The 109,336-nt window shown below is 64.9% G+C and carries 88 protein-coding genes and 1 pseudogene (1 of these 89 cut by a window edge); 36 read left to right on the top strand and 53 right to left on the bottom strand.

From position 1 onward, the window contains the following. The 5 genes from QX135_RS25370 to QX135_RS25390 all read left to right on the top strand — a co-directional run. Positions 1-474, top strand: the 3' portion of a protein-coding gene (locus QX135_RS25370) for a branched-chain amino acid ABC transporter permease (RefSeq protein ID WP_315738988.1). 396 nt of this gene lie to the left of the window's left edge; only the last 474 of its 870 coding nucleotides appear in the window; the start codon falls outside the window, past its left edge; the stop codon is at positions 472-474. A gap of 7 nt (positions 475-481) precedes the next feature. Then, complete coding sequence (locus QX135_RS25375; protein WP_315738987.1) at positions 482-1,519, top strand: branched-chain amino acid ABC transporter permease; 1,038 nt, start codon at positions 482-484, stop codon at positions 1,517-1,519. Further along, positions 1,516-2,262, top strand: coding sequence for an ABC transporter ATP-binding protein (locus tag QX135_RS25380; protein WP_315738986.1), 747 nt, complete (start codon positions 1,516-1,518; stop codon positions 2,260-2,262). The genes QX135_RS25375 and QX135_RS25380 overlap by 4 nt, the downstream gene beginning before the upstream one ends. After that, the gene (locus tag QX135_RS25385; RefSeq protein WP_315738984.1) at positions 2,262-2,978 is read left to right on the top strand and encodes an ABC transporter ATP-binding protein; all 717 of its coding nucleotides are present in this window, start codon (positions 2,262-2,264) and stop codon (positions 2,976-2,978) included. The genes QX135_RS25380 and QX135_RS25385 overlap by 1 nt, the downstream gene beginning before the upstream one ends. Positions 2,979-3,402: 424 nt before the next feature. Beyond that, positions 3,403-4,521 carry a cobalamin-independent methionine synthase II family protein gene (locus QX135_RS25390; RefSeq protein WP_316180292.1) on the top strand — a complete coding sequence of 373 codons (1,119 nt, stop codon included), beginning with the start codon at positions 3,403-3,405 and terminating at the stop codon, positions 4,519-4,521. Between the two features lie 300 nt (positions 4,522-4,821). Here the strand turns inward: QX135_RS25390 and QX135_RS25395 are convergent, their stop codons facing one another. The 5 genes and pseudogenes from QX135_RS25395 to QX135_RS25415 form a co-directional block, all read right to left on the bottom strand. Beyond that, positions 4,822-5,151 carry an addiction module antidote protein gene (locus tag QX135_RS25395; protein ID WP_315777077.1) on the bottom strand — a complete coding sequence of 110 codons (330 nt, stop codon included), beginning with the start codon at positions 5,149-5,151 and terminating at the stop codon, positions 4,822-4,824. Positions 5,152-5,154: 3 nt separating this feature from the next. Further along, positions 5,155-5,444, bottom strand: a pseudogene (locus tag QX135_RS25400) (type II toxin-antitoxin system RelE/ParE family toxin). A 100-nt stretch (positions 5,445-5,544) separates the two neighbouring features. Then, a complete protein-coding gene (locus tag QX135_RS25405; protein ID WP_316180294.1) occupies positions 5,545-6,669 on the bottom strand; it encodes an acyltransferase in 1,125 nt (374 codons plus the stop codon). A gap of 86 nt (positions 6,670-6,755) precedes the next feature. Beyond that, positions 6,756-7,448: an SGNH/GDSL hydrolase family protein gene (locus QX135_RS25410; RefSeq protein WP_316180296.1), complete on the bottom strand. Its 693-nt coding sequence runs from the start codon at positions 7,446-7,448 to the stop codon at positions 6,756-6,758. A 57-nt stretch (positions 7,449-7,505) separates the two neighbouring features. Beyond that, positions 7,506-7,883: a DUF2147 domain-containing protein gene (locus QX135_RS25415; RefSeq protein WP_315738976.1), complete on the bottom strand. Its 378-nt coding sequence runs from the start codon at positions 7,881-7,883 to the stop codon at positions 7,506-7,508. Between the two features lie 288 nt (positions 7,884-8,171). Here QX135_RS25415 and QX135_RS25420 point away from each other — a divergent pair, with 288 nt between their 5' ends. From QX135_RS25420 to ahcY, 3 genes are all read left to right on the top strand, one after another. Further along, a complete protein-coding gene (locus QX135_RS25420) occupies positions 8,172-9,521 on the top strand; it encodes a hypothetical protein (RefSeq protein WP_315796586.1) in 1,350 nt (449 codons plus the stop codon). 57 nt (positions 9,522-9,578) lie between these two features. Beyond that, entirely contained in the window at positions 9,579-10,775 is a 1,197-nt protein-coding gene (metK, locus tag QX135_RS25425; RefSeq protein ID WP_315738974.1) for a methionine adenosyltransferase, read from the top strand. Positions 10,776-10,896: 121 nt separating this feature from the next. Then, on the top strand, positions 10,897-12,318 hold the full coding sequence (ahcY, locus tag QX135_RS25430) for an adenosylhomocysteinase (protein WP_316234351.1): 1,422 nt from the start codon (positions 10,897-10,899) through the stop codon (positions 12,316-12,318). A 234-nt stretch (positions 12,319-12,552) separates the two neighbouring features. On the opposite strand, the gene QX135_RS25435 is transcribed toward ahcY, so the two are convergent. The 5 genes from QX135_RS25435 to QX135_RS25455 all read right to left on the bottom strand — a co-directional run bounded on the left by QX135_RS25435 (position 12,553) and on the right by QX135_RS25455 (position 18,070). Further along, positions 12,553-13,575 (bottom strand): hypothetical protein, encoded by a 1,023-nt coding sequence (locus QX135_RS25435; protein WP_316234352.1) that lies wholly within the window; start codon positions 13,573-13,575, stop codon positions 12,553-12,555. Positions 13,576-13,837: 262 nt separating this feature from the next. Then, complete coding sequence (locus QX135_RS25440; protein ID WP_316234353.1) at positions 13,838-14,419, bottom strand: cytochrome b/b6 domain-containing protein; 582 nt, start codon at positions 14,417-14,419, stop codon at positions 13,838-13,840. A gap of 47 nt (positions 14,420-14,466) precedes the next feature. Further along, on the bottom strand, positions 14,467-14,739 hold the full coding sequence (locus QX135_RS25445) for a PepSY domain-containing protein (RefSeq protein WP_315759145.1): 273 nt from the start codon (positions 14,737-14,739) through the stop codon (positions 14,467-14,469). Positions 14,740-15,010: 271 nt separating this feature from the next. Beyond that, positions 15,011-17,365 carry a TonB-dependent receptor gene (locus QX135_RS25450; protein ID WP_315812986.1) on the bottom strand — a complete coding sequence of 785 codons (2,355 nt, stop codon included), beginning with the start codon at positions 17,363-17,365 and terminating at the stop codon, positions 15,011-15,013. 327 nt (positions 17,366-17,692) lie between these two features. After that, positions 17,693-18,070 carry a hypothetical protein gene (locus tag QX135_RS25455; protein ID WP_315812987.1) on the bottom strand — a complete coding sequence of 126 codons (378 nt, stop codon included), beginning with the start codon at positions 18,068-18,070 and terminating at the stop codon, positions 17,693-17,695. A 466-nt stretch (positions 18,071-18,536) separates the two neighbouring features. On the opposite strand from QX135_RS25455, the gene QX135_RS25460 reads away from it, so the two are divergent. Beyond that, positions 18,537-19,043, top strand: coding sequence for an ATP-binding protein (locus tag QX135_RS25460; protein ID WP_315812988.1), 507 nt, complete (start codon positions 18,537-18,539; stop codon positions 19,041-19,043). A 132-nt stretch (positions 19,044-19,175) separates the two neighbouring features. Here QX135_RS25460 and QX135_RS25465 read toward each other — a convergent pair whose 3' ends face one another. Both QX135_RS25465 and QX135_RS25470 read right to left on the bottom strand, forming a co-directional pair. After that, positions 19,176-19,907: an alanyl-tRNA editing protein gene (locus tag QX135_RS25465; RefSeq protein ID WP_315812989.1), complete on the bottom strand. Its 732-nt coding sequence runs from the start codon at positions 19,905-19,907 to the stop codon at positions 19,176-19,178. Positions 19,908-20,082: 175 nt separating this feature from the next. Further along, complete coding sequence (locus QX135_RS25470; RefSeq protein WP_315812990.1) at positions 20,083-20,808, bottom strand: hypothetical protein; 726 nt, start codon at positions 20,806-20,808, stop codon at positions 20,083-20,085. A gap of 60 nt (positions 20,809-20,868) precedes the next feature. On the opposite strand from QX135_RS25470, the gene QX135_RS25475 reads away from it, so the two are divergent. Further along, a complete protein-coding gene (locus QX135_RS25475; RefSeq protein ID WP_409999359.1) occupies positions 20,869-22,419 on the top strand; it encodes a flavin-containing monooxygenase in 1,551 nt (516 codons plus the stop codon). Positions 22,420-22,591: 172 nt separating this feature from the next. Here the strand turns inward: QX135_RS25475 and QX135_RS25480 are convergent, their stop codons facing one another. Next, a complete protein-coding gene (locus QX135_RS25480) occupies positions 22,592-23,044 on the bottom strand; it encodes a MarR family winged helix-turn-helix transcriptional regulator (RefSeq protein ID WP_315813014.1) in 453 nt (150 codons plus the stop codon). 101 nt (positions 23,045-23,145) lie between these two features. On the opposite strand from QX135_RS25480, the gene QX135_RS25485 reads away from it, so the two are divergent. From QX135_RS25485 to QX135_RS25495, 3 genes are all read left to right on the top strand, one after another. Beyond that, on the top strand, positions 23,146-25,068 hold the full coding sequence (locus QX135_RS25485) for an FAD-binding monooxygenase (RefSeq protein ID WP_316180308.1): 1,923 nt from the start codon (positions 23,146-23,148) through the stop codon (positions 25,066-25,068). 136 nt (positions 25,069-25,204) lie between these two features. After that, positions 25,205-25,450, top strand: coding sequence for a PilZ domain-containing protein (locus QX135_RS25490; protein ID WP_315712872.1), 246 nt, complete (start codon positions 25,205-25,207; stop codon positions 25,448-25,450). Between the two features lie 85 nt (positions 25,451-25,535). Further along, a complete protein-coding gene (locus tag QX135_RS25495; protein WP_316180310.1) occupies positions 25,536-26,405 on the top strand; it encodes a tetratricopeptide repeat protein in 870 nt (289 codons plus the stop codon). Between the two features lie 82 nt (positions 26,406-26,487). On the opposite strand, the gene QX135_RS25500 is transcribed toward QX135_RS25495, so the two are convergent. Genes QX135_RS25500 through cpaB form a run of 4 tightly spaced genes read right to left on the bottom strand, consistent with a single transcriptional unit; the run spans position 26,488 to position 30,823 of the window. After that, positions 26,488-27,756, bottom strand: coding sequence for a CpaE family protein (locus QX135_RS25500; protein ID WP_315771455.1), 1,269 nt, complete (start codon positions 27,754-27,756; stop codon positions 26,488-26,490). Then, complete coding sequence (locus QX135_RS25505; RefSeq protein ID WP_315771453.1) at positions 27,753-28,490, bottom strand: CpaD family pilus assembly protein; 738 nt, start codon at positions 28,488-28,490, stop codon at positions 27,753-27,755. The genes QX135_RS25500 and QX135_RS25505 overlap by 4 nt, the downstream gene beginning before the upstream one ends. Positions 28,491-28,523: 33 nt before the next feature. Beyond that, positions 28,524-29,993: a type II and III secretion system protein family protein gene (locus tag QX135_RS25510; RefSeq protein ID WP_315738957.1), complete on the bottom strand. Its 1,470-nt coding sequence runs from the start codon at positions 29,991-29,993 to the stop codon at positions 28,524-28,526. 17 nt (positions 29,994-30,010) lie between these two features. After that, complete coding sequence (gene cpaB / locus QX135_RS25515) at positions 30,011-30,823, bottom strand: Flp pilus assembly protein CpaB (protein ID WP_315738955.1); 813 nt, start codon at positions 30,821-30,823, stop codon at positions 30,011-30,013. Between the two features lie 671 nt (positions 30,824-31,494). On the opposite strand from cpaB, the gene QX135_RS25520 reads away from it, so the two are divergent. From QX135_RS25520 to QX135_RS25535, 4 genes are all read left to right on the top strand, one after another. Then, positions 31,495-32,187 carry a PilZ domain-containing protein gene (locus QX135_RS25520; protein WP_315782766.1) on the top strand — a complete coding sequence of 231 codons (693 nt, stop codon included), beginning with the start codon at positions 31,495-31,497 and terminating at the stop codon, positions 32,185-32,187. Between the two features lie 175 nt (positions 32,188-32,362). After that, positions 32,363-32,518, top strand: coding sequence for a hypothetical protein (locus tag QX135_RS25525; RefSeq protein WP_315738952.1), 156 nt, complete (start codon positions 32,363-32,365; stop codon positions 32,516-32,518). A 222-nt stretch (positions 32,519-32,740) separates the two neighbouring features. Then, positions 32,741-33,670 carry an aspartyl/asparaginyl beta-hydroxylase domain-containing protein gene (locus tag QX135_RS25530; RefSeq protein WP_316234354.1) on the top strand — a complete coding sequence of 310 codons (930 nt, stop codon included), beginning with the start codon at positions 32,741-32,743 and terminating at the stop codon, positions 33,668-33,670. A 181-nt stretch (positions 33,671-33,851) separates the two neighbouring features. Then, positions 33,852-34,454 (top strand): hypothetical protein, encoded by a 603-nt coding sequence (locus QX135_RS25535; RefSeq protein ID WP_316234355.1) that lies wholly within the window; start codon positions 33,852-33,854, stop codon positions 34,452-34,454. A gap of 897 nt (positions 34,455-35,351) precedes the next feature. On the opposite strand, the gene QX135_RS25540 is transcribed toward QX135_RS25535, so the two are convergent. From QX135_RS25540 to galE, 3 genes are all read right to left on the bottom strand, one after another. Further along, positions 35,352-36,053: a fumarylacetoacetate hydrolase family protein gene (locus QX135_RS25540; protein ID WP_316234356.1), complete on the bottom strand. Its 702-nt coding sequence runs from the start codon at positions 36,051-36,053 to the stop codon at positions 35,352-35,354. A gap of 32 nt (positions 36,054-36,085) precedes the next feature. Then, entirely contained in the window at positions 36,086-37,891 is a 1,806-nt protein-coding gene (locus QX135_RS25545) for an ABC transporter ATP-binding protein (protein ID WP_315773388.1), read from the bottom strand. 102 nt (positions 37,892-37,993) lie between these two features. Then, positions 37,994-39,007 (bottom strand): UDP-glucose 4-epimerase GalE, encoded by a 1,014-nt coding sequence (gene galE / locus QX135_RS25550; protein ID WP_315773386.1) that lies wholly within the window; start codon positions 39,005-39,007, stop codon positions 37,994-37,996. A 129-nt stretch (positions 39,008-39,136) separates the two neighbouring features. Here galE and QX135_RS25555 point away from each other — a divergent pair, with 129 nt between their 5' ends. Further along, positions 39,137-40,183, top strand: a complete 1,047-nt coding sequence (locus QX135_RS25555; protein ID WP_316234357.1) for a glycosyltransferase family 4 protein — start codon at positions 39,137-39,139, stop codon at positions 40,181-40,183. Here the strand turns inward: QX135_RS25555 and QX135_RS25560 are convergent. The 3 genes from QX135_RS25560 to waaF form a co-directional block, all read right to left on the bottom strand. Beyond that, positions 40,165-40,692 (bottom strand): HAD family hydrolase, encoded by a 528-nt coding sequence (locus QX135_RS25560; RefSeq protein ID WP_315759124.1) that lies wholly within the window; start codon positions 40,690-40,692, stop codon positions 40,165-40,167. The genes QX135_RS25555 and QX135_RS25560 overlap by 19 nt on opposite strands. After that, entirely contained in the window at positions 40,693-41,232 is a 540-nt protein-coding gene (locus QX135_RS25565; protein ID WP_409998114.1) for a D-sedoheptulose 7-phosphate isomerase, read from the bottom strand. A 110-nt stretch (positions 41,233-41,342) separates the two neighbouring features. Further along, complete coding sequence (waaF, locus tag QX135_RS25570) at positions 41,343-42,407, bottom strand: lipopolysaccharide heptosyltransferase II (RefSeq protein WP_316180331.1); 1,065 nt, start codon at positions 42,405-42,407, stop codon at positions 41,343-41,345. 147 nt (positions 42,408-42,554) lie between these two features. On the opposite strand from waaF, the gene rfaD reads away from it, so the two are divergent. The 4 genes from rfaD to QX135_RS25590 are packed head-to-tail and all read left to right on the top strand — an operon-like array spanning position 42,555 to position 48,229. After that, a complete protein-coding gene (rfaD, locus tag QX135_RS25575) occupies positions 42,555-43,535 on the top strand; it encodes an ADP-glyceromanno-heptose 6-epimerase (RefSeq protein ID WP_315798960.1) in 981 nt (326 codons plus the stop codon). A 37-nt stretch (positions 43,536-43,572) separates the two neighbouring features. Then, positions 43,573-45,045, top strand: coding sequence for a D-glycero-beta-D-manno-heptose-7-phosphate kinase (rfaE1, locus tag QX135_RS25580; RefSeq protein WP_316180335.1), 1,473 nt, complete (start codon positions 43,573-43,575; stop codon positions 45,043-45,045). Next, positions 45,042-46,319, top strand: coding sequence for an O-antigen ligase family protein (locus tag QX135_RS25585; RefSeq protein WP_315777102.1), 1,278 nt, complete (start codon positions 45,042-45,044; stop codon positions 46,317-46,319). Before rfaE1 ends, QX135_RS25585 begins: the two co-directional genes overlap by 4 nt. Continuing rightward, a complete protein-coding gene (locus tag QX135_RS25590) occupies positions 46,316-48,229 on the top strand; it encodes a nucleoside-diphosphate sugar epimerase/dehydratase (protein WP_315738933.1) in 1,914 nt (637 codons plus the stop codon). The genes QX135_RS25585 and QX135_RS25590 overlap by 4 nt, the downstream gene beginning before the upstream one ends. Before the next feature lie 4 nt (positions 48,230-48,233). On the opposite strand, the gene QX135_RS25595 is transcribed toward QX135_RS25590, so the two are convergent. The 11 genes from QX135_RS25595 to QX135_RS25645 all read right to left on the bottom strand — a co-directional run bounded on the left by QX135_RS25595 (position 48,234) and on the right by QX135_RS25645 (position 62,425). Further along, positions 48,234-49,235 (bottom strand): glycosyl transferase, encoded by a 1,002-nt coding sequence (locus QX135_RS25595; RefSeq protein WP_316180338.1) that lies wholly within the window; start codon positions 49,233-49,235, stop codon positions 48,234-48,236. Then, a complete protein-coding gene (locus QX135_RS25600; protein ID WP_316180340.1) occupies positions 49,232-50,389 on the bottom strand; it encodes a glycosyltransferase family 4 protein in 1,158 nt (385 codons plus the stop codon). The genes QX135_RS25595 and QX135_RS25600 overlap by 4 nt, the downstream gene beginning before the upstream one ends. Before the next feature lie 151 nt (positions 50,390-50,540). Further along, complete coding sequence (locus QX135_RS25605; RefSeq protein WP_316234358.1) at positions 50,541-53,432, bottom strand: NF038122 family metalloprotease; 2,892 nt, start codon at positions 53,430-53,432, stop codon at positions 50,541-50,543. 197 nt (positions 53,433-53,629) lie between these two features. Continuing rightward, positions 53,630-55,738: a TIGR04372 family glycosyltransferase gene (locus QX135_RS25610; RefSeq protein WP_316161988.1), complete on the bottom strand. Its 2,109-nt coding sequence runs from the start codon at positions 55,736-55,738 to the stop codon at positions 53,630-53,632. Next, positions 55,735-56,802, bottom strand: a complete 1,068-nt coding sequence (locus QX135_RS25615; RefSeq protein ID WP_316161986.1) for a glycosyltransferase family A protein — start codon at positions 56,800-56,802, stop codon at positions 55,735-55,737. The genes QX135_RS25610 and QX135_RS25615 overlap by 4 nt, the downstream gene beginning before the upstream one ends. 42 nt (positions 56,803-56,844) lie before the next feature. Then, entirely contained in the window at positions 56,845-57,594 is a 750-nt protein-coding gene (locus tag QX135_RS25620) for an ABC transporter ATP-binding protein (RefSeq protein ID WP_315738923.1), read from the bottom strand. Positions 57,595-57,626: 32 nt separating this feature from the next. Next, on the bottom strand, positions 57,627-58,469 hold the full coding sequence (locus QX135_RS25625) for an ABC transporter permease (RefSeq protein ID WP_315738922.1): 843 nt from the start codon (positions 58,467-58,469) through the stop codon (positions 57,627-57,629). A gap of 145 nt (positions 58,470-58,614) precedes the next feature. Then, positions 58,615-59,880, bottom strand: coding sequence for a class I SAM-dependent methyltransferase (locus QX135_RS25630; protein ID WP_315813008.1), 1,266 nt, complete (start codon positions 59,878-59,880; stop codon positions 58,615-58,617). A gap of 69 nt (positions 59,881-59,949) precedes the next feature. Then, positions 59,950-60,690, bottom strand: a complete 741-nt coding sequence (locus QX135_RS25635) for an SDR family oxidoreductase (RefSeq protein WP_315782733.1) — start codon at positions 60,688-60,690, stop codon at positions 59,950-59,952. After that, positions 60,687-61,223, bottom strand: a complete 537-nt coding sequence (locus QX135_RS25640) for a WbuC family cupin fold metalloprotein (protein ID WP_315738919.1) — start codon at positions 61,221-61,223, stop codon at positions 60,687-60,689. The genes QX135_RS25635 and QX135_RS25640 overlap by 4 nt, the downstream gene beginning before the upstream one ends. Next, the gene (locus QX135_RS25645; RefSeq protein WP_316234359.1) at positions 61,220-62,425 is read right to left on the bottom strand and encodes a class I SAM-dependent methyltransferase; all 1,206 of its coding nucleotides are present in this window, start codon (positions 62,423-62,425) and stop codon (positions 61,220-61,222) included. Before QX135_RS25645 ends, QX135_RS25640 begins: the two co-directional genes overlap by 4 nt. Before the next feature lie 400 nt (positions 62,426-62,825). On the opposite strand from QX135_RS25645, the gene QX135_RS25650 reads away from it, so the two are divergent. Continuing rightward, positions 62,826-63,095, top strand: coding sequence for a hypothetical protein (locus tag QX135_RS25650; RefSeq protein ID WP_316180402.1), 270 nt, complete (start codon positions 62,826-62,828; stop codon positions 63,093-63,095). Between the two features lie 149 nt (positions 63,096-63,244). After that, positions 63,245-65,329, top strand: a complete 2,085-nt coding sequence (locus tag QX135_RS25655; RefSeq protein ID WP_316180352.1) for a TIGR04372 family glycosyltransferase — start codon at positions 63,245-63,247, stop codon at positions 65,327-65,329. Between the two features lie 28 nt (positions 65,330-65,357). Here the strand turns inward: QX135_RS25655 and QX135_RS25660 are convergent, their stop codons facing one another. The 3 genes from QX135_RS25660 to QX135_RS25670 form a co-directional block, all read right to left on the bottom strand. Then, the gene (locus QX135_RS25660; RefSeq protein WP_316180354.1) at positions 65,358-67,337 is read right to left on the bottom strand and encodes an acyltransferase family protein; all 1,980 of its coding nucleotides are present in this window, start codon (positions 67,335-67,337) and stop codon (positions 65,358-65,360) included. A 16-nt stretch (positions 67,338-67,353) separates the two neighbouring features. Beyond that, positions 67,354-69,486, bottom strand: a complete 2,133-nt coding sequence (locus tag QX135_RS25665; RefSeq protein WP_316180356.1) for a TIGR04372 family glycosyltransferase — start codon at positions 69,484-69,486, stop codon at positions 67,354-67,356. A gap of 96 nt (positions 69,487-69,582) precedes the next feature. After that, positions 69,583-71,583, bottom strand: a complete 2,001-nt coding sequence (locus tag QX135_RS25670) for an acyltransferase family protein (RefSeq protein WP_316180358.1) — start codon at positions 71,581-71,583, stop codon at positions 69,583-69,585. 247 nt (positions 71,584-71,830) lie between these two features. Here QX135_RS25670 and QX135_RS25675 point away from each other — a divergent pair, with 247 nt between their 5' ends. Then, the gene (locus QX135_RS25675) at positions 71,831-72,910 is read left to right on the top strand and encodes a hypothetical protein (protein WP_316180359.1); all 1,080 of its coding nucleotides are present in this window, start codon (positions 71,831-71,833) and stop codon (positions 72,908-72,910) included. 198 nt (positions 72,911-73,108) lie between these two features. On the opposite strand, the gene QX135_RS25680 is transcribed toward QX135_RS25675, so the two are convergent. From QX135_RS25680 to QX135_RS25745, 14 genes are all read right to left on the bottom strand, one after another. Beyond that, positions 73,109-73,771, bottom strand: coding sequence for a class I SAM-dependent methyltransferase (locus QX135_RS25680; protein ID WP_315738905.1), 663 nt, complete (start codon positions 73,769-73,771; stop codon positions 73,109-73,111). Positions 73,772-73,798: 27 nt separating this feature from the next. Next, positions 73,799-74,842: an aminoglycoside phosphotransferase family protein gene (locus QX135_RS25685; protein ID WP_316180361.1), complete on the bottom strand. Its 1,044-nt coding sequence runs from the start codon at positions 74,840-74,842 to the stop codon at positions 73,799-73,801. Further along, positions 74,829-75,446, bottom strand: coding sequence for a hypothetical protein (locus tag QX135_RS25690; protein WP_316180362.1), 618 nt, complete (start codon positions 75,444-75,446; stop codon positions 74,829-74,831). The genes QX135_RS25685 and QX135_RS25690 overlap by 14 nt, the downstream gene beginning before the upstream one ends. A gap of 9 nt (positions 75,447-75,455) precedes the next feature. Beyond that, on the bottom strand, positions 75,456-76,493 hold the full coding sequence (locus QX135_RS25695; protein ID WP_316180364.1) for a zinc-binding dehydrogenase: 1,038 nt from the start codon (positions 76,491-76,493) through the stop codon (positions 75,456-75,458). An 8-nt stretch (positions 76,494-76,501) separates the two neighbouring features. Further along, the gene (locus tag QX135_RS25700; RefSeq protein WP_316180366.1) at positions 76,502-77,425 is read right to left on the bottom strand and encodes a transketolase family protein; all 924 of its coding nucleotides are present in this window, start codon (positions 77,423-77,425) and stop codon (positions 76,502-76,504) included. Continuing rightward, the gene (locus QX135_RS25705) at positions 77,422-78,270 is read right to left on the bottom strand and encodes a transketolase (protein WP_316180368.1); all 849 of its coding nucleotides are present in this window, start codon (positions 78,268-78,270) and stop codon (positions 77,422-77,424) included. The genes QX135_RS25700 and QX135_RS25705 overlap by 4 nt, the downstream gene beginning before the upstream one ends. 42 nt (positions 78,271-78,312) lie before the next feature. Then, the gene (locus tag QX135_RS25710; RefSeq protein WP_315777123.1) at positions 78,313-79,311 is read right to left on the bottom strand and encodes an NAD-dependent epimerase/dehydratase family protein; all 999 of its coding nucleotides are present in this window, start codon (positions 79,309-79,311) and stop codon (positions 78,313-78,315) included. A 12-nt stretch (positions 79,312-79,323) separates the two neighbouring features. After that, the gene (locus QX135_RS25715; protein WP_315712798.1) at positions 79,324-79,932 is read right to left on the bottom strand and encodes an SIS domain-containing protein; all 609 of its coding nucleotides are present in this window, start codon (positions 79,930-79,932) and stop codon (positions 79,324-79,326) included. Beyond that, a complete protein-coding gene (locus QX135_RS25720; RefSeq protein WP_315738896.1) occupies positions 79,929-80,867 on the bottom strand; it encodes an SDR family oxidoreductase in 939 nt (312 codons plus the stop codon). The genes QX135_RS25715 and QX135_RS25720 overlap by 4 nt, the downstream gene beginning before the upstream one ends. Before the next feature lie 108 nt (positions 80,868-80,975). Then, positions 80,976-81,698, bottom strand: coding sequence for a nucleotidyltransferase family protein (locus QX135_RS25725; protein WP_315777124.1), 723 nt, complete (start codon positions 81,696-81,698; stop codon positions 80,976-80,978). A gap of 9 nt (positions 81,699-81,707) precedes the next feature. After that, entirely contained in the window at positions 81,708-83,195 is a 1,488-nt protein-coding gene (locus QX135_RS25730) for a PfkB family carbohydrate kinase (RefSeq protein ID WP_409998910.1), read from the bottom strand. A gap of 482 nt (positions 83,196-83,677) precedes the next feature. Continuing rightward, positions 83,678-84,787 carry a hypothetical protein gene (locus tag QX135_RS25735; RefSeq protein WP_315782710.1) on the bottom strand — a complete coding sequence of 370 codons (1,110 nt, stop codon included), beginning with the start codon at positions 84,785-84,787 and terminating at the stop codon, positions 83,678-83,680. A 148-nt stretch (positions 84,788-84,935) separates the two neighbouring features. Then, positions 84,936-86,075 (bottom strand): hydrolase, encoded by a 1,140-nt coding sequence (locus QX135_RS25740; RefSeq protein WP_316180372.1) that lies wholly within the window; start codon positions 86,073-86,075, stop codon positions 84,936-84,938. A 45-nt stretch (positions 86,076-86,120) separates the two neighbouring features. Further along, positions 86,121-87,623: an MBOAT family protein gene (locus QX135_RS25745; protein WP_315738893.1), complete on the bottom strand. Its 1,503-nt coding sequence runs from the start codon at positions 87,621-87,623 to the stop codon at positions 86,121-86,123. Positions 87,624-88,077: 454 nt separating this feature from the next. Between QX135_RS25745 and QX135_RS25750 the strand changes: the two genes are divergently transcribed. The 3 genes from QX135_RS25750 (at position 88,078) to asnB (ending at position 93,498) form a co-directional block, all read left to right on the top strand. Beyond that, on the top strand, positions 88,078-89,127 hold the full coding sequence (locus tag QX135_RS25750) for a hypothetical protein (protein ID WP_315777126.1): 1,050 nt from the start codon (positions 88,078-88,080) through the stop codon (positions 89,125-89,127). Positions 89,128-89,533: 406 nt separating this feature from the next. After that, positions 89,534-91,489, top strand: coding sequence for a TIGR04372 family glycosyltransferase (locus QX135_RS25755; RefSeq protein ID WP_316234360.1), 1,956 nt, complete (start codon positions 89,534-89,536; stop codon positions 91,487-91,489). Between the two features lie 38 nt (positions 91,490-91,527). Next, positions 91,528-93,498, top strand: a complete 1,971-nt coding sequence (asnB, locus tag QX135_RS25760) for an asparagine synthase (glutamine-hydrolyzing) (RefSeq protein WP_316234361.1) — start codon at positions 91,528-91,530, stop codon at positions 93,496-93,498. A 102-nt stretch (positions 93,499-93,600) separates the two neighbouring features. Here the strand turns inward: asnB and QX135_RS25765 are convergent, their stop codons facing one another. Then, entirely contained in the window at positions 93,601-94,563 is a 963-nt protein-coding gene (locus tag QX135_RS25765; RefSeq protein ID WP_316234362.1) for a lysylphosphatidylglycerol synthase transmembrane domain-containing protein, read from the bottom strand. A gap of 187 nt (positions 94,564-94,750) precedes the next feature. Here QX135_RS25765 and QX135_RS25770 point away from each other — a divergent pair, with 187 nt between their 5' ends. The 6 genes from QX135_RS25770 to QX135_RS25795 all read left to right on the top strand — a co-directional run bounded on the left by QX135_RS25770 (position 94,751) and on the right by QX135_RS25795 (position 105,382). Further along, positions 94,751-96,034: a nucleotide sugar dehydrogenase gene (locus tag QX135_RS25770; RefSeq protein WP_316234363.1), complete on the top strand. Its 1,284-nt coding sequence runs from the start codon at positions 94,751-94,753 to the stop codon at positions 96,032-96,034. A gap of 10 nt (positions 96,035-96,044) precedes the next feature. After that, positions 96,045-97,061, top strand: a complete 1,017-nt coding sequence (locus QX135_RS25775; protein WP_316234364.1) for an NAD-dependent epimerase — start codon at positions 96,045-96,047, stop codon at positions 97,059-97,061. 11 nt (positions 97,062-97,072) lie between these two features. Next, a complete protein-coding gene (locus tag QX135_RS25780; RefSeq protein WP_315758396.1) occupies positions 97,073-98,485 on the top strand; it encodes a mannose-1-phosphate guanylyltransferase/mannose-6-phosphate isomerase in 1,413 nt (470 codons plus the stop codon). 69 nt (positions 98,486-98,554) lie between these two features. After that, positions 98,555-100,777, top strand: coding sequence for a tetratricopeptide repeat protein (locus QX135_RS25785; protein WP_316234365.1), 2,223 nt, complete (start codon positions 98,555-98,557; stop codon positions 100,775-100,777). 81 nt (positions 100,778-100,858) lie between these two features. Further along, positions 100,859-103,078, top strand: coding sequence for a tetratricopeptide repeat protein (locus QX135_RS25790; protein WP_316234366.1), 2,220 nt, complete (start codon positions 100,859-100,861; stop codon positions 103,076-103,078). Positions 103,079-103,162: 84 nt separating this feature from the next. Further along, positions 103,163-105,382 carry a tetratricopeptide repeat protein gene (locus QX135_RS25795; protein WP_316234367.1) on the top strand — a complete coding sequence of 740 codons (2,220 nt, stop codon included), beginning with the start codon at positions 103,163-103,165 and terminating at the stop codon, positions 105,380-105,382. Between the two features lie 13 nt (positions 105,383-105,395). On the opposite strand, the gene QX135_RS25800 is transcribed toward QX135_RS25795, so the two are convergent. Continuing rightward, entirely contained in the window at positions 105,396-106,106 is a 711-nt protein-coding gene (locus tag QX135_RS25800) for a DUF1223 domain-containing protein (protein WP_316180389.1), read from the bottom strand. Positions 106,107-106,466: 360 nt separating this feature from the next. Between QX135_RS25800 and QX135_RS25805 the strand changes: the two genes are divergently transcribed. After that, entirely contained in the window at positions 106,467-107,477 is a 1,011-nt protein-coding gene (locus QX135_RS25805) for a Gfo/Idh/MocA family oxidoreductase (RefSeq protein WP_316161945.1), read from the top strand. A 55-nt stretch (positions 107,478-107,532) separates the two neighbouring features. Next, a complete protein-coding gene (locus QX135_RS25810) occupies positions 107,533-108,684 on the top strand; it encodes a DegT/DnrJ/EryC1/StrS family aminotransferase (RefSeq protein ID WP_316180391.1) in 1,152 nt (383 codons plus the stop codon). Positions 108,685-109,336 lie beyond the last annotated feature (652 nt).

Below are 109,336 nucleotides of genomic sequence, written 5' to 3' on the forward strand. Positions count from 1 at the left end.
GTCTTCGGCGTCGGCATCGGCCGCTACCGGCTGATGATCATCGTGATCTGCGGCCTGCTCACAGTGGGGCTGCAGCTGGTGCTCTCCAAGACGCGGTTCGGCAGCCGGCTGCGCGCCGCGGTCGATGATCCGCGCGCGGCGAGCGGCCTCGGCATCAACGTGCCGCAGGTGTTCGCCTTCACCTTCGCGTTCGGCTGCGGACTGGCCGGCCTCGGCGGCGCGCTCAGCGCCGAGATCCTCGGCCTCGATCCGTATTTCCCGCTCAAGTTCATGATCTACTTCCTGATTGTGGTCACCGTGGGCGGCTCGTCCTCGATCACCGGGCCGTTCCTGGCCTCGCTGCTGCTCGGCATCGGCGACGTTGCCGGCAAATATTACGTGCCGAAGCTTGGCCCTTTCGTCATCTACACCATCATGATCGTGATCCTGATCTGGCGCCCGAACGGCCTGTTCGGTCGCACGGCGACGCGGTGAGGATCGCATGACGACGAATGCACAAACCGAGGTCGGATTTCACGCCAGGCAGCACGGCCGCTGGCACTGGAGCGAGTTCGCCTTCTGGATCGTCGTGCTGGCGGTTGGCCTCGCGTTTCCATCGCGCTACCTGATCATGACCGAGATCCTGCGGCTGGCGCTGTTCGCTCTGTCGCTCGACCTGATCCTCGGTTACGCCGGCATCGTCTCGCTCGGGCACGCGGCCTTCTTCGGCGTCGGGGCCTATTGCGCGGGCCTGCTCTCGGTGCACGGCATCATCAATGAGCCGGTGCTGGCGCTGATCGTGGCGGGACTTGCCGCCACTGTGCTTGGCTTCGCCACCAGCTTCCTGGTCATCCGCGGTGTCGACCTGACGCGACTGATGGTGACGCTCGGCATCGCGCTCTTGATGGAGGCGCTGGCGGAGCGCTTTTCCAACATCACCGGCGGCACCGACGGTCTCCAGGGCATCGACATCCAGCCGATCTTCGGCGTGTTCGCCTTCGACATGTTCGGCAAGACGGGGTTCTTCTATGCGCTTGCGGTGCTGTTCGTGCTGTTTCTGCTGGCGCGGACGATCGTGCACTCGCCGTTCGGCCTGTCGCTGCGCGCGATCAAGAACAATCCGCTGCGGGCCGCCGCCGTCGGCATTCCCGTCAACAAGCGCCTGATCGCGATCTACACGGTCGCGGCGTTCTATGCTGGCATTGCCGGGGCGCTGTTCACCCAGACCACGGCACTGGCCTCGCTCGACGTGTTCTCGTTCGAGCGCTCCGCAGACCTGGTGCTGATGCTGGTCATCGGCGGCTCCGGCTATCTCTATGGCGGGCTGATCGGCGCCGCCGTGTTCCGGATGCTGCAGGAGCTGTTCCAGTGGATCACGCCGCAATACTGGATGTTCTGGATCGGCCTCGTGCTCGTCGTCATCGTGCTGGTGGGCCGCCACCGCATCCACGCCTATGCGCTGTGGTTGCCCAACCTCATCCTGCGCCAGATCGCCGGCCGCAAGGCCGCGGTGGCCCTCACCGATAACGAGGCGCCATGACCTACGCATTGGAAACCCGCGGCCTCGACAAGCATTTCGGCGGCCTTCACGTCACCCGCGACCTGTCGCTGCAGATCGTGCCGGGCGCGCGCCACGCGCTGATCGGCCCGAACGGCGCCGGCAAGACCACGGTCATCAATCAGCTCACCGGCGTGCTGGAGCCGAGTGCGGGGCGCATCCTGCTCGAAGGCCAGGACATCACCGACCTGCCGGTGCACAAGCGCGTGCTGCGCGGCCTGTCGCGCACCTTCCAGATCAATCAGCTCTATCCGGACCTGACGCCGCTGGAGACCATCGGGCTTGCCGTGTCCGAGCGCCTCGGCGGCGGCGGCAATTGGTGGCGGCGCATGGGCACGCGCGACGACATCAATGCCGAGATCGCCGAGACGCTGGAGAGCTTCCGCCTGCTCGACGTGATGAATGATCGTACCTCGACCTTACCCTATGGCAAGCAGCGCCTGCTCGAGATCGCCGTCGCGATCGCCGCCAAGCCCCGCGTGCTGCTGCTCGACGAGCCCGCCGCCGGCGTGCCCGAGGGCGAGCGCAAGGACATTCTCGCCGCCGTCGCCGCGCTGCCGCGCGACGTGACGGTGCTGCTGATCGAGCACGACATGGATCTCGTCTTCTCCTTCGCCGACCGCATCTCGGTCCTGGTCTCCGGCGCTCTGCTGGTCGAAGGCACGCCGGACGAGGTCGCGCGCGATCCGCAGGTCAAGGCGGTCTATCTCGGCGAGGCTGCGTGATGACCGATCTGCTGACCATCGAGAACCTGCGCGCCGGCTACGGTCAGGCGGTCGTGCTGCCGAACATGTCGCTCAAGCTGCCCGAGGGACAGGTGCTGGCGCTGCTCGGCCGCAACGGCACCGGCAAGACGACGCTGATCAATTCCATCGTCGGCGTCACCCGCCGCTTCTCCGGCAAGCTGGCCTTGGCGGGCACCGACATCACGAGCCTGCGCGCCGATCAGCGCGCCCGTGCCGGCATCGGTTGGGTGCCGCAGGAGCGCAACATCTTCCGCTCGCTCACGGTGGAGGAAAACATGACCGCGGTGGCGCAGCCCGGCCCCTGGACGGTCGAGCGCGTCTACCAGATGTTTCCGCGGCTGAAGGAGCGCCGCAACAATTTCGGCAACCAGCTGTCGGGCGGCGAGCAGCAGATGCTGGCGATCGGCCGCGCGCTGACCCTGAACCCGAAGGTGCTGCTGCTGGACGAGCCGACCGAGGGCCTGGCGCCGATCATCGTCGAGGAGCTGCTGGCCGCGATCGGCACCATCAGCCGGGCCGGCGGGCTGTGCTCCATCATTGTCGAGCAGCACGCGCAGAAGCTGCTCGCGCTGGCCGACCGCGTCGTCATCCTGGAGCGCGGCACTATCGTGCATGATGCCCCGTCGAGCGCGCTGAAGGCCGATCCGGCGCCGCTTGAGCGGCATCTGGGGGTTGCGAGCGCGGCGGCGCATTGACCCGATCAACCGGCTCGACGACAGCCGGGCAGCGTCATCTTCAGTTGCAGTTGTGATATGGTTCACGCACGCGGTGCGGGAGTCGATTGCGGTGTGTCGCGCCGCCTTTGCCACATTGGTATGCAGGATTCGTCATCGCAGGGAACGATCGTGAAGCGCCGACAAAGGGCAACCCGGCCCTTCCGCCTCGCCCCACCCGGAGACGGTCGCAAAATCACCCCTGGATGATTTCTGGCAGCCCAGGCGAGTGGTGTGGCGGGGGGACCGGGCCAAGCTCCCCGTTCCAACGGAATTGTATACCGATCGGATACGGGGTAGGGGATGGACCCGTCCATGACGCTTTGCCCGGATCGCACGCCAAGGCAGATCGCAACCGGCCCAACAAGTCTATCCAACGAATCGACGCCTTCCAAGGAGTGAGCACATGCAACGCACCAAGCCCCCATTCCGCGCCGACGAAGTCGGCAGCCTCTTGCGGCCCCAGAAGATCAAGGAAGCCCGCGCCAAACTCGAGAAGGGCGAGATCTCGGCCGACGATCTCCGAAAGATCGAGGACATGGAGATCGAGAAGGTCGTGCACCGCCAGGCCTCGACCGGCCTGAAGCTTGCGACCGATGGCGAGTTCCGCCGCTCCTGGTGGCATTTCGACTTCCTCGCCAAGCTGACTGGCTGCGAGCTGTTCCATCCCGACACCGGCATCCAGTTCACGGGCGTGCAGACCCGTCATGACGCGGTGCGCGTGATCAGCAAGCTCGACTTCCCGACCGATCATCCGATGCTCGACCATTTCCGCTTCCTGAAGAAGCACGCCGACACTGCGCATGTGACGGCGAAGATGACGATCCCGTCACCGGCCGTGCTGCACTTCCGTGGCGGCCGCAAGTCGATCTCCAAGGACGTCTATCCCGATCTCGACGCCTTCTACGAGGATCTCGGCAAGACCTATCGCAAGGCCGTGAAGGCCTTCTACGACGCCGGCTGCCGCTATCTGCAGTTCGACGACACCGTGTGGGCCTATCTGTGCTCGCAGGACGAATTGCAGAAGGCCAGGGAGCGTGGCGACAATCCCGATGGCCTGCAGCAGATCTATTCGCGCATCATCAACTACGCGATCGCCGAGCGGCCCGCCGACATGATGATCACGACCCACGTCTGCCGTGGCAATTTCCGCTCGACCTGGATCTCCTCGGGCGGCTACGAGCCGGTGGCCGAGACCATGCTCGCCAACACCAACTACGACGGCTACTTCCTGGAGTATGACAGCGAGCGCGCCGGCGGCTTCGAGCCGCTGCGCTTCCTGCCCAAGGGCAACAAGGTCGTCGTGGTCGGTCTCGTCACCTCGAAGGTCGGCGAACTCGAGAAGAAGGACGACATCAAGCGCCGCCTGGAGGAGGCCTCGAAGTTCGCCCCGCTCGACCAGCTCGCGCTGTCCCCGCAATGCGGCTTCGCCTCGACCGAGGAAGGCAACATCCTGAGCGAAGAGGAGCAGTGGGCCAAGCTGCGCCTCTGCGTCGAGCTTGCCGAGGAGATCTGGGGGAAGTAAGCCTGCAGACAGGAGCCCATTGAAGTCAGACCCGTACCTTACCCGGGCGGCTGACTAAGACGGTCGCTTCGGAACAGGATCGCCGCGGCAAATGCGCGGCGATCCTTCACGGCGATGGATGCAAGAGCCGCCATGTCCGTGACCTGATTTTGACGATTGCGATTTCAATAGGTCTGGCCGAGGTGGACTCATCAAGCCGCCCAAGCAATCCCGTCGGGTCTTGGCTCTGTTGCAAGAGGCCGATGATCTGCTGAATGGCTGGTAACGACCAGCACATTCAATGCCATCTCGAAGATCTCACTACGCGGCCCGGCGGCCCGCCTTCTTGGTGGTCTTCCGCTTCGGAGCCGTCTTAGGCGGAGCCGAGGTGAGCTTCACGCCGAGAGCGCGGAGCACTTTCAGGATGGTGGCGAACTCCGGGTTCCCGTCTTCACCAAGCGCCCGATAGAGCTGTTCGCGACGGATGCCGGTTGCCTTTGCGACTTCCGACATGCCGCGCGCCCGGGCAATTGTGTTGATCGCGGCGCGGATTTCATCAGCGGTGCCGTCCTCAAGCGCCGCGGCCAGAAACTCGGCTTGGGCCTCCGGCTCTGCAAGATATTCCGCGGCATCGAAGCGCGTTGTTGCCATTCGCTACCCCTCTCTCTCGGCCAGTTCTTGAGCGCGCCGGATATCGGAACGCTGGGTGCTCTTGTCACCACCGCAAAGCAGGATCACCAAGACGTTGCCTTTCTGGCGAAAATAGACCCGATAGCCGGGGCCGTAATCCGCATTTCGGAGACGCCCCCACCAACGGGCTTGCTGTCCCCGAGGTTGCCACCTTCAGCACGGGCAATGCGGGCAGCAATACGTGCCTTTGCTCTCGCATCTCGCAGACCAAGAAGCCATTCCTTGAATTCGCTGGTCTGCCGGATTTCGAGCATGAAAGAGTGTATCTTAAAAGGTACAGAGGCGCAAGGGTGCGAGAGCGAGGCGCGCCGGCAATGCCCTCCTGCCCGAGCGCTGGGCTCGGCGGTCTTGCGATCAAGGTTGGGCGGCCGGAGCAATCCGCCCCGTTTCGTTTTTGCGTAGCAGTGCGCGACGAATCAGCCGCTGCGCTGGCGCCTCGAACCCGCGATAGGTGACGTACGCCGCCGACAGGGTCAGCGCCATGAAGCCAATCCAGAACGACCGGCTGCCGTATGGAATAGCTCGTCCTAGAAAGCCAAAAACCAGTGCGATCGCAAGCTGGATCGGGAAGTGCAGCAAATAGCAGGAATAGGTCATGTTGCCGGCGGCCTGCAGCAGGTTCTCGATGCGCCGCGGCAGGGCGATCGGCCTCGCGCAGACGAACAACAGGATCGGCGTGGTGACCAGCAGCAGAGCTGCGGCCCGCTCGGCCAGCTCAATGCCGGAGATCCAGAGAGCGATCGGAATTCCGACAGCCGCGCTCAAAGCGAGGGCCTTGAGCTTCGGCCGATACCAGGCATCGGCGACGCTCTGCCGCGCCATGGCGGCCAGTCCGCCGGCATAGAAGAACACGAAACACTTGCCGACCAGTGTCCCGCTCGCGATGCCGGCCAGGATCATCGCCAGGTTCAACAGCGGTGATGTGGTGACGAAACGCAGCGCCAGGAAGAACACCGCATAGACAAGGACCTCGATCGAGACCGACCAGATCGGGCCGTTGAAGCTGACCCCGGTCGGCGGCAGCCAGTCGCTCGCCATGAAAAGCTGGGCGACGAAATGAGCGAGATCGTTGCTCTGGTAGACGAAGAAGAAGCCGTGCTGCGCGACATAGAGGGCCTGCAACCCCGCGACCAGCAGCAGCGTTGCGAGATGCAGCGGATAGAGCCGCGACAGCCGGTTGACGAAGAAGGTCCAGCCATCGACCGTGCCGTCGGGGGTGATCGCGCTGTACTTCCAGAAGAAGATGAAGCCAGAGATGCACCAGAAGATCACGACGCCGTATTCGCCGAGCTCATAGAACGGAAACAGGACATTGTAGAACGGCAGCTCGCTGCGGACGAGATCGACAGGGGCATCGGCGATGTAGGCGAAGTGCGGGTAGTGCCACAGCAGCACCGAGATCGTGGCGAGGAAACGCAGCAGCTCGAGCCCGAGCAGCTTGTGAGTCCCAGGCGATGTCGATGTGTAGGGCAGGGCCATGCGGTGATCGTTAACCGTCTCGACGGGATGTGCGGCCCAATCCTAGCCGGCGCGAAGTGAAGGATTGTTTTCGCTGCCTGCGGGGATCAGCGGCAGGCGAGCTCGGTTCCCTGCAGGATCGCCTGGTCCCAGGATCGATAGCCTGTGGCATTCAGATGGATGCCTTCGAGCGTGAACGGCGACTCCATCGGCGGCAGGGGCAGGAAGGTCGCGCCGGTGCGCCTCGCGAGGTCCGGCAGCATGGCGCGATAGCCGGTGATGCTCGCCATGGCGGCCTTCTCCATGGCCGGCGTGAATGGCCCGCGCGCCTCGACGAGGGGAAACTCAGCGATGAAGATGCGCGTGGTGAGCTTTGACAGCTCGCGCAGCAGGGCCTCGTAGCGTCCAGCGAAGACCTCGCTGGAGTCGGGCTTGGCGGTCAGTGCATCGTTCACGCCGAGGGAGACGATGACCGCGAACGGCCGTTTCGGCCCGAGTGCGGGCTTGAGCCAGCCGGCGAGGTCGCTCCGCGTCCCGGCGCCGGCGAGACCGGCGTTGACGACCGGATGCCCGCAGGCGCTGGCCGGCAGCGTCGCCGCCTCGACGATGCTGTCGCCAAGCACGATGATCGGATCATCGGGGCGCGCCAGCAGGTTGTAGTGGACGATGAGCTGGCGAACCGTCCGGTGGTCGCTGCCGGACGGCGCCGCAGAGCGGCGCACCAGCACGAACGTCGCGGCTGCCGCGGCAATCACCGCAAACAGCACAAAACCCAGTCGCGCCTGTGCCTTCGCTGCCATGTGGACGATTGGTGCCCTCGATCGGTGAGACCGTAGTGCAAATTCGCAAACGGAGCTCTAATTCGCCCGCGTCCAGGTCGAGGACCGGCAGACGATGCCGCCGAGTGCGCAGCCCGCGGTCGTCAAGGTGCCGCCCGACAGCGTCATCTTGGCATCGTAGGTCTTGCCGTCGTCGGGATTGCTGTAGCTGCCGGCCCAGGCATTGGGTCCGGTCGGCTTCATGCCGGAGAACAGCCGCTGGCCGACCTTGGCCGGGGTGTCGGTGCCCTCCTTGATCCAGACCAGTGTGCCGCAGATGGCGCCGCCGCAGGGGGTGAACTTGACCTTGGAGGCGCCGCTCTCGCGCAGCCAGACGCCGGTGACGTCGTCGGCGAGCGCCGGGCCTGCGGCCAGCGCGAGCGAGAACCCAAGTCCAAGGACAAAACGACCGATCATGCGTGCCTCCCTAATCCTTCGAGACGAGCTTGTTGCTGGCGGATCGTGTCGGCGATGCGGCGGGCCGACGGCGATACGCTTCGTCTCCATTGTTCAACAAGGATAGCAGGATTCGGACATGCTGCACCTCGCGACCGGGCGTGCCGATGTGGCGCGACAGCGGCGTATCCGGTGTTTCTGCGTCCGGAAGGTTCCGGGTTCGGGCTCTTTCCAATGGTGGGCAGATGGTGCTAGGAGGTTGGGCCATGGGCGCGCTGCCCACTCATGTTTCCCACCCCGCCGGGCCGAATGAAGAACGACCAGCTGCTCGCCCAGATCACGGAGTTCTGCCGCCAGTCCGACATGGCGGAGTCGACGTTCGGCCGGCGCGCCGTCAACGACGGCAAGCTGGTGCAGCGGCTGCGCGAGGGCAAGCGCATCACCATCGACACGCTCGACCGCATCCAGGCCTATATCGCGGCCTCCACCGGCACCCTGCCGCCGCCGCGGCTCGATGTCGTGCCCGAGAAGCGCGATCCCAAGAGCAATTTCCGCTTCTTCGAGAACCGCCAGAAATATCTCTTGTTCGTGCACACCTGCAGCGAGAAGCGGGTGGTGGCGGAACGCGTCGGTCTCGAGCTCGCCAGCATCCATCCCCGGCCCCCGGCGCTGCGCCTGTTCGATGCCGGCGTCGGCGACGGCACCGTGCTGTCGAAGGTGCTGCGGACCATGCATGGCCGCTTTCCCCACATCCCGTTCTATGTCGCCGGCAAGGAGCTGAGCCTCGAGGACGTCCGGCTGACCTTGGAAAAGGTGCCGGACCGGCTGTTCGAGCACCCCGCCAGCGTGTTCGTGTTCACCAACATGAACTATGCCGAGGCGCCCTGGCTGACCCCGGCCTCGCCGTCGGTGGCGGCATCGATGATCTGGCACGAGGTCGTGCTGCAGGGCGATTCGTCGGGGGATTTCGAGACCCAGATCGCGGCGTTGAAGCCGTTCCTGGAGCAGAACTGGCGCGCCAACGTCTCCCAGCGCACGGGCATGCCGGTCTATGAGCGGCCGATCGCGCTGGTGCTCTACCGCGAGGATCACCGCTTCCTGCTCGACGGCATCATCCCGCGGGCCGGGCGGGTCGAGGCCAATTTCGACCTGATCATCGCCTCGCAGCCCTACCGGGCCCGTTCCTCGGTCAATTTCCGCGCCAAGCGCATCATCGCACCGCTGGCGAGGGCGCTGAAGCCGGGCGGGCGGCTGATCGGAATCCACTCCCATGGCGAGGATCCGGGCCTGGAGATCATCCAGGCGGTCTGGCCCGGAGAAAATCCTTTCTCGGTCAGCCGGCATGAGCTATTGCGCGCCGTCAAGTACGAGTTGGGGTCCAGTGGGCGGGACTTAAATTTTAACGCCTATGCGGACAATCGCTCGATTTTCAGGTATGAGATGGAGGCTCTGCCCAACGAGGTCACCGGTACCATCGGAACCTCGACGGCCTTTGCAGCCTGGAACGCGGCGGTGTATGTCGCGCAGATCGAGGAAGACCGCCTGATGGAGGTCGCACACTCGTCTCGTGCGCTCGACGCCGCCAGAGAGGTTCTGCGAAAGCACAACGGGCTGTGGTTCTACGACGAGTCCTACGTCATCTCGCGGCGTCGCGACTGACATTCCTTAGGGATCAATACAAACGACCGCCGTGGGCGGCGAAGAAGGGGTTGCTTGATGCGCGCGTCATATCTGTTCACCTCGGAGTCGGTGTCCGAAGGCCATCCGGACAAGGTTTGCGACCGTATTTCCGATGAGATCGTCGACCTGTTCTACCGCGAAGGGCCGAAGGCCGGCATCGACCCCTGGCAGATCCGCGCCGCGTGCGAGACGCTCGCCACCACCAACAAGGTCGTGATCGCCGGCGAGACCCGCGGCCCGGCTTCGGTTACCAACGAGCACATCGAGCACGTCGTCCGTGAGGCCATCAAGGACATTGGCTACGAGCAGGAAGGCTTCCACTGGAAGACCTGCGACATCGAGATCCTGCTGCATCCGCAGTCGGCCGACATTGCGCAGGGCGTCGACGCGCTGCAGCCGGGCGAAGTGAAGGAAGAGGGCGCCGGCGACCAGGGCATCATGTTCGGTTACGCCTGCAACGAGACGCCCGATTTGATGCCGGCGCCGATCTTCTACGCCCACAAGATCCTGCGCCTGATCTCGGAAGCCCGCCATTCGGGAGTTGAGAAGGTGCTGGGCCCGGACTCCAAGAGCCAGGTCACCGTGCGCTATGAGAATGGCAAGCCGGTCGGCGTGCGCGAGATCGTCGTCTCGCACCAGCACCTGGTCGAGGACATGACCTCGGCGCAGGTGCGCGAGCGCGTCGAGCCCTACGTGCGCGAGGCGCTGCCGAAGGACTGGATCACGAAGGACACGATCTGGCACATCAACCCGACCGGCAAGTTCTACATCGGCGGTCCCGATGGCGACACCGGCCTCACCGGCCGCAAGATCATCGTCGACACCTATGGCGGCGCGGCCCCGCACGGCGGCGGCGCCTTCTCCGGCAAGGATCCGACCAAGGTCGACCGCTCCGCGGCCTACGCCGCCCGCTACCTCGCCAAGAACATCGTCGCTTCCGGTCTCGCCGACCGCTGCACCCTGCAGCTCGCTTATGCCATCGGCGTGGCGCGGCCGCTGTCGATCTACATCGACACCCACGGCACCGGGAAGGTATCCGAGGACAAGCTTGAGAAGGCGGCGGCCGAGGTCATGAACCTTACCCCGCGCGGCATCCGCTCGCATCTCGACCTCAACCGCCCGATCTACGCGCGCACCGCGGCCTACGGCCATTTCGGCCGCACGCCGGACAACGAGGGCGGCTTCTCCTGGGAGAAGACCGACCTCGCCGAAGCGTTCAAGCGCGCGGTGTAGTTGTTAGGGCCGTCATTCCGGGGCAGCGCAATAGCGCTGAACCCGGAATCTCGGAGTGATGGATTCCGGGTTCGCGCTTACGCGCCCCGGAATGATGTTTTTTGACAAACAGGAACCCCACATGACCGCCAAGCCAGGTTTCACCGACTACATCGTCAAGGACATTTCGCTCGCCGAGTTCGGCCGCAAGGAGATCTCGCTCGCCGAGACCGAGATGCCCGGCCTGATGGCGACGCGTGAGGAGTATGGCCCGAAGCAGCCGCTGAAGGGCGCGCGCATTGCGGGCTCGCTGCACATGACCATCCAGACCGCGGTGCTGATCGAGACGCTGAAGGCGCTCGGCGCCGACATCCGCTGGGTCTCGTGCAACATCTACTCGACCCAGGACCACGCCGCCGCGGCGATCGCCGCCGCCGGCATTCCGGTGTTCGCCGTCAAGGGCGAGACGCTGGTCGACTACTGGGACTACACCGCCAAGCTGTTCGACTGGCACGGCGGCGGCCATCCGAACATGATCCTCGATGACGGCGGCGACGCCACCATGTACGTCCATCTCGGCCTGCGCGCCGAGAACGGCGACGCGGCGTTCCTCGACAAGCCTGCCTCCGAGGAGGAGGAGGTGTTCTTCGCGCTGCTCAAGAAGCAGCTCAAGGAGAAGCCGAAGGGCTACTTCGCCGAGATCGCCAAGTCGATCAAGGGCGTCTCGGAGGAGACCACCACGGGCGTGCATCGTCTCTACGACATGCAGAAGGCCGGCACGCTGCTGTGGCCCGCGATCAACGTTAACGACAGCGTCACCAAGTCGAAGTTCGACAACCTCTATGGCTGCCGCGAGTCGCTGGTCGACGGCATCCGCCGCGGCACCGACGTGATGATGTCGGGCAAGGTCGCGATGGTCGCGGGCTTCGGCGACGTCGGCAAGGGTTCGGCCGCCTCGCTGCGCCAGGCCGGCTGCCGCGTCATGGTGTCCGAGATCGATCCGATCTGCGCGCTGCAGGCGGCGATGGAGGGCTATGAGGTTGTGACGATGGAGGACGCCGCGCCGCGCGCCGACATCTTCGTCACCGCCACCGGCAACAAGGACATCATCACCATCGAGCACATGCGCGCGATGAAGGATCGCGCCATCGTCTGCAACATCGGCCACTTCGACAACGAGATCCAGGTCGCCTCGCTGAAGAACCTGAAGTGGACCAACATCAAGCCGCAGGTCGACGAGATCACCTTCCCCGACGGCAAGCGCATGATCCTGCTGTCCGAAGGCCGCCTGGTGAACCTCGGCAATGCGATGGGCCACCCGTCCTTCGTGATGTCGGCGTCCTTCACCAACCAGACCCTGGCGCAGATCGAGCTCTACGCCAACAACAAGGACGGCAAGTACAAGAAGGAAGTCTACGTGCTGCCGAAGTCGCTGGACGAGAAGGTGGCGATGCTGCACCTCGCCAAGATCGGCGTGAATCTCACCAAGCTGCGCCCCGACCAGGCCTCCTACATCGGCGTCAAGCCGGAAGGCCCGTTCAAGTCGGGCCACTACCGCTACTGATAATCCGGCGCGACGCGCGGCGGAGATGGTGAAGGCCGGGGCATTGCCCCGGCCTTTTGTTTTGTCGTCATCGATGCTCCGAAGATGGGACGTCGTCATTGCGAGCGAAGCGAAGCAATCCAGGGTGTCGCGTGCGACTCTGGATTGCTTCGTCGCTTCGCTCCTCGCAATGACGGAGAGAGTGTGCGCTCTACGAAATCAACGAGATACTGCCACCTGCAGTGTACGTGACAATCACCCTGTCCGCCGCGAGGCCAGCGCCGACGCGCGCACCGCCTTCGTGCGCTTTGCCGCATGATGCTCCGGTCGCGCGGCGATCCGCTTGCCCTTCTTCGTCTCCGCCGCCGCCACCCTCACCGCAGGCGCGCGATGCTTGGCATATTCCTCGCCGTCGACCGGGCCGACATGTGGCGGGTCGCGATCGAGATAGGGCCGGCCGATGCCAAAGCTCTTGCCGTTGGCGTCGACCCATTTCCACAGCGCCTCGGTCGCCACCCAGCGCTGTGCGCGCGTCGCGCCGTTGACGCTGACGATGTCGGCCGCGAGTCCGTGGCCGTAGCCGCCGCGCAGGCTGCCGCCGTGATAGGAGCGGTTGCTGGCGGCCTTCAGGCCGCTCGCGATCTCCTGGCGATAATCGTCGCGGAAGCCGCTGGTGATGCCCGGCGCGAGACCCGCGGCCTCGGCGGCGTGCAAGGTGTGAAACAGCTTCAGCTTGAAGCCGCGGTCCATGCCGCCGATCACGTACTCCATCATGCTGCGGCCGACGCGCTCGGCCGCCTTCGGATCCTTCCAGGTGAAGTCGTTGTCGACCAGCTTGGTGAAGCTGCGCGTCACCTTCACCATGCGCCCCTTGCGCTTGACCGTGACGACGCGGCGCTCGGTCTCGCGGATCTTGTCGAGCTTCGGCGCGCGCTCGTACAGCGCCCACAGATAGCGATCGATGCAGGCATCGATGGCGGGGCACTCGTCGAGGATCTCGATGCGGTCGGCGCTGGCGACGGTGGGCCGAGGCGGTTCGGTCGCTGCGCTGGGCGCGGCCTGTTCGTCCGCTGGCAGGACGGCCGATGGCGTGATCGACGCGGTCGTCAGCGCGGGCTCGGCTGCGGTCGGCTGCGGCGACGTCGCGATCGGCTCCGCGACGACGGGCGGCGTCGCCGCCTCGATCTCGGCGGCGGCCGCGGGCCATGCCGCCGCACAAGCTATTAGGACAACGGACCGACACAACGCACGGGTCGAAAGCTGCTGCGAGCTCATCATCCGGCCTCCCCCAAATCCGAGCCCCTGCTGGTGAGGGGCGGTCAGGCATCCGATACCTGCGATTGTTCGGTGCAAGACGGCCCGGCGCAATAACGCATCTCCGCGCCCGCGCAGCTTTTGCGAGAACTGTGGCCTGCGTGCAACGCTCGTGAGTTCCGTGTGTGGCGCGATTCGCCGCGAACGATCGTTCGGCGACGACAGATGATGGAGACCGCAGGGCCTCCGGCTGACGCCCTACGCCGTACTCGGCTGAGCCGGCCAGTCAGCTCGTGCGCGAGCTGCGCCGCAGCAGCTTCCGCCCTGTCAGCATGGCGCGGGCGAGATTCTCGCGCTGCAGGCGGCTCACCAGCACCACGCCGGCGACATGTAGCACCACCAGCGGGATCAGCAGATATGACGTCACCTCGTGGGTGTCCTCGACCCACCAGAGGCCGAAGAAGCGCACGGTCACCTGCATCGCGCCGGTCACCACGGAGACGATGAGCAGAAGCAGCAGTGCGAGCTGCATCGCCGTGCCCGCAGGGTTCAGCCCGAGATAGCGTCCGGTCCTGCCGCGCCGCAGATTCCACAGATAAGCGGGCGTCGCGCGCAGCCGGGCGCCGATGCTGCGGAAGCGCGAATGGCGGGTGCCGATGATGCCCCAGATCAGGCGGAACGCAAGCAGTCCGAGGATCGCGTAGCCCGCGATCCGGTGCAGGCCGTCATGGACGTTCGGCGTCACCCAGGCGACGAGCACCAGCACGGCCAGCATCCAGTGCCACAGCCGCAGCGGAAGGTCCCAGACCCGTACGGTCTCGGCGGCGTCCCGGTGTTTCAGGCTGGCGCGGGGGGCTGTGCCGTGCATGGCTCTCACGTCAGGTCATCCAGCACGCTGGACGACGCTTGCGCCAACTACTTGGCGATCGTGTGCTTCAGGCTGAGATCCTCCGGGCTGTAGAACAGCTCATACAGCTTGCCGCCCTTGACGCCGTAGACCTCGTAGCAGGTGCCCTCGACCTTCGAGCGGCGCACCTCGTAGCCCGCATCCTTCGCCTTGGCTTCCGCCTCGGCCGCCGGCTTCCACGACGCCTTGTCGAGCTTGGTGCAGTCCTTGTAGCCGTCGGCCAAGGCCGGCGAGATGGCGGTAAACGCGACAGCGAGCGCGGCCGCAATGGTCAGTCTCATCAATCCCCCCAATGAGCAAATTCAAATACGATGCACCGTGGGATCAGTGGAGACGGCAACCGCCCCGATGTGTCAACGGAGCGGCGGCTGGAATTGCTCTTAGAGCTTTTCCAAATTCGCCAGGGCCGCGATTTTTCAGCCGAAAATCGCAGACGGCGTGATGCGCGACGTTACGTCTCGCTCGCGCCGCTCATTGCGACACTGTGGTCGTCTGGCGTCCGCTCTCGCCCTGTCCCGCCGGCGGGACAGGGCGCCGATGCGAATGCCGGCGTCAGAATTCCAGGTTCGCACCCAGATAGAACGACCGCCCGGGACCGGGAACGGCGGTGCCCCACATCGTCGCGGTGCCCGATACGCCGCCGCCGGTGGCAGCGACGGTGCCGGCCTCCTTGTTGAACGACATCGATGCGCCCTCGCCGATATAGGCGCCGCCGAGCGGCAGGTAGTAGAGCTTGTTGAACAGGTTCTCGACGCCGAAGCTGATGCGCAGCTTCTGCCAGCTGTAGTTGCTGCGCAGGTTGACCAGGCCGTAGGCCGGGGTCTTGAGCTCGTTGCGCGCGACGGAGACGTCGGACTTGCGGCCCACCATCACCAGCTCGAGGCCGCTGTCCCAGCCGTCGAGCCGGTGCGTGAGCGTCAGCTTGCCGTTGATCGGCATGATGTTGTAGAGGCCGCCTCCGGTGTCGAGGTTCCTGCCGTTGGTATAGCTCAGGACTCCTTTCAGGCCGAAATCGCCGATCGGCGTCCTGCCCAGCGGCACCTTGCCGGACAGATCGAAGCCGTACAGCCGTGCCTGCTGGTTCATGTACTTCATGATCACAAACTGGTTGGCGACGGCAGGCACGGCAGCGGTGTTGGTGGCGGCCTTCCACTGCACCGCATCGATGTAGTCGCGCACATGGGTGTAATAGGGTGTGAGCCGTATCTCGGCCTCATGGTCGGCGCTGTGCCAGGCGCCGGTGAAGCTCACGGTATGGGCGACCTCGGGTCTCAGATTGGGGTTTCCGAGATAACCGTTGCCGTCGCCGACGAAATTGTTCATCTCCAGCGCCATGGTGTTGCGCGACCACGAATAACGCTCGTAGAGATTCGGCGACCGGGTCTTCTGCATCGCGCCGAACTCGAAGGTGAGATGGGCGCTCGGCGTATTCCGGAACAGCGCCGTCAGATCGACATTGTTGTCTTTTCGCGAGCGATCCATGGCGTTGAACGCCGCGCGGGAGCCGACCGAGCTCGTCTCGTACATGCCGGACATGAACCCCGATGTCAGCGGCGTGGTGCTGGTGTTGTAGCCGACGACCGGTCCGGTGTCGGTCTCGACGCGCTCGAACCGCACGCCCAGCAGCGACAGCCAGGACGGGCTCCACTTCGCCTCCCACTCGCTGAACACGCCGGCCCGGTCGCGCTTGCCGCCGTTGATGTTCCAGAATGTCAGCGGCGCCATGCCGCCGATGCAGTTGCCGACGCCGCAATCGGGGGCCGGCGGCCACCAGTCGTCGAGACGATAGGTCTGCAGGTCCACGCCGACGCGGACCACGTCGCGGGGCGACAGCGTGATGTCGGCCTTGGAGGTCAGGCCGTTGGTCTTGGTGCGCGTATACATCGGCATGCCGTTGACCGGATAGCTCGCACCCGTCGTGTTCGGCGGGCGCAGCGTGCCATACGAGAGCAGCCGATCGCCGCCGAAGTTCATGTAGTGATCGACGGACTGATGATAGAGGCGGGTGTCCAGATCGCCCCAGTCGAACCGGCCGAGATGGTGCAGGTTGAGGCTGTAGGCATCGTTGCCCAGCATGTCCATGCGCTGGTTCGGGTAGAGCTGATAGGGGACCTCCTGCACTCCCGCCTTCAGCTCGATGAGCTGGCCGTCCTTGCTCCAGGCGATGCCCATCAGATGATTCCTGGTCTCGTAGGCGGATGAGCCGACCTGATCGAGGGGAAGCACCGGCGTGATCGAGCTCCTCAGGGTGAAGTTCTTGAAGTTGCCGCCGGCCGTATAGTTGTCTGCCTTGACCGAAGCGCCGCTGTAGCTGACGCTGTAGTTCTCGGTGGCCATGGTGGCCGACAGGTTGACGCCGCGCACGTTGCCGTTGCTGCGGTAGAACGTGCCGATGCTGCCTTTTGTCAGCAGGCTCTGCCCCGGCGCCGCGAACAGGGCCGCCGGCGAGCTGACGGCGACGGTGCCGCCGATCGAGTCGCCGCCGACGCTCACGGGAGTGATGCCCGCCCAGACCTTGGCTGCGGCGACCTGGGCTGGATCGATGTAGGACAGCGCCGGATTCATGTGATTGGGACATGAGGCGATGGTGTCCATGCCGTCGACCTTGATGCGCAGGCGGTCGTCGGCGAGGCCATGGATCGCCGGCAGGCTCGAGACCCCGCCGGCCGAATAGAGGCTGACGCCGGGTACATCGGCAAACAGCGCAGCGGTGTCGTTCGTGATGGCGCGCTTCGCCAGGATGTCACCCGGCGCAACCGAAGTGGCGCCGGGAGGCGCGGCGACGCCGTCGGATGAGGTCGCCTGCGGCGGTGGCGCGCTTGCCGGATTGGTCGTCGCCGCATGTGCGCCCCTGCGGCGGACGGCCGTTCGGGCGGCCGGACGGGGCTGCGGGACAGTGACCGTCACCTGCGGCAGCGTGGCGGCAGAGCGAGCCCGCGATGGGTCCTGCGCAAGCACGGGGCTCGAAAGGGCGAATGCCAGCAGCGCAGGCGATGTCAGCACGGTGGTTGAGCGGAGCAACCGCCGCCGGACGGGTGTCGAACATTGGTCCATGATGGGATCTCGGAATAGGAATGGGAGAGGCGTCTGGCGGCGAGCGCGCCGTGGCCCCGTGAACATGTCGCGACGAGGCGGCTGCGGGCACGGCTGCGGCGACCGCCGGACGGCAGCCCACAGCGCGCGCGGACGAGACCGGCCGCATCGTGACGGGATGAGATGTCTGGAGTGATCGGCCTAGACGGCCGCCGGTGGTCCGCGAGCGACCGGCAGTTCGAGTGCGGGCCGGAGCGCCGCAACGACGTCGATCCGCTCGATCAGGATCGCCACGACCACCGGCATCGGCCGCGCCATGGCGGGTACGTGCGGGACGGTGACGCCGCGTCCGAGCGCACAGAACGGACAGCTCGCGCATTGCTTGGCCGCAGTGCCGATATCGTCCGACGGCGGACCGTCGGTGGAGCTCTGACAGATGATGGCGGTGTCGGGAGCCGCAACCGCAGCGCTCATCGCGGAGAACGCCAGCACGGACTGGAAGATCAGGGCCCATGCCGCGAACCAGACGAGAGCGCCGCCGAGCCGCGACAGCGCTGCGCGGCGCCGCGCTGAGCGCATGCGCGCCTCACGTCGTCCTGATGCGATGCCTTGTAGTTGACGCCCCTGACGAGCCACCGACTGACGCCCCCGTCCCTCGCAACTACCTACAGGAGCGGACATCCGGTTGGCAATGGACGACACGCGGCCGGCTCGACTCCCGTCGCAGTGGATCAATTCGGCCACAGTGAAGTGACTTCAACTCATTCGCGAGCGGCCGGCGCGACTGAAACGCGCGCGGGCCATTCTTGCGAGTCGAACTCAATCGCGGCGGGGTCTCGCGACGGATGACGGCCGAGCCTGGACGCCGTCAGCGACATCTGTCAAATATAGCCTCATGACCTTCCGCATTCGCATCGCAGGCGCTGCCGTCAGCAGCCGAATTACCGACCCGGCCTGATCCGTCGGGCCGGGCGCTTCCGCCTGCGAGAATTGCCTGTGAATGCTCTTGGCGCCCGAAGATGCGCTGTATGCGAGGTCTGTATCCGTGTCTCCCAACCAACCGACGCTGCACCTCGTGTGCGGCAAGATCGCTGCCGGCAAATCGACGCTCACCGCGGAGCTCGGCCATCGCTCGGCCACCGTCGTGGTCGCCGAGGACGACTGGCTGTCGCGGCTCTATCCCGGCGAGCAGAGCAGCTTGGCGGACTACGTGCGCAATTCGTCACGGCTGCGCAGCGTGATGGGGCCGCATGTCGTCGCGCTGTTGCGGGCCGGCGTTTCGGTCGTGCTCGACTTCCCCGCCAACACGCCGGCGAGCCGCGCCTGGATGCGCAGTCTGTTCGAAGCCGCCGGCGTGCCGCACCAATTGCATCACCTCGACGTTCCCGACGAGGTCTGCAAGGCGCGGCTGCGCGCGCGCAACGCAGAAGGCCGCCACGCCTTCACCGTGACCGACGAGGAGTTCGACCTGTTCACGTCCTACTTCGTGGCGCCGACGCCGGATGAAGGATTCGACGTGATCGTGCATCGGCCGTGGTGCCGCTCGCAATAAACAGAGCGATCGTCAACGTGCTCGTAGCCCGGATGAGCGAAGCGACATCCGGGTTCACCGGCATACTGCGTGAGACCCCGGATGTCGCTTCGCTCATCCGGGCTACGCGTCGTGAGCCGCTGCAAGTCGCTCCTAAGCGCTGTGCATTCCGATCCTGAAGCGCCGATTCTGCCGGCCCTTGTTGTCCACTTTCACGATGCGGATGGGCCGGGCCTGCGCCGTCGAGACCAGATGCGTGCCGCCGCAGGCTTGGCGGTCGAGGCCGTCGATGTCGACGATGCGGATCAGGCCGTCGGCCTGGCGTGGCGGGGCGACGGATTTGGCGCGGAACAGGCCAGCGGTCGCCTGCGCCTCGTCGTAGCCCATGTCGAAGGCGCGGACCGGGCGATCGTCCGAGATCGCCGCGTTGACCGCGTCCTCCACCGCGCGCAGCTGCTCCGGCGCCACCTTGGGCAGATCGAAATCGACACTGAACTCGTCGGTCTCGGTCATGCGGACGCCGGTCAGCAGCGCGCCGTCGAACAGCGTGTAGACGGCACTGTTGACGAGATGCGCCACCGTGTGCTGCTCGCTCATGCGCTGCCGGAACGCCGGATCGACGCGCAGCTCGATCGCCCCGTCCGGGATGGCGTCATCACCGATCAGGTGCCAGATGCCGTCGGCGGTCGGCTCGAACCCGGTGACGACGCGGACGATCCCGTTCCACGCGATCGTGCCGCGGTCCGGCAACTGGCCGCCGCCGCCGGGATAGAACGGCGAGCGCGCCACCAGCACCGCGCCGGGGCGCGCGTCGAGCGCGGTGATGTCGAGATCCAGCACGTCGGGACGATCGACAGCGAAAGGGCGGGGCAGGAAGTCGGTCATGCAGAACGGCTCGCAATCGCATAGCCCGGATGAGCGGAGCGACATCCGGGTTCATCGAGACGGCGCGTGAGGCCCCGCATATGGCTGCGCTCATGCGGGCCACGAAGCTACGACGATACGCAGCATCGCGGCGCTGTGCAAATGGCCGTTCCTGTCTCGGCCGCAGCGCCGGGTCTCAGCGGCATGCCGCCACCGTGAACCACGCCATGCGAAACGCGCCATCGCCCAGGCGCAGGCACACGGTGTCGCCCGGCTGCAACCTTTCGTACAGCGCCTGCGCAACATGTGCATCGGTGGTTCTCGCGAACGGGCCCCACGGCTCGAGCGTCACCTGATGCGTGGCGAGCCGGCTATGGCCGAGATGCTTGGCGAGCACACGGCTGCGCAGCAGCGCCGGCGCCGAGCGGTCGAGTGCGGTGTTGAACTGACCAAGCGCCCCGAACGCATAGGCGGCGACGAAGAGAGCGGCGAGCAGCAGCCGCCAGCCGCGGCGGCGGAGCTGGGTTTCGAACCGCGCGGCGACGATGAGGAAAATGATCGCGACCGCGGTCGCGAAGGCCGTCAGCGGCAGCCAGTCGACGAGGTTGATGTCCGACAGCGTGCGCGCGGCGAGCGTGCCGGCCGCCACGATGCAACCGGTGCCGAGATTGGCGCCGTAGCCGGAGCCGAGGCCGATGCGGAACCGCCCGGGAAAGCGCAAGGTGAGGATGAGCGCCAGCAGCGGGATGACGGTGACGACCGCGATCAGCTGACCAGCCGGAAAGCTCGGGAAGAGCGACCAGGCTGCGAGCCCGATTGCGAACAGCGAAAAGCCCAGGGCGATGCGCTGCGACGGCGCGCCACTGCCGTCCCGGCTGTCGCTGTCGCCGGGTCTGTCGTCGCGCGGGTGGGGAGCGTTCATCACCAGATCCGTATCGAGGGTGTTTCCCGCTGATAGCGGAGGAGGGTTGACCGACGACGAATGCGCCGGCGATTTGACAGCGACGAGCCGGGTTGCGACTGTCCGCAGCCAGAGCAAGAAAGCCGCACCAGGAAACGCCAGGAACACCTCATGTCAACAGAGCATGTCGACGTGCTGATCGTCGGCGCCGGGCTGTCCGGCATCGCCGCCGCCTATCATCTGCAGCACAAGTGCCCGGGCAAGCGCTTCGCGATCCTGGAGGGGCGGGGCGCGATCGGCGGCACATGGGACCTGTTCCGCTATCCCGGCATCCGCTCCGACAGCGACATGTACACGCTCGGCTATTCGTTCAAGCCGTGGACCGATCCGAAGGCGATCGCCGACGGGCCGCAGATCCTGAAATACGTCCAGGACACCGCGACCGATAACGGCATCGATCGCCACATCCGGTTCAACCATCGGGTCCGGCGCGCGTCGTGGTCGAGCGCGGACGCACGCTGGACCGTCGAGGCCGAGCGCCGGACGGAGCAGGGCACGGTCGAGACCGTGCGGATGACCTGCGGCTTTCTGTTCATGTGCTCCGGCTACTACCGCTACGAGTCGGGCTATCTGCCGGACTTCAAGGGCATGGCCGATTTCAAGGGCCGCATCGTGCATCCGCAGGCCTGGCCTGAGGATCTCGACTATGCCGGCAAGCGCGTCGTCGTGATCGGCTCCGGCGCGACCGCGGTCACATTGGTGCCGGCGATGGCGAAGTCCGCCGCGCATGTGACGATGCTGCAGCGCTCACCGACCTATGTGGTGTCGCGCCCGGCGCAGGACGCGCTCGCCAACAAGCTGCGCCGGCATCTGCCCCCTGGCCTCGCCTATCACCTGATCCGCTGGCGCAACGTGCTGTTCGGGATGTATTTCTTCCAGCTCAGCCGGCGCAAGCCGCAGCGGGTCAAGCAGCTGATCCTGGGCGGGGTGCGCGCCGCGCTGGGTCCCGATTACGACGTCGCCACCCATTTCACGCCGCGCTACAACCCGTGGGACCAGCGGTTGTGCCTGGTGCCGGACGGCGACCTGTTCAAGACCATTCGCGAGCAGCGCGCCTCGGTGGTGACGGCCGGGATCGAGACCTTCACCGAGCGCGGCCTGCGCCTCGCCGACGGCCGCGAAATTGAGGCCGATATCGTGGTCACCGCGACCGGGCTGGTGCTGCAGGTACTCGGCGGCATCGAGGTCGTCGTGGATGGCCGCACCGTCGATTTCGCAAAGACGCTCAACTACAAGGGCATGATGTATTCCGACGTGCCGAATCTGGCGGCGACGCTCGGCTACACCAATGCGTCCTGGACGCTGAAATGCGACCTCACTTGCGAATATGTCTGCCGGCTCCTGAACTATATGGACCGGCACGGCTATCGCCAATGCGTGCCGCACAATGACGATTCCACCGTCACGCCGCTGCCGTCGCTGAGCTTCAGCTCCGGCTATGTGCAGCGCGCGGTTGCCGATCTGCCGAAGCAGGGCTCGAAGCGGCCGTGGCGGCTGTACCAGAACTACGCGCTGGATATCGTCTCGCTGCGCTTCGGCAAGGTCGACGACGGCGTGATGCGGTATTCGTGAGGGAAGGGGGGGCGTGCGGCGCTCACCTCTATGACGTCAGCTTGGGGCGGCTCTCTCCACATCGTCATGGCCGGGCTGATCCGGCCATCGATGTCGTTGGGCTTGGAAGAACGCGGATGCCCGGAACCGGTCCGGGGCATGACGGGTAAGCAACCAGCAGTTTGCTTGGCGCTTACCGCTCCGCCGCCCCCTCCCGCAGCGGCGCGCGGCTGAGTTCGTTGGCGGCCGCAATCGCCTTGCGCATGAGGCGCACCAGCTCCTTCGCCTCGGCCCCGCTGAGGCCGCGCACCATCAGCCGCTGCGCCGCCTCGACCGCCGGCGTGATCGCCTCCAGCGTCCTTCTCCCCTCATCGGTGATCAACAGCTCGCGTGACCGGCGGTCGCGCGCGCTCGCACGGCGGACGACGAGGCCCTTCTGTGCGAGCCGGTCGATCACGCCGGTGATCGTGGTGCGGTCATAGGCGATCAGGCCAGCGAGCGTGATCTGGTCGATGGCCGGGTTGGCCGCGATCGCGGCCAGTGCCGCATATTGCACCGGCGTGAGGTCGAAGCCGGCCGCTTCCACCTCCGCCAGGAACACCGCCACGGCGATCTGCTGAAACCGGCGTGCCAGGTGCCCCGGCATGTCCTGCATCTCGGTCAATTCGAATCTCCTGTCACCAGCTTGACAAGCATACTGATGATCAGCATACTGATCAATAAGGAACAGCGAGGGAGGGTTGTCACGTGCAGTTTCATCTCAACGGCTTCCAGCCGGGCGATCCCGAGATCTTCGACGCGGCCGAACGTGTCGCGAGCGCCGGCGCGACCAGCCCGCTGCCACCCGAAGCCGATGTCCTCATCGTCGGCTGCGGCCCGGCGGGGTTGAACCTCGCTGCCCAGCTTTCCGCTTTTCCGGACATCAGGACCTGCATCGTCGAGCAGAAGCCGGGCCGGCTGCTGCTCGGCCAGGCCGACGGCATCGCCTGCCGCACCATGGAGATGTTCCAGGCCTATGGTTTTGCCGAGAAAGTGCTGAGGGAAGCGTGCTGGATCAACGAGACCACGTTCTGGAAGCCGAGCGACCAAGACAGCAAGCATATCGCGCGCAGCGGTCGCGTGCAGGACGTCGAGGACGGCCTGTCGGAGATGCCACATGTCGTGCTCAACCAGGCTCGGGTCCACGATTTCTTCCTGGACGTGATGCGCCGGTCGGCCGCGAAGCTCGAGCCGCATTACGCGCGGCGACTGCGCGATCTGCGGATCGATCCGGCCGCAGGCGTCGACGCACACGGCGTGACCGTCAGCTTCGATCGCATTGATCCGGAGCATGAAGGCCAGGTGGAGACGGTGCGCGCGCGCTACGTCGTCGGCTGTGATGGCGCGCGCAGCGTCGTGCGCAAGGCGATCGGCCGCGAGCTGCACGGGGATTCCGCCAATCATGCCTGGGGCGTCATGGACGTGCTCGCCGTGACCGATTTTCCCGACATCCGCTTCAAGTCGCTGATCCAGTCCGCCAAGGACGGCAGCCTGCTGGTGATCCCGCGCGAGGGCGGCTATCTGGTCCGGCTGTATGTCGAGCTTGCCAAGCTCGAGGTCGGCGAGCGCGTGGCGGGGCGCAACATCACCGTCGACGAAGTGATCGCCAAGGCACGGCGCATTCTCGAGCCATATACGCTCGAGGTGAAGGAGGTCGCGTGGTGGTCGGTCTATGAGATCGGCCAGCGCATCACCGACAAGTTCGACGACGTGCCGGAGGCCGAGGTCGCAACGCGGCTGCCGCGCGTGTTCATCGCCGGCGACGCCTGCCACACCCACAGCCCGAAGGCGGGGCAGGGCATGAACGTGTCGATGCAGGACACGTTCAATCTCGGCTGGAAGCTCGCCGCCGTCCTGGGCAAGCGTTGCGCGCCGCAGCTCCTGCACAGCTATTCGGCGGAGCGGCGGGCCATCGCCCAGGAGCTGATCGATTTCGATCGCGAATGGGCAGGAATTCTTGCCTCCGCCGCCAAGCAGGGCGGCGCCGATGCGGCCAAGACCCAGGACTATTTCGTGCGCCACGGCCGCTACACGGCGGGCACCGCCACGCACTATCGACCCTCCGTTCTCACCGGCGCCGACACCTTCCAGCCGCTCGCCACGGGCTTGGTCATCGGCAAGCGCTTTCACTCGGCGCCGGTGATCCGGCTCGGCGATGCCAAGCCGGTGCAGCTCGGCCATGTCGTCCAGGCCGACGGCCGCTTCCGCATCTTTGCGTTCGCGGCGGCGGAGGATCCAGCCGCGCCGGAGTCCGCCATCCGCCGCCTGTGCAAATTCCTCAGCGAGGATTCGGCCTCGCCCGTGCGCCGCCACACCCAGGCGGGCGCCGACATTGATTCCGTGATTGATCTGCGCGCGGTGTTCCAGCAGGGGCATCGCGAGCTCGCGATCGAACACATGCCGGAGCTGCTGCTGCCGCGGAAGGGCCGTTACGGCCTCATCGACTACGAGAAGATGTTCTGTGCCGATCTGAAGAGCGGCCAGGACATCTTTGCGATGCGCGGCATCGATCGCGCCGCGGGCTGCATCGTGATCGTGCGGCCCGATCAGTATGTCGCCGACGTCCTGCCGCTCGACGGCGTCAGGAGGCTGTCGGCGTATTTCGACGGTGTGCTGCTGCCGGTCCGCTGAGGCACGCCGATGGTAAACGAAACCCAAATCCGCTCCTCGGATTTCCGGGCTTGGCGCTAGTCAGATCCCAAGGTTTCCTTGCTACAAACGAGGTCTCCGGATTGGACGATTGAGTGGGTGAGACGTCGAAATGTTGATGTTGGCGAACCGTCGCAAGAGTGAACGTCGGCTGTGCAGGAGGATCGCGAAGATTCACTACGGCAATGGCAGCCTGCCGCGGGACTGCACGGTCACGGATATTTCCGACGGCGGCGTCAAGGTGATCGCCGAATTCGTCGAGATTCCCCCGCAGTTCACCATCGTCTTCGCGCCCGACCACCAGCGCAAGTGCCGGCTGGCCTGGCGCATCGGCTGCGAGTTCGGCGCCGAATTCATCGATTGAGGCGGGCCGGCCGCGCCCGCTTAACGGGACCTTAGGGTTAATCTGCCAGCGTGCAGATCATCTGGTCCCGAAGTAGTTCAGTTGCATGCGTACGCGGCCCCTTCGCTCTCTCCCTCTGCTCCGGCCGGCCGCGTTCGCGCTGTCGTTCACGGCCGTGCTGCTCGGTCTCGGCGCCTGCCAGACCACCGATCTCAGCGAGGTCACGGGGGCACTGGGCGGCAATCCCGAAAAGAGCCGCGCTGCCGCTGCCGACCCGCGCGCCGAGATCGATCAGCTCCGCGAGCGCTTCCGCGCCAATCCCAACGATCCCGAGGTGGCGCTGCGCTATGGCAGCGCCCTGCGCGGCACCGGCCAGCGCTCGCAGGCCGTCGCCGTGCTGGAGCAGGCGAGCATCGCCAGCCCCGGCAACAAGGCGCTGCTGGCGGCCTACGGCCGTGCGCTCGCCGACAACGGCAATTTCCAGCAGGCGTTCGACGTGCTCAGCCGCGCGCATTCGCCCGAGGATCCCGACTGGCGCATCCTGTCGGCGCAGGGCGCCACGCTCGACCAGATGGGGCGCAACGAGGAGGCCCGGCAATACTACATGACGGCGCTGAAGATCGCCCCTGACGATCCCTCGGTGCTGTCCAATCTCGGCCTGTCCTACGCGCTCTCCAACGAACTGCCCAAGGCCGAGGAGCAGTTGCGCAAGGCCAGCGCACACCCCGATGCCAGCCCGCGGGTCCGGACCAATCTCGCCGTCATCGTCGGCCTGCAGGGCCGGATGAGCGAGGCCGAGAGCATCGCGCGGTCGGGGCTGCCGCCGGAGCAGGCCAATGCCAGCGTCGCCTATGTGAAGCGCATCCTGGAGCGCCGCAAGATCGCGCAGCGCGAGCTGTTGCCGCGCCGCGACCGGCCGGTGGCCGGTGAGCCCGACAAGGCGCTGGCGCGGGCGCTCAGCCGCTCCGACGACTAGAGCACGATCCGGAAAAGTGGAAACCGGTTTTCCCTCGCGACAAACGCCAAAGGCGTTTGCGCGGAGATCATGATCTAAGGCGCTATTTCGCGCCGAGCAGTTTCGCGATCGGCGCCAGCAGCGAGCCGCGCTGCGGCTTGTGGTCGATGCGCCCGGTGAGCCGGTTCGCGATGTCCTGGAACAGCTTTGGCGTGCGACTCAGCCCCGATATCTCCGCGATCATCTGGCCGTTGTTGGCGGCGGTGCCGAACAGCTTGCAGTCGAACGGGATGATCGCGACCGGCTCGGCCTCGACGGTCTTGGCGAAGCGCTTTAGGTCGATCTCCGGCCGCTTGGGCATGCCGACCTGGTTCAGGCAATACAGCGGCGGCCGGTCGTTCGGGCGCGAGGCCTTGAGCACGCTCAGGAGATTCTTGGCGTTGCGCAGATTCGCCAGATCGGGCTCGGCGACCACGAGGATGTCGTCGGCATTGATCAGCGCATGCCGCGTCCAGGCCGACCATTGGTGCGGCACGTCGAGCACGATGCATTGCTGGGTCATGCGCAGGGTGTCGAAGATCGCGTCGAACGCATCGGCGCCGAAATCATAGACGCGGTCGAGCGTCGCGGGGGCGGCGAGCAGGTTGAGATTTTCGGTGCATTTGGCGAGCAGGCGCTCCATCAGCGCCGTATCCGGCCGGTCCGGCTGGAACACGGCGTTGGCGATGCCCTGCAGCGGATCCTGGTTGTAGTCCAGTCCCGCGGTGCCGAACGCCATGTCGAGATCGATGACGACGGAATCCAGCGTCAGGTCGCGCGCCATGCTCCAGGCGACGTTGTGGGCGACGGTGGAGGCGCCGACGCCGCCCTTGGCGCCGACCACGGCGATGATGCGGCCGGTGATGACGGCCTCCGAGGCCGAGAACAGGCTGCAGACCGACCGGATCACGTCGATGGTCTCGACCGGGCCCATCACATAGTCGTTGACGCCGCGCCGGACCAGCTCGCGATAGGCGACGCCGTCGGACGGGCTGCCGATCAGCACCACGCGGGTGCCGGGATCGCAGACGCTGGCGAGGTCGTCGAGGCCGCCGAGAATGTCGCCGCCGGGCCTGGTCTCGATCAAGATGACGTTCGGCGTCGGCTGCGAGTGATAGGTCTCGATCGCGCGCGGCATGCCGCCCGCCTTGATCGTGATGTGCGCCTTGCCGAGTCTTCGGTCCTGGCTCGCCGCGAGGATCGCGGCCGAGGTCTGGTCGGTCTCGCAGAATGCCTGCACCGAGACGCGCGGCACCGGCGCGATGTGATCGTCGAGGGCCGGGCCGGTGGGGCCGGGCTGCTCATCCTGGCTCTGACGGGACGCGTTGATCATTTGCCTGTATCGCTGAGCTTGGCCTTGTCTGACTCCGGATACGCCACCGCCGTCGACTCGCCCTTGCGGTACTTCTCGAACAGCGCGGAGCGGCGCGGCGTGTAGGCGGCCATCTCCGAGCGCGGCTGCTCGAGATCGGCCGGGTTGTCGATCATCGCAGCGAGATTGCGCTGCGTGGCGCAGCCGAAATTCTGATAGTGCTGGTTGCTGCTGTAGCCGGGATTGTTGATGTTCGGCCCGAGATCGTCCGGCCACAGCCCGCAGGGACCGGCGACGGCGGCGATCTTCGGATAGCTCAGCCGGATGACGGCGAGCTGCCGCGGATCGTCGGGCATGGTGTTGCGCATCGAGATCGCGTGCGAGGGAACGCCGCCGGCGGTCAGCACGGCGCGGATCTCGCGATAGGCGTCGGCCGCGGCGCGCGCATTCGACGTGCCTGCCGGCACCTCCGCCATGATCCCGCCGGTGCCTTCGCGCAGCCATGAGCGCGCGAGCCCCGCGACGTCCACGCGCTGCTGGTAGGTCAGGCCGCCGCGTCCGCTGCCGATGAAGACGACGGTCGACTGCCGGCCTTCCTCGATCGCGATCGGATGGCGGATCTTGTAGTCGTCCGGGATCGTCGCGACGACCTCGCCGGTGGTGGTGTTGCAGGCGCCGAGCGTGAGCGCCAGCCCCGCGATGGCGCCGATCCGGCGCAGCGTGCGTCCGCCGTCTGGTATGGATGTTGCCGACATGATCGTTCCCCCGTGCCCCGTCGTCCCGCAATCTCAGTCGATGATGAAGCCGAAGCCGGCCGGCTGCCCCGTGGCCGCGTCGACCCTGGCGGCGATGCCGTACAGCCGGTTCATGCGGCCGAGCAGCGCCGACTCCGAGTCGGTGGCCGGCGCGAAGCCGTCGTCCGGACGCGACAGCTCCTTCTGCGCGACGGCGCGCACGACATAGGGCGTCACCAGCACCATCAGCTCGGTCTCGTTGTTGACGTAGTCCTGGCTGCGGAACAGCTGGCCGAGCACCGGCAGCTGATTGAGCCCGGGCAGGCCGTTGATCGCCTGCTTGGTCTGGTTCTGGATCAGGCCGGCCATCGCCATCGAGCCGCCGGAGGGGATCTCGACCGTGGTCTCGGCGCGGCGGGTGCGGATCGCGGGGATCGTCACCGACGACGTCGAGGCCGAGGTCAGCGCATACGACACCGTGATCGCATTGTCGTTCGACAGCTCCGACACCTCGGTCATCACCCGCAGGCTGATGCGTCCTTCGCTGAGCACGACCGGCGTGAAGTTGAGCGAGATGCCGAACTTCTTGTAGGTGATCGAGGTGCTGCAGACCCGCGTGGTGGGATCGCAGGAATAGCCGCCGGGAATCGGGAATTCGCCACCGGCGATGAAGGTCGCGGATTCGCCGGAGATCGCGGTCAGATTGGGCTCGGCCAGCGTCTTGGTCACGCCCGCCGTCTCCATCGCGCGCATCGTCGCCGAGACCGACGACAAGCCGCCGCCGGTGGCGGAGAGGCCGTTGGTGCCGACCAGCGACCTGCCATAGGCGGTGAACGGGTTCGTGTTGTTGAAGTTCACGACGGCGGTGCCGTAGGTCATGCTGGCGCTGAGATCGATGCCGAGCTGCTTGACGATCTCGCGCCGGACCTCCGACACGTTGACCTTCAGCATCACCTGGTCGCGGCCGCGCACGACGATCGAGTTGACCACCTTGTCGGCACCGCCGACGAGGCGAGCGGCGATCTCGCTGGCCTGCTGCGCCTCGACCGGGCTCGACACCGATCCGGTCAGGATCACGCCCTCGCCGACGCCGTCGATCTTGACGCCGGGAATGCTCTGGCTCAGCGCCTGGCGCACGCCGTTGAGATCGCGCTTGATCGCGATGTCATAGGCCGCGACCTGCTGTCCCTCGCCGTCGAAGAACACGACGTTGGTCTGGCCGACCGCCGCGCCGATGATGTAGGCGCGCCGGGCCGAACGGACGACGGCGTTGGCGACCTTGGGATCGGCGACCAGCACGTCCTTGACGTCCTGCGGGAAGTCGACGACCACGGACTTGCCGATGCCGAGCGAGAGGAAGCGAACCTTCGACGACCCGACCGACACCACAGGCGTCTCCAGCCTGTCGTCAGCCGCCTTCACCGGCGTCAGCGCCGGATTGAGCGCGAGGCCGATCACGGCCGATGTCGATAGCGCGCGGACGACCCACGTCCCGAATTTTGCGCGTTGATGCCCACCCATCATCTTCCTCGTCCTTTCGGTCACTTCTGCGCCGTGAGCGAGCTCGTGATCCCATAGCGAATGATCTCGATGGCGCTGCCCCGTCGCGCCATCTGCTGCTGTTGCTGCGTCTCGGTCTTGTTGCCGTCGGCGGCGTTCACGTCGGCGATGCTGCGCAGCGCCAGCGCCAGCGAGCCGGCCTGTCGCGCGCGTGCCAAAGTCTCGGCCTGCTCGGGCTTGAGCTCGAGCGTCACCGTCTTGCCGACGACGGTGTTCTGGCCTTCCTTCTCCTTCGGCGCCTGGTCGATCGCGAGCACGCGGACGTTGGAGAGAATGATCTCGGAGCTGACGAAGTCGGCGGCACCGGGCTTGTCCGGGTTCTTGTCGCGCTTCGACAGAATGACGTCGACGCGGTCGTTCGGCAGGATGAAGCCGCCGGCGCCGGTCTCGGGCGAGATCTCGGTGGAGATCGCACGCATGCCTGCAGGCAGGATCGCCGCCATGAAGCCGGAGCCGTCCGCCTTCACCAGCTTCTGCTCGCGGATCGGCTCGCCGATCACGAACGGCGAGCGGGCGATGGTGCCGACCAGCTGATTGGCCGCCTCGGGACGGTCGCCGCGCCGGATGAAGATGTTGCTCGCGGCCTCGGGCCAGGTCTGCCAGATCAGGTCGCCGGGCTTGATCGCCTGACCGAGCCCGATGTCGTTCTTGGCGACCAGCACCTCGACCGTCGGCAATTGCACGACCGGCGCCGCCGGCGTCTGCCGCTGGCCGTCGGAATTGCTAACCAGATAGGCCGCAACGCCGCCCGCGCCGAGAGCGATGGTTAACACCACGATGCGTGCGGTCATCATACGCGTGACTACTTTGCTTACTCATACGCCTGGGGCGACGCGCGAGCCGACTGACAGCCGTCCCCCTCACTTACGACTAAGCGGCAATAGTATATGCGAAATTGAACAGCATAGGCGGCAGCCGCTGCCGTGCGGACCGATTGCGCAAGTGGTGAACAGGTTGTTAGCGAGCAAATAGCGAAACGACGCGAACGTGTTAGCTGTTTGCTGGCAGCGCGGTTGCGCGCGCTGATAGTTGCTCACCCGATTGAATGAAATTGTGAGTTGCAGCCGCGCCTCGGTGGTCGCGCGTTAGGATGAATCATTGACTAATCACGTTGAACGCGAACGCACGCTCATCGTGAGACGGTGTGCGTCGTGACGCGATCGCGCCGCGGCTGATGCGATCAGCCGTTCGTGCCTGGGACGAATACGTGCCGCGCCCCACCGTAATCTGACGGGCCGGCATTTTCAGAAAGCGGAAACGGGTTGGACATACGATTCCGTTGAGCGGGATTTCCGTTTCGGATTCAGATTTCCTCAAGAATTTGCGCGCACGGTCCGGGGCATGGCGGCTTTGCCCATTTCGAGTTAGTTCGACCGAAAATGCACGCAGAAATTGTAACAGGCATATCGTGCCTCGGCGGGGGCCGGGCCATCGGGGACATCATGGGTTCGAGGGGAGACGTGCAATGTCGGTTGCTCGATTCCTGAAGCAGCGCGCGGTCAGGATTCAGACGGTCGGGTCCTACACGCTTTCGAACTGGTATTCCCCGGAAGGACGGCTGCGATCCTTCGCCTGCCGCACCACGCGGGTGTCGCCGTTTCGCGCGCTGCTCGAGGTGCCCGTGGTCGGCAAGGTCGGCGATCGTCTGACCTCGTATTTCCGCGACTTCGGCAAGTTCGAAGGCGAGATCAGCGACACCGTGCATGGCGGCTTTCTGCTCGAGCTAGAGATGACGCGCGCCGAGCGCGCCAAGCTCGCCGAGAAGCTGGTCTGGCTGGAGAAGAAGCAGAAGGATCCGTCGATCCGCGACTCCCGCCGCGATGCGCGCTTCGTGCCGAACTCGCCGCATTCGGCGCTGACGCTCGCCGACGGCAGCTGCATCCCGTGCTTCGTGATCGATGCCTCGATGTCGGGCGCCGCGGTCTCGGCGGAGATCCAGCCGGAGATCGGCACGCCGCTGGCGGTGGGCAGTTGCATCGGCCGCGTCATCAGGCATTTCCCCAGTGGCTTCGCCGTCCGCTTCGTCGACCAGTTGCCAGGCGCCAACGAGCTCGAGCGGCGGGTGATCACGCCGCCGGCGCGCCCGTTGCGGCGGAAGCTCGTGGCCCACGGCGATGACCGCCTGATCGGGGCGCCCGAGGACTTCTTCCTGGTGTGACGGCGGCGCTCCTGCGGCGTTCGACGGCGGCCGCTCCGGCCTGCGCGGTTTCGCGTATGGAGCGAAGGCGGGAATCGCGGCATGGGAACTGGCGGCCGTCCGCACGGTTAACGCGATGTTAATCGGCATCGTGACAGCTTGCGTTGCCGGGTGCATTGCCAGGAGGACCAGTCCCATGGAGGCCCAGAAGACCGCGGTGGATGCCATCGTCGTCCTCACCGGCTGCGACCGCGACGCGGTGGCCGTCTTCATCCGCCGCATGTATCTCGCCGGCGTCCGGGACCCCAAGCGGCTGACCTTCAAGGGCCTGCAGGAGCTGACGCGGGCTTAGCATGATTGCAGCCGGGGCCGGCGGCTGTTGCAGCCGGGTCACGCCGCAGAACTTTCAACCCCGATTCCCGTTCACAACCCATGTGCGAAGGGATGCGGCCGGCCGCGCTTGCGGCTAAATTGAGGCGCTTGGCCGGCATCAGAGCACCATCTGAATCCTCGCCCAGAAGGCGACACGGTTCTGCGCAACACGCTCTGAGCGGCCGGATCATGGGTCCCGGACATGCTCAGACAGCTCTTCGCGCCACAGCTCATCGGCCTCTACATCCTGATCGGGGCCACCCTCTACGTCCACTTCCGCGGCAAGCAGCGGCTGCGCTTCGCCCGCCAGCTCGGCGACCACTCGACCTATCTCGCCCCCTACAACGTGCTGATGTATGCCGGCTCGGCCGTGCCCAACACGCCGGTGATCCCGGTCGAGCAGTTTCCCGAGCTGAAGACGCTCACCGACAATTGGCAGGAGATCCGCGAGGAGGCGGTGCGGCTGTTCGACGAGGGCTTCATCCGCGCCGCCGCCGCCAACAACGACTGGGGCTTCTACTCGTTCTTCAAGAGCGGCTGGAAGCGCTTCTATCTGAAATGGTACGACGACTTCCTGCCGTCGGCGCGCACGCTGTGCCCGAAGACGGTCGAGCTGCTGAACTCCATCCCGAACGTCCACGGCGCGATGTTCGCGATGCTGCCGCCCGGCGGCAAGCTCGGCGCCCACCGCGATCCCTTCGCCGGCTCGCTGCGCTATCACCTTGGCCTGGTGACGCCGAACTCCGACAAGTGCCGCATCGTTGTCGACGGCGTGCCCTGCGTCTGGCGCGACGGCGAGGCCTTGATGTTCGACGAGACCTTCATCCACAGCGCCGAGAACTTAACCGAAATCAACCGCATCATCCTGTTCTGCGACGTCGAGCGCCCGATGAAGCTCGGCGTCATCGCCGCCGTCAACCGCTGGGTCAGCCACCACATCGTCAAGGCCTCGGCGACCCAGAACGTCGAGGGCGAGCACGTCGGCGTGCTGAACAAGGTGTTCGGCAAGCTGTATGAGTTTCACCTCGCCACGCGCAAGGTGAAGGCGTGGAACCGGACGGTGTACTACACGGCGAAGTACACGCTGACGGTGGCGATCGTCGGGGCGATCGTGGTGTCGGCGTTTCGGTGAGGGGGGACAGAGTAGGGCGGATTAGCGGAGCGTAATCCGCCGCTTCTTCTCCGCGGAGGGACGGCGGATTACGCCTTCGGCTAATCCGCCCTACGCCTGCTGCCAAGTCAGGCTAGACAAGCCCCCCGCCGTTGGGGCGCCCAGCTTTGCTGGCAGGCGGGCCTATCGAGGTGGATGTCTCTTGAAGGACAAACCAGTCACCGCCGACGAGCTATTAAAGCGATTGCATGCCGACCCCGCGTGGCTGGCCGCAGAGCGGGAGCGCGAGCGCATGTTCGCGGAGAAGCGGGCACAGAATGCGCTAGCGGAAGCACCATTGGTGGCCGATCTCAGATCGGCCGGCATCCCGGTCTCGTCGATCTGGGACCTCGTCAACGATCGGCGGCGTTGGCCGCGGTCCTTTCCGATCCTGCTTGCCCATCTGGACCGTCCCTATCCCGACGCGATCCGCGACGGTATTGCCCGCGCGCTTGCCGATCCGGAGTTGCGTTTCGCCTGGCACATCCTCGCCGATCACTACTTGAAGGCCGCGCGAGGAAGCCGGACAGAACAGGGGCTTGCTGTCGCCCTTGCGAACAGCGCCGACGATGAAGTGATGCCGGAGCTGATCGCGCTTGTTCGCGATTCGAGCCTCGGCGATTGCAGGGGCCTCTTGCTCGATGCGCTGACGCGCTCACGTCTGTCGCTCGTCGATGATGCCCTGCAAGAGTTTCTACACGTGCCGACCTTGGCCAAGGAGGCGACGCGGATACTCAAGGTGAGAACGAGCCGCAGAGCGCGTTAGTAGGCACGGCCGCTGCGGGAAGCCTCTATTCGTAGATTTTGCCGCGATCAGCATCTTTGCCACGGTCTTCCAACTCGGGGAATTCGGCGGGGTGACCCGACGGGCAAATCAATTCGTCTTTACAGAATCGAGTCAAGTCGTTCCGATAAACATAAATCGCTTGGATGCTCCCCCAAATCAGCATTACAGTCCGCCCATCCCGTTGCACGGTAGGGGACGGTTCGCGGTCGTCACGGACGTTGGCAGCGGGGAGCGGTGGACGCGCGGCGGCGGCGTGTGATGAGCACGGACGAACGCTTGCCTCGCGGACGGTGAAGGCGTGTGGTTCTGATACTCCGACGCTAGTATCAACGTTGCGACAAAGCTTCGCTTTGCGCAGCGGATGGTGGCCAGAAAGCCCGGCGCACCAGGGAGAGCACGTTATAGCCTGTTAAAACCATCGCGCGGGGAGGGCCGGGTGTGTTCGGCCAGACCTGTGGTACCTGCCGCCTGCATTTTTTTCGCAGGCGGGCCACGGGCGCGGCCAGCGCCCGGCCTTCCCTGCGCCCTCCACTTTCGAGGGCGAGAATTTCGGGCATAGCTCGGGCGCGGAATGCGCCGCGAGGCGGTGGGTGCTCGTTTCCTGTTCAGCCCGATGCTGTTTGAGATTGTGGATCAGATGATGATGCGGCTTGCGTGCGCTAGCGCTCCGGCGGAGCAGGGGCGTGTGTTGTCATCTTGTGTGAGTCAGGCGAGGTCTTGCCGCGAGGACGGTGAGCTCCCCTCCCCGCAAGGGGGAGGGGAGTGGACTGCCGGTGCGGCGGATGATGTGACCGGCCTCGGGCGTCACGACCAATGAAAAAAGCCGCGCAGGGCGCGGCTTTTCGGAATTGATGCGGAGGCCGTTGGGCGAGCCGCTCAGCCCGCCGCCGCGCCGATCGACACCTTCAGCGTGCCGACGCCGTCGACGCCGCATTCGATCTTGTCGCCGGGGACGATGGCGGCGACGCCCGCGGGCGTGCCGGTCATGATGATGTCGCCGGCGGCGAGCTCGACCTGCTGGGAGAGCTTCCAGATGATCTCCGGCACGTTCCAGATCAGCTCGGAGAGGTCGCCCTTCTGCTTCTCGGTGCCGTTGACCGACAGCCAAATCTTGCCCGTCGACGGGTGGCCGATCTTGGCTGCGGGCTGGATGGCCGAGCAGGGCGCGGAGTGGTCGAACGACTTGCCGACCTCCCAGGGGCGCTGCATCTTGCGGGAGGCGAGCTGCAGGTCGCGGCGGGTGAGGTCGATGCCGACGGCGTAGCCGTAGACGTGGTCGAGCGCCTTGTCGGTGGGGATGTTGAGGCCGCCGCTCTTCAGCGCGACCACCAGCTCGACCTCGTGATGCATGTCCTTGGTCAACGGCGGGTAGGGGATCACGGCGCCGTCCGGCTCCAGCATGTCGGCATGCTTGGCGAAGAAGAACGGCGGATCGCGCTCGTCATTGCCCATCTCGCGGATGTGCTCGAGATAGTTGCGGCCGACGCACCAGATGCGGCGAACGGGAAAGACGCCGGCTTCGCCCACCACGGGCAGCGACGGTTGCGGCAGGGCCGGGATGACGGTGGAGGCGCTCATGAAACGATCTCGGGTGCGGTGAAATGGGCGGGTCAGGAGGTGGCGGTCATGGGGATCACATTCGGCCCCATGTCGCGCTGTTGCAGGCGGAAGAACGAAGCATAGCGGCCGCCACGGCGCAACAGATCGTCATGCCGGCCGCGCTCGACGATCTCGCCGGCCTCGACCACCAGGATGGCGTCGGCGTTCATGATGGTGTGCAGGCGATGCGCGATGACGAGGGTGGTGCGGTTCTGGCAGAGATGCTCGATGGCCTCCTGCACCTGCCGCTCCGACTCGGAGTCCAGCGCCGCGGTAGCCTCGTCGAGCAGGATGATCGGCGCGTTGCGGATCAGCGCGCGGGCGACCGCGATGCGCTGGCGCTGGCCTCCGGAGAGCTGGGTGCCGTGCTCGCCGACCGGCGTGTCGTAGCCGAGCGGGAAGCTCATGATGAAGTCGTGCGCGCAGGCGGCCTTCGCTGCCTCGATGATCTCGGCCTCGGTCGCGCCCGGCTTGCCGAAGGCGATGTTGGCGCGGATCGAGTCGCGGAACAGGTAGACGTCCTGGCCGACATAGGCGGTCTGCTCGCGCAGGGAGCGGCGCGACACGTTCGAGATCGACTGGCCGTCGATCAGGATGTCGCCCGAGGTCGCCTCGTAGAAGCGCAACAGCAGCGCCAGCACCGTCGACTTGCCGCCGCCGGACGGGCCGACCAGCGCGGTGACCTTGCCGGGCTCGGCGACGAAACTCATGCGGTTGAGCACCGGCTCGTTGTCGCGATAGGCGAAGCTGACGTCGCGCAGCTCGATCCTGGCCTGCGTCAGCTTCAGCGCCGGCTTGTCGTCGTCAGGCTGCTCGCTGGCGGGGCTGTCGACCACTTCGAGCAGCATGCGCGCGCCGACGAGCTGGCTGTTGAGATCGATGTTGAGCCGCGCCAGCCGCTTGGCCGGCTCGGTCGCCATCAGGAAGGCGGTCATGAAGGAGAAGAACTGGCCGGGCGTGGCGTTGAGCGCGACCACGGCATAGCCGCCATACATCAAACAGCCGGCGACCGCGAAGCCGCCCAGCATCTCCATCAGCGGGTTGGAACGGTTGGAGACGCGGGCCATCTTGTTGGCGTTGCGCTCGACCACCGCGATGTTCTCGTCGATGCGGGCGCGCATCGCGTCCTCGAGCGTGAACGCTTTCACGGTGCGGATGCCCTGCAGCGATTCCTGCATCGTCTCGAGGATGTCCGCATTGCCGGTGAACTGGCTGTGCGCGAGGCCCTTAATGCGCTTCACCAGCTTGCGCAACACCAGCATGGCCGGCGGCACGACGACCAGGCCGAGCAGCGACATCCAGGGATCCTGCGCGACCATCACGGCGATCATGCTGATGAGCAGCAGCAGGTCGCGGCCGATCGCGTTGATCAGCATGGTCAGGACGTCGGTGATCGACTTGGCACCGGCGGTGAGGCGCGCGAGGAACTCGGACGAGTGACGCTCGGAGAAGAAGCTGATGCTCTCGCTCATCAGCTTGGCGAACAGCTGGCGCTGGTTGTTGGCGAGGATGGCGTTGGAGATTTTCGACAGGATGACGGCGTAGCCGTAGGTCGAGACGCCCTTGACGAACAAGAGGAGCACGGTGACGCCGGAGAGCACCGCGATGCCGGGGATGCTCTTGTCGACATAGGCCTTGTTGATGACCTGGCCGAGGATGTAGGCGGCGCCGGCGCTGGCGCCGGCCGAGACCGCCATCAGCGCGAAAGCGGTGAGATAGCGACGCCAGTAGAGGATGCCCTGTTCCATCACGAGGCGGCGGATCAGGATCGCGGCGCCATAGGGATCGTCGGTGATCTTCTTCGGAAATTCGGCCATTCTGGTCCCTGGCCGCCGGGACAAATCGCCGGGCGGACAGCAGTGCTTGCCCGCTCGGGGCGGCTTTTTCAAGCCCCCCGGCGTCCGGCTAAGTCGTTGATTCTAGGCCGAGGCCCGCTGCAGCGTGCCGCTGTGGCGTTCCAGGAACAGTTTCTCCTCCCAGGCCAGGGCGTGGGCGGCGATTGTTTCCAGATCGTCATAGGTCGGGGTCCAGTCGAGCAGCGCCTTCAAACGGCTGGTGTCGGCGACCATGCTCATGATGTCGCCGGGGCGGCGCGGCGCGTATTGGACGGGAATGGCGCGACCGGAGACGCGCCGGACGGCCTCGATGGTCTCGAGCACGGAATAGCCGCGGCCGTACCCACAATTCAGCGTGACCGAGCCGCCGCCGGTGCGCAAATAGGCCAGCGCGGCGCGGTGCACCTGGACGAGATCGCAGACATGGATGAAATCGCGGATGCAGGTGCCGTCGGGGGTCGGATAGTCGGTGCCGAAGACGTCGATCTTGGCGCGCTGGCCGGTCGCGACCTCCATCGCGATCTTCATCAGATGCGTCGCGCCGACCGTGGCAAGCCCGCTGCGTCCGAACGGATCGGCGCCGGCGACATTGAAGTAGCGCAGCACCACGTAGTTGAGGTCATAGGCTGAGGCGACGTCATGCAGGATGATCTCGGCCATCAGCTTCGAGGTGCCGTAGGGCGAGGTCGGACGGGTCGGCGCGCTCTCGGGCACCGGCACCTCGTCCGGATTGCCGTAGACGGCCGCGGTCGAGGAGAACACGAAGCGGCTGACGCCGCGCTTGACCGCCGCATTCAACAGGCTGCGCGTGGTCATCGTGTTGTTGCGGTAGTACAGCAGCGGATCGCGCACCGATTCCGGCACCACGACCGAGCCCGCCAAATGGATGATGCTGTCGACGCCGTGCTGGCTGATGACGCCATCCACGAGATTTTCATCGCCGGCATCGCCGATGAACAGCGGCACGCCGTCCGGGACGAATGCCGAAAAGCCGGTCGAGAGGTTGTCGATCACCACGACGCTTTCGCCGGCTTCCGCCAGCGCCAGCACCATGTGGCTGCCGATATAGCCGGCGCCGCCGGTCACGAGCACGGTCATTGTTTGACGCGATCCCTGTTTGTTTCCGGCAAACTAACGCCGGCGAAGTGAAGGACCTCTTGCGTGCATAGCGAACTGGCGGCGATGCTTAATGTTGCGTATAGGGAACCGCTGCAATTGGAGTGAGTGGTGCAAGCCGAGCGTGTTTCTGCCGCCGATCTCGACGTGATCGTGCCCAACCTGCACCGGCGCTATTCCGGCGTGACGGCGACCAACCGGATGGTGGCGCCGAAGCTGGCGCAGCGCGTGCGCGCCGCCTGGCTCGGCTCCTACGCGCCGGATGGGATTGCGCGGATCGGTGCGAGCGGTCTCTTCAAGCTGTGGGGTCGGCGGCGGCCGCTGATCTGGCACGCGCGCCGCAACAACGAGATGATCGTCGGCGTGATCATGCGCGCGCTCGGCTGGCCGTTCAAGCTGGTGTTCACCTCGGCCGCGCAGCGCCATCACAGCTGGATCACGCGCTGGCTGATCCGCCGCATGGACGCGATCATCGCCACCAGCGACATCTCGGCGTCGTATCTGAAGCGCGCCGCGACGGTGGTGACGCATGGCGTCGACACCGAGATCTATACGCCGCCAGCGGATCGCGCCGCGGCCTTCGCCGAGAGCGGACTGCCGGGAAAACATGCCATCGGCTGCTTCGGCCGCGTCCGTGCGCAGAAGGGCAGCGATGTGTTCGTCGCCGCGATGTGCCGGCTGCTGCCGCGTTTTCCGGATTTTTCCGCCGTGCTGGTCGGCGCCGTGACGCCCGAGCAGATGCCGTTCGCGAGCGAGCTGAAGAAGCAGATCGCCGCCGCGGGCCTGGAGCAGCGCATCGTCATCACCGGCGAGCTCGACATCGCCGACGTGCAGCGCTGGTACCAGCGTCTCACGATCTACGCCTTCACCTCGCGCAACGAAGGCTTTGGTCTCACGCTGATCGAGGCGATGGCGGCAGGAGCGGCGCTGGTCGCGGCGCGCGCCGGGGCGGCGGAGATCGTGGTCGAGGACGGCATCACCGGCGTGCTGGTGCCGCCGGGCGACGTCGATGCGCTGGTCGCTGCGCTCGAACCGTTGATGCGTGATCCGGATGCGGCGCGGGCGATGGGCGAGCGGGCGCGGCAGCGCGTGGTGGAGAGGTTCAGCCTCGAGGCCGAGGCCGACAAGATCGCCGCCGTTTATCGGCGACTGGTCTGAGCGATGATGTCGGCGACGAACGCATCGAGATCGCCGCCGGCGAACAGGAAGCCGGGCAGGCCGGCCGCCTCGGCGGCGGCGATGTCCGAGGTGCGGTCGCCAATCACGAAGCTGCCCTCGCGCCTGATGGGCCAGTGCTGCATCAGGTCGAGGATCATGCCGGGCGCCGGCTTGCGCCAGGGATGCTCGCGCAGATAGCGCTCGACCGAGCCTTCGGTGTGGTAGGGGCAATAGCGGATGTCGTCGATCACAGCCCCCTGCGCCGCGAGCTCCGCCCGCATCCAGTCGTGCAGACCCATGACGTCGTCTTCGCTGAACAGACCGCGGGCAACCCCGGATTGGTTGGTGAAGAGGAAGACGTGATAGCCGGAGTCATTGAGGCGCCGGATCGCGTGGGCCACATTCGGCATCCAACGGATGCGCTCGCGCGAGCCGATGTAGTTGTCGTCGTGATTGATGACGCCGTCGCGGTCGAGAAACGCCGCCGGCTTGAGCTGAGCAGTCGTCATCTAGCCCTCGTCCTGCATCAGCGCCGCTTCGATCACCTCGCAGATGCCGTGCGCCGTCGCGAGGTGGATCTGCTGGATCAGCGGCGTGTCGTCGCTCGGCGCCACCAGCATCTCGTCGCACGATTCGCCCATCGCGAGGCCTTTGGCGCCGGTGAAGCCGACCGTGACCAGCCCGCGCTCGCGCGCCTTGCGCAGCGCATTGAGGATGCTCGGCGAGCGGCCGGAGGTCGAGATCGCCAGCAGCACGTCACCCGGTGTACCGAGCCCTTCGACCTGGCGGGCGAAGACATGATCGAAGCCGTAGTCGTTGCCGATCGCGGTCAGCGCCGAGGTGTCGGTGGTCAGCGCGATGGCGGCATAGGCCGGCCGCTCCTGCTTGTAGCGGCCGACGATCTCGGCCGCGATATGCTGGGCGTCCGCCGCGCTTCCGCCATTGCCGACGATGAGCAGCTTGTGGCCGCCGCGCAGCGCCGCGATGATCCTCGCCGCGATCCGTCGGGCGCTGGCGAGCATCGCGGCATCGTCGGCGGCGCGCTCCATGGCGGCGCGGGAGCGGGCGAGATGGTTGGCGATCGGGTCGGGGGCGCGGGTCACGTGGCGGCTCGGGTTACGTCAGGGCCGGTGTATGGGGCGCGGTGTCGCTTCGCAAGCTAGTGCACGACCGGTATGGCCGCGTCAGCAAGGATCCGCTGGGCGATGGTGGCAACATCGGTCGCCGGAATGTCGCGCATGCAGCGGTGGTCGTTCATCCGGCAGATCGGGCGGTGGCAGGGCTGGCAGGGGACCTGTGTCCTGGTCTGGACCGTCGCCGCAAGACCGTTCAGCGGCGCCCAATGGTAGGGGCTGGTCGGACCGAAGATACCCATGGTCGGCGTCCCCAGCGCCGCGGCGATGTGCATGAGCCCCGAATCATTGGAGATGGCGACGCCGGCCGCGGCCATGGCCAGGATACCGTTGCGCAAGTCGGTTCCAGTGAGGTCGCGGACGTCCGGGCCGCCGGCGGCGACGATCTCGGCGGCCAGCGCCTTCTCGCCGGGGCCGCCGACCACCCAGACGTCGAGGCCGGCATTGCGCAACAGCCGGGCCGCCTCGCCGTAATAGGGCCAGCGCTTGGCGGCACCCACCGACCCCGGTGCCAGCGCCACGGCCGGGCGGTTTCCCAGGTCATTGGCCTCGCGCCAGCGCGCGACGTCCTCCGGCGGCACCCGCAGCTGCGGGACCGGCCATTCCGGCGGCAGCGGCGCCCCGTCGGGCAGCGCCAGCGCGGCATTCTTGTCGATGAAGCGGGGCAGCGCCTTCTCGCCCCAGCGCCAGCGGTTGAGCAGGCCGAAGCGGACCTCGCCGACGAAGCCCACCCGCTCGGGGATGCCGGCCAGCGCCGGTGCCAGCGCCGATTTCCAGGTTCGCGGCATCACCAGGGCGGTCCGATAGCGACGTTCGCGCAACATCGCGGCGAGCTGCCATTGCCGGCCGAGCGCCAGCCGGCTGCGCGGCAGATCCCAGACGATGCCAGAGCGGACCCCGGGCATGTAATTCACCAGCGGCGCGCACAGCGAGGTCACCAGCAGGTCGACCGGCCGGTTCGGCCAGCGCTCCTTGAGCACCCGCACGACGGTGTGGCCGCGCACGAAATCGCCGATCCACATATAGGGAATGATCAGGATCGGGCTGGTGTCCGCCGCGTCCACCTCGACCTTGGTCGAATTCGAATTCATTCTTTGTCTGCCTGGCTTTGGCGCGCTGGTAGCCGCTCGGCCGCCGCAGGTAAAGTGGCCCGAGCGAGCCGACACCAAAGCGCTTACACTTTGCCGTCGCATGCGCTACGCGAGGGCGGGGTTTTCGGGATCAGGACGGGTTGCTGAATGTTGCTGGTGACCGGCGGCGCCGGGTTTATCGGATCGAATCTGGTTGCAGCGTTGAACGACGCGGGACGCACGGATGTCGTCGTCTGCGACACGCTCGGCAGCGAGGGCAAGTGGCGCAACCTCGCCAAGCGGCAGCTGGCGGACGTCGTGCCGCCATCCGATCTGGGCGAATGGCTAAGGGGCCGTCGGCTTGACGCCGTCCTGCACATGGGAGCCATTTCCGCCACGACGGTCACCGACGGCGACCTCGTGATGGAGCAAAATTTCCGGAGTTCGCTGCGCCTGCTCGACTGGTGCACCGAAAGTTCCACGCCGTTCATCTACGCCTCGTCGGCGGCGACCTATGGCGACGGCGCGCAGGGCTTCGTGGATGATCCGTCGCTCGCGGCGCTGAAGACGTTGCGGCCGATGAATCTCTATGGCTGGAGCAAGCATCTGTTCGACATGGCGGTCGCTGCGCGCGCCGAGCGCGGCGAAAGGTTGCCGCCACAATATGCCGGGCTGAAGTTCTTCAACGTGTTCGGTCCCAACGAATACCACAAGGGATCGATGATGAGCGTGCTGACCCGCCGCTTCGACGACATCAAGGCCGGGCACACCCTGCAACTGTTCAAGTCGCACCGTGAAGGCATCGCCGATGGCGACCAGCGCCGCGACTTCATCTACGTCGACGACGTCGTCCGCGTGATGCTGTGGCTGTTGGCCTCTCCCTCCGTCTCGGGCCTGTTCAACGTCGGCACGGGACAGGCGCGCAGCTTCAAGGACATGATGCTGGCGGCCTATGCCACGCTCGGTGCGACGCCCCGGATCGAGTACATCGACATGCCCGAAGCGATTCGCGGCAGCTACCAGTATTTCACCCAGAGCAAGGTCGACCGGCTGTTGGCCGCCGGCTACAACGGCGGCTTCACGTCGCTCGAGGACGCGGTCGCTGGCTATGTCCGAGACTATCTCGATTCTACCGACCGCTTCCGCTAGACGATCTGGTTCTGACCACTCACCGAGACTGCCGCTGATGTTCGACTTTGACGATCTCTCGCAAGCGATCGCCCGCCAGACGGTGCTGTGCATCGGCGACCTCATGCTGGATGAGTTCGTCTATGGCGAGGTGTCGCGGATTTCCCCCGAAGCGCCGGCGCCTGTCATCGCGGTTCAGCGCGGCGAGATCAACATCGGCGGCGCCGGCAACGTCGCGCGCAACATCGCCGCGCTCGGCGCCCGCTGCATCTTCGTCGGCCTCGTCGGGCAGGATGCGGCCGGCGACCAGCTGGAGGCCGAGCTCGCCAAGGAGGGCGGCATCGAGAGCGTGCTTGTGCGCGATCCCTCGCGGCCGACGACGCGCAAGGTGCGTTTCGTCTCCGAGCATTTCTCCACCCACATGCTGCGCGCCGACTGGGAGCGCGCCTCACCGGCGATCGGCGAGGTCGAGCAGAAGCTGATCGAGGCCATCCTGCCGCTGATTGCGCGGGCCGACATCGTGCTGCTGTCGGACTACGCCAAGGGCGTGCTCACCGCGCGCGTCCTGCGCAACGTGATCGACGCGACCCGCAAGGCCGGCAAGCGCGTGATCGTCGATCCCAAGAGCGCAAATCTCGCGATCTATCGCGGCGCGAGCGTGCTGACGCCGAACCGCAAGGAGTTTTCGGAAGCGACCCGCAGCCGGGCCGAAACCGGGCACGAGATCGCCGCAGCCGCGCAGGATGCGATCTATCTCGCCGACTGCGAGGCAATTCTGGTGACGCAGAGCGAGCGCGGCATGACGCTGGTACCGCGCGAGGGCGATCCGATTCACGTGCCGGCCTATCCCGTGAAGGTACGCGACGTCTCCGGCGCCGGCGACACGGTTGTTGCCGTGCTTGCCGCGACGCTCGCGGCCGGCGCCGCCTGGGCGGATGCGTTGCGGATGGCGAGCGCCGCTGCGGCGGTGGCCGTCAGCAAGCACGGCACCGCCAGCGTGACATCGGCCGAACTGCGCCGAAAGATCCTGCCGCATGCCTATCGTGCCGCTGAGGAAAAGATCATCGAGAGCGATGACGAACTCGCCGCCCGTGTCGAGGGGTGGCGGGGAGAGGGCCTGCGCGTCGGCTTTACCAATGGCTGCTTCGACATTCTGCATCCCGGCCACGTCAAGGTGCTGACCGCGGCGCGCGCCGCCTGCGACCGTCTCGTGGTCGGGCTGAACAGCGATGCCTCGGTCAGGCGGCTGAAGGGCGAGAGCCGCCCCGTTCAGGACGAGCGCGCGCGCGCCGAGGTCCTGGCCGCGCTCGAGGCGGTTGATGTCGTCGCCATCTTCGCGGAGGACACGCCGCTCCGCTTGATCGAGCTGGTCCGGCCAAGCGTGCTAGTCAAGGGCGGCGACTATACGCGCGAACAGGTGGTAGGGCACGAGGTCGTCGAAGCCGCCGGCGGCGAGGTGATTCTGGTCGACATCCTGAAAGGGCACAGCACGACCGCGCTGGTCGATCGCGCCCGGAGCGAGGCGCAATGAGCGCGCTCGCAGGTCATCCCGGCCCAGCGCTGCTGGCGCGCCGCTGGCGCGATCCGGCGGCGTGGCGGACGACGGTCGATGTCGTGGCGATTCTGCTGGCGGCGTCGCTGCCGTGGTCGACGTCGCTGGTGTCGATCCTGGGCGTGGTCATGCTGATCACGATGCTGCCGTTTCTCGACGTCGAGCGTCTGCTGCAGGTCCTGAAGCGGCCGATCTCGCTGGCGCCGATCGCGCTCTTCCTGTTGGCGCTGATCGGAACGCTGTGGTCGGACGTGGCGTGGGGCGCACGGCTCTACGCGGTGGGACCGGCGGCGAAGCTTCTGGTGCTGCCCGCGCTGCTCTACCATTTCCAGCGGTCGGAGCGCGGGCTGTGGGTCTTCGCCGCGTTTCTCGCCTCCTGCGTGCTGATGGTCGTGGTGTCGACCGCGGTCGCGTTCAATCCTGCGCTCGCGCTCAAGGCCAATGCCGATCGCGGCATCTTCGTGAAGAACTACATCGACCAGGGCCAGGAGTTCTCGCTCTGCGCCGTGGCGCTGGCCTATCCGATCGCCCAGTTGCTGCGCGCCCGCCGCTTCCTTCCGGCCGGCCTGCTCACCGCGATCATGATCGCGTTCCTCGCCAACATGATTTTCATCGTTGTCTCGCGCACCGCGCTGGTGACGATCCCGATCCTGCTTGCGGTGTTCGGGCTGATCCACTTGAAATGGCGCGCCAACCTGCTGATCGCGGCCGGTGCCCTTGCGCTGGGTCTCGCTGCATGGACCGTGTCCCCGCAATTGCAGGGCAAGGTGGCGACGTTCACGAGCCAATATCAGGACTACAGGAACGATCGCGCCGTCACGTCGATCGGCGAGCGGCTCGAATTCTGGCGCAAGTCGTTGCGGTTCCTGGCCGACGCGCCGCTGATCGGACACGGCTCGGGCTCGACGCGTCACTTGTTCGAGCTGGCCGCGAGCGGGTCGCGCGACCTCTCCTCGAGCCAGGTCGTCGGCAATCCGCACAATCAGACGCTCTACGTCGCGGTCCAATGGGGAGCGTTCGGGATCGTCATTCTCTACGCGATGTGGGCCGTGCACCTCCTGCTGTTCCGCGGTGACGGGCTGGCGCCCTGGATCGGACTTCTCGTGGTCGTGCAGAACATCTTCACCTCGCTGTTTAATTCCCACATCTTCGATTTCCACGAAGGGTGGATGTATGTCATCGGCGTCGGCGTGGCCGGCGGCATGGTGCTACGATCGAGGATAGAGCCCGATGCGGAGCCCGTCACAGCATGACGCGCCTCTCGCAACTCACCTCCCGGAACCTGCTGATCGCCGCGCATGACCTCCTGGTCAGCGTCGTCGCGCTGTTCGCGGCGTTCTATATCCGCTTCGAAGGCGCCAGCACCTTCTGGGAGCGGGTGCCGCTGCTCTTGCAGATCCTGCCGTACTTCATCGCCTTCAGCTTCGTCGTCTTCTACTTCTCGAACCTTCTGACGACGAAGTGGCGGTTCATCTCGCTGCCGGACGCGCTGAACATCGTCCGCGTCGCGACCGTGCTGACGCTGGCGCTGCTGGTTCTCGACTACATCATCGTCGCGCCGAACGTCCGCGGCACCTTCTTCTTCGGCAAGCTCACGATCATTCTCTATTGGTTCCTGGAGATCTTTGCGCTGAGCGCGCTGCGTTTCGCCTATCGCTACTTCCGCTACACGCGGGTGCGACGGCACGCGCGGTCCGAGGACGCGGCCCCTGCGCTCCTGATCGGCCGAGCGGCCGACGCCGAGGTCGTGCTGCGCGGCATCGAGAGCGGCGCGGTCAAGCGCATCTGGCCGATCGGCATTCTCTCGCCATCGGCCGCCGACCGGGGGCAGTTGATCCGCGGCGTGCCGGTGCTGGGCGGGATCGATGATGTCGAGGACGTCGCCGCCGACTTTGCCCGTCGCGATCGGCCGATCGCGCGCGCCCTGATGATGCCGACCGCGTTCGATCCGGACTGTCATCCGGAGACCTTCCTGATGCGGGCGCGCCGGTTGCGCCTGATCGTGAGCCGCCTGCCGTCGCTGGAGAGTGGCGATGCGCCAAGGCTCGCGCCGGTCGCGGTCGAGGACCTCTTGCTGCGGCCGAGCGAGAAGATCGATTACGGCCGGCTGGAAGCGCTGGTGCGTGGCAAAACCGTCGTGGTGACCGGCGGCGGCGGCTCGATCGGCGCCGAGATCTGTCAGCGCGTGGTTGCGTTCGGGGCGGCGCGGCTGCTCATTCTGGAGAATTCCGAGCCGGCGCTCTATGCGATCACCGAGGCGCTCGCGGCCGATCCCGAGGCGAACGTCGCCGTCGAGGGGCGCATCGCCGACATCCGCGATCGCGACCGGGTGTTCGCGCTGATCGGCGAGTTCAAGCCGGATCTGGTCTTCCACGCGGCGGCGCTGAAACACGTGCCGATCCTCGAGCGCGACTGGAGCGAGGGCGTCAAGACCAACATCTTCGGCTCCATCAACGTGGCCGATGCCGCGGTGGCCTCAGGCGCCGAGGCCATGGTGATGATCTCGACCGACAAGGCGATCGAGCCGGTGTCGATGCTCGGCCTCACCAAGCGCTTCGCCGAAATGTACTGCCAGGCGCTGGATCGCCAGCTCGCCGACCGGCCGACGGGACGGCCGCCGATGCGGCTGATCTCGGTGCGATTCGGCAACGTGCTGGCGTCCAACGGCTCGGTGGTGCCGAAGTTCAAGGCGCAGATCGAGGCGGGCGGCCCCGTCACGGTGACGCACCCGGACATGGTGCGCTACTTCATGACGATCCGCGAGGCCTGCGATCTCGTGATCACGGCGGCTTCGCATGCGCTGGCGCCGCAGCGCCCGGATGTCTCGGTCTATGTGTTGAACATGGGCCAGCCCGTCCGCATCGTCGATCTGGCCGAGCGCATGATTCGCCTGTCCGGCCTGCAGCCCGGCTACGACGTCGAGATCGTGTTCACGGGCATCCGGCCCGGCGAGCGCCTGAACGAGATCCTGTTCGCGAGCGAGGAGCCGCCGGTCGAGATCGGCGTCGCCGGCGTCATGGCGGCCACCCCGAACGAGCCTCCGATGCAGACGCTGAAGGCATGGATTGCTGCGCTCGATCAGGCGATCGCGCGCAATGATCCGGTGACGATCAAGTCGGTGCTGAAGGATGCGGTGCCGGAATTCGGCTCGAGCGCGGCCTGAGTCTTCAATGGCGCCGCCGCGAGAAGCGGCTCAGCACCCAGGTGACGGCGCCGAGACCGAAGACGAGCAGGATGGCGTCGGCCGTCATGGAACGCTGCGCGACCGAGATGACTGCGAGCGTCGCAAGCACGACATTGAGGATGAACACCTCGCTGACGACGCGCGAGACGGTGAAGCCGTTATCGGTGGCCTGTTGATAGAAATGCGTGCGGTGCGCCGCCCAGAATGGCTCGCGCCGTGCCATCCGCCGCAACAGGGTGAAAGTGGCATCGATCAGATAATAGAGCGGCAGCAGGAGCGCCGCCGCGACGTAGCCCTGCCAGGCAAGATGGAGCAGGCCCCAGCCGAGCAGCAGCCCGATCGGCAGGCTGCCGACATCACCGAGAAAGACTTTTGCGACGGGACGGTTGAAGGGCGCAAAGCCGAGCATGGCGCCACCCAGCGCCGCAGCGATGGCGGTCGCCGGCCAGGGCAGTTCACCGGAGAGGCCAAACAGGGCGAGAGTCACCGTGATCGGCACGGCCTCGGCCACGGTCATCAGGTCGAGCCCGTCCATGAAGTTGACGAGGTTGACGAACCACAGGCCGGCGATCAGCAGCAGCGTGCGCTCGACCAGCAGTGGCATCGGAAACAGCTTGAGGTCAGCCGGTGCCGTGAACAGGATTAGGCCGACGGCGATCCCCTGCAGGATGAACCGCGGCAGCACCGGGATCGGCCGGATGTCGTCGACCAGGCCGACCAGCGCCAGCATCGGTGCCGCGATGAACAGCATGAGCAGCGGTGCAAAGCCCGTCACGGATGCAAAGGCGCCGCCGACCACAAGCGTTGCGCCGACGACGGCAATGCCGGCACCCTGGGGCGTCGGGATCTTGTGTGAGGAGCGCGCGTTGGGCCGCGCCAGCGCGTAGCGCTGCAGCACCGGGCGCAGCAGCACGATCAGCACACCGCACATTGCGGCCGCGAGCACGGCAATGGTGACGAGAATTGCGGCTGGATGGACGATCATCCGCGCGCGTCCGGCGCCGAGGTGAGGCGGTCATAGAGCGCGACCACCGAGCGGCCGATGATCCTGGCCGAGAGCTTGTCCTCGACCAGTTGACGGGCCGCCGCGCCATAGCCGGCGCGCAGCTCGGGCGAGGTCGCCAGCTGCGCCATGGCCTGCGCCAGCGCGGGCGCGTCCTCGACCGGCACGGAGAGGCCGGTCTGGCCGTGGATCGCGATCTCGCGGCAGCCGGGTGCATTGGTGGAGATCAGCGGCCGGGCGCAGGCGGCGGCCTCCAGCAGGCTGACCGGAAGTCCTTCGCGATGCGACGGCAGCACGGCGACGTGGCAGCGGCGCCAGAGCTCGGTGATGTCCTTGATCTGGCCGAGCAGGGTGATGCCCGGTTCCTTCCGCCAGGCCTCGACCTCCTCGGCCGAGACCGAGGCCGGATTGGCCGGATCAGGCGAGCCGGCGATCAGCAACTGGACGTCGCGGCCCTGCTGGCGCAGCATGCGGTGCGCAGCGACCAGGGCGCGGACGCCCTTGTCGGTCAGCAGCCTTCCTGCGAAGCCGAAGGTGATCGGTCCGTCCGGCTCCGGCAGCGGCTGGAAGCGATCGGTGTCGACGCCCGAGCCCGGGATCAGCGTGATCTTGTCGCCCCGGACGCCCATGGCTTGAAGCGCGTCGCGATCATCCGGATTCTGCACCAGCACGCAGCTCGGTACCCGGTTCATCAGCCGCGGCAGCAGCCACAGCAGGCCCTGCTTGAGCAGACGCGAGCGCCAGCTCGCCGACGTGAACACATAGCCGAGGCCGGTCATGGCGTTGACGACCGGAGTGGTGCGTCCGAGCGCGGCGAGCGATCCGAGCACGCTCGATTGCAACCCGGAATGATGCACCACGTCGGGGCTGATCGCAGCCTCGACGGCGCGGATCGCGCGGATCGTGGGCAGGGCTGATGACGGCGACAGCCCGCCGCGCTGGAATGGGACCGGATGCAGCATGAAGCGCTCGGCGGTGATCGCGGCGGCGCCGGCATTGACATTGGTCGCGACATGCACCTCGTAGCCGGCGTCGCGCGCTGCGCGCGCCATCGGCAGGCGATGCATCAGGAAGGCGTAATCCTCGTTGGCCACGTAGAGCAGGCGGCGCGGCGAAGGGAAGCGGGGCGAGGGCATCAAACTCACGGTCTCGGGCGGTCTCGGCGCCGTATAGGCCAAGACCGGCCCCGGCGCGAGCCGTTATCTGTCCTGTGACGGGCGGAAAAACGCCTGCCGGGCACCCTTCGACCCTGAACGGCGGAGACGACGCCTCGAATGCCGCCGGTCCTCAGACCAGATGGAAGCTCGACAGGTGAGACAGCAGCTCGGCCGTCGACACGTGCTGAATCGTGATGGTGTCCAGTACCGCATCGGTGATGACGGCGTTGCCCGCGGCGTCGTCGTGGATGGCGGCCTGCAATGCGGACGGGTCTGCGAAGATGCTCTGGCTGAACGCGATCTTGTCGGTGCCGACCGCAAAGTCGGAAATGCTCACCTGACCGAAGTGCTCGGCGAACACGAAGGTGTCGTGACCCTGCAGCGACACCGATTGGGATGCCGTGCCGCCTGCTGACGCTGCCACGCCCGAGATCAAAGTGCCGGAGATCAAAGTGCCATCCTGGCCGTCAGTGGCGAAGTGGAAGTTGTCCTGCGACAGCGGGCCGACGAAATGCAGCGACGCGCTGTTCGCCCCATCGCTCAGCGACAGCATTCCGCTCGTCTCGTCGAAATGCATCTGAAGCGACGTGAATGCGATGCTCTTGAGATCGATCTGAGCGGCCGTGCCGCCGAATCCAATGAGGTTGCCGCTGAAGTCGGTCGACACCTTCAGGCTGTAGTTGGCTTCAGGCGTTGCCGATTGTGGGCTTGCTATCAGCGGACTACCGGAGGAGGGGATACCGATCGTGCCATCGCCGTTGAAGTCCTGATGGAATACCGTTTCGAGGTTCTCAGCTGTCGTACTGGTCCCTGATATCCACCCGCTGAGGTTAGCCGTGTAGTTGCCGTCGCTATCAGCGGTTGTGAAGGTGAATTGGCCCGTGGTCGGATCCTTCCAAGCAATGTCGTAGCCGGATCCTATCTGAATAGCGCCGATCGGAATAGTGTTGCCCAGCTGGCCCATGATCACCGGCGCGCCACTGATCTTAATCGTTGGGCCGGATCCGCCAGTATACAGGCCATAGCTATTGTCGATCTGGACCAAGCTGGTCGATCCATCGGTCTGAATGACGATTGGCGCTGACATACCGATCACACCGTCCCCATTAAAGTCCTGGTGAAAGGTCGTTTCGAACGTCTTCGCTGTCGCACTCGTTCCGGAAACCCATCCGCTAAGGTTGGATGTGTAGTTGCCGTTGCTGTCGGCAGCGGTGAACGTGAACTGGCCGGTGGTCGGATCCTTCCAGGCAATATCGTAACCGGATCCGACTAGAATGGCGCCGATCGGAGTTGTGTTGCCGAGTTGGCCGACGACTACAGGCGTGCCGCCGATCTTGATTGTCGGGCCAGAGCCGGAGGTATAGAGTCCGTAGCTGTTGCCGATCTGGACCAAGCTGGTCGATCCGTCGACCTGGATGACCGTAATCATCGGTCCGATCGTGCCGTCGCCGTTGAAATCTTGACCGAAGATGACTTCTTCCGATTCCGCCGTCGCGCTAGCTCCGGACACCCATCCGCTGAGGTTGGACGTGTAGTTGCCGTTACTGTCAGCGGCAGTGAAGGTGAACTGACCGGTGCTCGAATCTTTCCAAACGATGTTGTAGCCGGACGGCGTTTGAATCGCTCCGATCGGGGCGGCATTTCCCAATTGACCAACAACGACGGGAGCGCCGCCAATCTTGATCGCTGGGCCGGAGCCGTTCACATACATGAAATATTCATCGGCAATCTCGAGCAGATTCGTGTTGCCGTTGGCGTGGACAAGCGACGCTGTGACCCCGACGGTCCCGTCGCGGTTGAAGTCCTGGCCGAAGGTCGTTTCCTGCAGTTCAGAAGTTAGACTATTGCCTGAGACCACGCCGCAAATGTTCGACGTATAGTTCCCGTTGTGGTCGGCGGTCGTGAAGGTAAGCTGATTAGCGCCTGCAACCTGCCAGGCGATATTGTATCCGGAGCTCGTCTGAACAGCGCCTATCGGAGCGACGTTGCCGAACTCTCCGACCGTGACCGGTGTGCCCCCGTACTTCATTTCAGGGCCGGTTCCGGTCGCCCTGTTGATGAGATAATAGCGGCCTCCCAACAACGTCAGGCTGGTATCTCCGTTCGTCTGGATTACCGTACCGGACGAGCCGCTTACGTGGAAGCCGAGCGCGTCCATCTGCTTGAGATCCACGGCCGTCAACGTCTGCAGCGTGCTGTAGGTGTAGAATTCGTTGAACGGATCGTTGCCGCCCTGCACGCCGCTGTTCAGGAAGTCGCTGGGGTCCGAGGACTGGCCGTAATCCGCGAGCTTCGTATAGCCGCCGTCGAGGGAGAAATAGGCGGTCCCCGCCGTCGCGCCGCCGGTCATCAGCCGGACGCCCGGGCTGGAGAAGCGGAACAGATCGAACACGTCCGGCTGCGGCCCGTAGGGCACGCGGCCGAACGCGTGTGTCAATTCGTGCAGCGCCACGCCGACCAGCAGGTTTGAGTTGATGTCGGTCGCGAAGGTCGCGCTGCCGTCGTCGGTGGTCGCATCGTTGGCACCGAGGCCGCCCCACAGCTTCAGCTGCGAATTCCACACCGCGACGTAGGACTGTCCCTGGATGCTGGATCCCGCCGGCAAGGCATTGAAGGTGGTATCGCCTGGGCTGGCATAGTTGATCAGGTTGGACCTGACGGAGGAGTAGCTCATCCACTGACCGCCGTCAGGACCGGCCGCCGCGCCGCCGCCGACGCCGCTATAGTCGATCTTGATATTGACGGTGATGCGATCCGAGATCATCGAGGTGAGGATCGCGGCGGCCTGCTGAATGCCGGCGCGAAAGCTCGCAGGCGCATTCATCGCCGCCGTGTCGAACAGCAGGTTGATCGTCAGTCCGCCGGCGCTCACCGCGGTGACGGCGCCGATACCCGCGAAATCGCCTTGCGCGAGCAGGGATTCGACGGCTTCTTCGGGAAGCTCGACGGGGTTGGACGGAGGAGGGCCGACCCCCTCGTCGATCGGGTCGGTGTTAGGGGAGCCCTGTAACAACGCTGGCATTGCCTCAGTCCCTGCCGTTCGGATCGACGGAGCACGGATCGCAAATGTCGAGTCTCGCTCGAGGCGATTCGCGACCGTGCCGACGTTACCTATCAGGCTGATCGTCTTGCCCGAAGGTTAATGGGCGTTGCGAGAGTGCGGAAAACGACGGGTGGCGACTGATGTGGGCGTCGATCGAACGGGCTTCGGTCGCGCGTTCATCCGAGCAATTCCGGAAGCCGATCGAGAAAATCCGGCACTGGTAATGCAGCACCAAAGTTATAGGGATTGCCGCTGAGTGCGGCGCGATAGCGATCGAGCAGGGGCCCTCCTGCGCGCAACGACCGGCCTGGTTCGTCCAGGCAGTCGAGCTTGTAGCGAACCGCTGCGGCGATGTCCTGCGCGGTATTCGGATGGATATCGAAACCGTGACGCGCCAGCACGGCTGTGTCGATCAGCAGCGCCTGCAAGGGCTGACGATAGGTCTCACGTAGCGACAGATAGCGCCGCGTACGGCGGTCGTAGACCGGGCGCACGGTGAAGTCGGTGTGCTCATGCCAGAACTGGCAGTCGTTGGAGATGCAGTTGACCAGCAGCATCGGCGTTCCCAGTGCCTGCACGGCCGTGGTCAGGCCCGATGTCGTGCCGACGAACAGACGAGCGGCGGCGCAGAGATAGACGTCCATCTCCGCCGATTTGATGTCGCTGTGCGCGTAGTCGAACACGCCGGCCATGCCGCGCAGCGGCGTCATGCTGCGATCGCCGAGCCTGACCACGGCGCCGCCGCGTGCGGTGATCGCGGCGATGGCATCGAGGTAGTCGCCGACATTGGCGGAGCGATGCTGCCGCGTGGTGCCGGGCCCGTCGCCGTGATAGCCGCCCTCGCGGATGTGCATCGCGACGAACCAGTCGGCGGTGACACCCGCGGCGCGCAGCCTGGCAGCCCCGGTTTCCATCAGCTCCGATGGGACCTTCACGATCGGCCGGCGCTGCTGTTCGGCCCAGGCGACCTGCGCACGCGACGCCGCGTGGGCCCATGGCTCGGCCAGGCCGTCCTTGCCCCGGACGGCGATGAACTGGTCGCCGACCAAACGCTGATACGGCAGCAGATCGTCGACGAGAGCGGGGTCTTCGACGATCGTGACATGCGGCGCGAACAGCCTGAGGAACGGCTGGTTGACCACCTTGCTTGGCGGGGCAAGCAGCACGTAGTTGGCGCGCGGCAGCATGCCGAGCGCGGCCATGCGCAAATGACAGTCGATGAAGCCGATGTGGCCGATCAGCGTCACCCATTCGTAGCCGAGCAGCCGGACCGGAAGCGCGGGATCGAAGATGTTGCTGGTGGAGGCGATGCGCTGGATCAGCGCGTCGGGAATCGACCATTTGGCCGCCAAGGCGTCCTGATGGTCGAGCGCGGCCTGATAGCAGCGGAACGTGTCCTCGTAACGGCCCTGGTGATAGAAGTTCTCGCCGAGCTGGATCAGATTGTCGTAGATCAGGAGCTCGCCGGCATGCTCCAGCTCCCAGGCGCTCGGCGTGTAGGTCGATGGATCATAGCCGCCGGCATAGTTCTGGTGCGCCATCACCGAGCGGGGATCGCGTGCGACTGACGCCTTGAAGCACGCGGCGGCCTGGACGTGGTCGCCCGCCAGGGCATGGACGGCACCGAGCTTGCGCAACGCGTTGCCGTCGCCCGAAGCCGCAGCCGCTGTCAGGAAATGCGCCGCGACCGGCAGATTGCCGCGATACATGTGAGCGACGCCGACCGCGAAATTGATGGCGAAGCTGTCGATCGTCTCGGCCCGTGGCACCTCGCGCACGATCCGGTCATAGGCGCTGCACAGCGCCAGGGTGGTGAAATAGGCCTGCGCGCCCACACCGGCCCGCGCGCGCACGTTGCTGCGGAAGATCAGGTTCAAGATCCGCACTGCACGCAGCGCGCTCGGCTTGCGGCTCGCGGCGAGATGAACCTGCGCCGCCGCGGCCAGCGTGGTCGAGGTCGTCAGCGCCAGAACCGGGCCGATGAACGTGCCTCGTTCGAGCTGCTTGTTCATCAGCCGCAGCAATCTCGCGCCGGCCGGTGCAACGACCAGCCTGCTGTCGACGATGTCAGCGGCGCGGGTGGTCAGCGGCAGCAATTGCCGGCGCCGCGCGCTCAGGAACGCATAGAGACGGAACGCCGATGCCGTCAGCCACGTCCGCGGCGACCAGCGGCTTCGTGGCGCCTGCAAGGGCGGTGCGGCGGGCACGCTGGGAGTCGGAGGGGACGTCAGCTGCCGCTTGCCAAAGCGATGACGCAGAGAACCGAAGGGGGCGCGCTTCGTCATGGCGCGCGGTACGCTGGCGTTGCGGAGATGATCTGACGTCGCGCCCCGTGCTGGGCGAGCAGGCGCGTCAACGACATCGGCCGCGTCCGCAGCGTGATCCAGGCCAGCGCAGCCAAATGGCCCAAGCGTCCTAAGCTCAACATCAATCCAAGCACGTACGTGTCGAATGCATTGCCGTCGATCAATGCGGATACGCGCGCGGCCCTGGCCGCCGGGGGCGTATCGCCGTCCAGCACCATCCGCGCCGCGCCGAAGCGATTGCGCCGCGCGAAGACCTCCTCATACCCTTCCGGGAACAGCTTGCTCTGAGCAATCAGTGCGCCGATGTCGGCCAGCCTGGCGTTGAGCACCGCCGGATCGGTTGCCGTCGCCGTCGAATAGTTCTGGCCGTGGATGCGCCAGTAGCCGAGCGCCTCGGCGACGAAGTAGCAGCCATAGGTCAAGGCCAGCCGCCGGGCGAGAAAGGCATCGGAGAACGAGCCGAGCTTGACGTCGAACCCGCCGAGCGCCTGCAAGGCCGTGCGGCGATAGAGCGAGGTCGTGCCGGAGAAGTAGTTGTCGCCCTGCCGCAGGATTCGGCGGACGTCCGCGGGCGCCAGCGTCGCCGATGACGACGCGGGCAGCATCATCGGCCGCAGCATCCGTCTTGCGGACGGCCCCTGAGGGCCGATGATCTCGCAGCAGGCGAAGACGAGACCGGCTTCGGGATGGTTGGCCGCCTGCGCCATCGCCTTTTCGAGATAGGCCGGATGCAGCGCGTCGTCGGCGCCGAGAAAGCCGATCCATTCGGTGTCCGCGATCGCCAGCGCCTCGTTCTGACCACGCACGACGCCCTGGTTGGCGTCGTGGCGGATCAGCCGCCAGCTCGGCCGGTCCGCTACGAAGCGTGAAATGACCGCGATGCTGTCATCCGTCGAGCAGTCGTCGATGATGATGACGCGGTCTGGGGCTCGGGTTTGGTTCGCGATGCTGCCGAGCGACTCGGGCAGGTAGTGGGCGTGGTTGAAGTTCGGGACGACCAGCGTGACGGTCGGGGAGGCGGCGCGGGCGGTCGTCGTGGTCATGGTTCAGCGAGCTTCCTGCCGCATGCTGTCGAGCCCGGCCGCTCAAACCTTGGGCAGCTCTTTGAGAACATCGTCCAGGGCGCCGAAGGCCCGCACGCGGCCGCCATCGAGATAGAGCCCGAGATTGCAGGTGTCGCGAAGCAGGCCATGATCATGGGTGGCGAGCACGACGATTCCCGAGCGCATCGTGATGTCCTGCAGCCGGCCGTGGGTCTTCTTGCGGAACTGCGCGTCACCGACCGCGATCCACTCGTCCATCAGGATGATGTCGCCGTGAATCGAGGCTGCGATCGAGAACACCAGACGCAGCAGCATACCTGAGGAATAGGTCCTGATCGGCAGCTCCAGATAGTCGCCGAGCTCGGCGAATTCGGCGATCTCCGGCACGCGCTGCTCGATCTCCTCGGGCGAGAGCCCCAGGATCAGGCCGCGAGTCCTGATGTTCTCATACCCCGACGCCTCTTCGTCCATGCCGAGACCGATGTCGAACATCGGAACGTTCCGTCCGACGACCCGCAACGAGCCGCGCGTGGGCTCGTAGATGCCGGCGAGCACGCGGATCAGCGTGGTCTTGCCGGCGCCGTTGTGGCCGATCAGGCCGAGCCGGTCGCCCTGCTTCAGGGTGAAGCTGATGTCGTCGAGCGCCTGGACGAACTGGAACGAGCCGTCGCTCTTCGAGACCCGGCCGCCGACGCGTGAGGCCGCCTTGATGGCCAGATGCCGGAATGATCGTGCGTTCGGCGGCGCGACCGGAAATTCGATACCGATTTGCTTGGCTTCAATGAGAGTCATTCGAGGCGGATCCAGAGCTCCCGGCCATGATATCAGGCCCAATACACGACGCGCGACCGATAGCGCGTGTAGATATAGATCATGGCGGCGGTCAGGACCGCGACCGATCCAATGGCACCGGCCCAGGTCGCAAGGCCGGGAACGTCGCCCATCAGCGGACCGCGCGTGACCGCCAACAGATAGGCGATCGGATTGAGCGTGACGATGAACTCGCCGCCGCGGATGCTCGACGGTTCCCAGATGATCGGAGAGACGAAGAACAAGAGCTGCAGCACAGCCGCCATGACCGGCGGCACGTCGCGATAGCGCACGCAGATCATTGAGACGATCACCGAGGCGCTGACGACGAAGACGTAGACGATCATCAGGCCGAGGATGGCCAGGACCATTCCGAATCCGATCGACCATGGATAGACGAGCCAGATGAACGGGATCACCGCGATGTTGTGCAGGAAGATGATCAGATTGCGCTGAACCATACGCATGACATGGATCAGAATCGGCATGTCGACGGCCTTGATCATGCCGCCTGCATTGATCATCGTGTAACAGGCTTCGCTGAGCGAGGACGAGATGAAGCTCCAGATGGTCATGCTGACCATGAAGTGGGGCAGGTAGGTCTTCATGTCGGCGCCGAGGAAGCGGCCGGCCACCGTGCCCATGATCAGGGCGGTGATCGCGTTGGTGGCCGTGATCCACCACGGGCCCAGCATGGTACGGCGGTATTTCGATCGGATGTCACCGGCAGCGAGCGCGCGCCAGGTGACGTGACGGGTGATGAAAGGTGCGATGTCCTCGCGGCAGCGCGCCCAGGAGATGCGACGCCGATCCGCAACCACGAACCGCTCGACCTGTCCATCGGTCAGGGTGGTCATCCTTGTACCTCGCGTGAGCCGTAAGTATTTGTCTTACCAGCCGAATGCGGTTGGACCCCCGCCACGCCGGCGGCCAATCGCCGGGGCTTGCTGGACCATGTTACGAGGGCACTGTCAACCGGTCAGCTCAGGCCGCCGCCGCGGCTCAGATCGCGACCGAGCCCGCGGCGCCGACGATCCGCGGCTCCGGCAGCGGCACCAGGAATCGGCCGCCTGCGTCCAGGTAGGCCTGGTTGCGCTTCAGGATCGGGTCCGCATAGATCCAGGCGAGGATGACGACGATGTCGGGCTTTCGCGTCGCGAGCTCGCTGGAGGGCAACACTGGGATGTGGGCGCCCGGGCTGAAGCGGCCGTGCTTGAGCTGGTTGTCGTCGACGATGAACTTGATCCGGCTCTCCAGCTCGAAATGGTAGAGCAGGGTGGTGGTGGTGGTCGAGGCGCCGTAGGCCGCGACCAGCTTGCCCGCGGCGATGGCCTCGTCGAGGGTGGCGAGCACCCTGCGCTTGCAGTTTTCGATGGCGACGAACCAGTCCCGGTAGATCTGCGGCTTGGTGACGCCGCGCCGCTCCTCCTCGGCGATCAGTTTCGACAGCTCCGCCGAGCGCGGCCGCTTGCCGGTCGATTTCGGCTGCGCAAAGGCCCGGATCGAGCCGCCCTTGGTGCCTGTCCTCTCGACATGGAACAGCGTCATGTCGTGCCGGTTCAGGAAGGTCTCGAGCGGGATCAGCGCGTGATGCGAGACGTGCTCGTGGTAGATGGTGTCGAACACCATGTTGTCGATCATGTCGACGATGTAGGAGACCTCGAAAACGAAGGCGCCGTCGTCGGCGAGCAAGAGGCGGATGCCCTTCACGACGTCGGACATGTTGTCGATATGCGCAAACACGTTGTTGGCGCAGAACAGCTTGGCTTCGCCCTGCTCCGACTTGATGCGGGCCGCCAGCGCGCTGGTGAAGAAATCCGGGATCGTCGGCACGCCTTCCTTGGTGGCGGTCGCCGCGATGTCGCGGGCGGGGTCGATGCCCTGCACGCGCATGCCCTCGTTCTTGAACGCCTTGAGCAGCGAGCCGTCATTGCTGCCCATCTCGGCGACCAGGCTGCCCTTGGGAATGGCGAGCGAGGACACCACCGATTGCGCATAACGCTTGAAGTGCTCGACGAGGCCGAGCGAGACCGAGGTGCGGTAGGTGTAGTCGCGAAACAGGATGTCGGGATCGACGACGTCGAGATTCTGCAGATGCCCGCAGTCGAGGCAGAGATAGCAGTCGAGCGGGTAGAGGTCCTGCGGCTCGCTCAGCCGGTCCGCCGTCACGAACGCGTCGCCGATCGCGGACGGCCTAATCGGCAGCACGTGATCGAGCGAGGTCGAGCCGCACAGGCGGCAATCGGTCTTGTGCTTGACGTGCTGCATGAGGTGTCGATCCTGGGTTGGCGATCCCGCAGGCGGGATGGTCGGCCGGAGAGGAGTTTGCGGCGGGTTTTACAGGCCCGCGAAGCTCTTGGCGACCTCTTCTTGCCAGACTGTGGACACTCCGCCATCCAGGAACAGGCTCTGCCCATTGATGAACGAAGCGCGCGGGCTGCAGAGGAAGTCGAGGGCGTCGGCGCATTCTTCGGCCGTCCCGAGCCGGCCCAGCGGGACCAGCTTCCGGTAGGTCTCCATCAGCTTCTCGTTCTGCTCATAGAAGATGCGCGATTCGCGCTTCAGATAGGTCAGCGGCATGATCGCGTTCACGCGGATGCCGCGCCGGCCGAGCGTCGCGGCGTAATGCCGGACCATCGCATTGAGGCCACCCTTCACGACGTGGTAGCCGACCGGCTGCGAACTGCCGACGAATTCGGCATAGACCGAGCTGACCACGCCGATGGCGCGGTCGCCATCATCGGCGAAATGGCCGGAAAAGCCCTCGATCAGGTCGCGCGAGGCGGTCAGGCCGACCTGGATTTCCCCGGCCCAGGGATCGCCCTGGCCGCGAAAGCGTTGGCTCAGGACGAGGTAGCGGACCGGGCCGCTGGCCTCGGCGATCTCACCCCAGAGCCCGGCAAAGCTCTCGCTGCGCTCGAGATCGGCGGAAAAATGCTTCAAGCCGGGCTGATCGGGAAAATCGGCCGGGCGCTGCCGCGACACGACGCTGACGGCGCAACCGCGCGCCAGGAAGCGTTCGACGACCACGCGGCCGAGGCCGCGGGTGCCGCCGACCACGACGGCATGGCTGGTCATGCGGCGGCGTCCTGCCGTGCGGCGACACGCCGGACGAGATCGGCCTGATAGGCCTCGGCCCCGGCGGTGTCGCTGTCCTCCGGCGCGAAGTCGGCGAACACGCTGGCGCCGGGGCGGAACGGGCCGTTGGTGATCTCGTGCACGATCAGCAGGTCGCTGCGGATGATCAACGTATGGAAGAACGCGTTCGACATCCGGTAGTAGAACGGCCGCGCTCCGCCCGGCGGCCCCAATTCGACCACGCGCTCGATCCGGCCGTCGTCGTCGAACACCACGATATCGACCTCGCCCTCGATGATGTGGAACGCTTCGCTCTTGCCCGGGTGCTTGTGCGGCCGGATGTAGGAGCTGGAATCGATCGCGATGATCATTTCATGCAGGGTGTCATCGCCGTCCGGATGGGCGTTGATCCGGGCCCGCCGCTTCGGGCTGGCCTTCACCGCGGCCTTCAGGGTGCTGATCTCGGATTGCCCGACCGCCGCAATCGGGCCCTCGGCGAGGAACACCTCGGGGGATTTCTGGACGAGCGTCATGCGTGATCCCTCATGATCGAATTGTCGAGCGCGGCGTAGATCGAGCGGAATTCCACGCCCCTGGCGGCAAGCGGAGCAAGCTTTTCACGCACCTTGCCCTCGATATGGGGGGCCACGGCGAACAGGCACAGCCTGATCCGTTCGTCATCCAGCAACCGTTGCGAGCCTACCACAGGCGTATGGAGGCCGGGGGGGAAAAAGCCCGCCTTGTCGGCGTCATCGTCGACGGCCACCGCGATCAGGTCGGCCAGGCCGAAGGCGTTGACGAACATGATGGCGTGATGGCCGATGCCGAACAGCGCGATCCGGTCGCGGTCGGGACCGGCCAGGGCCATCAGCTTGCTGCGCAGTTGCGCGCGGGTGGCGGCGAAATTGTCACGATAGGCCTGGAACAGGCTGGAAGGTCCGCGAGGCGCGACCGGCGGGGCGGGACTATCGGCCGGGGTGAGGACGGCGACCAGGGCATCTTCCAGGGCGCCCGGATAGCGAAGCAGGGCCAGAACGCGATAGCCGCTCACCTCAGCCAGACGCCGCAGCGTGTCCTCGACGAAGTAGCAGCTGTGCTCCTCCCACAGGAAGCAGTAGTCGCGCGCCGCGAGGAACTTGCTGCTGTCGGGGACCTCGATCAGCAGCAGGCCGTCGGGATTTAGCAGAACCTTGAGTGCTTGCAGCGCCTGCACCGGCTCCGGCGTGTGCTCGAGGATGTAGCGGCACGATACAATGTCGAAAGTGCCAAGCTGCGCCGCTTCTGCAGCCAGCCGTTCGGCACGGAGGGTGGCCTGCCAGGTTTCCAGATAGGGATAGCGCCCCGGAGCGCCGTCGACACCGAGCGCAAGGGCGCTCGCGGTGAGCCCGCGGGCCTGCAACCTGCCCAGCAGGGGCCCCTCGAACGGACCGGTGCCGAGGGCGGTGCAGGCCCGCGGCTTCAACGACAGCAATTCTCCGACCAGGGCGTCGAGATGGCCTTCCGGCTCCCGGTAGCGGATCCATGGCACCTCGGGAACAAGCACGTCTGGCGGTGGAGGCTCGTGGAGCTGGACGAGCTGACACGTGTCGCACGCGACGATGTCGAGGGTTATCCGAAGCTGGACATGGTTCTCACGCGCGAACCGGTTGCAGACCGGGAGCTCACCAAGCGGGAGCGCCTGCGTGGAGATCGGCTGACCGCACAATCGGCAGCCGGATCGTGGTCCGGTGGACATGGCTCGGCTGGATCGCTCGATCAATGGACACGCTCAGGCTCGCCGCTGCGTCCAGCGCGCCGGCTGCTATGGATGTTGCCATCTGGAGGCAACCTCCATAGCAGTGTAATCGGGAACATGACAACGTAAAATGTTCGGCTTGGCACAGACCCTGGAACTCGCGTCATTTGTGATGTTTCGCGTTACTATTGCTCTTTGAGCGCTCGCATCACTCCTTCTCGGTTCAACCGACGAATCAGTGTCAAGAACGCCAGTAGAGATTTGTTCTACAGTAGCGGGGATTGTGCGACTGGGCAGTCTTCCAGCGAAGATGCTACACATGATGACCAGGGGCTTTGGCGGCTATTGTTCCGCCGCATGAGATCTAACGTTGGTAAGAGGGGGCGCCGGCGTGAAGGATATGGTTTTCGTTTTAAGATCGATCTTGCGCACCGTCTGCGTGAGCGCGGTCCTCTTCTGTGTTCTTCTTGCGGTCGGCGCAGGGTTCCTCAACGCCTTGCTTGCGGGATTTGTAGCTTTCGTCTTCATCTCGCTCGGGATCGGCCGGCTCGTGCTCGAGCAGCTGGCTCTGTGGTCGACAATTCTGCTGATTGTCGACAGGGCAGGGCTGTTGCCGATCACCGAGTGGGTTCATGGGATCGTCACACTCATTGGTCGTGGGTCGGCTTGACAGCCCGATAAGCATGCGGCGTGTATTGCTGACAGCCAATTCGAGACAAGCGACAAACGGAATAGCCTTCTCCTGGTCTGCCGCAAGGCGGTCTGGATGTTCGAGACGGGAGCCTGGCCGTGAGCCAGAGACGGAGTTGGGGGTAGCCGATGCAGCGCTTCAAGGAGCCGCTAGTTCTGCAGAGCCCAGCGCGCAGACGCGGATTCCTTGAGCTGTTCAACGCGCGGGAGACTCTGCCAGCGGAATCGGCGCGTTGGAGAGAGCGGTCTCTGCTGGGGCCGCAGCGATGGGCGCGCATCCTGATCGTCGGGACTGCCAAGCTGCTGCGCCTGCTGCCGCCGCGGCTGGCCTTCCTGATCCTCGCCTTCTTCGAGATCGGAGACCTTCGCGATCGCCGCCTGCTGCAAAGAGCCTATCAGGTCTACTGCGCGTCTCTGCTGGCGAAGGATCCGGACCTGCGGTTTTCGGGATTGCTCGGACGGTGCTTTCCAATGCTGTCAGCGGAACTGCTGCTTCGGATCGGGGCCGATTGGGAAGCCTATGATCTGGTCCTCCAGGATCAACTCGCAGCCCGCTCGCCGGAACTGGCGAACATGATGATTCGCGCGCTCTTCGAGCTCGGGGAGTTCGACAAGGCCTATCGGCTGGCCTCCCAGCTGGATCTGAGGGCAAGGTCGGAATCGGAGATACATCTCGCCTTTCTCAAGGGCATGCTCGAGATCATGGCAGGCAACGAGGCCCGCGCCGTCGAATGCATGTCGGACGCATGCCGGGGCATTCCCGACTACATGCGTCCTCACCAGAACATGGCGTCGCGGCCAGCGCGGAACTATCATCCCAACCCTCTCGATTTCACCTGCGGCTCCGCGGGCAGGCTGTTCGATCTCTGCAACTTCACCGGCCAGCGCGTGACTCATGTCGGCTCTGGCGACGTCGGCATCGGTCTGTTCACGAGAGCGCTTGCGGCGCAGTCGGAGCTGCTCGGCAAGGCGTCGCCGGCCGTATCAGCGGAGGCCAGCCACCTGTTGCGCAGGTTGGGAATTCCACTGGAGCAATTGCGGGTCCTTCCCGAGGAATGGACGACCCAGATCGGTCACCTCGGGATGCTGGACATCCTGTTCCGAATGCGCGACCTGGGGTGGTGGTCGGGACGACCGCTGATCGTCGTGCGACCGAACTGCGTGGCGAACAGGGCGTTTCTTCGGCTGTTCGAAAGGTTCGCCGATATCGTCGTGATCGGGGAAACCATCTCTCGCGCGCTCGGCGAAGAGCTGCTGTCGCTGCAGCGTTGGTACGGCATGAACTTCAATGTGTTTCGACTGCCGAACGGCGACGTGGTGCCGTGGCAGGAAGCCGGGGCGCTTGCCATCCTGCAATGGGAGCGGGATGGCCGCGGGCATCCCTTGCGCGACGAGTATGACCGCATCTACGAGGCGGCGCCGAAATTGCAGGACGACTATCGGCGGATGCGCGAATCCTGGGGCATGAAGCCGGACGACTGGTACGTGTGCCTGCACACCCGCGATGCCTCGCACTATTCCGAGGGCGATGGCGCCGGGCAGACGCATCGCAACTCGCCGATCGAGACTTACCTCGATGCGATCCGTTCGATTGCCGGCAAGGGCGGCTGGGTGATCAAGCTCGGCGGCCCGAATTCGCCTAAGCTTCCGCCGCTCGATCGCGCGATCGACTACGCGCGCAGCGGCTTCCGGTCCGAATTGATGGATATCTGCTTGATCCGTCATGCCAAGGCGTTCATCGGCACGACCTCGGGATTGACGAACGTCGCGGTCAGCTTCGGCATTCCAAGCGCGATCGTCAATTGCATCACGACGGACTCGCAGCTATGGAACAGCAGCGTGCGCTTCGCGCTCAAGCCGGTTCATCTGACTGATGGAACGATGCTGACCCAGGCGCAGCTCACGACAAGTCCGTGGCGCTGGCGGCTTTTTGATGCCGGTGTCCTTGGCTGCAACGGAGCGCAACCCCACAGCAATACCTCGGACGAGATCTGCGCGGTGGTCGAGGAGGTTGAAGCTTTGGCAGCTGGACATGAGGTGGTGGGGCATGACGCCGAACAGCTCTTGTCCAAGTGGCAGCAACAACTCCCGATCCCCCACTATTACGGCACGAGCAGGATCAGCCTGCACTACCTCAAGAAATACGGGAGCGCCTTCTTTGAGCCCGATCAGAGCGGCGAATTCGAAGGTCGGATCAGCTTATCGGAGCAATAGACAGGTCGGCGAAGTGATTGCCCCGATATCAGTCCTTGGAAGTGAGGATGCGGTCGATCACCTTTCCGGCCATGAAGATCGATCCGGCGTGGGTGAAATGCCCGCCATCGAAGGCCGTCAGCTCGGCACCGTTCGGGCCGATGCGCGCCAGGCAGCCCTTGTCGTTGCACATGAGCCGCCGCATCGAAACATACTCGATCCCAACCTTTGCTGCTTCGTCTTCGAGGATGGCTTCGATCGCACGCGTCCAGTTCTCGTTCGATCGGTACCAGGTACGCTCGGGCAGCGTCGCAAAGTCGCCGCTCTCAAAATAATAGTCGAGCACATTTGCGGACAGCCCCTCGCCGGTCCAAGTTGCGGGCGGTCCGAGGAGGATGATCTTCTTGGTCAGGGGGCGTAACAGCGGCACCGTGCGCTGCAACCCGCCGCGCAGATCGGTCTCACTATAGCTCCACGTCGAATAGAGCACGACGACGTCGGGATGAAGCTCCTGGATCTTTTGGAGAGTGTAATCGTTGCTTGGTTTGCAGAACCGCCGCTGCGAATTGACGTAGCCGATCAGGGGCGCGCAGGAGGAGGCTGAGTATTCGGCGACATCGAAGCCCCGCTCGTCGGCAAGATGCTTGAGTCCTGGGTAGAGCGAAGCAGCGTAGGAGTCACCCCAGGTCAACACGAGCGGGCGGCCGCCGCTGCCGGCGCACTCCCCGGCAAACTCCTCTGGGCCCTGTTCCGGCAGCATCAGGCACTTTCCAGAGCGCCAATATTGTGACGATTCGCCGCCCGTGAGCATGAAGGGTCTGATCGCTGCTGGAATACGCATCGGCAAGCCGTTGGTGCGGTCGGCGGCGTAGCCCACGACGCCCAAGGCGATCATGGCGGTCACGAGGCCGGCGACCTTGATGCGAACGCGTTGCCGACCGAAGCGCAGCGGCTTCTCGATCCAGATATAGGTCAGCCAAGCAAGTACGGCGCTGATCAAGAGCACAGCGAGCATGTGGCGGATACGAAGGCCGTCGCCGAAGTGGATCCGGGCATAAGCCATCAGCGGAAAGTGCCACAGATAGAGCGGGTAACTGATCAAGCCTATCCACACGGCCGGGCGCGCGGCAAGCACATGGCGGTGAACCACCGTGCCGGGTAGCGCGATCAGAGTGGTGGCGCCGAGCACCGGCAGCAGCGTGAACCAGCCCGGATCCGTCATCCAGGAGCGGTACCCCCACAGGCCGATCATGATCGCAGCACATGCAAGGACTGCTGCAATCTCACGCGATGCGCCAACGGGCGTCGCATGCGCGACCCGGGGTTTGTGCCCACCCTGCCACAAGGCCAGGGCCGATCCCGCGAGCAGCTCCCAGGCGCGCGTGACCGGCAGATAGAAGGCGTAGTCGGGCGCCCTCGCACCGACGACCAGGCAAAGCACGAAGGATGCGACGGCGAGGAGCGCAACCAGGATCAGTGCATTCCAGTTCAACCGCCGGACCAGCAGCAATATGAGAGGCCACGCCACGTAATATTGCTCTTCGATCCCAAGCGACCACAGGTGCAAGAGAGGCTTCTTGTCGGCGGCCAGGTCGAAATAGCCGACCTGGCCGAGCAGGACGAAATTCTGGGCGAAGATCGCGCCGCCGGCGATGTTGGTGCCCAGCGACTGCATGTCGCGCAAGGGCAGCAGGAACCAGCCGAGCACAAATGTGACGGCAACCACAAGGATCAGTGCCGGGAATATGCGGCGGATTCGCCGTGAGTAGAAATCGGCAATGCTGAAGCGCTTCTCCTGCATCTGCCGGTGAATGATGCCGGTGATCAGGTAGCCGGAAATGACGAAGAAGATGTCGACCCCGAAAAATCCTCCCGGCATGATGGACGGAAAGGCGTGATAGAGCAGCACGGACAGGACGGCGACAGCCCGCAGGCCGTCGATGTCCGGCCGATAGGCGTGGTCCGTCCGGATCAGCTCTCGTTCGGTTGCGTTCTTGGCGGTGGCAAACTCGAACCGTGCAATATTCATTGTGTCACGCTCTTCATCATGCCTCGCTCAGCAGGTCTCGCGCATACTTCTCCAGGAAGTATTTGCTTGGCCGCGAACTGCCGAAGAAGCCCGGCACGTTGACGTGACGCTCCCAGCTGTCGTCCACGCCGGGCACAGGTCCGTTCCGCAACGGATCGGAGATTTCAAGAACCTCTCGCACGGTTTCCAGGATCTCATCCGAGCTGCTCTCGCTAACCATCAAGCCTGCACGCATGACGGATTCGTGGGTCGGGAAGGCCCAGCGGTATCGCTCCGAGGTAACGTCGCCCAACGACAGCATCCGGCCGTCCCTGGTATGAACAGGTTTGAGCGCGAAGCGCGTGTCGGTCGACCACAACAGTCCGACCGAGCTCAACGCGTTCACCATCGCGGTTGGAATGCCGAAGCTGGTTGCGACATAGGCGAAGCCGGACGTCGTGCCGATGAACATGCGCGCGCGGCGCATCAGATGAATGTCCATCTCGGGCATTTGGTCCTCGCTGCGTGCATAGTCGATTACGCGCTCCATGGCGGGCAAGGGCGGCACCTTGCGTCCCCCCATGCGGACGACCCAGCCGCCGCGCTCAGTTATGTGACGTACCGCGTCGAGATAGGATTCGAGCGAGGCGTTGCGGATCGACTCGCCGACACCTTCGGTGTCATTGCGCGTCTTGGCGTCGCGCACGTGCAGGCAAACGAACCAGTCGCTGTCCGTCATGCCCCACTTGCGGCGTAGGTCTTGATAGATCTGCTCCGCACGCCCATCGGCGAGCAGGCGGCGGTCGTAGACGTCCCGCAGCGGAAAGCCGCGCCCTGCGCGTTCCCATTGCTGAAGTGCCAGCGATCCGGCGTCGTTCCAGTACATCGCCCGTCCGTCTTCGAAAGCGAAGGCCTGGTGCGAGACCCCGATGAACGGGGTCAGACTGGCGAGTTCGTGCCAGATACCCGCAGATACGTCCTCGTCCAACGTCAAGGTCGGACAGATGTCCGCGAACAGGGACAGGAACGGCTTGTTGGCGATCCGATCCTTGTAGGCCAAGAGCAGTGGACTGCCTTTCCACCAGCCCATCTCGCGCATCATCAGATGAACATTGAGGTGCCCGTTATGGCCGATCAACGCGCTCCAGTCCGGCGAGAGCAGCTTCACCTCGGTCAAATCGATTCCGAGCTTGTCCAGGAAGGCCTTTAGCCTTGCGCTCGGGGGCGGGAGGTATTGGCGCAGCCGCTGCTGTGTCTCGTTCAGCTTGAGATAGACCTGCGGTACGTGAAAGCCCTCGCCGCTGTGATAGGTCGTGAGCAGGAGGTGGCGATAGGCGTAGAATAGGTTTATTTCCGCCAGGAGCGGTCGTTGCGGGTGATCGACGGGAAACCGCTCCCAATATTGGCCGTTCTTCTCGCGGGCGGCTAGGATCTCGTCGTGCTTCGGCAGCTCGAGCTGCGCGACGAGACTCTCGATCAGCTCGCGATCGCAGAAATATTCCGGAACGTAGCGATCGAGCGGAGCATCAGATAGCTCTGGATTATCTACCTGTCTTCCTCTGAAGGTGCCCTGTTCGAAGTCGAAGTTCTGATGCTCGAGCATGAGCTTGAGAGGCTTTGCGAGGCGGGGCAGGTGCTGCGGCGGGATCGCGCCCCAATCGATGGTGTGAGCCTGCGCCAACAATTCCATCACGTAGCCTGACGCAAGCTTGGTGGTCAGCTTCCCTATGGCATCCAGAAAGTCATTATCGGCTTGTTTCCAGTCGATTTTGGGAAAAAGCGTCAATGCACGCTTTTCGTGTTCGCACAAGAGCAGGAAGAAGACGAGCTCGTTGATGTATAGATCTGAACGAGGGCTGGCGAGCACCCATCGCATTTCGCCGTCAATGCGTGGCCCGCAGAAGAATTGAAAATGGCGGTCGAAATCTGATCGTCGCGTATGGCGACGATAGATGATGGAGAGCATGAATGCGCGCTTGAAGGGCAAGAAGACGAAGATGACATTCTTCAGGAAGTCATGAGCCCTTGTTCCCTGCACGGTTTCCAGCGCCAACTCGAGAAGACGCGCGAAGCGAGGGGGCAGGTTCGGCTTCCTGAGGCGGCGGACCGGAACTCGTCGCCTCGTCGGCTCGTTCGCAGTCGTCTGCTGGTCAACTGACTCCACTGACATCTCTGGCTCTCTTGGTCGGCCGCAGGATGTGAGCGGCATCAGTAAAGGTTGGTGCTCATGCCACTTCAGCCGGATCGGACATTGGTCCGCCGCAAGCTAATGGACGGCCGCGTTGGCCTCGTCGCCTCTGAGTGCGTTGATGATCAATGGCGCCAATTGCTTTTCTGCGAGGTACACAGACGCGAACGGCCGAAGGTGCGCGTCGTCGAACGTGATCAGCCCAGTCTTTCGGTCATCACCGATATAGGTGAGGCATCCATCTGCGTTGCAGAAGGCACTTCTCTGCTCCACGAAGTCGAATGGCTCGTTGCTTTTGAGCTGTGACTCGAACTTATTGCCCAGCTCAAGCAGTTCGTCGTCCTGGTGGCCTAATATGTAATGTGGAGTAGAATACCAATAATACTTCATTATAGTCTTATAAAGATAAGGCTTCCAGTGAGGTCTTTGTCCCAGCACGAAGATGTGCTTGACGCCCAATTTCCGGATCATGATCGAATAGCTTCGGATGTAATTGACGTCGAATGAGCTATTGGAGGACATTAGCACGACGTCGGGCGGATCTTGCTTGATTCGTTCCAGTGCAAAATGATTGGTCATGTTACAATGGTCCTCTTTGATCTGCGCATCATTGAGGGGGCGTACAGGACATCCTGAGCTGAAGATCAGCAAAGTTGAGACTTCTGGCGGCAGCACGTGTTTCAAGCCGTAGTAAAGATCTGCCGCGTTGGAATCGCCGAGGATCAGAACGGAGTTTGCCGTATGCCGCGCGTAACACTCCGGATCGATCGCATCGCGGGGGCCATTGGTTGGGAAGGGGCTGTTCCAGCTGTAGAAATTGCATTGGTTCTGGCTGATCTGAGCGCGCTCCACCGTGTGCTTGCTTCCGTCGTAAAGATAGCCCTCGAAGTAGGATGCGTACTCGGCCCTGTCCTTCAGGCGCCCCGGTATTCCTGATGCGAGGAAGTCATACATGCCGAACAGGCCAACGCAGATCATCGCCGCCGCCAAGCCCACAATCCGGGTCATCTGGAAAGGCTTGCCGTACCGAACCGGCAGTTCGACAAAGCGGTAGGTCGCCCAGGCAAGCGCCACGCTCGCAGCGACCAATTCGCCACGTAGCAAAGGGGACGGGCCGTCGTAGACGTTGTAAGCGAAGGCCAGCAGCGGCCAATGCCAGAGGTACAGCGGATAGCTGATGAGACCGATCTCGACGACGTATCTATTGGATAGGGCTCGTGAATTTATCCAAGCCCTTTGCCCGGCCAGCACCAGAAGGCAGGTGCCGACAACGGGGAGAACGGCCCACCAGCCGGGAAACGTGGCTTTCGGCGTGATCATCAACACCGCAACGCCGATCATGAGTGCGCCGATCAGCGATGCTGCATTCGCAAACGGGACCGGCAAGCTCTCGCGCAGAAGGGCCGGGCGAAGCTGAGCAATGCAGGCAAGGAGCCCGCCGGCCAACAATTCCCAGAAGCGTGAAAACGGCGAATAGAATGCCGCAGGTGGGTTGAGGGGAGCGATGTGAAGATTGAAAGCAAATGACCCGACGAGGAGAACAACTGTCACCACGACGAGATTCAGGCGAACTCTCCAGGCCGCCCAAACCATGGCGGGCCAGATCAGATAGTATTGCTCCTCGACGCCCAACGACCACAGATGCAGCAAGATCTTGATGTTGGCGCTGGTGTCAAAATAGTTCGCCTCTTTCCAGAAGAGGAAGTTCGCAATGAATGCTGCGCCGCCGGCGACATGCTTGCCGAGCTGCTCATATTCGGCCGAGAGCAGAAGGAGCCAACCGGCGATAAGACAAACAATCAGAACGGTCAGCAACGCCGGGAAAATTCGGCGGACGCGCCGCGCGTAGAAGGTCAGGAAGCTGAACTTGTTGTCGTCAAGATCGGACACGAGGATCGACGTGATCAAGTATCCGGAAATAACGAAAAAGACATCGACGCCGACGAATCCACCGGGTAGCAATGTCGGGAATGCGTGAAAGAGGACCACGCAAATGACGGCAACGGCGCGCAAGCCGTCCACATCGGGCCGATATTTGATCTGGCGCAGCCCGTGCTCGCTCGCGATTGGTTGGTTCATCAATTGGTTCCCCTGCCAGCCGCGACATTATCATCGGCTGAATTCGATCATCAACCACTCTCTTCGGTTGCGTGTGATGTCAAAAAAAGACAGCTTGGCAACGGGGTGCAGGCTTTGGACGGAACCGATGTTCCGCTGCCGCCCAGACCGGCAAGCGCGAGGTGCGGAAGCCGTGCAGTTATGCAAAAAACATCATGACGATTCTGCAGACCGTGGGCATTCAAAGAACCCCCATTGACGTGATCCGATGAAGCATTCCTCTGAGCTCCGAACCCTCGGCGAAGGACCGGATTGCATCACGTGCACGTCGTCTACGTCTGCACGTTATCTTGCCGCGGTCTTCGCTTGGTTGCTTGCCGTTCTGGCAGCGTTCTCGATCTGGGTCACCACCGGCCGGGATCATTTCGCGGCCATCACGGCCGGTCGTGGTCCGACCTGGTATCAGGACTTGGGGGGCGACGCGGTCACCGAGATCCAGGACCAGGACATCTTCTTCCATGGGATCGGATCCTCGATTTCACACTTGAAACAAGCAGACGTGGTCATCGTCGGATCGTCGCTCGTCTCCTTTGCCATCGACGGCGAGATCGCACGCGCACGTCTCGCGCGATATGGATTGAAGTTCTACAACTTCTCCTTTGTCGGTATCTCGAGCGGAGAATTCACACGGCGCATCGTGAAGCGGTTCGGCATTCGTCCAAAGCTTTGGATCATCAACGCCGATGATGGAGGCGGGGGCGGCCATTTTTTCGGCGACGGCGTCCAGCGCTCGTTCTCGGGCGACGTCAAGACCATCGCTGCGACCCAACATGGCCGGCTTGTCGCGTTGCGCGAAGTCATACGCCGCAACCTGCGCTGGCGCGTCGAGTACATTTTCAAGACATGGCTTCATTCGAATGCGCTGGAGCGGCAGGACCGGGTCATGATTCCGCGATTCTACCGGAATGCAGACGACGGAGATGCGGACATGACCTGGTTTCCCCGCTATCTTGGTGGGGATAATCCGCCGGTTGCGATCGAGCCGCGCGCGGAATGCCATGCCAGCGAAAAGGTTGTCGAGATTGCCCGCCACTTCGTGGCGACGGTTGGGAGCCGGGTGGTCCTGACACTCGTTCCCAACACGTACTATTGCGAACAGCAGGCGCGCGAACTGGCGCAAGCGTTGGGGATAGACCTCGTTCTCACCGGCAAGACCGACTATTCGAGTTATGACGGAGGAGGTCATCTCGACCGTAAGGGTCGTGAGCGTTTCACGGCCGATCTCATGACTGCGCTCGAACGCTTCCTGCCGGGGTTGGCCGCCAATCAATCTCCGGGGACACACTAAGACACGCTGGATGCTGCAACAGAGTCTCGCGCAAGACAGCCTCCGGGCCTGCGCCAAAAGCCGATTTCGCCAGCGTGTTCAAGACAATCCCCCCAGTCCAGATGTCGCGTGAGAAGATTCCGCTTGGCATGGATGGTCAACTCAGAGCTCGGACGCCAATGCGTCGCGAGAGCGCCTGTCGACGCTCTCCGCTCACCCTCATTCGAAGAAGATGAATTCGTGGTCGCCGGTGTAGCCGGAGCGCTTGAATTCGAACGCCCATTCCTCGGGGGTGTGGAAGATGCGGCAGGTGAGCTGCCAGTACATCAGGTTCACCTTCTCGCGCTCGTTGCGGTAGCCCTCGACGCAGAGATATTTGGCGCCGCGGCTGACGCGCTCCATCTCGCGCAGGGCGGCATCGAGATCGTAGTTGTAGAGGTTGTGCAGCGTGTTGATCGAGATGACCAGATCGAAGTGCTTGTCGGGGTAGGGCAGCTTGGCCGCGCTGCCGACCTGGCAGAACGGCTTCACGCTCTCCATCGTGTGCTCGACGCCGTAGGACGAGACGTCGATGCCGGCGACCTCGAGATCCGGGATGGCCTCGCGGAAATCGTGCAGAATGAAGCCCTTGCCGGAGCCGACGTCGAGCACGCGCATGCCCGGCTTGATGCCGTACGTCTCGATCATCGCGTCGGCGACCTTGCGCCAGCGGCCGTCATATTTGTAGCCGCCATAGCCGGTCTCGCGGCTGCCGTCCCAATAGTCGTAATCGTACTTGATCGCCATCTCCGCGACATCGGCCTTGTCGCGCTGGGTGACGCGCGCGAGATAGTCGCGCTTGGTCGATTTGTGGACGAGACTGACGAACTCGCGGTAGGCCATGAAGATCTCCGGGCGTGGGGATGGCGGTTAGTCGGATGTGGCGCCGATCAGGTCGAGCTTGGCGTCGGCCTTGGCGAGCTGCGCGGCGCAACGCTGCGCCCAGGCGCCGGTGTCGGCGAAGGCGCGCCTGGTGGCGCCGAGCGGCAGGAAGTCGTTCAGGATGATGCAGGTCCACTTGACCTGGTAGGCATCGAGCAGCAGCCGGCAGCGCGCCACGCTGGCCGCGTCGAGCCCGAGGCCCTCGGTCAGCCGCTCGGTGAAATGCTCATGCACGGCCAGCGGCACCGGCACCTCCGGCTGGCAGAAGAAGTCCGACGCCAGCTTGGCCGGATCGTCGCGGCCGGCATATTCGAAATCGAGGAAGGTCAGCTTGCCCTGGTCGTCGATCAGCGCGTTGTGGAAGCCGAAGTCGGACGGCGACAGGCAGACCTGATCGGCGGGGATGGCGGCCTCCAGGCCGAGCCCTTCGGCCGCGGCGCCGCTCAGAATGGTCGCCTTCACGTCGGCCCAGGCCGGCTGCAGCCGCGCCGCCACGAATTGCCGGGCCTCGGCCACATGCGGTACGTCGGCATCGAGCGTCGCCAGCCGCGCGACGCGGCGCTCGACGGTCGCGATGTGCTCGGCCAGCGAGAAGCAGGCCTCCGATCCCGGCGCCAGCGCAGGGCGGGGCGTGGCGTTCACCGCGAGCACGAAATCGATCGCGGCCTCGACATGAACAGGTGCCAGCTCGGCAGCCGTCAGCTTGCGTCCTTCGACGAAGCTGTAGAGGCCAGCCTGCTCGGCGCGGTCGCAGGCCAGCGGTTCCGGCACGACGCGGACGCCGCGCGACCAGGCATGGCTGATGAAGCTCCATTCAGCGCCGAGCCGGTCGCGGGTGTCGCGGGCATCGGTGAAGTAGCGCTTGAGGACCAGCGGGCCGTCGGCGGTGTCGACGCGAAAGACCTGGTTGTTGCGGCCGCCGGCCAGCCGCGTCAGCGCCCTGGGGCTCGCCTTGCCGGCCTGCGCGGTGAGGCGCTGCGCCAGCGCCAGCAGCGCGGCATCGGCGCCCGCGCTGGCCTCAGCCGCGGTCACGGACGACATCCGCCGCGATCTCAGCCCAGGAGGTGCGGCGCTCATAGCCCGTGGCCTTGGTCGCGAACTGGTCCTCCGGATCGAACAGCACCTTGCGCATGCCTTGCGGAAATCCGGCCATGGCCAGGATCTCCGGCAGGTCGTCGACAAAGACCTCGCAGGCCAGCGCATGCGCACGGGCAACCTTCTCGTCCTTGGTCAGCTCGAAGAACACCCGGTCCGGCGCGATCTGGCCGGGCGCTGATCCCATCAGGCCGCGGTCGGTCAGGAAGCCGCGCGCTGCGGCATGCATGTCGTGCTTCGGTCCGAGAATGGGGTGCCGGGTCTTATGGCTGACGATGAACAGGTCATGGCCGGCGGCACGGGCCGCATCGACGAACTCCGCGAAGCCGGGGTAGGGCGACACCAGGTCCATGCGGGCGCCGTAGACATAGCCCTGCAGCTCGGTGAAATCGTCCTTGCGCCCGCTGCCGTTGAGATGGTCGCGGACGCTGTTCTTGTCGCGGCCGAGATCGGCCGGGATCAGGCCGCGCTCCAGCGCGGCCGCATGAAACACGCCGTCATAGCAGGCGATCGTGTTGTCGAAGTCGATCCCGATCCGCATGGCCTGGACTTAACGCAGCGACATGTCGATCAGCGGACGGCCGACCTTGCCGGCCGCGAGATCCTGCAGCGCCTGGTCGGCCTGGGCGAGGCTGTAGGGCTTCGACAGCAGATCCCGCACCGGGAAGCGGCCGGAGCTCAGCAGCCGGCCGTAGCGCCCGTAGTCGCGATCCGGCACGCTGTCGCCGCCCCAGGTGCCGAGCAGGCTCTTGCCCTGGTTGAAGACGCCGGGATTCAGCGTGAGCGCCGCGCCATGCTTGGCATTGCCGATCACGACCGCGCGGCCGCCCTGCTGGCGCGTCGAATTGATCGCCTGCTCCATCACGGCAGGAATGCCGGAGGATTCGACCGCGAGATCAACGCCCTGCGGCACGATCTTCTTGATCTCGGCCAGCACGTCGCCGCTGGCATCGATGACGTGAGTCGCGCCGTAGATCTGGGCGAGCGCGCGGCGGGTCGGGTTGGGATCGATGCCGATCACCGGCATCGCGCCGGCCAATGCGGCGGCCATCAGCGCGTTGAGGCCGATGCCGCCGGTGCCGAACACGGCGACCGCATCGCCCGGCTGGACCTTCAGCACATTGTAGACCGCGCCCATGCCGGTCGGCGCAGCGCAGCCGAGCAGCACCGCAACGTCCATCGGCAGGTCGGGCGGCAGCAGGGTCAGGCGGTTCTCGCTGACAACAGCATGGCGCTGGAAGGTGGTGACGCCGCCGGCGTTGACCTTCTTGCCGTCCCAGTCATAGACGGCGCCGCCGGCCTCGATGCCGGTGCCCTTGATCCAGGACAGCACGACCTTGTCGCCAACCTTGACCTTGGTGACGGCGCTGCCGGCCTCGATCACCGTGCCGGTGCCCTCATGGCCGAGGCAGTGCGGGACCCATTTGTCCTCGCCCTTGTCGCCGCTCCACTCCATCACCTGCGTGCCGCAGGCGCCGGAATAGGCGATCTCGACCAGCACCTGGCCCGGCTTCAACGCGGGGGTCTCGATCTCGGCCAGCACGAGCGGTTGGCCGGTCTGGACCAGGAGGGCAGCTTGGGTCTTCATGTGATGTCTCAGCTCAACGCGTGGATGATCTTGTCCGCGATCTGGTGGCCGGTCAGTCCCAGCACCTCGCGGGCGTATTCCTGTTCGCCTGATTTCTTGAAGAAGGCGTCCGGCGTGCCGAAGCGCAGGAACTTCTGGTGCTTCGTCTCGGTATCGGCGAGCCATTCGGAGACGGCGGAGCCGAAGCCGCCGATCAGCGAATGCTCCTCGATGGTCGCGACCAGCTTGAAGCGGCCGAAGGCCTGCTTGAGCTTGTCCTCATCCAGCGGCTTCACAGTGTGGAAGCTGACGACCTCGGCGGAGATTCCCTTCTCCTTCAACTTATGTGCCGCTTCAATGACTTCCGGCAGCATGTTGCCGGTGGAGAGCAGGCAGACGTCGCTGCCTTCCTCGATCGTGATGGCCTTGCCGATCTTGAAATCCGCAAGAGGGCCCTTGTGAACGACCGGCTCACCCTTCTTGCCCATGCGGATGTAGACTGGACGATCCTGCTGCATCGCCGCGCGCAGGGCGCCGCGCACCTCGAAGGCATCGCCCGGGCAGATCACGACCATGTTCGGGATCGAGCGCAGGAACGAGATGTCCTCGCAGGCATGATGGGTCGGGCCGAGGCCGGAATAGGCCAAGCCGGCGCCGACCGCGACGATCGTCACCGGCGCCTCGTGATAGCAGACGTCGGTGCGGATCTGCTCCAGGCAGCGCGTCGTCACGAAGGGGGTGATGGTGTAGGCGACCGGGCGCAGGCCGTTCATGGCCATGCCGGCGGCGACGCCCATCATGTTGGCCTCGGCGACGCCGCAGTTGAAGAAGCGGCTCGGATGCTTGTCCTTGAACTTGTCGAACAGGCGGTTGCCGATGTCGCCCGAGAGCATGACGACGCGGCTGTCCTCGTTGCCGAGCTTGGTCAGTTCGTCAGCGAAAGCGTTTCTCATGACAGGCCGAGCTCCTTGAACGCCTTCGCCACTTCGTCTGCGGTGGGGGCGCGATAGTGCCAGTTGTTGTCGTCCTCCATGAACGACACGCCCTTGCCCTTCACGGTATGGGCGATCAGCGCCACCGGCTTGCCGGAGCCGTTCGGGATGTTCTGCATGGCTTCCGCCAGCGCGCCGATGTCATGGCCGTCGATCTCGTGCGCGTCCCAGCCGAACGCCGCCCATTTGTCGCGCAGCGGCGCCAGCATCAGGGTTTCGTTGGAGCGCGCGGTCGCCTGCCACTTGTTGTAGTCGACGACGACGCAGACATTCTCGAGCTTCTGCGCGGCGGCGAACATCGCCGCCTCCCACACCGAGCCCTCGTTGTTCTCGCCGTCCGAGAGCAGGGCGTAGACGCGGTAGTTCTCGCCCTTGATGCGGCCGGCCAGCGCCATGCCGCAGCCGAGCGGCAGGCCGTGGCCGAGCGAGCCGGTGGCCGCCTCGACGCCGGGCAAAAGGTTCGCCGGCGGATGCTCGGCGAGCCGGCCGCCGTCCTGGCAGTAGGTGTCGAGCTCTTGAAGCGGGAAGTAGCCCTTCATCGCCAGCGTCGCGAACAGCGCCGCGGCGGCATGACCCTTGGAGAGGATGAAGCGGTCGCGCAGCGGGTCGGTGGGATTCTTCGGGTCGATGTTCAGCACATGCCAATAGGCTGCGGTCATCGCATCGGCGCAGGACAGCGACGAGGCCAGATGCGCGGCCTGCGCCTTGTGCGACATCTCGATGATCTTGCCGCGCAGCCTTGCAGCTTGCGCCTTCAGGACGGCGGCGTCAGGCTTGGCCGCCGGGCTCCGGACTGCAACGTTCATCGTGCTCTCCAGTCGCGCTTCTCCGGGAAGCGCAGGGGTCGATCAGGGTTTATGTTCGTACTTGGTCGGCAGCTTGGCCATGACATCCTCGAAGCGTCGCGCCCAGGCGATGACGTCGTCGATGCCCTGTTCCAGCGAGAAGGTGTCGCGCCAGCCGAGCTCGGTGCGCAGCTTGAAGCTGTCGAGCGTATAGGCGGTGTCCTTGCCCGGCCGCTCCGGGCCGATCTCGACGCAATCCTCGAACGACTTGCCGAGGCGGGCCAGGATCATCTCGACCAGGGTGCGGATCGAGACCAACTCGTAGCCCGAGATGTGATAGGTCTCGCCGAGCTTGCCGCTGCGACCGATCTTCACCGTCGCATCCGACACGTCGGTCATGTGGATGAAGACGCGGATCGACTTGCCGCCGCCGTCGAGCCGCAGCTTCTGCCCGGTCATCGCCGCCACGATGGTGCGCGGCACGATGCGATAGAGCTGCTGGCCCGGGCCGTACACATTGGCCGCACGTGTGAAGACCACGGGGAACTGGTAGTTGGCGAAATAGGTGCGCAGGCTCATGTCGCCGGCCGCGCGCGACACCGCGTAGGGCGTCGACGGGTTGAAGGCTGCGTCCTCGCGCACCCAGCCCTCGGTCGAGCCGTAGACCTCGGGCGTCGTGACGTGGACGTAGCGGTCGAGGCCGTCATAGTTGCGCAGGATGTCGTGCAGCCGGACCGCGGAGACGACGTTGGTCATCATCCAGTGGTCTGGATGCAGCCAGCTCTCGCCGACCATGCTCTGGGCCGCGAAGTTCACGACGTGAGTCGGCCGCTCCGAGGCCAGCAGCGCCTTGAGCGCATCGAGATCGTGATTGAGATCGACGCGCTGGAAGCGGACCTTGCCGGGACGCTTCTGCCATTTGTACGGCAGGAAGGCGTCATGCGGCTCGTCCGAGCGGCTGGTCGCGATCACGTCGTGACCGGCGGCAGCCAGGAAGTCGACGAAGGTTGCGCCCGAAAACGAGTTCGAGCCGAGGATCAGGTACTTTTCGTTCGCAGCCATCGTCCCTGTCCGTCAGACCTCGCGCGTCGTGATGATGTCGCCGCGCTGGGCGTACAGCCACTGCATGATCATGTGGCCGATCACCATCTGCGCGTCCTCGGCGATCTGCATGTCGTCGACCGCGAAATGGATCGGCACGTCGGCGAGTGCCTTGGCCTTGCCGCCGGAAAAGCCCAGCACGGCATAGCTGGTCATGCCGATCTTCTTGCCTTCTTCCAGCGCCTTCAGGATGTTCGGCGAGTTGCCGGAGCCGGAGAAGGTGATCAGCACGTCGCCCTTGCGCGCGAGCACCGCGAGCTGCAGCGAGAACACCTGGTCATAGCCTTCGTCATTGGCGAGGCAGGTGATCACGGATGGGTTCGACGACAGCGAGTGCACGCGCAGACCCGAGCCTGGCGTCTTCGAGAGCGCGTAGAGGAAATCGTTGGCGAGGTGGTTGGCGTTGCCGCCGCTGCCGCCATTGCCGCAGAAGAACACCTGCCGGCCGGTCTGCCAGCAGTCGCGCAGATCATAGGCGAGCTTCTCGACCGGGCTCCAGTCGAAATCCTTCAGCACGGTGCTGAAGCGGCTGGTGTAGTCGGCGAACAGGCTGCCGGGGGTCTTGAAGGCCAGGACGTTCATTTCACGACCTCCTTCTCCATCCATTTCAGATTGTACCAGCGATCGTCGTTCTTGAGCTGGCCCTGCGAGTACATGCCGATGATTTCCTTGATCGCGTCCTCCACCGTCTTCTTCGGGCGGAAGCCTGTCGCGAGCAGGCGATCGGAGTTGACGCGATAGCTGCGCGGGTCGTTCGAGGGCGTCACGATGACCTCAGCCGGCACGTGCTTGGTGACCAGATTGGCGATGTCGAGGATCGAGATGTTCTCGAAGCCCGCATTATAGATCCCGGTGTGCTCAGGATGATCGAGCAGGAAGAGATAAAGGTCGGTGATGTCGTCGATGTGGATGTTCGGCCGGGTCTGGTCGCCGCCGAACACGGTGATGCGGCCGTTCATCAGCGCCTGCATCGTCAGCATGTTGACGGAGACGTCGAGCCGCTGGCGCGGAGAGTAGCCGCACACGGTCGCGGGACGGACGATCTGCACCACCATGTCATCCTTGTAGGACAGCACGATGCGCTCGCCGCACATCTTGGTCTTGTTGTACTCGGAGATCGGCAGCAGCTCGAGGTCCTCGGTGACCTGCTCCTCTTCCTTCACGCCGTAGACGCTGCCGGAGGACGCGTAGATGAAGCGCTTGATGCCGTGGCGATAGGCGCGGTCGGCGAGCTGCATCGTGGCGAGGCAGGAGATCTCCCAGGTCAGCTTGGGGTCGAGATCGCCGCAGGGGTCGTTGGCAACGCTGGAGAGATGGATGATGGCGTCGACCCCGGTCAGGTCGATCGCGTCGGGATTGCGGACGTCGCCCTGGACGACGGTGAGATCCGGATGCGGCTCGAGGAAATTGCCGAACCACATGATGTCGAACGCGACCACCTTGTGGCCGGCCTTCAAGAGCTTCGGCACGAGCACGCTGCCCTTGTAGCCGCACGCTCCGGTCACGAATATCTTCATCTGAGCAATCCCCGTGGCTCGCCTGTCGTGTCGCCGGCTGGCGCGTCGCGCGCACCTTTATACAAATTGGCTAGGGAAGGCGACCAGCCCGGCGGCGCAAGCCGCCCGTCAGACGTCCCCGCCACGGCGCGGTTCGTGATTAAACTCCAAATGGGCCCGGCGCAAGCTTTCCGGGTTACCGATATCCCGATGATAACCGCTGGTTTCCACGCACAAAATGCGTCCGAGATAGTTGGGGATGATTTCGGTGGAGAGATCGACGATCGGCTTTCCCAACGCGGCGATGTCGGTGATGACGGCAGGATCGAACACGTAGACCGCGCCATTGGCGAGGTTCCCAGGCGGATTCTTGACCTTCTCGTGGAAGGCGATCACCCTGTGCTGATCGTCCAGCTCGAGAATCCCGCACGAGCTCGGATCATCGGTGCGGAACGCGAGCATCGTCATGATGCAGCCATCAGGGCGGTTGCGATGGGCGGAGAGCAGCCCCGCGACGTCGAAATCCGTCAGATTGTCGGCGTGAGCCACGAGGAAGGGCTGGTCGCCGAACCAGGCGCGGTTGGCAAGCATGGTGCCGCCCGTCCCGAGCAGTTCATCTTCGTGAACGAGATCGATGCGGTCCCGCCAGCGCGATTGCGCCACGTGCACGCGCACCTGTTCGGCGAGCCAGTGTGTGTTGAGCAGCGCGCGCTCGATGCCGCCTTCGAACACGAGATCGAGCCAGTAGTCCAGCAATGGCCGGTCGTGCACACGCACCAGGCATTTCGGCGTCGTATTGGTCAGCGGGCGCAGCCGGCTTCCGATCCCCGCCGCGAGCAGGAGGGCACGCATGACGATATCCTACTCCTGGCTGAACCCGGTCTCGTCGATTTCCCGCACCAGCTCCGCCGTCGTCAACGGCAGGTTGCCGACGCGGGAGACCTGGAGGGCGGCCGCCAGCGATCCGAGATAGGAGGCCCGCCAGATATCGGCGCCCGCGCGCAGGCCCATCGAGCAGGCCATGAAGAAGCTATCGCCGGCGCCGGACACGTCCTTCGGCGACGGATTGAACGCCGGCAGCCGGTCCGAGGTGAAGGTGCCATCCGCCAAGGTGTTGATCAGCGCGCCTTCGGCGCCGAGCGTGATCACCAGATTCTTGGTGCGGGCCCGCTCGACCAGCCGCTCGCTGATCACGGCGAGGCCCGAGATGAAGTCGTTCAGCGCGACGCGCGCCTCGCGCTCGGTCGGCGTCAGCAGGGTCATGCCCTTGAAGCGGGAGACGTCGCCGGTCTGCGAGGACACCTGGCTGTCGGCCGCCATCATCACGCCCTGTGCGCGGGCGCGATCCGCGATCGCGTCGACCAGATCCTGCGGGAGGCAGCCATAGTTGAAGCAGGAGAACAGCAGCAGATCGCAGGTCTTCAAGGCACGCTCGACCGATGTCAGCATTTGCCGCTGCAGGTCGGCGTCCGAGGCGTGCTGGCGCAGATGGTTGACCCGCAGCAACGTCTTGTTGAGCGCGCGAAAACGCTGTTTGCGCGTGGTCGGCCGGCTCTGGTCGGTGAAGGCGTTGAAGTTGACGCCATGCTGTTCCAGCGTGTTGCGCGCGAATCGCGCCGCCTCGTCGTCGCCGACGAGCGTGAAGAACTTCACGTCCGCGCCGAGGCCATGGGCATGCGCCGCAACCGCGCCGGCACCGCCGACGAAGGTGCGGGTCATCAGCGGCGTCACCACGATGGTCGGATCCTCCTGGGACATGCCGACCGCATCGCAGGTGACATATTCGTCGACGATCAGGTCGCCGATGACGGCGACCCGCATGCCGGAGAGCTTGCGGAGCAGATCCTTCAGATTCGTGATCTCGAAGCCGTGGCGCTTGGGAAATTCCTGCGGTTTGCGAACCGTGGAGATGTCGATGTTGGCGTCGCGTTCCAGGAGCGACAGCGACGCAAAGCGCAACTCACCGGACGAGAAGATCAGCCGCCCGCCATAGACGTCCACGGCCTCCTGCTCGGGATTGGCGCGATCCTCGAACTCCTTGCCCTTGACGACGACGGTCGGCTTCAGATGCGCGATGAAGTCGGACGCCGACCTATCCAAGCGCACGGCATGGTGCACAAAGGCGATGGAACGCACATTTTCGAGGCGCATGTCCTGCGCCAGGGTCACGCCGGGCGTCGAATCGGGATTGACGCCCACGACCAGCACGTCGGCCTGCTCGGCGGCGAACTTCAAGAGCCGTAGATGTCCGGGGTGCACGACGTTGAAGTTGCCGGACACGAACGCAATCGTCTCCCCGGAGTCACAAGAGGCGCGAACAGTCTGGCAGGCCAGATCCATCTCACTCATATCGATCACCTGATCCAAGGAATTCGCCTCCGGCTCGATCGGGCTGAGGTAGGACATCCGGCCACCGTGTCATTCGCCGGCCGAAGAACTCCGATGCAAAGCGTCGCTGTCGCCCGGCACATCTGCACCGCGAATCCCGTTCCGATCTGCATCTTTCATGCTCGACATTGATTTCGTTGCGAAAAAAACAAGCGCGACCCCGAGATCGGAGCGATGGAGGGGCCGGCGGCCGATCATTTCCAATGGTCTCTTTATCAGGTGTGCGCAGCAGCACAAACAGTCCTGTTAGCTTGCGGTTGTGTGGTCGCGTCGGAATGCGGCTTCCGGAGAGCTCATCGTCCTTCACGGCAATGCTCGGCGCTGTGCAGACGAATCAGGCGAAGGATGGATCCAAGAATGCTCCGGCGAGAGACGGACTGCGTTGCGCTGGTCGGCGGGCCACGCGGAAAAGCCTCGGGGACGCCAGTCTCTCGCAGGACGTCTCAGTGATAGAGGTCGAACTGTTCACCTTGTCCTTTTTCAAGATCGGCCGTCAACGCGCTGCGGTCGATCAGCGGAAACAGCTTGCTGAACTCGGGGCGGTCCAGCAGTGCGAGGTAGGTCTTGAGCATGCCCCGTTCCGAAGGATGCGCGGGATCGAAGAAGTTGCCGGCATCGCGCGATATCTCGGTGCGGCTCATGTCGAAGAACTGAATGCCTAGCTGCGCAAATCTTTCGACGGTCTGTGGACTCCTGATCTCGCGCCAGTGACCAGAATAGCGCCGGTAGGCTTCATCGGTATCGAGGAAGGCGGCCGCGCTTTCCAGAAATGGATATTGGATCGCAACCACCAAGAAGCCTCGTTCGCGAGACAGTCGGGACAAGCGCTCGACCTCGCGGAGCTGCCTTTCGCTGAGGTCGGATGTGCCCCAGAACGACAGGATGTATTGAGCGCCTCGAGACAGTGACTCGGCCGACGTATTTCGATAGGGGGGGGCAACAATGACAGAGCCGTCCTTGCGGAATCCGAACTTCCCGCGAATCGCATCTGGACCCATCAGTTTGTTGTTATCCACAGGCTCGATTTGTGGAATCAGTAGCGCCGACCGTATCGCTTCGATGTTTCCGCCAGTCCGGATCGCGAACTCTACCACGCTGTGCAACTTTCGCCGGTGCGAATCGAGCCCCTGGGCGAAGTCCATCGTGCGTTCCTTCCGCCAGGCGTCGGCGAGGGAATCGTCGAACAGGAAATAATCAAGCGCCACGACGACGACCCGCGGGTTCGCAGCCGTGGTTGCGCGATCGATGAAATCCACGACGTGGGTGAGAGGCCAAGCCGTCAGGCAGGCATTATAAGTGATATAGGGGCGAAACATCTGCTCGCGGGCCTGGCCGCAGCGAGAGCTCCCCACCAGCAAGATCTCAGGGCGAGTGAGCCTGATTCGCTCGAGCTTGTAAGCCGCATAGTCCTTGAATGTTCCGAGCCAGACGAGCCGGTCGCTGCGCGACTGCTCAGCTGCGATTGTCGAAAGAGGAACAGTGGCGCCCAATCGCCAGCCGGCCCATTCCAGCACCGCAAGCAGCGGCACGAACACAGCAGCGAACAGCGTCACGACTATTGCAAGATACCGAATCACCGGTTCGTATCCAATCCGATAGCATCTCCTGCCGCAAAGCTCGGCGATCTTAGATTGCCTGAGCGTCGAGCTAAATGACTCAGAGGCGCTGCAGCAAGGACGTCATATGGTGCTCAGGCTTTCGTTAAGAAGCGAGTGAGCGCCGGATATTTGCGGGGTCGATCCTCGGAAACTCAGCTCGAAAATCCCGATCATTCAGCAGATGCAGCATCGTCCTGGCAGAGCCGGACTCGGCCAAATGGTATGCGTCCACGAAGCTGGCCGTTTCATCCTCCATCGGCAGGCGCGCCAGATCGAAGAAACGGATTCCGATCTCATACAACCAGTCTCGGGTTTGCTCGGCAGCGAACTCTCGCCAAGCCCCGAATCCCATAGGACCGCCCTGTTCACGATCAAGCAGATCAACGCCGGCTCGGATGAACGGCAACTGAACGCCGATGAGTTTTACCTTGCGAGATCTTGCGATTTCGGCAAGTCGTGCAATCGGCTGCTTCAGCCATGATGACACGCCTGCTCCGCGGGGCAGGCTCTCGGCGAGCGTTTCGGCGTTCATATAGCGTGAACGTGCATCGGCAATATGTCCTGGCGAATAGAGGTAGGATCCGTCGCTGCGGAAGCCTTCCTCACGAAAGATGGACTGGGTGCCGACGAAGGCCGTCGGCGCGTTGACGTAGTTCCGGAATGGCGCCGGATGGCGCGCTGCCGTCCGCGCGAAATCCAAAAGGCTCGATCTCAAATAGGTAGGTGCGAGATCATAGTGCATCTTTCGTGGGAGGGCGAACCATTCTTCCCACCGCTCCGCAAACAAGAAATGATCCAGTGAGAGAATGGCGATCCTGGGAGGCGTGTGCCGTGTGGCGCGCTCGAACAGATCGACCATCTGGTCGGTCGTCCAAGCCGTGAACGAGAGATTGTAGAACCGGTACGGAGCAAAATGGGCCGCACGAAACGTACCTGCACGCGACGAACTGATCCAGATGACTTCCGGGCGCTCCTGCTCGAGCCTCGTCAGCTTGAATGCTGCATTGTAGCGTAGATCGAAGGGGAGCACGACCTGCTCTGGGTTATCTCGTTGCGATTCGGCGAGATCCTGCAGCCCTTTTGAGGCTCCGAAAGGCCGAGCGAGTTGAAAAAGAGCTATGGGAAGCAGGTAGCCTGCAAACGCAGAGGTCGCCAGAACCGTCGTGACGTAACGCCGCGTGCGACCTATCGGCCGCGCTGAAGGTTGTGGCTGATCATCCAAGCGGCTGCCGTTTGAACCCATGCCCATCAACACCAGCGCAAAGTACCGCAGTGCATGCGACGTAGCTCAGAACTGAAAATAGAGGAACTGCGAGGTGTCTCCGGCAATGATGTTCATCAGAACTGCCGCCACGAGCGCGATGGAAGTTCCGATTGCCCACGGCAAGGACGGTCGCCACTTCAGGTTCAGAATGCTCCAGGGACGAGGGTTGTGGTAGGTTTCCAGCCCGACCTTCCAACGCTCGAACATTGTGTTCACGTTGGGCAGGGTGAAACAGGCGACATAGCCTGCCAGGATCGCGATCATGACGCGCGGATCGACGAGGTTCGTTGCCGTGATCTTCTCCGGGTTGGACAGGGCGAGCATCCCCTTGATCAGCCTGACCGCGGCATTCGGATTGTCGGCCCGGAAGAAAACCCATGCCAGAACCACGACGAACTGTGTCAACAATAGAGCCGCCACCGCATACCAGGCGGTCGCCGACAGGCGGGTGAGGGCCGGTCGCTGCGCGACGAATTTGCTCCAGCGATGATTGACGATCAGAAACAGCCCGTGCAGGGCGCCCCAGATGATGAAGGTGAAGCCGGCGCCGTGCCAGAGACCGCCGAGCAGCATGGTGGCGAAGAGGTTGGCGTTTCTCCGGTGCTCGCCGTAGCGGTTGCCGCCAAGCGGGATGTAGAGATAGTCGCGCAGGAAGCGCGACAGCGAGATATGCCAACGGCGCCAGAATTCGACGATGCTCAGCGACTTGTAGGGGGAATCGAAGTTGAAGGGCAGCCGGATCCCGAACATGATCGAGATGCCGATCGCCATGTCCGAGTAGCCTGAGAAATCGAAGTAGATCTGCAGCGAGTATGCGAGCGCGCCGCCCCAGGCGTCGATCAGGTGAAGGTGGCTCGAATTGGCGGCCTGGAACACGGGATTCGCGATCAGGCCGAACCCATCCGCGATGAACGACTTCTTGAATAGCCCAATGGTCAGAATCGTGAGGCCGACCGCGACTTTTTCGAGCGAAATCCTTCGGCTCTCCTCCGAGCCGAATTGCGGCATCATCTCGCGGTGATGGAGGATCGGGCCGGCGACCAGATGCGGGAAATACGTGACGAACAGGCCGTATTTTACGAAGCTTCGCTCATCGGAATACCCCCCGTAGACGTCGGCGAGGTAGGCGATCTGGGTGAAGGTAAAAAACGAAATGCCGAGCGGGAGAACGATCGCGAGCGAGGGGTGTTTCGACGCGGTGATCGCATTGAGGATCTGGATGCCGAAATTCGTGTATTTGTAGAACGCGAGCGCAGCCAGGTTGAGCGTGATGGCAGCTGAAAACAGGCCAGTGCGGAGCTTTCCGGTCTGTCCGGCAATCAGCAGACCCATCGTATAATTGAAGACGATGGAGACCAGGATGATCGGGACGAAGTGAATGTCCCAATAGCTGTAGAAGGTGAGCGACGCCGCGGTGAGCCAGCTGAGGCGCACGACGGGGGCGGCGAAAAAGCGAGCCAGCAGAAAATAGCCGACCAGGGTCACCGGCAGGAACAGGAACAGAAACTCAAACTGCGTGAAAAGCATAACAAGTTTCTTGATGTTGCTGCATATTGCGTTGCTTTATCAATGATTGAGGGCGCTGCCAAGTTGGGTGCACCTCTCCCGCTGCGAATTTCGGGGGATGCCGCCTCCTGACGGCAGCGACGTGCGGCCGGCCTCTCGAAAAGGGCGGGCCCTTTTCGATCAATGATTCTTCTGCTATGGCAGCTCGAAAATCTGACCAACGACGCCAATCGACGACGCCATGATGGGGTTTCGCGCAATCACTCTCGCCGATGATCGCAGCGGCGAGGAAACCCTCTATGGGCCATGCAGATGACATCCCGATAGGTCTGCGCTCTCGCGCGCAAAGCAAACTGGGGAGGAGCGGGAAACCCTCTGTTCCACCGGCTGACGTCGTGTCTAGACTCTCGTTGTCGAAGCCGAAAGCAGCTGCCACGACACCCACCGAGACAACCTATCGAGCGGGAATTGCGTCATGTCGACAGTCGGCCGGTCTGCACCGGAAAAGTCAGCTGAACCGGGTGGATTCGGGCGCTATCTCATCGCAGTCGGAATTGTGGGCCTGGCGGCCGCGTTCGCGTTTTCGCTCGGTTTGTCGCTGTTCTCGTCCGACGTGTGGACGTTGCGCGATGGAGTGCTGCAGATTCCGCGCCAAGGCGACACCAACTGGTATCGTGATTTCGGAGGCCGCAGCATTCCGCAGATCCAGGACCAGGATATCTTCTACAGCAACCTCGGAGGATCGGTCGAAGCCGCCAAGCGGGCTGACATTGTCTTTCTTGGTCCGTCCTTCGTCAGCTATGCCGTGGACCGGCAGACGCTCGCGCAATCGCCGGTGCTCGGTCGATTGGGGATCTACAACATGGCCTTCGTGGGCATTCGCGGCGGTGAGTTCTCGCGGCTCGTGATCCAACGTTGGAAAATCCGTCCGCGTCTGTGGATCATCAATGCCGACGATCAGTTCGTGCACTTTTTCAGCAACGATCTCAACGTCACTCTTGGTCCGCAGAAACAGCCCATTGCCGCCGTCCAGCGCAATCGAATGCGGGGGTACCTGACGGTGATCGGCCGCAATTTGCACTGGCGTATCGAGGACTTGGTTGCGGCGTATCAGAATGGCTATTTCTCGCCCACCGGCCTCTATCGCAACATCACTGATGGTGACATGGCGCTGGATGCCAATCCGGGCTACGTCGCCTTGGGCAACAAGCCGATGCTGTCGGCCCGCAATCCTGACTGCCATACGACCCCCGCGATTGTCGACTATGCGAAGAGATTTCTCAATGAGGTGGGCGGACAGGTCGTGCTCACATTGGTCCCGCATAGCCAGTCTTGCGTCCAGCAGGCCGCGGAACTGGCGAAAGAATTGAACATCGAGCTGATCGCGCCGCCATTCGATGGCCTGACGACGATTGACGGCGGCGGCCATTTGGATCGGCAGGGCGCTCAGGTCTTTACGAGCCATCTTGCTCGCGAGATCGTCAAGACGGCGGCCTTCAAACGGGCATTTCCCGACGGCAAATGATTGTGCGGGATTTCAGCAAAAGGCGACGCCGGCGCCATGCCGGTTCGTCCGAGACGTCGACGTCTCCCTGCCATCAGGGGCGATGTGACCAGGTGCGGTTGGATGCCGGAATTTCTGAATTCTCCTCTCTCTTAGGTTTGCTCGCGTTCATCCCCATGTTCGGCTTGGAAAATTCCCGACACCTCTGTTATAGGTGCGATCCAAACGGTTCAATCCCTGGTTGGCATTTGCGGGGCGATGTCTCCTTGGGGGAATCTCGCATTCGACCCGGCGAGCGTGCTGTCCTCATCCCGAGAAGTGATCCCGGGCGCGCAGCGCAGGCGACTTGAACGGCCGGTCGTCCAAGCTCTGCCTTGATCCGAACGCGCGGAATCGGGGATTTCAAGGTTGTGTGGAACTTGGTCGTATGAAACTGCAAAAGCGAAGGCCGATGCGCGGCGGGCGCCGACGGTTTGTCTACCAGGTCTTTGTCATAGTCGGGGCGACCCTCAATCTGCTGCCGCGACGCGTGGTGTTCCTTGGTCTGGTGATCGCCTTCGCCGCGAGACTTCCGCTCAGGCGGCGCCTGGCTCAGGCGTATTTTCCCTATGTGACGTCATATCTTGCAACTCGGCCGGAGTTTCGTTTTTCGACGGCTCTCAGCCGCCATTTTCCCGCTGCCTCGCTTCGAGCCCTGAGCAGCATCGGTGCCTATCGCGAGGCCGCCGGCATGGTCGGCCGCGATGCCTTGGCGTCCGATGACGCGGAGACCAGATACGCGCTGGTTCGATCCTTGTTCGAGCTGGGCGAGTTTTCGGAGGCGCGCGACGCCGCGGCAGGAGCGAAGCCCGAACAGCTCGAGGCGATGGTCGATCTCGCCTTCTACAAGGCCATGGTCGACCTCATCGAAGGGGATGAAGCGGCGGCGCTCGATGCGATGTTCTGGGCGTGTCGGAGCAGCCTGCATTTTTTCCGTCCCCACCAGAACATCGCGGCTCGGAATTCACCGCGTTACTTCCCGAACAGCCTCGATTTCCTCTGCGGGGCTCGCGGCCGGCTGTTCGACCTGTGCAACTTCACGGGCCAGCGCGTGATGCATGTCGGTCGCGGCGAGATTGCAATTCGCTTGTACGAGCGGGCTTTGAACGTGCAGCAGGAACTCCGGGCATCGCCGCCACCGCTTTCTGATGAGTTGAGGCGGCTGCTCGACCGGCTCGGCGTGACCCTGGATGCGCTGCGGCTCGTTCCTGAGGAATGGGCGACGCAGATCGGCCATCTGGGCATGCTCGACATCCTGTTTCGCATGCGAGAGCTGGGCTGGTGGTCAGGCGAAGCCGTGATCGTCGTCCGCCCCGACAGCATCGCCAATGCGGTCTTCTTCAAGCTGTTTGAAAGTTTCGGCAAGGTCGTGGTGATCGGTGAAACCGTATCGGAGCGACTGGGTGAAGAACTGCTGTCCTTGCAGCGCTGGTACGGGTTGAATTTCAACGCGTTCAGGCTGCCGGACGGGCGGGTCGTACCTTGGCAGGACGCCGGTGCGATCGCCATCGAACAATGGGAGCGCGAGGGAAGAGGGCATCCGCTGCGTGACGCCTACGATCGGAGTGCGGCCGCCGCAGCGGCTGGCTTCGACGCGTTCCGTTCCAGCCACGGCATGAAGCCCGACGACTGGTATGTGTGCCTGCACACGCGGGACGCTGCGCACTATTTCGAGTTCATGGGCACAGGGCAGACCCATCGCAATGCGCCGATCGAGACGTCTTTGGACGCCATTCGTCTGATCACCACCCATGGCGGATGGGTCATCAAGCTCGGTGGTCCGAACTCGCCGAGGCTTCCGCCGATGGCTCGCACGATCGATTACGCGCTGAGCGAATTCAGATCGGAGCTGATGGACATCCACCTGATTCGCCATGCCCACGCATTCATTGGGACGACGTCCGGGTTGACGAATGTCGCTGTCAGTTTCGGAATTCCTTGTGCGATCGTGAATGCGATCACGACCGACGCCCAGCTGTGGAACAACAACGTCCGTTTTGCCCTCAAGCCCGTCAGGCTAGCAGACGGCACCGTGCTGACGCAGCATCAACTGACGACGTCGCCCTGGCGCTGGCGCGTGTTCGATGCGGCCGTGCTGGGCCGGAGCGGTGCGCATCCGGAGACCAACTCGGCGGACGACATCCGCCACACGGCCGATGAGGTCCTGGCCATCGCCGACGGTCGGTTGGCTGAATTCGAAGGCGATCACGATGGCGCAGGACTGTTGTCGCGCTGGAGGCGTGCGCTGGGGCTGCCCTATTACTACGGCACCAGCCGTCCGAGCCTCGGTTTCCTGGCCAATCATGAGACGGAGTTGCTGCGCGACGCCGTCGAGGGCCACTGAGCCATGCAGATGGGGGACGGGGTGGCGGAGATGGCACCATGTGCGGCATAGCCGGCCTGCTTCGCCCCGGCGGAGCCGACGAGGCCCAACTGACCGGAATCATTGATCGCATGACGACGGCGCTGGCGCATCGGGGGCCAGATGCGTCCGGCAGTTGGATCAGCGCTGCGAGGGGCCTCGCCTTCGGACATCGCCGTCTGGCGATCCTCGATCTCTCCGAGGCCGGGGCGCAGCCGATGCACAGTGCCTGCGGGCGCTACACCGTCACCTTCAACGGCGAGATCTACAACCATCTCGATGTCCGTGCCGAGCTGGAGGCCGGTGGCGACGCGCCGAATTGGCGCGGTCATTCCGATACCGAAACGCTGCTCGCCGCGATCAGCCGATGGGGCGTTCGACCGACGCTTCAGCGCCTGATCGGCATGTTCGTCTTCGGGCTGTGGGACGCCGAGACTCGGCAATTGATCCTGGCACGCGACCGCTTCGGCGAAAAGCCGCTGTTCTACGGCTGGAGCAACGCTGATCTGGTGTTCGGCTCCGAGCTCAAGGCGCTGGCGGCGCATCCCTCCTGGGCGCCGTCGCTCGACCGAGCGGCGCTCACGGCGTTCATGCGCTATTCCTACGTGCCGGCGCCCGCCACGATCTGGACCGGCATACGCAAGCTACCCCCGGCGTCGTTCGTGAGCTTCCCCGCGGATGCGGCTCCCGGCGGCTGGCCGCTGCCGCAACCCTATTGGTCGCTGCGCGATCGTGTCGCCGCCGCTCAGGACGATCGCATTGCCGACGAGGGCGAGGCGGTCGAACGGCTGGAGCAGCTGCTGTCGGTGGCCGTGAAGCGACAGTGCTTGTCGGACGTGCCGCTCGGCGCGTTCCTGTCCGGCGGCGTCGATTCGTCGACGATTGTCGCCCTGATGCAGGCGCAGGCGGGCCAGCCTGTGCGCACCTTCAGCATCGGCTTCGCCGAAGGCGGCTACAACGAGGCCGAGGACGCGCGCAACGTCGCGCAGCATCTCGGCACCGATCACACCGAGCTCTATGTCGATGCGCGTACCGCGATGGACGTGGTGCCCAAGCTGCCGCGGATCTATGACGAGCCGTTCGCCGATTCCTCGCAGATCCCGACGCATCTGGTCGCGCAGCTCGCGCGCCGGCATGTGACCGTCGCATTGTCAGGTGACGCGGGCGACGAGCTGTTCGGCGGCTACAACAGGCATGTCTGGGGCGGCGCGCTGCAGGCGCGCCTTGGTCGCGTGCCGATGCCGCTGCGGCGTGCGATTGGTGCCGTTCTCGGTGCGATCGCCCCAGAGCCGGCCGATACGGTTCTCAGGGCGCTGCAGCCGGTGTTGCCGGCCCAATTGAAGGTTCGGCATGCCGGCGATCAGGTGGCCAAGCTCGGCCGCGTCATTGCTGCCGACGGCTTTGATGGCCTCTACCGGGCGCTGTGCTCGATCGATCAGGATCCGGCCGGGACGGTGGTGGGCGGCACGGAGCAGGAAAGTTGGGCAGGGAACGAGATGCGGCAGCTTGCGGCACAGCTCGACCCGCTCGACCGCATGACCCTGGCGGACTCCCTCAGCTATCTCAGCGACGACATCCTGCAGAAGGTGGATCGCGCGGCGATGGCGGTGGCGTTGGAGACGCGCGTGCCGTTCCTCGACAAGGACGTCGTCGAGTTTTCAGCCAAGGTTCCTTCCGGCATGAAGGTGCGGGACGGCCGCGGCAAATGGCTGGTACGACAGGTGCTGTATCGCCACGTGCCGGCTGAGATGATCGATCGGCCGAAGACGGGCTTCAGCATTCCGCTCGACGCGTGGCTGCGTGGGCCGTTGAAATCATGGGCCTCGGACCTGCTGTCGCCGGAGCGGCTGAGGCGGCAGGGTCTGTTCGATTCGGTGCGGGTGACGCGCATGTTCGACGAGCATCTCAGCCGCCGCCACAATCATTCCTACTGGCTTTGGAACGTGCTGATGGCGCAGGCTTGGCACGACGAATGGGCGCGCGCCGCTTAGAGCATGATCCGGGAAAGTGGAAACCGGTTTTCCGAAAAGATCATGCTCAAACAAAGAGATGAGATCATGATGCGATTCCGTGGAATCGCATCATGATCCAGGTCAGTCTTCGACCGTCGCGGGAACGGCGAGGCGGCCAGCGCCCTTTTCGGCGCTGAGAATCCACACGAGGCCGCCCATGCCGCCGACGATGAAGTAGACCGCGCCGAACAGGATCGAGACCACGGTGCCGTCGGCCGGCGCAAGCCCGGCATAGCCGAATGCGACCATCATCGTCGCCTCGCGGACGCCCCAGCCAGCGATCGAGATCGGCAGCATCGTGATCAGCATGATTGGCGGGGTCAGCAGGAATAGCTGTTCGAATGCGGCTGGCGCCGCGATGGAGCGCACCGCGCACCAGGCGATGACGACGGCGAGCACGTGAATCGACAGCGACAACACGGCGATCTTCGCAGCCGTGGTCCGGCCGAAGATCACCCTGTTCGCGATCACCGAGCAGGCATAGACGTGGCGCGTCGGCCACCACGCCTTCATCCACGCCGCCGGCAGATGGCCGATGGTGAGGAAGCCGACGCCGGCCGCCAGTGCGGCGGCGTCGACCAGCACCAGGGCCAGGCGGCCGTGCTGGTCGGCGATCATGCCATAGCTCCACGGCAGGCTCGCGACGATGATCAGCGCCAGCGCGATGAAGCCGACGGCGCGGTCGGTCAGGATCGAGTAGCTGGCTGCGCGCCAGCCGGCGCCGGTGCGCCCGATCAGCCACAGCCGCACGGCGTCGCCGCCGATCGAGGACGGCAGGGTCTGATTGAAGAAGGCGCCGATCATGTTGTAGCGGAACGCCTGCATGTCCGTCAGCGGCGCGCCGCACAGCGCGGAGATCTCGCGCCACCGTAGGGCGCCGATGAAGATCTGCACCAGCGTGATGGCCACCGCCAGCCCGATCCAGCCGACGTTGATCTGACTGAGCCGCTCGCGGATCGCCGCAAAGTTGATCCCGCGCAGAGCGAGATACAGCAGAGCCAGCGACACCACGATCCGGAGGAGAAGAATCAAAAACGCACGCATGCCAGGCTGGCTTCGCTCTTGGTTGAAACGGTCCAAGCCGAGTGCGATACGCGCAACTCCCGTCCTGGCAGGGCCGGACCCCGGGTCGAGGGGAGCCTTAGCCGCCCCTTGCGGTCCTGATGCCCCGGTGGCTAAACAGTCGCAGGGGTGGCGTCAATGGCCTCCGAAACGACCGGAATATCAATTTATGTCTCATGGCCGGAAGATTGCGGTGATAGGCCTTGGCTATGTCGGCTTGCCGGTCGCGGCTGCGTTCGCGCGGACAGGCTGCCCGGCAATCGGGTTCGATATCGATGCGGCCCGCGTCGCAGAGCTGAAGGACGCCAGGGATCGAACCTGCGAGGTCGATGCGGGCGATCTGCGGCGGCCGGGCCTGCGCTTCACCAGCGAGCCGGCCGATATCGCGACTGCCGATTTCTTCATCGTCACGGTTCCGACCCCGATCGACAGCGCGCGTCGGCCCGATCTGGGCGCCATGCTGGCCGCGACGCGCACCGTTGGCGCCGTTCTGAAGCGCGGCGACATCGTCGTCTATGAGTCGACCGTCTACCCGGGCGCCGTCGAGGAAGACTGCGTCCCGTTGCTGGAGAGCTGCTCGGGCCTGAAGGCGGGGGCCGATTTCAACGTCGGATATTCGCCGGAGCGCATCAATCCCGGTGACAAGACGCATCGCTTCGAGACCATCACCAAGGTCGTCTCGGCACAGAACCCGCAGACGCTCGAGATCGTGGCGGCCGTCTACGGCTCGGTCGTCACGGCCGGCATTCATCGTGCGCCCTCGATCAAGGTCGCCGAGGCGGCGAAGGTGATCGAGAACACCCAGCGCGATCTCAATATCGCCTTCATGAACGAGCTGTCGCTGATCTTCCAGGCGCTCGAGATCGATACCGGCGACGTGCTCGCAGCCGCCGCCACCAAGTGGAACTTCCTGCCCTTCACGCCCGGCCTCGTCGGCGGCCACTGCATCGGCGTCGATCCCTATTACCTCACCTATCGCGCCGAGAAGGCGGGCTACCATCCTGAGGTCATCCTGGCGGGCCGCCGCATCAACGACGAGATGGGCCGGCGCATTGCGCGCGAATGCATTCGCGGGCTGCTGAAGCGGAAAGGGCGCAGCGGCCTCGTCACGATCCTCGGCATGACCTTCAAGGAGAATGTGCCGGACATCCGCAATTCGCGGGTGATCGACATCATCAGCGAACTGCAGTCGTTCGGCGTCGAGGTGCAGGTCGCCGATCCCCTGGCCGATACGGCGGCGGTGCACGAGGAGTATGGCATCGGCCTCACGGCAGTTGACGCGCTGCGTCCAGCCGACGCGGTCGTGCTGGCCGTGTCGCACGATCAGTTCCTGGCCGGAGGCTGGCCTTTGGTGCAGAGCCTCCTCGGCGAGGAGAGCGGCCTCGTGCTCGACGTGAAGATGAAGCTCGACCGCGCGAGCAAACCCGCCGCCATCGAACTGTGGCGACCCTGACGGAGCGACCATGGCAGATCATCCCATTCTTGTGACCGGCGCCGCCGGCTTCATCGGATTTCACCTGACGCAGCGGCTGCTCGCCGAGGGACGGCAGGTGGTCGGCATCGACAACATCAACGCCTATTACGATCCGAAGCTGAAGGAGGCGCGGCTCGACCTTCTGAAGGCGGCGCCCGGCTTCACCTTTCACAAGCTCGACCTCGTCGACCGTGCCGGCATCAAGGCGCTGTTTGCCCAGCATCGCTTTCCCGCCGTGGTGCATCTCGCGGCCCAGGCCGGCGTGCGCTACTCGCTGGAAAATCCGCACGCCTATGTCGATGCCAATCTCGAAGGCTTCATCAACGTCCTCGAGGGTTGCCGCCATCATGGCTGCGAGCATCTGCTGTTCGCATCGTCCTCATCGGTCTATGGCGCCAACACCAAGCTGCCGTTCTCGGTCAAGGACAATGTCGATCATCCGATCAGCCTCTATGCGGCAAGCAAGAAGGCCAACGAGCTGATGGCGCATTCCTACAGCCATCTCTACCGCCTGCCGGCCACCGGGCTGCGCTTCTTCACCGTCTACGGCCCCTGGGGCCGTCCCGACATGGCGATGTTCATCTTTGCCAAGGCCATCCTCGCAGGGCAGCCGGTCAGGCTGTTCAATCAAGGCCGGATGCGGCGTGATTTTACCTATGTCGACGACATCGTGCAGGCCATCGTCCGCCTGATCGGCCGCCCGCCCCAGGGAAACCCGGATTGGGATGGAAACAGGCCCGATCCGTCGAGCAGCCGGGCGCCATGGCGGATTTACAATATCGGCAACAATCATCCCGAACAGCTGATGGACGTGATAACATTACTAGAGAAGGAGTTCGGGCGGCCGGCCATCAGGGAGATGCTGCCGATGCAGCCCGGCGACGTCGAGGCGACCTATGCTGATGTCAGCGACCTCGAACGCGACATCGGCTTCCGGCCGGCGACCTCGATCGCCGACGGCATCGGACGTTTTGCGAAATGGTACCGCGACTATCACCGAATTTAACGGGTTGATTCATGACCGGACGCATCATTCCTCTCATCATGTGCGGCGGCGCTGGGACCCGGCTGTGGCCGGCATCGCGGGAGGTTCGCCCGAAGCAGTTCCTGCCGCTGTTCGGCACCCGTTCCACGTTCCAGGACACGCTGCTGCGCGTATCCGATGCCGACTTGTTCGAACGGCCGATCATCATCACCAACCTGGCCTATCGCTTCATGGTGCTGGAGCAACTGGCCGAGATCGGCATCGAGGCCGACGTCCTGCTGGAGCCGATGCGGCGTGATTCAGGCCCGGCCATCGCAGCCGGAGCCGCCTTCGCCCAGTCGCGCCATCAGGACGCTGTCGTGCTGGCACTCGCGGCCGATCACGTCGTTCGCGACACCGCGGCCTTCCTCGCGGCGTGCCGGCAGGGGCTCGCTGCCGCCGAGGCCGGCCGCATCGTCACCTTCGGCGTCAATCCGGAGCGCGCGGCCACCGAATATGGCTATATCAGCCCGGGTGCATCGGTATCCGGGGAAGTGCGGGCCGTCGCAAAATTCGTCGAGAAGCCGGATCAGCCGACCGCCGAGCGCTACATCCGCGAGGGCTATCTCTGGAACAGCGGCAACTTCATGTTCCGCGCGTCGGTCCTGCTCGATGAATACCGCAAGTTCGACGCGGGCAGCGTGCAGACGGTGATCGACGCTGTCTCCAAGGCCGGCCGCGACCTCGGTTTCATCATCCTGGATTCCGATGCCTTCGCGGCGGCCAAGCCGATCTCGATCGACTATGCCGTGATGGAAAAGACCGAACGTGCCGCCGTGGTGGCGGTGTCGTGCGGCTGGTCTGACGTCGGCTCCTGGCATGCGGTCTGGGAACTGTCCGACAAGGACGGGCAGGGCAATGCCGCGCGCGGCACCGCCGTGTTCGAGGATTCCCGCAACTGCAACGTGGTCACCGACAAGGCGCTGGTCGCGCTCGAAGGCGTCGACGATCTCGTCGTCGTGGCCGCGCAGGACGCCGTGCTGGTGTCGCGCCAGCGCGATGCCAACGGCTTGAAGCGGCTGGTCGCCAAGCTCAAGACCGTGGCGCCCGAAGTGACCGAGACGCACATCAAGGTGCACCGGCCCTGGGGCAGCTATCAGTCGGTCGACAATGGCGAGCGTCATCAGGTCAAGCGCATCATCGTCAAGCCGGGCCAGCGCCTGTCGCTGCAGAAGCACTATCACCGGTCCGAGCACTGGATCGTGGTGCGCGGCGCGGCGCGGGTCACCGTGAACGAGACCGTCAAGACCGTGCATGAGAACGAATCGATCTACATTCCGATGGGCGCGGTGCACCGGCTGGAGAACCCGGGCAAGATCCTGCTGGAGCTGATCGAGGTCCAGACCGGGTCCTATCTCGGCGAGGACGACATCATCCGCATCGAGGACGATTACCGCCGCGAGTAGGGCGGGTCTCGCCTCGAATCACGCGAGCCGTGCTAGACAGCCCCGGACGTCGTCCGCCGGAGAGCTTCGTTGCAAAGCACGATCGGATCGCGCGCGTTCCAGAATGCGCGCCTGCAGAAGAAGAATCGCAAGCAGGCCGATAGCCTGCTGCCGAAGGCCGTCGAGGCCTACCGGGCGGGCCGGCATGCCGATGCCCAGGCCATCTGCGGACAGGCTCTGGCCCTCGTGCCCGATCATTTCGACGCCTTGCACCTTCTCGGCGCGTCCGCGCTCGACAGCGGCCGGCTCGACCTCGCCGAGCAGGCCCTGACCCGCGCGGTCGCCGTGGAGCCGCGCAATGCCGAGGCCTTGGCCAATCTCGGCCTCGTGCTGTTCAGCATGAAGCGCTACGAAGAGGCGCGCGCGGTACAGGAGCGCGCCGTTGCGCTCAAGCCCAATTTCGCCACGGCTCTGACGAGCCTCGGCAACACCCTGATGAACATGCAGCTGTTCGCGCAGGCGATCGAGGTGCATGACCGCGCCATCGCCCTCAAGCCGGACTTTGCCGACGCCTATTGCAATCGCGGCATGGCGCAACTGCTCCTGCTGCGCAACGAAGAGGCCAAACAGAGTTTCGACCGCGCCTTGGCGCTGGCGCCGCGGCACATGCAGGCGACGTTCGGCAAGGGACTGGTCAGCGTCAATCTGCGGCATCTCGAGCAGGCGCTCGCTGCCTTCAACGCGGCGCTCGCCATGAAGCCGGGGACGGCGGCGGTCATCGCGCAGCGTGGCCGTCTCTACGTGCAGATGGGACGGTTCGCCGAGGCCGAGGCCGATTTCGATGCTGCGCTGGCGACCGACCCCGGGCTGGAGGCGGCGCTGCTCGGCAAGGCCCATGTCTGCGTGCTCACCGAGCGGATCGCGCCGGCCATGGTGGCCTGCAAGCGGGTGCTGGAGCAGAATCCGGCGTCGGAGGTGGCGCTGATCTGGCTCGGCACGTGCCTCGCAAAGCAGGGCGATACCGCCGGCGCCATCCAGCACTTCGACCGCGCCCTCGAGATCAAGCCGGATTTCGAGGATGCGATCATGAAGAAGATCTTCGCGCTCGATTTCTATCCCGGCGCCGACGTGGCCGTGCATCAGGCCGTCCGCCGCGAATGGTGGGAGCGGATCGGCGCGCATATCCCGCAGCGCCAGTTTGCCGCCATCGACCGCGATCCGGATCGCCGCATCACGGTCGGTTACGTGTCGTCCGACTTCCGCAGCCATTCGGCCGCGCTGACCTTCCTTCCGGTGCTGCGCCATCACGACCACGCGGCATTCAAGGTCATCTGCTACTCGTGCTCGCCGCTGGTCGATTCCGTGACGGAACAGTGCAAGGTCGCGGCCGACGGCTGGGTCGACGGATCTCAATTGTCCGACGATGAGTTGGCCGATCGCATCCAGGCCGACCAGATCGACATTCTGGTCGATCTCTCCGGCCACTCGGCCGGCAATCGTCTCACCGTGTTTGCCCGCAAGCCGGCGCCGATCCAGGTCACCGCGTGGGGCAACGCGACCGGCACCGGATTGCCCACCATGGACTACTTCTTTGCAGATCCGGTCACGGTGCCATCGGCGGTGCGGCCGCTGTTCGCCGAACAGGTCTACGATCTCCCGGCGCTGATCACGACGGATCCGCTGCCGGGAGCGCAGGCGACGCCGCTGCCGATGCTGCGCAACGGCCACGTCACGTTTGGTGTCTTCAACCGCGTCGACAAGATATCCGACGAGGTGCTGAGGGTCTGGTCGGCGCTGCTCCAAGCGTTGCCGGACGCTCGCATCGTCATCAAGAACGGCGCGCTGGAGGACGCATTCCTGCGCGACACGCTGATCGCCCGCTTCGCCGCGCACGGCGTCAACGAGAGCCGCCTCACCTGTCTCGGCGCCTCGATGCGCCACGAGCACATCGCAGCGTTCGCCAACATCGACATCTCGCTCGATCCGTTCCCGCAGAATGGCGGCGTCAGCACTTGGGAATCGCTGCAGGCCGGCGTTCCAGTGATTGCCAAGCTCGGCAACAGTGCGGCGTCGCGGGCCGGCGGCGCGATCGTCAAGGCGATCGGGCTCGACGACTGGGTGGCCGAGGACGACGAGGGGTACATTGCGATCGCCGTGAAACACGCGGCGCGGCCGGCCGAGCTCGCTCAGCTCCGTGCGGAGCTGCCGATGCGGGTGGCCAACTCGGCCGCCGGCAACGTCGAGACCTACACGCGCAAGGTCGAGGAGGGGTATCGCCAGTTCTGGCGCCGCTATTGCGCTACTGGCGGCTGAGGCCCATCCGTCGCGGCCTGAAGCAAGGTCGCGCGTGAACAAGCCCGATATGTAGATCCACGCGTTATTCGGAGGCCGTCTTTGGCAAGCGATGTCGGTTCCCGCGCGTTTCAGAATGCGAGGCTGCAGAAGAAGCATCGCAAGCAGGCCGATGCGCTGATGCTCGCGGCCGTCGCCGCCTATCGCGGCGGTCGCCGTGCCGAAGCCCAGGCGATCTGCAGCCAGATCCTGGCGCTGCTGCCCGATCATTTCGATGCCCTGCATCTGCTCGGCGTGACGGCGCTGGACGGTGGCCAAATTGATCTCGCTTCGCAGGCGCTCACCAAGGCCGTCGAGATCGAGCCGCGACATGCCGAGGCGCTCTCCAATCTCGGCCTCGCGCTGTTCAACCGCAAGCGCTTCGAGGAGGCGCGCAAGTGCCAGGAGCGGGCGATTGCGCTGAAGCCAGCCCTCGTGGTCGCGCAGACGGGCCTCGGCAATACGCTGATGCGGCTCGGTCTGCCGGACGAAGCGATCGCGGCGCATGATCGCGCGATCGCGCTGAAGCCCGACTATGCCGACGCCTATTGCAACCGCGGCATGGCGCTGCTTCCGCTCGGTCGCAACGCCGAGGCCAATCAGAGCTTCGATCGCGCACTGTCGCTCAATCCGCGCCACATGGAGGCGATGTTCGGCAAGGGGCTGGCGAGCATCAACCTGCGTCATCACACCGAGGCGCTCGCGGCCTTCGATGCCGCGCTTGCCGTCAAGCCCGGTGCGCCGCAGGTGCTGGCGCAGCGCGGCCGGCTGCATCAGATGGCCGGCCGTTTCGACCAGGCGAAGGCGGACTACGAGGCGGCGCTGGCGCATGATCCGATGCTGGAGATGGCGCTGCTCGGCAAGGCCCAGCTCGGCCACTTCAAGGACGTCGCCCAATCCGTCGATGCCTGCCGCAAGGTGCTGGAGCGGAATCCGCGCTCCGAGGAGGCCTGGTTGTGGCTCGGCATCTGCTACGCCAAGCAGGGCGAGGTCGTTGCGGCCGTCGAGCATTTCGATCGCGCTCTTGAAATCAGGCCCGATTTTGCCGAGGCCATGACCGCGAAGATCTTCACGCTCGAGTTCATGCCGGAGGCCGACTTTGCGCTCCAGCAGGCGGCACGGCGCGAATGGTGGCAGCGGATCGGCACCCACGTCCCGCGCCGACCGGCGCCGAAGTGCGATCTCGACCCGGAGCGGCGTCTGACGATCGGCTACGTCTCCTCCGACTTCCGGAATCATTCGGCCGCACTGACATTCCTGCCGGTGCTCAGGCATCGCGACCCGCAGAATTTCGCGATCGTCTGCTATGCCTGCTCGCCGGTGCAGGATGCCGTCACGGCGCAATTCCGTGCCTGCGCCGACCTCTGGGTCGACGCCGCGCAGATGTCGGATGACGAGCTCGCCGACCGCATCGACGCCGATGGCGTCGATATCCTGGTCGATCTCTCCGGCCACTCCGCCGGCAATCGCCTGCCGCTGTTTGCCCGCAAGCCCGCCCCGGTCCAGGTCACGGCCTGGGGCAGCGGCACCGGCACGGGGCTGCCGACGATCGACTACTTCCTGGCCGATCCGGTCACGGTGCCCGAAACGGTGCGTCATCTGTTCGCCGAGCAGGTCCATGACCTGCCGGCGGTGATCACCACTGAAGCGCTGCCGGACATCGCGCCGACACCGCTGCCGATGCTCCACAATGGCTTTGTGAGCTTCGGCGTGTTCAATCGGTTGGACAAGATCTCCGATCCTGCGCTGATCGTCTGGACACGGATCATGCAGCAGCTGCCGGACTCGCGCATCGTGATCAAGAGCAGCTCGCTCGATGATCCCTTGTTGCGCGACCGTCTCCTGGCGCGCTTCGCCGCGCAAGGCGTCGCGCCGGAGCGCGTGGTCTGTCTCGGCTGGTCGACGCGCGAGCTGCAGATCGCGCAGTTTGCCGAGGTCGACATCTCGCTCGATCCGTTTCCGCAGAATGGCGGCGTCAGCACCTGGGAGTCGCTGCAGGCCGGCGTGCCGGTCATCGCCAGGCTCGGACGCAGCGCGGCGTCGCGCGCCGCCGCGGCGATCGTCACGGCGGTCGGGCTCGGGGAGCTCGTCGCCGAAGACGACGACGGGTATGTCGCGCTCGCCGCGAAGTGGGCCTCGAAGCCGGCTGAGCTGGCGAAGCTGCGGACCGCGCTGCCGGCGATGGTCGCGGGCTCGGCCGCGGGCAATGTCGAGACCTACACGCGCAAGGTCGAGGAGGGCTACCGCCTGTTCTGGCGTCGCCATTGCGCCAGCGCCGGCTAGTCTTTGTGTCGCGGCATCCGGTGATGCCGCATGTGATGTCACTGCGTTCCCGCGATCTGCACGCCGCCCGTGGAGGCAAGTCTCTTGGCAAGCAATGTCGGCTCTCGCGCCTTCCAGAATGCGAGACTGCAGAAGAAGCATCGCAAGCAGGCTGACGAGCTCATGCCGCGCGCCGTGGCGGCGTATCGTGCCGGCCGTCACGCCGAGGCGCAGGCGATCTGCGGACAGATCCTGGCGCTGCTGCCCGATCATTTCGATGCGTTGCACCTGCTCGGCGTTACGGCGCTCGACGGCGGCCAGCCCGATCTGGCCGAGCAGGCCCTGACCAAGGCGGTCGAGATCGAGCCGCGGCATGCCGAGGCGCTCTCCAATCTCGGCCTCGCGCTGTTCAACCGCAAACGTTTCGAGGAGGCGCGCAAATGCCAGGAGCGGGCGATCGCGCTGAAGCCGAACCTGCTCGTGGCGCTCACGGGTCTCGGCAACACGCTGATGCGCCTGGGGCGGCCGGAGGAGGCGATCGCCGCGCATGATCGGGCGATCGCGCTCAAGCCGGACTATGCCGACGCCTATTGCAATCGCGGCATGGCGCAGCTTCCGCTCGGTCGCAACACGGAGGCCAACCAGAGCTTCGATCGCGCGTTGTCGCTCAACCCGCGCCACATCGAGGCGATGTTCGGCAAGGGGCTCGCCAGCATCGCCCTGCGCCATTCCGATGAGGCGCTGGCGGCCTTCGACGCTGCCCTCTCCATCAAGCTGAACGCCGCGCAAGTGCTGGCACAGCGCGGCCGGCTGCATCAGCAGGCCGGACGTTTCGACAAGGCGATGCCCGATTTCGAGGCCGCGCTGGCGCTCGATCCGCGACAGGAGGTGGCGCTGCTCGGCTTCGCGCAGCTCAGTGTGATCAGGGACAACATCGCGCCGGCTATGGACGCTTGCCGCAAGGTGCTGGAGATCAATCCCGCGTCCGAGGTCGCCTGGACCTGGCTCGGCGAATGCTTCTGCAAGCAGGGCGATCTCACGACGGCCCTGCAGCACTTCGAGCGCGCGCTCGCGCTCAAGCCCGACTATGGCGATGCGATCACCGCCAGGATCTTCCTGCTCGACTTCATGCCAGACACCGATTTCGCCCAGCATCAGGCGGCGAGACGCGAATGGTGGACCAGGATCGGCAGCCAGGTCGCGCGCCGTCCGCCGCCGGTGCGGGATCGTGATCCGGAGCGGCGCCTGACGATCGGCTATGTCTCGTCCGACTTCCGCAGCCATTCGGCGGCGCTGGTGTTCCTGCCGGTGCTGCGTCATCACGACCACGCCGCGTTCGAGGTGATCTGCTACTCCTGCTCGCCGCTGCGCGATACGATGACGGACCAGTGCCGCGCGGCCGCCGACCTCTGGGTCGACGCCTGGCAGATGTCCGATGAGGAGCTGAGCGATCGCATCGAGGCCGATCAGGTCGATATCCTCGTCGATCTCTCCGGCCATTCCGCCGGCAACCGGCTGCCGGTGTTCGCGCGCAAGCCGGCGCCGGTCCAGGTCACGGCCTGGGGCAGCGGCACCGGCACCGGCCTGCCGACCATCGACTACTTCTTCGCCGATCCGGTGACCGTGCCCGAAGCGGTGCGTCCTCTGTTCGCCGAGCAGGTCTACGACCTGCCGGCGGTGATCACCACCGACCCGCTGCAGGGATGGCAGCCGACGCCGCTGCCGATGCTGCGCAACGGTTACGTCACATTCGGCGTCTTCAACCGGATCGACAAGATCTCCGAGCCTGCGCTCGCGCTCTGGTCGCGCCTGATGGGCGCGCTGCCGGACGCGCGGATCGTCATCAAGAACGGCGCGCTCGACGAGCCCCTGCTGCGCGACGGCCTCGTCGCGCGGTTCGTGGCGCATGGCATCGCGCAGGAGCGCATCACCTGCCTCGGTCTGTCGACGCGCGATCAGCACATCGCGCAGTTCGCAGGCATCGACATGTCGCTCGATCCGTTTCCGCAGAATGGCGGCGTCAGCACCTGGGAGTCGCTGCAGGCCGGCGTCCCCGTGATCGCGAAGCTCGGCCACGGCGCGGCAGCGCGCGCGGCAGCCGCCATCAACACGGCGGTCGGGCTCGGCGACTTCGTGGCCGAGGACGACGACGGCTACATCGGTCTCGCCCTGAAGCAGGCCGCGCAGCCTGCGGCTCTCGCGAAGCTGCGCGCGGAGCTGCCGGCGATGGTCGCCCGCTCCGCCGCCGGCAATGTCGAGACCTACACGCGCAAGGTGGAGGAGGGCTACCGCCTGTTCTGGCGTCGCACCTGCGCGTCCGCCTGACAGGCGGTCGAAGCTATAGCCGCGCGGCACCGACGATGCGCCCCTCCGGGCTTTCGAGCAGCACGGCCGCATCCTCGCCCTCCGGCATCGGCTCGGTGAGGCGCAGCGCCGTGCCGCTCCAATCGCCGAGCGTGCGCACCGAACGCACCACGTTGAGCTCCTCCAGCGTGCGGCCGCTATTCTCGCCGCGGCGGATCGCCGTCTCGTGCCGGCGATCGAAGCCGACCAGAAGGAGGCGTCCGCGTCCTTCACCGCCGCCGACCTCGACCGTGAGCTTGTCGCCATTGCGTGCGAGCTTGACCGGCGCCGCCGTCGCGCTCGCGCCCCTGGCGCGATCGATCGCGGCTCCCACCTCGGCCCTGTTGGAGCCGACATGGCTGGTTGCGCCGTCGACGACGATCTCCGGCGTGTAGGAGCCGTCGCCGAAGCGGCTGCCGTAGCGGGCCTGGCGATCGGTGGCGGCCGGCAATGAGAACGGGTCCTTCCAGCCCAGCCGGTCCCAATAGGTGACGTGAAAGGCGAGCGGCAGCACGTCGCGGCGCTGCCGCACCAGCTCGTTCAGATAGGCATTTGCAGGCGGGCAGGAGGAGCAGCCCTGCGAGGTGAAGAGCTCGATGACGACAGGCCGATCCACGGCGGCAGCCGACGGCGACCACGGGGTAAGCGAGGCGAGCAGCACGGCGAAGGATGAGGCGTGGCGGAGCGAGGCGAGGCTGAGGGTCATGGGTGTTCTCCCGCGATGTGACGTGATCTCCTTCGCTGGCGGGATCCACCGCGTTACCTCCGGCTGCGGCCAACACGCAGGCGTGAAGGCGCCGCAACCGTTCTGTCCGCGGCCTGTCGTGACGCGTGAACAGGGCACTTGCCACACGTGAAGGGCATCGCGCACGCCGTTCAAAAGACAGCGGTTTTCGTCCGAACCCGATGTAACTTTCTGAATCAAATCGTGTCCTGAAAAAGGTTTCCGCATTCGCCTCGCTTCGACCGGCATGCTAGGAGAGCTTCGACCGGTGATTTGCAGTTCGTTAACCGTCATGGCCAATCCGTGACGTCGCAATCCGGGGACATTGATGGGGTCGATGACATGAGTTCCAAGGGGGCGGGCCACAAGGCCGAGCTGAGGCAGGCGCTGCGAGTCGGCGTCATCGGAGCCGGCGTGATGGGCAGCAACCATGCCCGCGTGCTCGCCGGGCTGCCCGACGTGCACTTGGTCGGCGTGGTCGATCCGCTGCCGGCGCATCGCAGCCGCGTCACCGAGCTTGCGAACTGCCCGACCTTCGAGACGCTCGATGAGCTCGTCGCCGAGGGCGTCGATGCGGTGACCGTCGCGGCTCCGACCCACCTGCATCATGAGCTCGCGCTCGCCTGCATCGCCCGCAAGGTGCATCTGATGGTCGAGAAGCCGATCGCCTCCACGGTGGACGAGGGCAGGGAGATCGTCTCGGCCGCGCATCGCGCCGGCGTCACCCTGATGATCGGCCATGTCGAGCGCTTCAATCCGGCGGTGGCCGCGATCAAGAAGGCGATCGCCGGCGAGGACCTCCTGTCGATCGCGATCACCCGCGTCGGCCCGTTCCCGCCGCGCATGTCCAATGTCGGCGTCGTCATCGATCTCGCCGTGCACGACATCGACCTGATCCGCTGGTTCACCGAGTCCGACATCATCGAGGTGCAGCCGCAATTGTCGAGTGCGGTGGCGGAGCGTGAGGACATCGCACTCCTGCAGTTCCGCACCGCCTCCGGCGTGCTCGCCCACATCAACACCAACTGGCTGACGCCGTTCAAGGCGCGCAACGTCACCGTGGCGACGCGCGGCAAGTACATCATGGGCGATCTGCTGACGCGCCAGGTCACCGAGTGCTTCGGCTTCAAGCCGGATGGTAGCTACTCGATGCGCCATCTCCCGGTCGGCCATGACGAGCCGCTGCGCGCCGAGCTGATCGCCTTCCTGCATGCGGTCCGCTCCGGCACCTCGCCGGCTGTCACCGGCGACGAGGGCGTCGCGAGTCTGGCGATCGCCACGCAGTGCCTGGAGACCTCGAGCCATCGTCCCGCCGAGGCGGCTGCTACCAAGCGCCGCGCCGTGGCCGGCTAGCCGGCCACGGCTCCGCTTCACCCCATCGTCTCGATCCGAACCTTTGTCAGAGCTCATGAACCAGCACCTGCGTCATCAGCCCATTCCGTTCATCGACACCGCCGCGCAGCGCCAGCGGCTCGGCAAGTCGCTCGACGACGCCGTCGCCCGCGTGCTCGCGCATTGCCAGTTTCTCGGCGGCCCCGAAATCATCCAGCTCGAAGCTGAGCTCGCCGCATTCTGCGGCGCCAAATACGCGGTGAGCTGCTCCAGCGGCACCGACGCGCTGCTGATGGTGCTGATGGCCCAGGGCATCGGCCCCGGCGATGCCGTGCTGTGCCCGTCGTTCACCTTCTGCGCGACCGGCGAGGCCGTTGCGCTCACCGGCGCCACCCCGGTGTTCGTCGACGTGCTGGAGGACACCTTCAACATCGATCCGGCCTCGCTCCGGCGCGGCATCGCCACCGCCAAGCGGCTCGGGCTCAAGCCCAAGGCCGTGATCCCGGTCGATCTGTTCGGACAGAGCGCGGACCATGATTCGGTGGCCGCGATCGCTGGGGACGAAGGCCTGTTCGTGCTCGACGACGCCGCGCAGGGTTTCGGCGCCAGCTACAAGGGCCGCCGCATCGGCACCTTCGGGCTGGCGACCGCCACCAGCTTCTATCCGGCCAAGCCGCTCGGCTGCTTCGGCGACGGCGGCGCCATCCTCACCGACGATGCCGGCCTCTTGGAGCGCCTGCGCAGCGTGCGCGCCCATGGCGGCGGCAGCGACAAATACGACAACGTCCGCCTCGGCCTCACCGCGCGGCTCGACACCATCCAGGCCGCGGTGCTGATCGAGAAGCTCAGGATCTTCGAGGACGAGATCGTCGCGCGCAACGTGGTGGCCGAGCGCTACACGGCCGCGCTGGCCGATGTGGTGAAGGTGCCGCGCCTCGCCGACGGCTGCACCTCGGTCTGGGCGCAATACACCATCCGCCTGCCCAAGGGCGTCGATCGCGACACCTTCGCCGCGGCGCTGAAGGCGCAGGGCATTCCGACCGCGATCTACTATCCGAAGTCGATGCACCAGCAGACCGCCTACCGCATCTTTCCGAGCGCCGATGGCGGCCTGCCGGTCAGCGAGCAGCTCTCCGCCGACGTCATCAGCCTGCCGATGCACGCCTATCTCGACGAGCCGACCCAGGCCCGCATCATCGACGTCGTCCGCGGCGCCCTGCGGGGCTGAGGCATAAGGCATCGTTGACGTCACGCCGCTTGCAGCGGCGCGGCTCACAGCCCCGGCGGGCGATCTGCCCCGCCGACAGTCCCAACCAACACTGTCGTCCCGGCGAACGCCGGGACCCATACCGCGTGATCTCCGAAACGGGCAGGCGGCCCGTTCCGCGCACCCCACCAGCTGCACAGCGTATGGATCCCGGATCTGCGCCCGCCGCCGCTTCGCGTCGGCCGGCTTGTCCGGGATGACAGCGGTGAGATTAACGGCCGGCTCTCTGTAGGGTGGGCAAAGGCGCGCCCATCTGATTGCTTGTTTCGCCGAGCCATCGCGCGCCGTGCCCACCATTCCCACCACCGATGCAGATGCGCGGTGGGCACGCGACCGCCCTGCGGGCGGCTGCTTTGCCCACCCTACGGCCGCGTTGCTCGCATTCCGATTTACATCTCAAACAGCGATCGACATAGCGGTGCAGTCTCGCGGCACGCGATGCCCGAGGCTTGAGATCAGTTCGTCCCTCTCCTTCGAAGAGGGCACGGGGAATGCCGGGCGCTGGCCGCACCCATGGCCCGCCTGCGGAAAAAAAAGCAGGCGGCAGGTACCACAGATCCTATGGGGCGGCGGGTGGTCAAGAAGGGTTAGGATTGGATTTCCGAACCATCCG

The organism is Bradyrhizobium sp. SZCCHNR1098, assembly GCF_032489375.1.
Lineage (GTDB): Bacteria > Pseudomonadota > Alphaproteobacteria > Rhizobiales > Xanthobacteraceae > Bradyrhizobium.

What these genes read in the sequence shown, in the direction of transcription:
- QX135_RS25375 (WP_315738987.1), top strand. Translation starts at nt 482, where the DNA reads ATGACGACGAATGCACAAACCGAGGTCGGATTTCACGCCAGGCAGCAC.
- QX135_RS25380 (WP_315738986.1), top strand. Translation starts at nt 1,516, where the DNA reads ATGACCTACGCATTGGAAACCCGCGGCCTCGACAAGCATTTCGGCGGC.
- QX135_RS25385 (WP_315738984.1), top strand. Translation starts at nt 2,262, where the DNA reads ATGACCGATCTGCTGACCATCGAGAACCTGCGCGCCGGCTACGGTCAG.
- QX135_RS25390 (WP_316180292.1), top strand. Translation starts at nt 3,403, where the DNA reads ATGCAACGCACCAAGCCCCCATTCCGCGCCGACGAAGTCGGCAGCCTC.
- QX135_RS25395 (WP_315777077.1), bottom strand. Translation starts at nt 5,151, where the DNA reads ATGGCAACAACGCGCTTCGATGCCGCGGAATATCTTGCAGAGCCGGAG.
- QX135_RS25405 (WP_316180294.1), bottom strand. Translation starts at nt 6,669, where the DNA reads ATGGCCCTGCCCTACACATCGACATCGCCTGGGACTCACAAGCTGCTC.
- QX135_RS25410 (WP_316180296.1), bottom strand. Translation starts at nt 7,448, where the DNA reads ATGGCAGCGAAGGCACAGGCGCGACTGGGTTTTGTGCTGTTTGCGGTG.
- QX135_RS25415 (WP_315738976.1), bottom strand. Translation starts at nt 7,883, where the DNA reads ATGATCGGTCGTTTTGTCCTTGGACTTGGGTTCTCGCTCGCGCTGGCC.
- QX135_RS25420 (WP_315796586.1), top strand. Translation starts at nt 8,172, where the DNA reads ATGAAGAACGACCAGCTGCTCGCCCAGATCACGGAGTTCTGCCGCCAG.
- metK (WP_315738974.1), top strand. Translation starts at nt 9,579, where the DNA reads ATGCGCGCGTCATATCTGTTCACCTCGGAGTCGGTGTCCGAAGGCCAT.
- ahcY (WP_316234351.1), top strand. Translation starts at nt 10,897, where the DNA reads ATGACCGCCAAGCCAGGTTTCACCGACTACATCGTCAAGGACATTTCG.
- QX135_RS25435 (WP_316234352.1), bottom strand. Translation starts at nt 13,575, where the DNA reads ATGATGAGCTCGCAGCAGCTTTCGACCCGTGCGTTGTGTCGGTCCGTT.
- QX135_RS25440 (WP_316234353.1), bottom strand. Translation starts at nt 14,419, where the DNA reads ATGCACGGCACAGCCCCCCGCGCCAGCCTGAAACACCGGGACGCCGCC.
- QX135_RS25445 (WP_315759145.1), bottom strand. Translation starts at nt 14,739, where the DNA reads ATGAGACTGACCATTGCGGCCGCGCTCGCTGTCGCGTTTACCGCCATC.
- QX135_RS25455 (WP_315812987.1), bottom strand. Translation starts at nt 18,070, where the DNA reads ATGCGCTCAGCGCGGCGCCGCGCAGCGCTGTCGCGGCTCGGCGGCGCT.
- QX135_RS25465 (WP_315812989.1), bottom strand. Translation starts at nt 19,907, where the DNA reads ATGACCGACTTCCTGCCCCGCCCTTTCGCTGTCGATCGTCCCGACGTG.
- QX135_RS25470 (WP_315812990.1), bottom strand. Translation starts at nt 20,808, where the DNA reads ATGAACGCTCCCCACCCGCGCGACGACAGACCCGGCGACAGCGACAGC.
- QX135_RS25475 (WP_409999359.1), top strand. Translation starts at nt 20,869, where the DNA reads ATGCGCCGGCGATTTGACAGCGACGAGCCGGGTTGCGACTGTCCGCAG.
- QX135_RS25480 (WP_315813014.1), bottom strand. Translation starts at nt 23,044, where the DNA reads ATGCCGGGGCACCTGGCACGCCGGTTTCAGCAGATCGCCGTGGCGGTG.
- QX135_RS25490 (WP_315712872.1), top strand. Translation starts at nt 25,205, where the DNA reads ATGTTGGCGAACCGTCGCAAGAGTGAACGTCGGCTGTGCAGGAGGATC.
- QX135_RS25495 (WP_316180310.1), top strand. Translation starts at nt 25,536, where the DNA reads ATGCGTACGCGGCCCCTTCGCTCTCTCCCTCTGCTCCGGCCGGCCGCG.
- QX135_RS25500 (WP_315771455.1), bottom strand. Translation starts at nt 27,756, where the DNA reads ATGATCAACGCGTCCCGTCAGAGCCAGGATGAGCAGCCCGGCCCCACC.
- QX135_RS25505 (WP_315771453.1), bottom strand. Translation starts at nt 28,490, where the DNA reads ATGTCGGCAACATCCATACCAGACGGCGGACGCACGCTGCGCCGGATC.
- QX135_RS25510 (WP_315738957.1), bottom strand. Translation starts at nt 29,993, where the DNA reads ATGATGGGTGGGCATCAACGCGCAAAATTCGGGACGTGGGTCGTCCGC.
- cpaB (WP_315738955.1), bottom strand. Translation starts at nt 30,823, where the DNA reads ATGATGACCGCACGCATCGTGGTGTTAACCATCGCTCTCGGCGCGGGC.
- QX135_RS25520 (WP_315782766.1), top strand. Translation starts at nt 31,495, where the DNA reads ATGTCGGTTGCTCGATTCCTGAAGCAGCGCGCGGTCAGGATTCAGACG.
- QX135_RS25525 (WP_315738952.1), top strand. Translation starts at nt 32,363, where the DNA reads ATGGAGGCCCAGAAGACCGCGGTGGATGCCATCGTCGTCCTCACCGGC.
- QX135_RS25530 (WP_316234354.1), top strand. Translation starts at nt 32,741, where the DNA reads ATGCTCAGACAGCTCTTCGCGCCACAGCTCATCGGCCTCTACATCCTG.
- QX135_RS25540 (WP_316234356.1), bottom strand. Translation starts at nt 36,053, where the DNA reads ATGAGCGCCTCCACCGTCATCCCGGCCCTGCCGCAACCGTCGCTGCCC.
- QX135_RS25545 (WP_315773388.1), bottom strand. Translation starts at nt 37,891, where the DNA reads ATGGCCGAATTTCCGAAGAAGATCACCGACGATCCCTATGGCGCCGCG.
- galE (WP_315773386.1), bottom strand. Translation starts at nt 39,007, where the DNA reads ATGACCGTGCTCGTGACCGGCGGCGCCGGCTATATCGGCAGCCACATG.
- QX135_RS25560 (WP_315759124.1), bottom strand. Translation starts at nt 40,692, where the DNA reads ATGACGACTGCTCAGCTCAAGCCGGCGGCGTTTCTCGACCGCGACGGC.
- QX135_RS25565 (WP_409998114.1), bottom strand. Translation starts at nt 41,232, where the DNA reads ATGGAGCGCGCCGCCGACGATGCCGCGATGCTCGCCAGCGCCCGACGG.
- waaF (WP_316180331.1), bottom strand. Translation starts at nt 42,407, where the DNA reads ATGAATTCGAATTCGACCAAGGTCGAGGTGGACGCGGCGGACACCAGC.
- rfaD (WP_315798960.1), top strand. Translation starts at nt 42,555, where the DNA reads ATGTTGCTGGTGACCGGCGGCGCCGGGTTTATCGGATCGAATCTGGTT.
- rfaE1 (WP_316180335.1), top strand. Translation starts at nt 43,573, where the DNA reads ATGTTCGACTTTGACGATCTCTCGCAAGCGATCGCCCGCCAGACGGTG.
- QX135_RS25585 (WP_315777102.1), top strand. Translation starts at nt 45,042, where the DNA reads ATGAGCGCGCTCGCAGGTCATCCCGGCCCAGCGCTGCTGGCGCGCCGC.
- QX135_RS25590 (WP_315738933.1), top strand. Translation starts at nt 46,316, where the DNA reads ATGACGCGCCTCTCGCAACTCACCTCCCGGAACCTGCTGATCGCCGCG.
- QX135_RS25595 (WP_316180338.1), bottom strand. Translation starts at nt 49,235, where the DNA reads ATGATCGTCCATCCAGCCGCAATTCTCGTCACCATTGCCGTGCTCGCG.
- QX135_RS25600 (WP_316180340.1), bottom strand. Translation starts at nt 50,389, where the DNA reads ATGCCCTCGCCCCGCTTCCCTTCGCCGCGCCGCCTGCTCTACGTGGCC.
- QX135_RS25605 (WP_316234358.1), bottom strand. Translation starts at nt 53,432, where the DNA reads ATGCCAGCGTTGTTACAGGGCTCCCCTAACACCGACCCGATCGACGAG.
- QX135_RS25610 (WP_316161988.1), bottom strand. Translation starts at nt 55,738, where the DNA reads ATGACGAAGCGCGCCCCCTTCGGTTCTCTGCGTCATCGCTTTGGCAAG.
- QX135_RS25615 (WP_316161986.1), bottom strand. Translation starts at nt 56,802, where the DNA reads ATGACCACGACGACCGCCCGCGCCGCCTCCCCGACCGTCACGCTGGTC.
- QX135_RS25620 (WP_315738923.1), bottom strand. Translation starts at nt 57,594, where the DNA reads ATGACTCTCATTGAAGCCAAGCAAATCGGTATCGAATTTCCGGTCGCG.
- QX135_RS25625 (WP_315738922.1), bottom strand. Translation starts at nt 58,469, where the DNA reads ATGACCACCCTGACCGATGGACAGGTCGAGCGGTTCGTGGTTGCGGAT.
- QX135_RS25630 (WP_315813008.1), bottom strand. Translation starts at nt 59,880, where the DNA reads ATGCAGCACGTCAAGCACAAGACCGATTGCCGCCTGTGCGGCTCGACC.
- QX135_RS25635 (WP_315782733.1), bottom strand. Translation starts at nt 60,690, where the DNA reads ATGACCAGCCATGCCGTCGTGGTCGGCGGCACCCGCGGCCTCGGCCGC.
- QX135_RS25640 (WP_315738919.1), bottom strand. Translation starts at nt 61,223, where the DNA reads ATGACGCTCGTCCAGAAATCCCCCGAGGTGTTCCTCGCCGAGGGCCCG.
- QX135_RS25645 (WP_316234359.1), bottom strand. Translation starts at nt 62,425, where the DNA reads ATGTCCACCGGACCACGATCCGGCTGCCGATTGTGCGGTCAGCCGATC.
- QX135_RS25650 (WP_316180402.1), top strand. Translation starts at nt 62,826, where the DNA reads ATGGTTTTCGTTTTAAGATCGATCTTGCGCACCGTCTGCGTGAGCGCG.
- QX135_RS25655 (WP_316180352.1), top strand. Translation starts at nt 63,245, where the DNA reads ATGCAGCGCTTCAAGGAGCCGCTAGTTCTGCAGAGCCCAGCGCGCAGA.
- QX135_RS25660 (WP_316180354.1), bottom strand. Translation starts at nt 67,337, where the DNA reads ATGAATATTGCACGGTTCGAGTTTGCCACCGCCAAGAACGCAACCGAA.
- QX135_RS25665 (WP_316180356.1), bottom strand. Translation starts at nt 69,486, where the DNA reads ATGTCAGTGGAGTCAGTTGACCAGCAGACGACTGCGAACGAGCCGACG.
- QX135_RS25670 (WP_316180358.1), bottom strand. Translation starts at nt 71,583, where the DNA reads ATGAACCAACCAATCGCGAGCGAGCACGGGCTGCGCCAGATCAAATAT.
- QX135_RS25675 (WP_316180359.1), top strand. Translation starts at nt 71,831, where the DNA reads ATGAAGCATTCCTCTGAGCTCCGAACCCTCGGCGAAGGACCGGATTGC.
- QX135_RS25680 (WP_315738905.1), bottom strand. Translation starts at nt 73,771, where the DNA reads ATGGCCTACCGCGAGTTCGTCAGTCTCGTCCACAAATCGACCAAGCGC.
- QX135_RS25690 (WP_316180362.1), bottom strand. Translation starts at nt 75,446, where the DNA reads ATGCGGATCGGGATCGACTTCGACAACACGATCGCCTGCTATGACGGC.
- QX135_RS25695 (WP_316180364.1), bottom strand. Translation starts at nt 76,493, where the DNA reads ATGAAGACCCAAGCTGCCCTCCTGGTCCAGACCGGCCAACCGCTCGTG.
- QX135_RS25700 (WP_316180366.1), bottom strand. Translation starts at nt 77,425, where the DNA reads ATGAGAAACGCTTTCGCTGACGAACTGACCAAGCTCGGCAACGAGGAC.
- QX135_RS25705 (WP_316180368.1), bottom strand. Translation starts at nt 78,270, where the DNA reads ATGAACGTTGCAGTCCGGAGCCCGGCGGCCAAGCCTGACGCCGCCGTC.
- QX135_RS25710 (WP_315777123.1), bottom strand. Translation starts at nt 79,311, where the DNA reads ATGGCTGCGAACGAAAAGTACCTGATCCTCGGCTCGAACTCGTTTTCG.
- QX135_RS25715 (WP_315712798.1), bottom strand. Translation starts at nt 79,932, where the DNA reads ATGAACGTCCTGGCCTTCAAGACCCCCGGCAGCCTGTTCGCCGACTAC.
- QX135_RS25720 (WP_315738896.1), bottom strand. Translation starts at nt 80,867, where the DNA reads ATGAAGATATTCGTGACCGGAGCGTGCGGCTACAAGGGCAGCGTGCTC.
- QX135_RS25725 (WP_315777124.1), bottom strand. Translation starts at nt 81,698, where the DNA reads ATGCGTGCCCTCCTGCTCGCGGCGGGGATCGGAAGCCGGCTGCGCCCG.
- QX135_RS25730 (WP_409998910.1), bottom strand. Translation starts at nt 83,195, where the DNA reads ATGAGTGAGATGGATCTGGCCTGCCAGACTGTTCGCGCCTCTTGTGAC.
- QX135_RS25740 (WP_316180372.1), bottom strand. Translation starts at nt 86,075, where the DNA reads ATGGGTTCAAACGGCAGCCGCTTGGATGATCAGCCACAACCTTCAGCG.
- QX135_RS25745 (WP_315738893.1), bottom strand. Translation starts at nt 87,623, where the DNA reads ATGCTTTTCACGCAGTTTGAGTTTCTGTTCCTGTTCCTGCCGGTGACC.
- QX135_RS25750 (WP_315777126.1), top strand. Translation starts at nt 88,078, where the DNA reads ATGTCGACAGTCGGCCGGTCTGCACCGGAAAAGTCAGCTGAACCGGGT.
- QX135_RS25755 (WP_316234360.1), top strand. Translation starts at nt 89,534, where the DNA reads ATGAAACTGCAAAAGCGAAGGCCGATGCGCGGCGGGCGCCGACGGTTT.
- asnB (WP_316234361.1), top strand. Translation starts at nt 91,528, where the DNA reads ATGTGCGGCATAGCCGGCCTGCTTCGCCCCGGCGGAGCCGACGAGGCC.
- QX135_RS25765 (WP_316234362.1), bottom strand. Translation starts at nt 94,563, where the DNA reads ATGCGTGCGTTTTTGATTCTTCTCCTCCGGATCGTGGTGTCGCTGGCT.
- QX135_RS25770 (WP_316234363.1), top strand. Translation starts at nt 94,751, where the DNA reads ATGTCTCATGGCCGGAAGATTGCGGTGATAGGCCTTGGCTATGTCGGC.
- QX135_RS25775 (WP_316234364.1), top strand. Translation starts at nt 96,045, where the DNA reads ATGGCAGATCATCCCATTCTTGTGACCGGCGCCGCCGGCTTCATCGGA.
- QX135_RS25780 (WP_315758396.1), top strand. Translation starts at nt 97,073, where the DNA reads ATGACCGGACGCATCATTCCTCTCATCATGTGCGGCGGCGCTGGGACC.
- QX135_RS25800 (WP_316180389.1), bottom strand. Translation starts at nt 106,106, where the DNA reads ATGACCCTCAGCCTCGCCTCGCTCCGCCACGCCTCATCCTTCGCCGTG.
- QX135_RS25805 (WP_316161945.1), top strand. Translation starts at nt 106,467, where the DNA reads ATGAGTTCCAAGGGGGCGGGCCACAAGGCCGAGCTGAGGCAGGCGCTG.
- QX135_RS25810 (WP_316180391.1), top strand. Translation starts at nt 107,533, where the DNA reads ATGAACCAGCACCTGCGTCATCAGCCCATTCCGTTCATCGACACCGCC.